Here is a 115,343-nt window from a genome sequence, read left to right on the forward strand (position 1 = left end):
ACCGACATAATTGGCCAACGCACTGACAGTATCGCGCTCTGGATCAGCCGAAATAAACCAGATCCCTAACTTTTGGCCTTCGGGTAACATCGCTTGCAACTCGCTATACGCACCGGTCAGCGTTGCCATCGTCATCGGACAAATATCCGGGCAAAAGGTATAACCAACAAAAGCCAGCGTCCACTGCCCTTGTAACTGTTGCCGGGTCGCCGGCTGACCTTTATGGCTGGTCAGCGTAAATTCGGTTAAATCACGGGCTTTGGGGTAGACCAGCGCATGCTCAGGCAACTGAACCTGCTGTACATACTGGAAACTAAATATTCCTGCGGCCAGCGCTGTTACAACGGCAACCGCAGCTATCAACTTATACTTCATCTGAGCTCTCTCATTTATGCAGCCTGTATCTACCCAAGCCGCATGGTGTACTTCATCAGATCGTTTAACATCCTGGTTAAAACGCCGTCCATTTCAGGTAATGGTCAACCAACAATAACAAGAATAACAACATCAGGTGCACAATGGAAAACCTGAATGTTTTGATGGCAGTATCTGCTTTGGCATGGAATTTCAATTGCCAGGCGTAACCCATAAACCACAGGTTCAACAGCACAGTACCCACCAGATAAATGGCGCCGGTCATTCCAACCAGATACGGCATTAAACAAACCAGGAACAAAATCAGCGTATAGAGGAAAATTGCGGTTTTGGTAAATTCGATACCGTGGGTAACCGGCAACATCGGCATATTCACTTTGGCATAATCATCGCGGCGATGGATGGCCAGCGCCCAAAAATGGGGCGGCGTCCAGGCGAAAATAATCATCACCAGCAATAATGGTTCCGCCGCTATTTGCCCCGTCATCGCGGTCCAGCCAAGCAGTGGCGGCATAGCGCCAGCTAAGCCACCAATCACGATATTCTGTGGTGTCGCCCGTTTTAGGTACATGGTGTATACCACGGCATACCCAAACATACTGGCTAAGGTCAACCAAGCCGTTAATGGATTCACCGCGGCGTAAAGCACCACAAAGCCAGTCGCCGCTAACACCAGCGAAAATACCACCGCACGTTCGGTGCTGATGCGACCACGCGCCACCGGCCGATGATGAGTGCGGGCCATTTGGGCATCAATCCGCTGATCCAGCACATGATTCAGTGCCGCCGCTGCCGATGACAACAAGCCAATGCCAATCATCGACACCACCAGTACATCCAGCGCCGGTAGACCCGGTTGCGCCAGCATCATGCCAACCCAGGCAGTCAACAACAGCAGCGCAACGACCTTTGGTTTGGTTAGTTGATAATAATCACGCCAGACCAGCGACCAACCTGAAAACACTGCAAGTTTTGTTTGGGCCATCATAACCTCCTTGGTTGTAGCTGCGCTTGTTGTGGTTGCGCTTGTTTTTGTGGTTGTTTTTGTAGTTGGGCTTGTTGTTGTAATTGCACACAAATCAGCGTTAACACCATCAGCAAATTAGCCGCCACAAAATTGTGCGCGACCGCATTGGCTAGCGGCAATTGCCACCAGACATTGGCAACACCCAGACTAAATTGCAGCAGCAATAACATGCCCGCAACCAGCGGCAATCGCGACATGCCGGTTTGCGTTTTGCGTTGCCACAGCAGCCAGGCGAACCAGCCAACCGCCAATAACGTCAACATCGCGCCAATGCGGTGCGCAATATGAATGGTCTGTCTGGCTTGCTGGCTCATCACCCCGTATTCGTAATTGTCGTGCCCCAAATGTAAATCAAAGGCCTCGCCAAATTGCAGTTGCTCCGACCAACCGGCCTGACACACCGGTAATTCGACACAAGCCATCGCCGCATAGTTGGCCGAAGTCCAGCCGCCAAGGGCTATTTGCCCGACTAAAATCGCCAGCACCAGCCACCCCAAACGCGCCAGGCCACTTTGCGCCGGTAACGCCACTGAGGGTTTATATCGGGGTGCTGTCAGTTGCCAGCGATAAATCACCAGCAAACACAACAAACTAAAACCACCGAGTAAATGCCCCATCACCACCAACGGGAACAAATTCAGGGTGACCGTCCACATGCCAAGCGCCGCCTGAAACACCACCAAACCGAGCAGTGCCGTTGGCAATAAACTGATTTTGCGTTGTTGCCGCCAACTGACGAAAAAAATCGCGGCGATCAATAAACCCAGACTACCGGCAAAATACCGGTGCACCATTTCGTTCCAGGCTTTATGTGCCTCCAACGGTCGCTCCGGAAAGCGGGCTTCAGCCACCGCCACATGGGTTTCATGCTGCGGCACTTTTAAAAAACCATAACAACCTGGCCAGTCCGGGCAACCTAAACCGGCATCGGTCAGGCGGGTGTAGGCACCTAAGATAATCACTAACATCGTCAGCACGATGGCGCCACTGGCTAATATCCGCAGTAACTTCATACCGGCCCCCGATCGTAGCTGATCAGTTTTTTCAAATCTGACATCACCGCCTTGCCCAGCAATGGTAATTGGCTGACATCCGCCGGAAATTGGTATTGCAGTAGCGCTAAGCCGTTGTGCTCGACCAGAATCAGCTGGCCTTCGGCTAAAGCTGGCGCTGCGCCCTGCTGAAACTGAAAAGGAGCGGTCAGCTCTGTTGGTGCCACATCACCCAGCACCACCAGCGTTAAGTTGTCCTGTTTGCGACCGAGTGCAGTATGAATTTGTGTCATCAGGTTCAGCGTCTGCTGGCACTGCTGCTGGCAATCCGCCGGCGCCAAATACACCAGCCGCCAATGTGGTTGGTTGGCCGCCGTTGCCGGTAATAGTTTTATTTCCTCACTCAGCCACTGGCCTTTACTGTTCGCACCGGCGGAAAACCAGCCGGCTGACAACACCAGTTGCGCCATCGCCAACGGCACCAGACAACAAGCAGCGAACAACCACAAAAACTTCTTTTTTGGCATTTACACTTCCTTCTGATAACTGGCTGCCAGCGCGACCATCACCACAGCGATGGCTAACAATAACCACTGCAGCGCGTAAGCCCGATGTTTTTCCGGTGGCATCACCACTGGCTGATAATGATAAAGAAACGGGCTTTGTTGCTGGTAAAACACGCCGTGAAACACTGTATTAAACTCATTATTTGTCAGCGGCCTGGTAAGAGTCGACGCCAGCGAAGGCACATCGATCGTTTGCACGCGCATCGGCCAGGAGCCGCTATCTTCCAAATTGTTGCCCAGTCGGAAAGCACCTAATTTAGTCCGGAGCACACCCTGTAATTTAATCTGGGCCGGAATGTCGACGGCTGGCAGTTGTTGTCGGCTGTCGGGTGCGGCAACCCAGCCTAAATTCATCAGTAAGATCTCGTCGGACGGTGTCGGGATCGCGGTTTGATCGGCAGTCACTTGTACCGGAATCACCACATCGTAGCCTGCTTTACCTTGCCAGATTTGATTGTCCACCAACCACACTACCGGCGCGAGCCAATGTGCAGTACCGGTCAGTGGCGCGCCGTCTAAATCGGCTTCGCTGAAGCGGGAAAACTCAGTAAAAGCGGGAGCGCCTTGTTGTTGCCAGTTCTGGATTTGAGTCAGGTGTTGTAGCTTTTCTTCAGCGCGTTGCCACTGCCACAGCGACAACTTGATTAACAGACAAAAAGCAGCCAAAGTGATGGCTACCAACCACCAGCGCAGCACAAAGTCCTGGTTAAACAACCGGATCTGCATCTGCGTCTCCTGCGAACTGAGGTTTTATGCTGATCAAATTACTGCTCATCGCGCTACTGCTCTTTATTGTTTTTAATCTGTTTCGCGCCTTGTGGCTGATGCTGAAAAACGATCCGGAAAAAGTCAGTATGTCGAAATTCCTCGGTCGTCGGGTGTTCGTTTCAGTCATCGTCTTATTGTTTATCGTACTGGCACTGTCGATGGGCTGGATCAGTCCGCAGCAACGCCCGTATTGAAAAAAATACTCAACAAATAAGCTCCAACCTCGTTAATCGAACCGATGTTGGAGCCAGCTTTTGTCCTTACAACACATAAACAAACACAAACAAACATAACCAGACCACATCGACAAAATGCCAGTACCAGGCTGCGGCCTGAAACGCAAAATGGTGATGCGCCGTGAAATGGTTTTTCAGCAAGATCCGCAGAAAAATCACCAGCAGGAAAATGGCACCCAACGTCACATGCATGCCATGGAAACCGGTCAACAGGAAAAAGGTATTGCCATAAATCCCAGAATCCAGTTTTAAACCCAGATCCTGATACGCATGGACATACTCGTACCCTTGTAACGTCAGAAAGGTTGCGCCTAATAACACGGTTAACAACAGCATTAACTTCAGCTGCCCTCGTTTATTTTGCTCCATCGCGGTATGCGCAAACTGCAATGTGACCGACGAAGTCAGCAGAATAATCGTGTTATACAGCGGCAACCCTTGCCATGGCATCGCCGTGGTTTCGGTGCCACCCGGTGTTTTGATCATCGGCCAATGCGCAACGAACTCAGGCCATAGGATTTCGGCAGTCATCGCATTGTTGCTGGCACCATCCAGCCACGGCATCGCGATCAGTCGGGCATAAAACAAGGCGCCAAAAAAGGCAAAAAAGAACATCACTTCCGAAAAAATAAACCAGCTCATGCCTTGCCGGAACGAGCGATCCATTTGTTTGCTATAAAGGCCGGTCATCGATTCATCAATCACATTTCGAAACCAGCCGACCAGCATAAAAATTAAAATCGCGACCCCGGCCATCAGCAGGTAACTGCCATAACCTTCTTTGTCGCGGGTCACTTCATTGACTAAATGCCCGGCACCAAAGGCGATTAAAAACAACGCCACCGCGCCCACAAAAGGCCACGGGCTTTGTTCGGGTACATAATATTTCTCGTAAGCGTTACTCATGATTGCCCCCTGTTGGGATCAGAGCTGCCACTGTTTCAGGCTGACTATGCTTGGTCATGTCGTACAAAGTGTATGACAAAGTGATAGTGCTGAACTGCTCGGGCAGAGCAGGATCCACATAAAATTGTAATGGCATCAACAGCTTCTGACCCGCAGTCAGCACTTGTTGGTTAAAACAAAAACATTCCATTTTATTCAGATACAAAGCGGCCTGGCCTGGCGCTACCGAAGGCACCGCCTGACCGGTCATGGTCGCAGCGGTGATATTTTCAGCTTCGTAGTACACCAGTTTAATTTCGCCAGGATGAACTTTGATCTTTTGCGTCTGTGGTTTAAATAACCAAGGCATGTCCGCATTGGGTCTGGCCAGAAATTCCACGGTAATTTCGCGCTTCAGGTCGACCACGGCTTTGTCGGCAGTGGCGGCCATCGAGCTGGTTTTACCGTTAATGCCGGTCAGATCACAAAACACGTCATACAGCGGCACCAGCGCATAACCAAACCCAAACATCGCGAGCGTGATCACCAACAGACGTTTTATCAGTGGTTTGTGGTCAGGTTTCTGCTGCTGTGGTACGGCCATCTGCAATCCCCTATTTCACATGCGGTGGTGTCGTAAAGCTGTGATAAGGCGGTGGCGAAGGTAATTCCCACTCCAACCCTTCCGCACCTTCCCACACCTGAGCCGTGGCTTTTTCACCACCACGGATACATTTCACCAACACCCAAACGAAAATCAGCTGCGACAGGCCAAAAGCAAAACCACCGATACTGATAAAGGCATTAAAATCAGCAAACTGCAGCGCATAATCCGGGATCCGTCTTGGCATTCCGGCCAACCCGACAAAATGCATCGGGAAAAACAGCATGTTGACGGAGATCAGCGAACACCAGAAATGCCATTGCCCCAGAGTTTCGTCATACATATGCCCGGTCCATTTTGGCAACCAGTAATAGGCCGCCGCAATAATCGAGAAAATGGCGCCGGTCACCAGCACATAGTGGAAATGCGCGACCACAAAGTAGGTATCGTGATACTGGAAATCCGCCGGTGTAATCGCGAGCATCAACCCAGACAAACCACCAATGGTGAACAACACAATAAAGGCCAGTGCGAACATCATTGGTACTTCAAAGGTCATGGCTCCGCGCCACATCGTCGCCACCCAATTAAAAACTTTCACCCCGGTCGGCACCGCAATCAACATGGTGCAATACATGAAAAACAGCTCGGCAAACACCGGCATACCGGTGGTGAACATATGGTGTGCCCAGACCAGAAACGACAGTAGCGCGATACTGGAAGTGGCGTACACCATTGAGGCGTAACCAAACAACGGTTTACGGGCAAAAGTCGGCACTATGCTCGAGACAATCCCAAAAGCCGGTAAAATCATGATGTACACTTCAGGGTGACCGAAGAACCAGAAAATATGCTGGAACAACACCGGATCGCCGCCGCCGGCTGCATCAAAGAAGCTAGTCCCAAAGTACTTATCGGTCAGCACCATGGTCACAGTACCTGCCAGCACCGGCATTACCGCAATCAGTAAAAATGCGGTAATCAACCAGGTCCAGACGAACAACGGCATTTTCATCCAGGTCATGCCAGGGGCGCGTAAGTTGAAGATGGTTACAATGACGTTGATTGCGCCCATAATCGACGAAATACCCATGATGTGCACTGAAAACACAAACAAAGCCGTGCTGTCGCCGCTGTACTTGGTGGATAGTGGTGCGTAGAAAGTCCAGCCAAAACCAGGACCACCGCCTTCCATAAATAACGAGGCCAGTAAAATGGAAAAGGCAAACGGCAGGATCCAGAAACTCCAGTTATTCATCCGCGGCAACGCCATGTCCGGCGCGCCAATCATCATCGGGATCAGCCAGTTAGCCAAACCAGTAAAGGCGGGCATCACGGCGCCAAACACCATGATCAGGCCATGCACAGTGGTCATCTGATTAAAAAAATCAGCTTGAACCAACTGCAGCCCTGGTTGAAATAACTCGGCCCGGATCACCATCGCCATCGCCCCGCCGATGAAAAACATCGTCAGCGCGAACAGCAGGTACAAAGTCCCGATATCTTTATGGTTGGTGGTATACAACCAGCGTTTTAAACCGGCTGGTGGACTGTGGTGATGCTCATCATGGTGATCGCCATGAGCATGCGGATCGGTGGTGACTGTGCTCATCTGCTACTCCTTGTTGCCGGTTTTGGCTGCATGGATTGCAGCAGCCTGCACTAAATCGCCAGTATTGTTATCCCAGGCATTTCGCTCGTAGGTAATAACGGCCGCAATTTCCTGCAACGTCAGCTGCTTACCAAAGGCCTGCATCGCGGTACCGGATTTGCCATTCAGAACAATGTCGATATGGGCAGCCAGTTCAGTGGCTGTTGTAGCCATTTTGCTGCCTTTAAGGGCTGGGAATGCACCGGGTAAACCTTGCCCACCGGGTTGATGGCACGCGGCGCAATAACCAAGGTAGGTTTTTTCGCCCAGAGCCATCGCTTCGGCCATTGTCATATTCATCGACAGCAGCTCTTGCTCAGCAGCTTTAGCTTTGGCTTGTGTTTCAGCTTCTTGCCGGATCCAACTGTCGAATTCAGCCGGCTCTTTGGCAATCACCACCACCGGCATAAAGCCATGATCTTTGCCGCAAAGTTCCGCGCATTGGCCTCGGTAAATACCAGGCTCATTCACATTGGCCCAGGATTCATTGATATAGCCGGGGTTGGCGTCTTTTTTAACCGCAAAGGCCGGCACCCACCAGGAATGGATCACATCATCTGAAGTCATTAAAAAGCGCACTTTTTTGCCGGTTGGGATCACCAGCGGCCGATCAACTTCCAGCAGGTAGTTTTCGCCTTTGGCAATTTTGTTCTGAATTTGTTTTTGTGGTGTAGCAAGTAACGAATAATATTCAACCGGATAGTCGAGATATTTGTAATGCCACTTCCATTGCGAACCAGTCACCAGAATGGTCACATCCGAATCGGACGTATCTTCCATCGCAATCAGAGTTTTGGTAGCGGGTATGGCCATGATGACCAGAATAACCACGGGAATGGCGGTCCAGAGTATTTCTACTTTGGTGCTTTCATGAAATTGTGCAGGCTGCACTCCTTTTGCCTTGCGATGATGAATAATGGCCCAGAACATAGCGCCAAAAACCACCAGGCCAATTGCACAGCAGATGTAAAATATCGTCATGTGCAGGTCGTAAACCTGAAGACTGATATCGGTAACCCCTTTGGTCATATTCAGGGGCAACTCTGCGGCAGTAGCCGTTTCGACAAATAGCAAGGATAGCAGCGTGCAGCGATAACGACTCGTTTTCGCCACGTAACGTCTCCTCTGTCATTTTGCATAATACAAATTGCCAGAACCAGACACTACCACCCAAATTGCGCATCTTGTCCTGCAACTTATTGTTTTTTATTATTTATTTATTACAGCGCCTGCGACACAACATTTATCGTTCAGTGTTTTTTATCAGGCACAGGTTAAGAATTGACCAGAAATAGCACAATGTAAACCCCATAAAGCAAAAAGCACCGGCGAAACCAAAAGGTCTGACCAGTGCTATATTCGAAAAAGTATTGAGTTTACTTAAGTTTTAGCAAAAAACCTTACCAGGTTTGATTGCGGATCACGCCGACGGCTAAACCTTCAATTGCAAAAAACTGTTGGGTTAAATCGACTTTTATCACATTAAAGTCGTTGTTTTCAGGGTGTAAGTACACAAATTGACCATCACGTCTGAAACGTTTGACTGTCACTTCATCCTCCACTCTGGCCACGACCACCTCACCCTGCCGGGCTTCCGTAGTTTTATGCACCGCCAGCAAGTCACCATCCATAATCCCAATGTCTTTCATACTCATGCCGGAGACTTTCAACAGAAAATCAGCGGCCGGATGGAACAGGTTGGCATCAAGCTGGTAATACTGATCAATATGCTCAGTGGCTAAAATCGGTTGACCTGCCGCAACACGGCCAATCAGCGGTAAACCCAGATATTCTGGTTCATTCGCCACCAGCTCTTCTTCAATCAACCGGATGCCCCGCGATGTACCCGGCATCATTTCGATAAAACCTTTTTTTGCCAGTGCTTTTAAATGCTCTTCCGCAGCATTGGCTGACTTAAAACCAAGCTGGGTGGCAATTTCGGCGCGGGTCGGTGGCATCCCGGAGTGAGCCTGATAATCTTTCAGTAATTGTAATATTTCGGCTTGTCGTGGAGTGAGTGGACGCATGATGCTGAATGCCTATACAGTGAATACTGGGAGTATATACAGTGAATATGCATGTGCCAAGTCGGATGTCACAGAAAAATCAGCAAAAAATGCCAAAATTGGCGCTGATTTTAATCCATGGTATTCTAGCCGGCTGTTTTTGAGGGCAAGTAATCTATGTTTTCGCGATTAAAGTGGTTCGCCAGCATGTTGCAATGGCTGCTGTGGCCATTCGTTAAATACAAAATAATTCCGAGCCAACCCGTCAGTAGCCTTGAGTTGCAGGCAAACAAGCCGCTGTTTTATATTACCCGGGTTGCTTCTGCCAGTGATTTAGCCACGCTGAAACGTGCTTGCCTTGAACAAGGTCTGCCGGATCCAACGGCTTATGTCACCTTGGGTGATATCACCTTACCCCGCACTTTATTTCTCGAACGTTCCGCCTCGTTTTGGGGCAAAAGCCGCCCGACGTTGGCGCTGCAGCAAGGGCAAAAGTTACTGCAAGCCCATCTGGCGCAGCCTGATCAAACCGCTCAGCTAGTACCCGTTTCGATCTGCTGGGGCCGCGCGCCTGGCAAAGAGGCCAGTGTCAAAGCCATTCTTGGTGAAAAAACTGCGCCTGGCTGGTGGCATAAATTGTTGGTGGTGCTGATTTCCGGCCGGCATACGCTGGTGCAGTTTTCGCGGGCGGTTTCGCTGCGCGAGATGGCCGATCAATATGGCGCGACCGAAGAAACCGCCCATAAATTATTGCGGGTCGCCCGTTTTCATTTTTATCGCCAACAACTCGCTGCAACCGGGCCCCGTCAGCCAGACCGCGCGGCGTTATTTAATGCGCTTCTTGGTTCGGAAGCATTAAAAAAAGCGATTGCCGATGAAGCACGTGATAGAAACATCAGTACAAGCGAAGCGAGAACTGAAGCGCTTAAGCTACTGGAAGAAATTGCTGCCGATTATCGTGAATCGACATTAAGAGTTGGCGACCGGCTGCTCAGTTGGCTTTGGAAAAAGCTGTATACCGGCATCAAAATCAACAACGCCGCTTTAATCAGGGACTTAGCGCAGCGTGGCCATGAAGTGGTGTATTTGCCCTGCCATCGTAGCCATATGGATTACCTGCTGCTGAGTTATGTCATTTATCAACAAGGTCTCGCCGCACCGCATATTGCTGCCGGTATTAACCTGAATTTTTGGCCAATTGGTAAATTTTTCCGCCGTGGTGGCGCGTTTTTTATCCGGCGCAGCTTTAGCGGCCACAAACTTTATTCAGCGGTCTTTCGCGAGTACTTGTCGCAGCTATTTCGCAAAGGCTATTCGGTGAAATACTACAGCGAAGGGGGTCGTAGCCGCACCGGACGCTTGCTGCAGCCAAAAACCGGCATGCTGGCGATGACCGTGCAAGCACTACTTCGCGGCATCGACAGACCCGTCACACTAGTACCGGTTTATCTGGGCTACGAGCACGTGATGGAAGTGAATACCTATTTACGGGAACTCAAAGGTTCGGCCAAAACCAAAGAATCGGCCTTGGGTATCCTCAAAGCAGCAAGGCAACTACGCGATTACGGTTTTGGTTATGTTAATTTCGGCGAGCCGATTTCACTGAACAGCTATCTGCAACAACATGCACCAGACTGGCGCTTATCGGTCAACCCCATTGAACCGCAAAAACCGGACTGGTTAAACCCGCTGGTCGCAAAACTGGCGACTGAAGTAATGACACGAGTCAATCACAGCGCAGCCCTCAATGCCATTAATCTGATTTCGACCTGTTTGCTGGCCACCGAACAGCATGTGTTAACACGGCCGGCGTTATGCCGCCAATTGGACCTGTATTTGCAACTACAGCAAGCGGCACCTTATCACAGCGCTGTGACCCTTCCTGACGGTGATGGTGCCGCGCTGATCCGTCATGGGCTGACGCTGAACAAAGTCCAGCTGCAACAGGATGGATTTGGTGATTTAGTCCGGCTCAGCGCTGAAAACGCGGTAATCATGAGTTACTATCGCAATAATATCAGTCACTTATTTATTGTTCCGGCATTGTTAGCCACCGCGTTGTTACAACATCGAACCCTTACCGCAGTGCAGCTCCTGAATATATGCCAGCAATTGTTGCCACTGCTGGAGCATGAGCTTTTCCTGGCTCCGGCAGATTTAAAACAATATGTGGAAAAAATTCTGCATTTCTTGCAGCAGCAGGAATTATTGCAACTGCAACAACAGCATTACCACTGTGCTGATCTGCCGCAAAATCTGACACCGCTGAAGCTACTGGCACACAATAGCAACGATATTCTGCAACGTTATGCGATAGTGCTGAATTTGCTGCAGCAACAACAACGCATCGAACGTAGCGCGCTGGAACTTGGCAGTCAACAGCTGGCGCAGCGGTTATTGACGATGCATGGTATAGATGCGCCTGAATATCATGACAAACAATTGTTTACCACGCTGGTGCATGCTTTAAAAGATGCTGGCTACCTGGCAGAAGCCGATGATGGCAAGTTGCAGCCGGCGCAGAACTTTGCACCGTTGTTGTCGACGGTCAATTCGCTGGTACTGCCTGAAGTTTTGCAAACGATTCGTCAGATCACTACCGCAAATTAATCAACAGCGACTTGGGCGGCATATCCATGTCCCAAGTCGCTGCCGTTTGGCTTGAAGGAGCCACAGGAACAACGCTATTCCGGTTTAGCTTTATCGTAACTACGGATCACGCCTTCTTGCATCGTCGACGCCACCAACACACCGGCGCGGTTAAAAAACTGCCCGCGCACTAAACCACGCGCACCAGAAGCACTAGGGCTGTCGACGGCATACAACAACCAGTCGTCAAAGCGGAAATCCTGATGGAACCACATGGCGTGGTCGATGGTCGCAACCTGCATGGTCGGCGCCATAAACGACTTGCCATGCGGCTGCAACGCCGTCGGCAGGAAGTTAAAATCAGACGCATAAGCCAACATGTATTTATGTACCCGTAAATCATCCGGCATCGCGCCATTGGCTTTAAACCAGACATACCGTTTGGCACTGCTTACCTGCGGTTTAAACGGGTTGTGAAACGCCACCGGACGCATTTCGATCGGTTTTTCGCAAATAAACTTACTGCGCAGAGATTCCGGAATAAATTCGGCATGCTCGCGGTAAAACTCCAGATCAGAAACTAAATCCTCCGGCGCCGGCACTTGCGGCATTAAATCCTGATGCTCAAAGCCAACCTCGTCCGCCTGAAAAGAAGCCGTCATGTAAAAAATCGGTTTGCCAAACTGGATGGCGCTGACCCGGCGGGTACTAAAGCTTTTACCATCGCGGATGTTTTCAACTTCATAAACAATGGGTCTTGATGCATCACCTGGTCGTAAAAAATATGAGTGAAAAGAATGGACTTTCCGATCTTCCGGAATGGTTTCCTTGGCAGCCGACAGCGCTTGCCCCATCACCTGACCGCCAAATACCGCTTTGAACCCCAAGTCCTGACTCTGACCCCGGTACAACCCATACTCGATGGTTTCCAGCTTTAATAACGACAACAAATCGGCTAATACCTGGCTCATCTTTACGTCCTGCAATGCTTGAGAGACAGTTATTGTGCTACAGCCTCCGGCAAACTGCAAAAGCACAGGCAGTGTTCTGCTGATTTTTGCCCACGGCATCCCGGCAACAGGGCTGATTTGTCTGCAATGCACGGTGGATCCCTGTGCAGTGCAGCTGTTCACACAGTTAAAATCGGTAGAATGTATGCAAAATCCGTTGAACCGATTGCGTTAGACGCGCGATCAGCGGCATAATCTTGCCGGTTGCATCAGCGGAGTGGTTACATGCCGTGGGTATTTAAAACCGAGCCTGGCGAGTGCAGCATCGACGATATCGGTGTCGCCGGAGCAGCTGGAGTCATCTGGGAAGGTGTCAGAAATTATCAGGCAAGAAATTTCCTGCGGGATCAAGTCACTGTCGGTGATTTAGTGTTGATCCACCATTCCAGTTGTGCAGAAATCGGCGTTGCCGGTGTTGCGAAAATCAGCGCTGCCGCTTTTGCGGATCCCAGCCAGTTTCAGCCGCAGAGCCAATATTTCGACCCGAAGGCCTCGGCAGAGAAGTTTGCCTGGTTTGCCGTAAAGGTGAGTTTGGTTGAAAAGTTTTCAAAAGTGCTGACACTGGCCGAGCTTCGGGCTTGTCCGGGGCTTGCAGAGCTGGCACTTGTAAAGAAAGGCAACCGGTTATCGGTCATGCCAGCAACAAATCAACAATTCGATCTTGTACTTTTTTTAACCAAGACATAGAGTGTATAAAGCCAGCGGATTTTCAACTTGGGACTGTGCTGGTTTATGGAGTAACACAAATGATGGCAGCATTATCAGAAGATCGTCGTGATCAGCCCAAAGATTTAAATTATTTTTGGAATGAACTGAACATGGCGCAAAAATTTTCAGTCGCAGAATTGCAGCGCTTTGGCTATGAGCTGGCGTTTGTCAGACGCAGTCCAAGTTTCAGTATGGCGGTGTTAAGAGCAGGTGATCGGATCGCGGCCGTTGATCAAGACGGACAAATTGATACCGAACCTAAAGTAATTATTCGCCACTAAGCGATGCTGGCACTGTCGATCAGGCCATTTCTGGCCTGGTTTTGGTCGTTTTTGTGGGTTCCTTCATGCTTTGCTCTTTCACTAATCCAACAGCCGCCTGACATAACTGCAAATAACCAGCAAAACTGTTTTTCTGCCAGCTTGGGATCAGTCGGCCATGCCGGTGAATAAATACTTCCAGCTCGGTATACCCATCATTATTGTATTTTTTGCAATAACGCTGCAAAGCTTGCGCAATCGGTTGTGGTCGTAATACCAGCTCACGACAAATCACCGGGATCGCCTGACATAATTGTTCAATATGCATCACTTCGGTCGGATTCAGCCGGGTTGAAGCACGTTCCTGCCCTAGCTGTAGCAATAACATCTGACAACATTCTTCGGCGAGCTCATAGGTTAGCTGCTGCACATGGGATGCTTCCTGATCCCGCAATTTAAATTGACTTAACAAGCGCTTATGTTCTTTGTTCAAGCTATCAATATTGACGACCAGCACCACAACAATCAGAAAAAAACCTATTACTAACAACACCGAACCCATATCGCCTCATTCGGCCGTTTATTGCGGACGGCCATTTTATTATCTAAAGAACTCTCTACACTGCTACCTGAACGTGCCGGGTTGGATTATATCATTGAAATAAAACAATTAAGTGACGCCGGATGAACGAACATCCGGCATTACCGATTATTTCGCTTGCTGGGTCCGGATATACTTCGCGATTTGTTGTTCCAGCACCGGCAACGGCAGACTGCCATTTTGCAAAACCACATCATGGAACTGGCGGACGTCAAACTTGCTGCCAAGCTTCTGCTCAGCGTCTGCGCGCAGGCGTTTAATGGTGATCTCACCCAATTTGTAAGACAAAGCTTGTGCCGGCCAGCTGATGTAACGGTCCACTTCGGTTGTCACATTATGCATCGATAATGCGGTGTTACTGGCAAGGAAATCAATCGCTTGCTGCCGCGTCCAACCCATAGTGTGCATACCGGTATCGACCACTAACCGGGCTGCCCGCCACATTTCATAAGTTAACCGACCGAAGTTACTGTATGGGTCCTGATAAAAACCCACTTCCAACCCCAAAAACTCCGAATACAATCCCCAGCCTTCACCAAAAGCCGAAGTGTAGAAACTGCGACGATAAGACGGTAAGTTGGTTTGTTCATTCGCCAAAGCAACTTGTAAATGGTGGCCCGGCACCGCTTCATGCAAAGTCAGCGCTTCCAGTTCGTACAACGGACGACGATCCAGCGCATAGGTATTCACCCAGTAGAAACCCGCTTCACCCGGTTCACGTCCACCCGAATAACGACCAGTGGTGTACTTCGGTGCAATTTCAGCCGGCACGGCTTCAACCCCGTAAGGTGTGCGCGGCAACGTGTGGAACAGTTTAGGAAGTTGTGCGTCGATTTTTTTCGCCAGGAACGATGCTTCTTTTAACAACTGATCCGGCGTGGTGACATAAAACTGCTTGTCGGTGCGCAGAAACTGAATAAATTCAGCAAAACTGCCTTTAAAGCCGGTTTGGGCGATGACGGTTGCCATTTCGGCGCGAATTCGGGCGACTTCACTCAAGCCAATTTGATGCACTTCGGCCGGGGTCAATTTCAGGGTGGTGTAGTGCTCTAAACGATTTTGATAAAAAGCGGCACCATCCGGTAGCGAGCTGGCGGCGATATTGTCTCTGGCGGCAGGCAAATACTCACCGACAAAAAAGTCATAATATTGCTGATAGGCTGGCTGAATTTGGGTGGAAATAATGCTGCGGGCTTGTTGCTGCAACTGTTGCCACTGCGCAGTAGGAATGGTTGCCACGGGTTTTAATAGCGGCCGGAAAAATACACTTTGATCAATATCTTTTTGGATAAACGACAAAATGCCCTGTTCATAGCCAGCTAACACGGCTTTTGGCTGGGTGTAACCTTTGGCAATCCCCTCGCGCATCCATGCCGTTTGCTGTGCCATATAACGCGGGACCGAACTGATTTTTTTCAGGTATTTTTCGACATCCTCAGCAGTTTTAAACTTGCTGCCGGACAGCATAAAGGTCAGATCACTGTGAAAGCCGGATTCTGCCGTTAATGGCATATAATGGCTACCATAATTGTATTCATCGACCTGATTTTGCAGACGATAGACCAAAATGGTGTGGTTAATCTGATTTTGTTCGGACAGCTTTTTCACATCAACGGCGGCCAGCTCGGCCAGTAATTGCTCAAGCTGCTGATGGATTTTCGCACCAGCTTCAGCCGACATGTCCGGTAAAACATGGCTGTCGGTCCGCCCCATGTTTTCAACTTTGTGCCAAATACCATTAGCTAGTACATCAAAGGCCTGATTGGGGTCCACTTTGCTGCTGGCGCAGGCCGTTAATGTGGCGCACAAAACCACCAGCCATAATTTTTGTTTCATATTTTTACCCATGGAATTTCATTGATTGGCCAATTGTATACATTACTCTACGCAACGGCTAAACCTCCTGCCTGACAATTTGGCGTTTTGACCGGATTTTATGCAGCAGATCGGTATAAAGTCCGGTTGAATTGCAGCAAACGACTGATAATTTTGTAAAAATTTTAAAAATATACAAAATTATCTTGGCGGAAGCAGGCTCTGTCGTTATTTTAAAGACTTGTATACGCTCAGATGTGTAGTAGACCTTGCGTTCAGCTGGCATTTCCGTAACATAAGGGCATTCATTTGCGCTAAGTCTATGTAGTATCCACTGGAGTTTTACTTGGCATGATGTATCAGGATTCAATCGATCAAGCGAGCGAAAAGGCGGCGTTGGCGCTGGCTTTTTTGCAACGGCATCGTTTGGCGGCACACCCGGTAAACTTCACTGTAGGTTATGACTATATCAGTGGTGTAAACGCCGAATTATGCCACGCCATCGAACAAAAACTCGCCGCCCACATTCCTTTTGACGACTTTGTGATGGCGGAGTTGTATAGCAACTTTATCATCAGCACCAGCAAAGAAAACGAACAGCTGGTCAATCAGGTCAATCAAATCGTCAGCAAACTCGCAGGTAGTTCTGAGCTTGCCTCTGAAGCAATTACTGAATATATCGGGGTGTTGGATCACAGTTTACTGGCCTTAAAAACCGATGACCCCCATCAGGCACGTGATACCTTGCATCGTCTGCTCGACGCCACTTATGACGTCAGAACCAGCCAGCAAAAATTACGTGATCAGTTAAAACAGTCTAACGAGCAAAGTCAGCAACTACGCAACGAACTGGAAGATTTAAAGAAAAGTCGTCAGGTCGATGCTTTAACCGGGCTTTATAACCGCTTGGCGATGCAAGAGCAGGTTGATCAGTGGCTGACCGAAGATCCAAAACGCCGGATTGCCGCTATCGCGGTTGATCTCGACCATTTCCGGCAGTTTAACCAGGATTATGGCTTTAATATCGGCGATGTCATTTTGTCGAAAGTGGCGAAAAAAATCAGTGCTTACGTACAGGAAAGTGGCTTGCCGGTACGGGCTGGCGGCGAAGAATTCCTCATTTTACTGCCGGATGTTGACCTGCGTACCGCCAGCGAAATTGCCGAACAAGTACGTCGTGGTGTCGAAAAATTACGCTTTGTCTCATCACGCAGCAAAAAAGCCTTACCAAAAGTGACAATTTCGTTGGGCGTGACTTTGTATCAGGCTCAGGAAAACTGGCATCAGTTCCTCGCCAGAACTACGTCCGTGATGAATGTCGCGAAAAAACGTGGCCGCAATCAGGTCGCCACTGAAGCCATGGTGTAAGCCACGGCAATGAGCGCTCCCCTGCTGAAAGACCTGATCGATGTGGCGTTTATGCAGCGTTTAGGCAATGCCTGCCATCAGCTGCAGCCGACATTTGATAGCACCAGGTTTGTCAGCACGGTCGTTGACGACAATTACCACGCGTTGGAACTCAAAGCGCGCATCCAGCGGGTGGCGACTATATTGTTTCAGCAACTGGCGCTGCCTTTTGTGAAAAGCTGCGAAATACTCAAACCACTCAGTAGTCAGTTTGGCGGGATCCAGGGTTTTGTTTTCCCCGAGGTCGTTGCTCAATTTGGCCTCGACCAGCCGGACATTGCATTACCCGCACTTGGCCATTTCACTCAGTTCTCTACCAGCGAATTTGCCATCCGGCCTTTTATCAGCCGGTATCCGGAACTGACGTTGCCGCAACTGGCGTTGTGGGCGCAAAGTGATAACCACCATTTACGCCGCCTTGCCAGTGAAGGCAGCAGACCCCGACTCCCGTGGGGCCAGGCTTTACCGCAATTTAAAAAAGACCCAACGCCACTACTGCCGATCCTCGAACAATTAAAACAAGACCCTTCAGATTACGTCAGGCGCAGTGTCGCCAATCATCTGAATGACATCAGTAAAGATCGGCCGGAATTGATGCTGGAGCTTTGCCAGCGCTGGTTCGGACAACATCCGGATACCGATTGGATCGTCAAACATGCGCTGCGTGGTTTACTCAGACAGCGCCATCCGGTTGCGTTGCAGCTGTTTGGTTATCAACCGCTGGCTGTGCAGGCGCAGCTGCAATTACCAGCGCGGGTGAAGATGGGCGAGCGTCTGGAATTCAGCGTATTGCTGTCACAAGCCACCACCGGCTCTGGTAAAACCCGCGTTGAATATGCGATTGATTTTGCGAGTAAAGCAGGCAAACCACGCCATAAAGTATTTCAGTGGCTGGAACGTGTGGTCAACGAACCGGAATTAACCCTGCAACGTAGTTACCTGTTCAAAGACCTGACCACCCGTAAACATTATGCTGGCGAACACCGGCTGTACATCATCGTCAATGGCCAGATTGTCACCAGCCAGAGTTTTCTATTGGAAAACGTCGGCTAGGCAGCGAGCGAGGTCGCCACGAAGTGGCAACAACCCTGCAGTTTCAAGGATGACGGGTTTTTGATTGGCGGCACCGGCCAGATCTCTTACACTAGCGCCAGTTTATCGCTGGCAAAGGCCCATTTATGACAGAGCAGCATCAGGACGCAGCAACCACTGCTTCCAACAACACCACTCACTTTGGTTTTAAAACAGTCGCCGCCGAAGAAAAAGTCTCGATGGTCGCGGGTGTCTTTCATAGCGTCGCTGCCAAATATGACGTGATGAACGACCTGATGTCGATGGGCATTCACCGGTTGTGGAAAAGATTCACTATCGATTGCAGCGGCGTGCGCCCTGGTCAAAAAGTACTGGATTTAGCCGGCGGCACTGGCGATCTCACCGCTTTGTTTTCCCGCCGCGTCGGTCCGACCGGTCAGGTGGTGCTTGCCGACATCAACGAATCGATGCTGAACGTTGGCAAAGACAAGTTGCGTGATTTAGGCCTGGTGAACAACATCAGTTATGTACAGGCAAATGCCGAAGCATTACCTTTTGCTGACAACAGCTTTGATATCATCACCATCGCTTTTGGCCTTCGCAACGTCACCGACAAAGACGCCGCCCTACGCTCAATGTTCCGGGTATTAAAACCAGGTGGCCGGTTGCTGGTGCTGGAGTTTTCCAAGCCGACGCAGGAATGGCTGAGCAAAGTCTATGACGTTTACTCTTTTAAACTGTTACCAGCGATTGGCCAGCTCGTCGCCAATGACCGCGAATCTTATCAATATTTAGCAGAATCAATCCGCATGCACCCGGATCAGGCAACGCTGCAGCAAATGATGGATACCGCAGGTTTTGCCCAAACCAGTTACCACAATCTGACCGGCGGTATTGTCGCTTTGCACCGCGGTTATAAATTCTAAGCAGGCGGATGATGCTGAGCCAGTTGTTTCCGTCGTTGCTGCCCTCTTTGCTGCCAAGTCTGTTGTGCTCGGTGGCCGAGCCCGTGCTGAATAAAGTCATCGCGCTGGATCCAGCGGCGTTGGCGCGATTGCAATCCTTGCAAGGCAGACAACTGGCGTTTGAACTAACCGATCTGAAACTGCGGGTCGTGCTCACCGCGCAGCCAAACGGCATCTGGTTGAATCAGCACCGCGAAGCCGTTGATTGTGTGGTCACCACCAATCTGGCCAGTTTGCGTCAACTGCGGGATCCCAGTCAGCTGACGCGGCTTATTCGCGAAAACGCTTTGGACATCACCGGCGATTTAGCGCAACTGCAGAAATTTAATGACTTTTTTGCAAAATTGAACCCGGACTGGGCTGAGCATTTGTCCGGTTATATTGGCGATGCGGCGGCGCATAAAGTAGCGCTGACGTTACAGCAATTACAGCAGCTGCTGCAGGCAAAGTTGCAGGTCGCCGACCAAAGCGTCAGCGCACTGTTGCAGGATGAATTGCAGCTAAGCCCGGTATCGGCAGAATTGGAACAATTCAGCCAGCAAGTTAGTCAGTTAAACGCCCGCACCGAAAAATTGGCACAGCAACTTAAGCAGTTGAAGGGGAAATAAGTGAGTCTGAGCCGTTTTTACCAAATTCAAAAAACGCTGTTGCAGTACGGCCTTGACGAACTCGTGCCGGCGCAGTGGCAGCCATGGTGGGCTAAAGCCGCCCGACATTCGATGTTCTGGCTGCAAAATCAACACCCGGATAAAACCGTTGGGGTCAGGTTGCGCCTGGCATTACAAAGCCTGGGGCCGGTGTGGGTCAAGTTTGGTCAGATGTTGTCGACGCGCCGTGATTTGTTCGCACCGGAGCTCGCCGATGAATTGGCAAAACTACAGGACAAAGTCGAACCTTTTGATGGCACACAAGCACAGCAACTGATTGAAAAAGCGTTGGGGCTTAATGATATCAGTGATTTATTCTGTGATTTTGCCGTCACGCCGCTGGCATCAGCATCCATTGCCCAGGTCCATACCGCGCGGTTGAAACAGCCGGATGGCAGCATCGCTGATGTGGTGATTAAAGTGATCCGGCCCGACATCGAACGGCAAATTCAGGCCGATTTAGAGCTGATGGCCGATTTAGCCATTATGGCAGCGAAATTTTTACCGGACGGTAAAAGGCTCAGACCCCGCGAAGTCGTGGCAGAATATCGCAAAACCATTCTGGACGAACTCGACTTGCAGCGTGAAGCCGCTAACGCCATTCAGTTGCGCCGTAATTTTGAAAATTCAGAATCTTTATATATTCCGTTTGTTTATAGCGATCACAGCCGCTCCAACGTGATGGTGATGGAACGGATTTATGGCATTCCGGTCTCCGACAATGCGGCGCTGGAAGCGCAAGGCACCGATATGGAGCTGCTGGCACAACGTGGTGTGGAAGTGTTTTTCACCCAGGTGTTTCGCGACAGTTTTTTCCACGCCGATATGCACCCAGGCAATATTTTTGTCTCACGTAACACACCACACAATCCGCAATTTATCGGCATCGACTGCGGCATCGTTGGTACTTTAAACCGGGAAGACAAACGTTATCTGGCGGAAAATTTCGTGGCATTTTTTAACCGCGATTACCGCAAAGTGGCGCAATTGCATGTCGATTCCGGCTGGGTGCCGTTTGATACCAGTATCGAAGAATTCGAAAGCGCCATCCGTACTGTCTGCGAGCCGATTTTCCAAAAGCCTCTGGCCGAAATTTCCTTTGGCCAGGTGCTGATGAACCTGTTTAACACCGCCAGGCGTTTTAATATGCAGGTGCAACCACAGCTGGTGCTGCTGCAAAAAACCCTGTTGTACATTGAAGGATTGGGCCGGCAGCTTTATCCACAACTCGATTTGTGGAAAACCGCCAAACCCTTTTTGGAAGATTGGGTCAAACAGCAGATGGGGCCTTGGGCCATGCTGCGGCAAATTAAAGAAAACTTGCCGTTTTGGGCAGAAAAATTGCCGGAAATGCCGACCTTGTTGCACAGTTATTTGCAGCAACAACCAAAACAACAACAGCAATTGCTGCAGCAACTACAAGCGCTACAACAACGACAAGTACAACAAGGCGCTGATTTAAAACTGGCAGTCCTGGCAGGCGCCGCTTTACTGAGTGCATCCGTGTTGCTGGCCACCGGCTGGCCGCTATTGGCCGCACCGTTAGCGGTTTGCGCTTTGTTTTTTGCAGCGAAGGCGGTATTGTCATAATTATTTCTTACAATAGCGGCAACCTGCACCGGCTGAGCTATTGACCCCCAACACCTTCAAGGATACTGGGTATAGTTTTTTGACAGTGCATCGGCGTATACTAATCATCTACAGTTTCAAAGGATATTTATTATGGGTTTCGGTGGTATCAGTATTTGGCAATTGTTGATCATTCTGGTGATTATTGTGTTGTTGTTTGGCACCAAACGCTTACGCAATATCGGCACTGACTTAGGCTCAGCCATCCGAGGTTTTCGCAGCTCGCTTAAAGATGGCGAAGCAGATGCCGCTGAAGATGCAACATTTGCGGCGGAAGCGCGCAAAGACCCAGCAGTCGCCAACAATCAGACTACTGCGGGACAATCTGCAGCAGTACAACCAACAGCCGAAGCCAAACCAGCTTCGACCACCACTCAGAATACTTCAGGTTCAGATAAAGTCTGATGAGCTTCTGGGAACTGGTATTGTGTGGGGTAGTAGCGCTGATTGTACTTGGTCCGGAACGGCTACCAGGTGCAATCCGCAGTACCAGTAAGTTTATCAATGGTATTCGCCAGTTTGGTCAGGAAATGAAGGCTGAACTGGGTGATGAACTACGGGTACACGAGCTACATCAAAAATTAAAAGACGCTGAGGAAAAAGGCCTGTTAAATTTGACGGCCGAAGAAATCAGCGCCTTAACTGAATTACGGCAGGCGGCTGCAGACGTAAACCAGCCTTATGGGCCGGCAGCCACGACCACGCCCCATCCAACTCCTGTGCCGAGCGCCCCAGCTGTTGAAACTACAGCGCTAACCGGATCAACAGCAAAACCAAATGAACAAAACCAAGACAAACCAGGCGTCGCCTAACAGCCTGATCGGGCATTTGATTGAAATGCGTAACCGCTTGCTGAAAAGTATTGCGGCGGTGGTGCTGGTGTTTATCTCGTTGGCGTATTTTGCCAATGATATCTATCAAATCCTGAGCATGCCGTTGATGAAAGTGATGCCGGCTGGTGCCAGCATGATCGCGACCGATGTTGCAGCGCCATTTTTTGCCCCGTTTAAACTGACGTTTATTGTCGCCTGCCTGATTACTGTACCCTACATTCTGTTTCAAATTTGGCGTTTTGTGGCGCCAGCGCTGTATACCAAAGAAAAACACCTGATAGCACCACTGATTGCGTCCAGCACCTTGTTGTTTTATGCCGGCATCGCTTTTGCGTACTTTTTTGTATTCCCGATTATTTTCGGATTTTTTACCAGTGCCGCCCCGGAAGGCGTCACCATCGCCACCGATATCAGCAGCTATCTCGATTTTGTGCTGAAACTGTTTTTTGCCTTTGGTTTAAGTTTTGAAATCCCGGTCGCCATTTTGCTACTGATTTGGACCGGCGCGATGACTCGCGAGCAACTGATTGAAAAACGTTCTTATTTTATTGTGATTGCCTTTATTGTCGCGATGTTTCTGACGCCGCCTGATGTGTTGTCGCAAACCTTACTGGCAGTGCCGATGTGCTTATTATATGAACTGGGTATTTGGCTGGGACGCTTTTATCAACCCAAACCAGACGATGATGAATACGCCGAAAACCCGGCTGAACCGGCGGCACAGATCGACGATAAAACCAACCCACCACGCCCATAACACAGGAATGAGAATGCACTTAAAAACTTGCGCTGTACTGATATTGATGATGCCTGCAGCCTTCGCCAGCAGCGTTGATTTAAAAACCCAGCTGCAAAGTTGCCAGCAAATTTCCGACGAAGAACAACGTCTGAGCTGTTTTGATCAAATTGTCAGCCAACTCGATAACCCGGTGCAGCAACAGGCTGTGGCCACGACGACTGTAAATCCTGTGGTAACCACCACTGCGACCAAAACACCGGTGATACAACCACCTCAGGCAACGCCAAAACAAGAAATCGCAGCGGAATTTGGTTTGAAAAAGCCGAGGCCGGACGCTGAAATTGAAGAAATTAGCAGCGTCGTGAAAACCGTCGCTCAGGATTTGCGCAAGAAGTTACTGATTACGCTAGAAAATGGGCAGCAGTGGCGACAACTCGATCAAGAGTACCTGAACATCCAGGCGGGTGATCGCTGTGTGGTAAAACGCGGAGCCATCGGTTCCTTTTTATTGGGAATTGAAGGGACGAAAAAGAAAATCCGGGTGCGGCGTGTCGAATAACTCATTTTGCTGGTTTGATGCCGGAGTCAATCTGTTCAGCCAGCAATTTGATCAAGACCGTGACCAGGTTGTGGCACGTGCCAAAGAGGCCGGTGTACAACAGCAACTGTTGATTAGCAGCGATCTGGCAGAAACGACCCTCAATATTCAATATTGTCAGCAGCAAACCGGCATGCTGACCACAGCTGGCGTGCATCCGCATCAGGCAGCAGCAGTCGCCGAAGGCTGGCTGCCACAGCTCCAGCTCCTGTTGCAGCAGCCGGAAGTGGTGGCGGTTGGCGAATGTGGCCTCGATTTTAACCGGATGTTTTCCGCCAAAGATCAGCAAATCAGCGTTTTTTCTGCACAACTTTCCCTTGCCAAACAACTGCAAAAAGCGGTTTACTTACACGAACGTGAGGCATTTTCCGACCAGTTGGCTTTATTGAAACAGCATCAGATTGATTTTGGCATCGCCCACTGTTTTACCGGGGATGCCACCCAGCTGAAAGCTTATCTGGATTTGGGTTTGTATATAGGGATCACGGGATGGCTGTGCGATGAGCGCCGGGCCACAATGTTGCAGGATGCGTTACAGTATTTGCCATTGGATCGCTTGATCCTGGAAACGGATGCACCTTATTTGTTACCACGTAACCTGACAGTCAAACCAAAATCGCGTCGCAACGAGCCCGCTTTTATTAGCGCAATAGCCCAGCAGATCGCGCAGCTACGCGGTTGGAGCCTTGCCGACATTGCGCATCACAGCCACCAAAATGCCCAATCATTATTCTCAAGGCCGTCATGGTGATAACAACCGACTGGCTGGAACACTGGCTTGCAACCGTCACCCTTTATCCGGTGCATTTTCTATTATGTAGCCTGTTCAGTTTTAGTTTGGGCGCGGCAATTTGCGCCTTTGTGGTGTATCGTCGACAACTGCATTGGCAGCGCGATACCGCCGAGCGGCTGGAAGACAGTATTCAGACCCGCACTTTTGAGCTGCAAGTCGCCTTAAATGAACTGGCGGATAAAAACCGTATTCTGGAAGAACAAAACACCCTTGATGCATTAAGTGGCGTGCGCAATCGTGCTTATTTTGATAAAAAAATTCTGGCTGAACTCAAACGTAGTCGCCGCGAACAAAGGCCGCTGGCGATTGTGATGCTGGACATTGATCACTTTAAGCAAATTAACGACAATCACGGCCATCTGGCGGGCGATGCAGTGATCCGCGGTGTCGCACAGCGTATTCAGGACTTACTGAAACGCAGCAGCGACTACGTTTGCCGCTACGGCGGTGAAGAATTTGCCCTTATTTTGCCCAATACCGATGCCGAAGGTGTGCTGGCATTGGCCGAACAAATTCGCCACAGCATTGCCGAGCAGCCGTTTGAGACCGAAATTGGCGCTGTAGCCGTCCACATCAGCGCCGGTTGTTTTGCCAGCATTGCCGGACCTGAGATGGTCAGTACTGATTTTATTCATGCCGCCGATCAGGCGTTGTATCTGGCAAAAACCTCTGGTCGCAATCAGGTTAAATTATCAATGGCCGCCGTGGTTGAAGCCACTGCAGTAGCGGTCGAAGGAACTCAGGATGAACTCGTCAACTAGCTATTTCCCGGCAGCCCGCTTACGGCGGATGCGTCAACATGATTTCAGCCGCCGGTTAATGGCGGAAAATCAGTTAACCGTCAATGACTTAATTTACCCAATGTTCATTATTGAAGGCGAAAACAGCCGCGAGGCCATTGCTTCAATGCCGGGTATTGAACGGCTGACTCTGGATTTATTGCTCGAAGAAGCCAAAGAATTAGTCGCACTGGGTATTCCGGCGATTGCGCTGTTTCCGGTGACGCCACTGGCGAAAAAGACGCTGTTGGCTGAAGAAGCCTATAACCCGGATGCATTGGCGCAACGGGCGGTACGGTTACTGAAACAGCAGGTGCCGGAACTGGGCATTATTACGGACGTCGCACTGGACCCTTTTACCACCCATGGTCAGGATGGCATTATTGATGAGTCCGGTTATGTGCTGAACGACATCACCACCGATATTCTGGTAAAACAAGCCTTGTCGCATGCCGAAGCTGGCGCCGATATCGTCGCGCCGTCCGATATGATGGATGGTCGCATTGGTGCTATTCGTGAAGCGCTGGAAGCCGCTGGTTTTCACAATACCCGCATTCTGGCTTATTCGGCCAAATACGCCTCCGCTTATTACGGCCCGTTCCGGGATGCGGTTGGTTCAGCCGGCAACTTAAAGGGCGGCAATAAAAAGTCCTATCAGATGGATCCGGCCAACAGCAACGAAGCAATGCGTGAAGTGGCGCTGGATTTAGAAGAAGGAGCGGATATGGTGATGGTCAAACCTGGGATGCCATACCTGGACATTGTCCGGCGGGTGAAAGACGAATTTGGCGTACCGACTTTTGCCTATCAGGTCAGCGGTGAATACGCAATGCATATGGCAGCGATCCAAAACGGCTGGCTGGCTGAAGACGCGGTGGTGATGGAGTCGTTATTGGCCTTTAAGCGCGCCGGAGCCGATGGCATTCTGACTTACTTCGCCAAAAAGGCGGCTATTTTATTAAATAATTAAGCCAAAAACAGATCAGCCAGAACGGTGCTGATATATGATGTATTTCATAACTTGAACGACATACATGGTGAACTATGAGTTTGATCGGATTGATCATTGCGCTGTGCTGTATTATTGGTGGGAACATACTGGAAGGTGGACACCCCGGCGCATTGCTAAACGGCCCAGCATTTTTGATTGTAGTCGGCAGTACCTTCGGTGCCGCTTTAACTCAATTTCCTTTTTCAGCCCCTATGGGGGCCATAAAACGCTTTAAGTGGCTGATCATTCCGTTAAAACTAGATTTGTACGAGCGCAGTATGTACATGCAGGAATTATCCAACATGGCGCGCAAAGGCGGTTTTTTAGCGCTTGAAGAAAAAATCGATGACATTGCCGACCCTTTTTTAAAGAAAGGTCTGGGCATGTTAATCGATGGTTTTGATAAAGATCGGATCAGCGAAACGCTGGAAGATGAAATTGAATTTGAACAAGAAGATTTGGAATTTACCGCCAAATTCTATGAAGCTATGGGTGGTTATTGCCCGACAATGGGGATTATCGGTGCAGTTTTAGGCTTAATTCACGCGATGGGTTTGCTGGATAGACCGGACGAACTCGGTGGTGGTATTGCAGTTGCATTTGTCGCAACCATCTACGGGGTCGCTTTTGCCAACCTGATTTTCCTACCTTTCGGTAACCGTTATAAATTCTTTGCTCACGAAATTAAGCACTATAAAATGATGACGCTGGTCGCCATTATGGGCATTGCCGACGGTATTTCACCGCAACAACTTGCGACCCGGTTAGAAGGGTACGTTGGAGGTCATGGTGGCAAAACCGAAGAAGCCTGAACCGCCAGAGAATCATGAACGCTGGTTGGTTTCCTTTGCTGACTTCGTGACGTTGCTGTTTGCACTCTTTGTAGTGTTGTATTCGTTCGCCATGGCGAAACAATCTGAGTACAACGCCATGGTGAAAGCCTTTATGGATTCGATGGGAACTGTCGGGCTGATTTCCAGACCTGCCGGGACACCAGCACTGGAAGGTGGCACCGGTATTCTGGAAAAACAAACCGACATTAAAGCGGCCGCTGGCGAGAAAGATCCAGCCGATGCCCTGCCCCCGGAACCCTTGCCCGTTGAAGCCCTTGCGATTGATTTGAACGTCGGTAACTCGCAAAAAGACGCCAAAGAAGATTTGCAGTTATCGGATGCCAGCTCGTTGGTCAGTAAGGAAAAAGATCAGGAAGAATTGGTTGGAAAACTTCGTAAACAGCTTGAAAATCAACGTGTTGAAGTGGAACAACTTGGTCAGCAGATCATCATCCGGATTAATGACAACGCCTTATTTCCGGAAGGTTCGGCCTTTTTACAACCAAGATTGATCCCACTGGTGCAACAAATCAGTACCTTGTTACAGGATATTCCAGGTGCAGTGTCGGTCACTGGCCACACGGATGATACCTTGACCGAAACTTCCGATGGTCTGTTCCGGAGTAACTGGGAGTTATCAGCGCTGCGGGCGGTGGCGATCGTCGAAGTGATGATCCAGAACAACAAACTGGCGGCAAACCGGATCACGGCGCAAGGTCGTGCCGATACCATGCCTCTGGTCGACAATAGCAGTACGGCCAACCGCGCGAAGAACCGCCGGATTGAAATCAGTATTTTACAGGGTGAAGCCGACGAAGGCGGTGTGATCAGAGTGGAAAAACCGCCTGCTGACGCTACAACTAAACCTTAAAAAAAGGCCGGAATAAAAAGGGGTTGGGGCTAATTGTAAACAATTAACTCCGACCTTTTTTATTTCAACAGCAGTAACCAACCGGCTTGTTGCTGATAAGCCACTTCCTGCTCCAGCTCCGCGCGCATCAGCGGATGTTGCTCTAACCAGCCTTTGGGTAGCGTCAGCGTCAGGCTTTCTGCCTGAGCACTGATTTGTACTTCAGGTAACACTTCGTGTCGCCGGCGCATCGATAACACCACAGAAATCCGCAATAACCGGGTTAACCGCACAGCGAGCAATACCGAGGTCATGGTTTGGCGAGCGATAATTTCGCGGTTGATATCAGCGCGGTGGTTATACACCAGCGCCATCAGCAGTTGCTGCTGAGCACGGGTAAAACCAGGCAATTCAGTGTGGCTGATAATATAAGCACCATGATGATGATGGTTTTTGTATTCGATCAATAAACCAAGCTCGTGTAATAAGGCACCAGATTTGAGCATACTCAAACCTTCAAATTTACCCAGTTGCCACTGCGCCTGTAGCTGATTGGCCAGTTGCAGCGCCATTTCTGCCACCCGATTGGCGTGCTGCTCGTCGATGTAATAACGCACCATCAAACTGGCAATAGTCCGGTTACGAACATCCATATGCTGCAGTTGCGGTAGCATGCCGTACAACACACCTTCGCGCAGTGCGCCGCCGGATAAGGTCATCCCCGGAATGTGTAATTTGCGGAACAAGGCAATCAGGATCGAAAGGCCAGACGGAAATACCTGCTTACGCTCTTGTGCCAGCCCAACCAACGTCAGTTGCTCCAGCTGACCACAGACTAAGGCTTGTTGCAAAATGCCTTCTAATCGCGCCAGCGTAATGACTTCATCCTGCCCTTGCGCCACCAGAATTTCCTGCATCGCCTGCACTGTGCCGGAAGCACCCACCGAAATCTGCCAGCCGGAGGCGATAAACTGCTGCGCGATAGTTTCAACTTCGGCTTCTGCTGCGGCAATCGCGGCATTAAAGTTATCTTCGGTCAGCAGACCATCAGCGAAATAGCGGTCCAGATAAGTCACGCAGCCCATATTCAGGCTGGCCAGCAACAAAGGTTGAAAACCAGTGCCAACGACAATTTCGGTCGAAGCGCCACCGATATCAATGACTAAGCGGTTGGAATCACAATTGGAGGTATGGGCAACGCCAAGATAAATCAGCCGGGCTTCTTCTTCGCCAGCGATGATTTCGATTTGGTGACCAAGAATTTTTTCAGCTTCAGCGAGGAAAACTTTGACGTTGCGGGCAAGGCGCAAGGTGGCGGTGCCGACAATACGAATATTCGCTGCCGGAATATCCTGTAGCCGCTCTGCGAACAGCGCCAGACATTCCCAGCCCCGATTCATGGCTTTTTTACTGAGCACCAGACTGTCATTCAGACCCGCCGCCAACCGCACTTTGCGTTTGACCCGGCCTATCACCTGCACACTGCCGCCAACCACTTTCACCATCAACATGTGAAAGCTATTGGAGCCGAGGTCAATCACAGCATAAATATCTTCATGCTGTGATTGCGCAGGCGTCGCGACACCAGGCTTAACGAGGTCTGGCGCGTTGTGGTCTTGGACCATTCGGATGGCTACGTCCTGCATTACGCGCTTGTCCCGGACGACGACGAACCCTGGCTTTTGGCTGGATTAAGTCGGTCAGAAGGGCTTTCGCATCGTATTGAGTCACTGCGATTGGATGACGGATGTAATCTTCAATGGCGGTTAGATTTAACGCATAACGCTCGCAGGCAAAACTGATCGCCTTACCGCTTTCGCCAGCACGACCAGTACGGCCAATGCGGTGCACGTAATCTTCGCAGTCATCCGGTAAGTCAAAGTTAAACACATGGCTGACCATTGGAATATGCAGACCACGGGCAGCAACATCGGTTGCCACCAGAATATCGAGTTTACCAGTGGTGAAATCATCCAGAATTTTTAAACGTTTTTTCTGGATCACATCACCGGTGAGCATGCCAACACGATGACCATCGGCTTCGAGCCAAGCGAAAATGTCTTCGCACCAGTGTTTGGTATTGGCAAACACAATAGCTTTATCCGGCCATTCTTCTTCCATTAAGCTCAAGAGCAATGGAATTTTGTGTTCGCTCGATGGGTAAAATAATTCTTCGCTGATGCGGCTGCCGGTCATTTGCTCAGGCGCAATGTGAATATGTTCCGGCTGGTTCATTTGCTCGAACGCCAGTTCCTGCACCTTGTAAGATAAAGTTGCTGAAAACAGCAAACTTAACCGTTCAGTGGCGGGTGGCATCCGGGTAAACATGTAGCGAATGTCTTTGATAAAGCCCAAATCGAACATCCGATCGGCTTCATCCAGTACCACCACCTGAATTTGTTTCAGGTCGTACAGGCCTTGTTTCATGTAGTCAATTAAGCGGCCGGTGGTGCCAATTAAAATATCTGCGCCATTTTCTAATAACTGGCGTTGAGAATCGTAACCCTCGCCCCCATAAATCAGAGCAAGCTTCAGACCAGAATGTTTTGCCAGTAACAAGGCGTCAGTATGGATCTGAACCGCCAGTTCACGCGTAGGAGCCATAATAATGGCACGTGGTTGACCTGAACCTCGAGGTTCATGGGTCAGCAGGTAATGGAAAGTGGCAGTCAGAAAGGCCAGGGTTTTCCCGGTGCCGGTCTGTGCCTGACCTGCGATATCTTTACCGGCCAGTGCCAGTGGTAAACACTGTGCCTGGATCGGCGTACAATTGGAGTAACCTTGCGCAGCGAGTGCGGCAAGAACCTGAGGTGCCAATGCAAAATCGGCGAATTTATGCTGAGTGAGGTGTGTTTTATTCATACCGGCTTAGCATAACCGTTACGCTTGCAATAAGGAACAGTCAGGATAAAATTGATGCCAGAATTTTCACTGGTGCAAACAACGCTTTGGGTTCACCCAAAATGATGCACCTTAAAACAGCTGAATATCGCAGTATCCCTGCCCAGCCCTATCGGAGAGTACAATGAGCGAACATATTTTACAGGTTTCTGATGACAGCTTTGAAGCTGACGTATTAAAAGCTGAAGCACCTGTGTTGGTAGACTTCTGGGCTGAATGGTGTGGTCCGTGCAAAATGATCGCGCCAATTCTGGCCGATGTGGCCGTGGAATATGCCGGCAAAGTCACCATTGCCAAAGTGAATATCGACCATAACCCAGCCACGCCACCAAAATTTGGTATTCGTGGTATCCCAACGTTGTTGTTATTCAAAAACGGTGCTGTTGCCGCGACGAAAGTCGGCGCTTTATCTAAAACTCAGTTAAAAGAATTCCTCGATTCAAATATCTGATTTGTGCCACAGAACCGTGTAGATTAAGAGGCGTATTTTTGTACGCCTTTTTTCTGACTGCCGCTGGACGTCCAAAACTTATCCTGCTAAGGTGTAGCTCAGCAACTTCTCAAATAACCCGCTTCCTCGTTGGCTAATTCAATTCTGAAAATCAATTGCTCAGCGAAAAGCTATCTTTCTGTTTTGATACACAAGAACCCATCAATATGCATTTAACCGAACTGAAGCTGAAGCCGATTAACGAGCTGGTTGATCTGGCCGAAACCATGGGCCTGGAAAATATGGCCCGGCTGCGTAAGCAAGATATCATTTTCGCCATTTTGAAATCTCATGCCAAAAACGGCGAAGAGATTTACGGTGACGGTGTCGTCGAAATTCTGGCCGACGGATTTGGCTTCCTGCGCTCATCTGACAGTTCTTATTTAGCTGGCCCAGACGATATTTACGTCTCGCCAAGCCAGATCCGCCGTTTTAACCTGCGTACCGGTGACAGTATTTCTGGCCTGATCCGCCCGCCAAAAGAAGGCGAACGTTATTTTGCGCTGCTCAAAGTGAACGAAGTGAACTTCGGCCGCCCTGAGCAAGCCCGCAACAAAATTTTATTTGAAAACTTAACACCACTGCATGCCAATTCACGGCTGCGGATGGAACGTGGTAACGGCAGTAAAGAAGACATTACCGCCCGCGTCCTCGACTTAGCCTCACCGATTGGCCGCGGCCAGCGTGGTCTGATTGTCGCACCACCCAAAGCCGGTAAAACCATTCTGTTACAGAACATCGCCCAGTCGATTGCTGCCAATTACCCGGAATGTGTGTTGATGGTATTGCTGATTGACGAGCGTCCGGAAGAAGTCACCGAGATGCAGCGGATGGTGAAAGGTGAAGTGGTCGCTTCAACCTTCGACGAACCAGCCAGCCGTCACGTGCAAGTCGCTGAAATGGTAATTGAAAAAGCCAAACGCTTGGTTGAACACAAAAAAGACGTGATCATCCTGCTCGATTCCATTACCCGTTTAGCCCGTGCTTACAACACCGTTATCCCAAGTTCAGGCAAAGTCCTGACCGGTGGTGTGGACGCCAACGCGCTGCACAAACCAAAACGCTTTTTTGGTGCTGCCCGTAACGTGGAAGAAGGTGGTAGCTTAACCATTATCGCGACAGCGCTGGTGGATACCGGTTCGAAAATGGACGAAGTCATTTACGAAGAATTTAAAGGTACCGGTAACATGGAACTGCACCTTTCGCGCAAAATCGCCGAACGCCGTGTGTTCCCTGCCATCGACTTTAACCGTTCAGGTACCCGTCGTGAAGAATTGCTGGCATCCGCAGAAGAGCTGCAAAAAATGTGGATCTTACGCAAAATTCTCAATCCAATGGATGAGACCGATTGTATGGAATTCCTGATTGACCGTTTACAGATGACGAAGACCAATGACGAGTTCTTCGATTCAATGAAACGGCAAAAAAATAGCTGATCCTGAGCCGGCATCATTGCCGGCTTTATTTTTGCTGCCAGGCAGCAGAAGCACCTCCTTCCAAATTGAAATGAGTAACAACAAATGGCACGCGCAAGAATCATTGTTATCGGCGGTGGCGCCGGTGGTCTGGAACTGGCAACCCGTTTAGGCAACAAACTCGGCCGCAAAGCTACAGCCGACATTACGCTGGTTGACCGAAATCCGACGCATATCTGGAAACCACTGTTGCATGAAGTAGCGACCGGCACTCTTGATGTTGATATTGATCAGGTAAACTACCGTGCCCACGCCAGAGCCCATGGCTTTGACTTCCAGATGGGCACCATGACTGGACTTGATCGTGAACAACGCACCGTCACTCTGGCGCCGATGTATGATGAGAATGGCGAAGAGATTTTATCTGAGCGCCAGTTAAGTTATGACTATCTGGTGTTGGCAATTGGCAGCGTCTCGAACCATTTCGGCACCCCAGGCGTCCCTGAAAACTGTATTTTCCTGGACAGTCCGGTCCAAGCCAACCGCTTTCATCGCCGGTTATTAGAAGCCTACTTAAAACTGAATTCCCCTGGCCATCCGAAAGATAACCTGAATATTGCCATTGTTGGTGCCGGTGCCACCGGCGTTGAATTGGCTGCCGAGTTACACCATGCCGCGGCAGAACTGAATTTGTACGGTTTTGGCGATATGAAACGTGATCGCTTAAAAATCAGTATGATTGAAGCTGGCCCGCGGATTTTACCTGCCTTACCAGAGCGTATCGCGGCAGCGGCACATAGAGAGCTGGTGAAGCTTGGTGTTGATGTCAGGGTTTCAACCAAAGTGACTGCAGCCGATGAACATGGCCTGCAACTCGGTGATGAACATTTAGCTTCTGAATTGATGGTGTGGGCGGCGGGGATCAAAGCACCTGATTTTCTTAAGGATTTGGCAGGCCTTGAAAACAATCGGATGAACCAGCTGCTGGTTTTGCCAACACTGCAGACGACCCGCGACAGTCAAATTTATGTGATTGGTGATTGCGCTGGTTGCCCACTGCCAGATAATAAATGGGTACCGCCACGGGCGCAATCAGCGCACCAGATGGCCAGTGTCGTCGCAACCAACCTGATGGCGGCGATACAGGGCAAACCGCAACAACCCTATCATTATCATGATCATGGTTCGTTGATTTCACTGAGTCGTTTTGGCACTGTCGGCAATTTGATGGGTAATCTGGTTGGTGGTGCGATGATGATTGAAGGTCGCATTGCCCGCATGGCGTATGTTTCGTTGTACCGGATGCATCAAGTCGCGTTACATGGTTGGTGGCGAACCGTGATGATTTCGGTGATTGGCAGGATTAATAAAATTATCCGGCCACGACTGAAGTTGCACTAAGCAGCAGTCTGGCGCTTGCATGCCATAGGCCGAAGCTTGAGTTTGCAAGCTCAGATTTAAACAGAAACCGCAGCCACACTGCGGTTTTTTTGTTGATGAATTCAGGAACGACGGGAAATTGCCGGCTCGTCAAAATACTGAAACTGCCCTTGCGACAAAGCCGCTTTGCGTTGTTGCTGGTAACCGGCTGACCGATCCTGCAACGGATAGCCAAACACTTCCAGATGCGCTTGTTCCATCAGCTGCTGCAACTCATTTTTATCGGTTAAACCCAACAATTCACCGGCATATAAAAAACCTTCAGTCCGATGTTTTTCAACAGTAACCGGCTGACTGGCCTTACTTTTTTGGAAAATCTGCAAAAACTGATTTTTTGCCTGCTGCATAAATACCTGTTTATCCAAAATCATCACTCCTGTTATTGCGGGTTGTTTGCATCAGTCCAGGCGTTGTCTGCCGCGCGTCAGCGCAACGGCCATTGCCATAACGGCCGGTAACAGACGCCTGCTTGCGTCGATTCACTATGGAACAGCACCAATGCTGACGCGTGTAACTGCATGCGCAGCAGTGGCAACGCAGGCAAATATTTACTATGGCGTGCCACTGTAATATGCGGTTTCAGGTCGTGCTGCGGAGGTGCAAAACCAATGGCGGCAGCCACTTCGCACAACGTCGAATACAGCTCAGCCAACGCCGGATCGACCACATCACCCGCCAGACATAACACCGCAGGGCCTGGCCACACCAGCCATTGATCCAACATGACCGCAAAAGCTGGCAACTGCAACCTGGTTAAAGCTTCTGTTAATTGGCGGGCTTGCATGGCAGTGCTTTGCCCAAGAAATAACAGCGTCAGATGTAAGTTGCGAGCTGCCACTGGCTTCGCTGGAGCGGCAATGTGCGGTAACAAAGCCGCAAGTTGCAGCGCATTGGCAGCGTCCGGCAGAATGCCCAGAAACAGTCGGCGCTCACCCGGCCAATCCAGTGGATCCAGCAAATCTGTGACAACTAACTCAGTCTTCATCCGGCAACTGGTGAAACAAAGCGCCGCTTAACTTTGATGCTTCTTCGGTTTTACTGGAGGTCAGCAACATGGTTTCCAACGCGGTCATTTCCTCAACCGTCAGCTCCCGCCACTGCCCGGCATTTAAACCCGCCAACCGCACATTCATGATCCGCACCCGCTTTAATTTGGTGACATTAAAACCGAGGTATTCGGTCATCCGGCGAATTTGCCGGTTCAGACCCTGGCGTAGTACGATATTAAAGGTATGGCGGGACTTCTGGGTGACCTGACATGGCAGCGTCACGGTCTCCAGAATTGGCACACCAGCGGCCATTTTTTTGATAAAACCATCGTGGATTGGCTTGTCGACCGTCACCACATACTCTTTATCATGGGCATTGCCGGCCCGCAGAATTTTATTGACGATATCACCGTCATTGGTCAGAAAAATCAGCCCTTCGGATTCTTTGTCCAAGCGGCCAATCGGGAAAATCCGCTCCGGATATTTCACCGCATCAACAATATTGCCTTTGATGTGCAATTCCGTAGTGCACGTGATGCCGACTGGTTTGTGGTACGCCAGATAAACCCGGCGTGGTTTGTTTTTCAGAGGTTTGCCGGCAACTTCGACGTTGTCGTCGGCTGAAACTTTGGTGCCGACCAGCGCTACCTGGCCATTCACTTTCACCTGGCCCGACTCAATCAGCTTGTCGGCTTCACGCCGCGAACAAAATCCGGTGTCGCTGATAAATTTGTTTAAACGAAATAACGAAGCAGCGTCAGTCACTGTCAGGGCACCTGTGCGGGAAAAAGTGGCCAAAGTTTAAGGCGAGCCGCCACTTTGAGCAAGTAAAGGCCGGTTTTTACACTTGTTATTCCGCCCAAATCGCCAGTTGATTGCCGCCAGGCTCCAGGAACTCAAAACGATGACCGCCCGGAAAACTGAAAATAGGTTTGACGATGGTCGCCCCTATAGCCGTCACTTCAGCCAGACTTTGTGCCAGATTGGCGCTTTTTAACACCACCAGCGTGCCGCCTTGTGCTGGTGTGGCCACGATGTTCGAGCGGTAAAAACCACCATCGATACCGGCACCAAAAAATGCGATATAGTCCGGGCCATAATCTTCAAACCGCCAGCCAAACAGCGCGGTGAAAAAGTCTTTGCTGGCTTGTGGGTTCAAGCTGGGTAGTTCGAGGTAATTAATTTGATCAGGTAAGGACATATGCACCGCGCCTGCTTTTAGATGATGGTCAATAAAGGTATCACAGTGACAAAAAATTATCCGGCTGGAAGATGTGAGTTTTCAATCGCGGTATCAAGTCTGGGACATTCAGCGGATTGTAGCAACAACTGATCCCATCCCAAGCCAATTGACCACTCCGTTCTGGCATAATGCTGCCTGATTTTGATTGCGGTCAGATCAGTTTTTGTAGACACCGGAGAACCCATGCTGAAGTACGACTACATTTTGTTTGATGCCGACGATACCTTATTTCATTTTGACGCTTTTAGTGGCTTACAACAGATGTTCAGCCGATATCAGTTGCCCTTTGATCAGGATGAATTCCAGCGTTATCAACGCGTCAACATGCCGTTGTGGCAGCAATATCAGGATGGACAAATCAGCGCCACCGATTTACAACAGCGCCGGTTTGAACCATATGCCGGAATGCTTGGCGTCAGTGCTTTACAGCTGAACCAGGAATTTTTACTCACCATGGCCAGGCTATGCACCTTGCTGCCAGGCGCCCGCGAATTACTGGATTTCCTGAAAGGCAAAGCGCGGCTTGGCATTATCACCAATGGTTTTACCGCGATGCAGCAAGCCCGGCTGGAACATTGTGGTGTGGTCGATTTATTTGACCCCTTGGTGATTTCCGAGCAAGTAGGCGTTGCCAAACCAGATCCGAAAATTTTCCAGCATGCTTTTCGCCAGCTTGGTGAACCGGATAAAAGCCGGATCCTGATGGTCGGCGATAATCCGCATTCCGATGTCCTTGGTGCCCAAAACGCCGGTATCGACAGCTGCTGGCTAAACACCACAGCACAGCCACTGCCCGTCGGCATTTCGCCTACCTATCAGATAACGTCATTGTTTGAATTGCCGGCGTTGCTCCATCACCCGATATAGCCGGCAAGATAGTGTTGCAGCGCACTGAGTTGCCTGGGCACGCATGCGATAATACGATGGACACCGTGACATTGCCGTCATCACAGAATTGTGGCATCTCCCCAACGAAGTGAATTTAATTATTGTTGAAAAACATAAACTTAAAGCTTAACTATTAATCAGTCCTTGAACATCGATAATTAACGATATATATTTCGATTAATCGCGATTTAAAGATATATTGAGTTTGGGCCCAAACTGAGTAGATAACCGATGAGTAATAATGAACTGGACGAAATGATCAAAGCGCTGTCGCATCCGATTAGGCGCGACATCCTGAACTGGCTGAAACAGCCGGATCTGTATTTTGCCGATCAGGAGCACCCGCTGTCGTTTGGCGTCTGTGCCGGCAAAATTGATCAAAAAACCGGACTGTCCCAGTCCACGGTTTCGAACCATCTGGCGATTTTGCAACGGGCTGGTTTTATCAGCAGCAAAAAAGTCGGGCAATGGAATTTTTTCTCCCGCAATGAAGCTGCGGTGCAGGCGTTTTTAGAGCAAATGCAGCAGCAACTTTAGCCGGGTTTAAACCACCTAATGTTGAGCACTGAAATGATGAATACAGTCAATTTGTTTGATCCCATTCAACTGGGCGATTTAACCGCAAAAAACCGCATTATTATGGCGCCGTTAACCCGTTGTCGCGCCAGTGCCGGCCGGGTGCCGAATGCACTGATGGCCGACTATTACCGCCAGCGCGCCACGGCCGGACTGATTTTAACCGAAGCCACTTCAGTAACGCCGATGGGCGTGGGTTATCCGGATACACCCGGCATTTGGTCGGACGAACAAGTCGCTGGCTGGAAAGACGTCACCGAAGCGGTGCATCAGCAAGGTGGGTTAATCTTCCTGCAGCTGTGGCATGTCGGCCGGGTGTCAGACCCATTTTATTTAGATGGTGCGCAGCCGGTCGCACCCAGTGCGGTGAAACCGGCAGGCCATGTCAGTTTGCTGCGGCCAATGAAAGATTTTGAAACCCCAAGGGCTTTGACCCTGGATGAAATCGCTGAGGTTGTTGCCGCGTACCGTCAAGGCGCGATTAATGCCAAAGCCGCCGGTTTTGATGGCGTGCATGTGCATGGTGCCAATGGTTATTTGCTTGACCAGTTCCTGCAAGACAGCACCAATCAGCGCACGGACAACTATGGTGGTGCACTGGAAAATCGCGCCCGCTTAATGCTGGAAGTGACCGATGCCTGTATCGACGTCTGGGGCAAAGATCGGGTAGCGGTGCATTTAGCGCCAAGAATGGATGCGCATGATATGGGCGACAGCAATCCGGCGGAAACTTTTGGTTATGTTGCCCGTGAGCTTGGTGCGCGTAAGATTGCCTTTATTTCAACCCGCGAACATGCGGCGGATAACAGCTTAACGCCGATGCTGAAACAACAATTTGGTGGCGTGGTGATTGCTAACGAGCAGTTTAGCAAAGCACAGGCCAACCAATGGCTGGCCGAAGGCAAAGCTGATGCAGTCGCTTTTGGTGTGCCATTTATCGCGAATCCGGATTTACCACGCCGGTTGGAGCTGGATGCCGCGCTAAATGCGCCACGCAAAGAGCTGTTTTATGCTTCAGGCGCTGAAGGTTATACCGACTATCCGCTACTTGCGTAAATCAGGTTGCCGGCACCGCTGACCACAGTGGTGCCGTTCTGCTTTTTGCCCAAGGCTCAATTAGAAACATGCACTCGTCAGACGACCATTAAAAAATTCCCTGCTATCCTTTTGAACAGCAACATAAAGTTATCTGTGTGCGTTTTCGGTGTTCAAGGAGCCTTTGCAGCATGGCAGCGAATTCAACCTCAGGTTTCAGCCTCAAACTGACCGGCAAATTGCTGGTCGTGATTACGGTGATCCTGGTCAGTTGTCAGTTGCTGATGTCCGGATTTTATTGGGTGACCAATGCGCAAAAACTGCAACAAGCCCATCAACAACACCTGCAGCAATTACAAATCACCCTTGGCCAGACCATCGCCATTGATGTCTGGAACTTTAACCCGGGCTCCCTGGAAGTACTGCTAAAACCTTATCTGAATGATGAGGCGATCAAAGCCATTACCGTTCGCGATATGCAACAGAATCAACTGACTTTGCCCCGCACCGCTGGCAACCCGGCACCGGCCACTGCACGCAGCAGCCAGCCCTTGTTTCTGACTATCGCTGGCAACAACGAACAAATCGGTCAGTTGCAAATCATCGACGACATTACTTACATCCATCAGGAACTGCGGCAAAACCTGCAACGTCAGTTCACAGAACTGTTGATTATGCTGGTGTTATTGGCCATCGGCCTGACATTCACCTTGCATCTTTTGGTGCTGCGGCCGTTATGCAAATTGCATCATGCGCTGATGGAGGCGATCCAGAATAAAACCGACACCGTGCAAAACCCGCTGCTCGGTTTACATGACGAGTTTGAAGAAGTAGCGGCCGGGATGGTGGCGTTGTCGGACCGCTTATCCGGCGATATGCAGCAAATTTTGCAATCTCAAACTGCGCTGATGGCTGCGAAAGAAAAAACCGAACAGGCGCTGCAGGACCTGAAACAAACCCAGGAAGCGTTGTTGCAGTCGGAAAAACAAGCCTCATTAGGCGCACTGGTGTCTGGGGTGGCGCATGAAGTGAATACCCCGCTCGGGATTATCATTACCAGCGTCACTTGTATGCACGAACAGCTTCATCGCATTCACAAGGATATGACCGCTGGCAAACTAACACGGCAGGTATTGCAGGACAATGTCAGCTCACTGCTGGAAGCGGCACAATTAATCACCCACAACGCCGACCGCGCTTCGCAGCTGGTCACCAACTTTAAACTGTTGGCGAAAGAGCAAAGCACCGAAGCCGAGCGTAGCTTTGATTTATCTGCATATTTAACCGAAGTGTTGCAAAGCCTGCAACCGCAACTGGCCAAAGCCCATATTGAACTACAAATGCAATTAGAGCCGAAAATCACCCTGGTCGGCATGCCGGGGTTGTTTCATCAAGTGCTGTCGACCATGGTGTCCAATGTCATTCAACACGCTTATCCACGTGGCGAGGGTGGTTATTGTAAAGTAGAGTTGTACCGACAAAACCAATTTTTAATGCTGGCGTTAAGTGATGGCGGACAGGGGATCGAACATGATCAACTCAAGCATGTGTTTGACCCTTTCTACACCACGCAGTTAGGCACCGGCACCAGTGGCCTCGGACTGGCGATTGTGCATCGGATCGTCCGCTCCAATTTATGCGGGCAAATTAGCGTCCAGAGTCGTGAGCAAGAGGGAACCCGCTTTGAAATTCAAATCCCGGCTTAAAGTCCTGCTTTGCTTGTTAGTCACCAGCGTCGCCTGCTTCCTGCCTGCGCAGGCACAACAACCAGTGTCGATCAATGGTTTTGGCTCGGTGCGGCTGGGAAAACTGCTGCCCTCCAAAGACAATCCGCAGCTGGTGGAGTTTTACAACGACGATGGCCTTAGTTTTGCCGACGACACCTTGTTTGGCTTACAACTACAGACCGAAAGCAGTGCCGATCTTAGCTACACCCTACAGCTGCTCGGTAAAGCACTAGAAGATTATGATCCAGACGTCAGCCTGGCTTTTGTCCGTTATCAGCTGGCCCCTGATCACCAACTCAAATTCGGCCGTCTGGCCGTGCCATTATTTGCCCAGTCCGATATTCAATATGTCGGTTATAGCCACGACTATTCGCGGTTGCCCAAAGCGCTGTATTACCGTTTTGACTTTGAAGTCGCCGACGGGGTGGCCTTTGAAGGTCAGCAGATTTTCCAGGATTTTAGCCTGAAGTATGTGCTGCAGCTGACTGAGTTTAGTGGCAATGTGTTTAAACGCCAGGGTTCTGGCGGTATTCCAATCAAGCTGCATCAAATGAACAACCTGCGCCTTGAACTGGCCTATCAGCAATTGCAGTTGTTCGCCGGTGGGGTGCGCGCCGACACCGATGCTGATCAGCTGAACGCACAGTTACTGGCGCCGTTATTGCCGCAGCTGCAGGCATCTACTGCAAGTTTAGCCGCGCAACAACAATTTATGGCGGCGCTTAATTTTAATAAAGACGCCGCATATACTTTTTGGGGATTACGCTGGCAATATCAGGCATGGAGACTGGAGGCAGAACGCTCCCGCTATGGCATCTCCGATAGCGCCGATGTGATCAATACCGCTGAGTATCTCGCCTTATCCTATCGTTTTGACCGCGTGATAGTGACACTGCATCAGGAAAAGCAAACCGAAAATCCGGAAAATGTGCAGTGGCTGACCCAAGTTACAGCACCGGAACTTCGCCAAATAGGTATCAATCTTTCAAGGAGCCTCAATAATACTTCGTACCGGATGCAAGTGTTGTCGTTACGCTATGATTTGCAGCCTGGGATCGCATTAAAAGCCGACATCTTTAATGGCAAACACCAACTTGCTAACGTTGGCCGTTTTAAAGGTTTTTCGCTGGGGGTGGATTTTGTATTCTGACCGTGTCCGCCGCCTGTTCATGCTGATTTTGTGCAGCGGCTGCTGGTCGTTGATGCTGGCCAGGCCGCTGCATGCTGCCGACTTTGTGGTGGTGGTCCACAACGACAACCGCAGTGCGATCACGCAGCAACTGCTGATGCAGTTGTATCTGAAAAAAACCGCTGCCTTTGCCGACGGTAAAGCAGCGACATTGCTACATTTACCGCGATCGTCAGCCGAGCATCAGCAATTTTGCCTGGAACTTCTAAATCTTACCGCCCACCAATATCAATCGTACTGGTCGCGGCTGGTATTTACCGGTAACGCCAGTAACCTGCAATTCGCCAACGCCAACAGCATTTTACAGCAGGTACAGCAAAATCCGGCGGCCATTGCTTATCTGCCGGCAGATACCGCTTTGTCTGGCGTCCGGCAGTTGGGTTTTTTACGCAATGGTCAGTGGCAAGAATCGCCGGTAACTCATTAGAGCAGCGTTGTTGCTGCAGATCCCGCAAAGTTCGCAATCACGACTAAGACTTCAGGCAAAAGCAGTAGCTTTTGCTAAAGTAAAGCATCGACCGACCATTGCAGTGCTTCGGCGCGTTTGGCAGCCAGTGAGGTCACTATGCAGCTCCTGATCCGTTTTGGACTGTTGTTTTTGCTAGGGATTGGCGCCGCAGGCCACACCATGGCCAACCAGATGTGGTTGTTGCTAAACAATCACAGCGATAGTCGCGATGGCCGTGGTGATGTTGATATTCAAATTCTGAGTCTGTTGCAGCAAGTCGCAGCGCCTGAACTTCAGATCGAGCCAATACGGCTTGGGGATGCCCGCAGCTGGTTACTGCTGCGCCAGCACCCAAATTATTGTGCCATGAGCAAGATCTGGACGCCGGAGCGTGCTGAATTTTTACACTTCTCAGCCAGCCCCACCTCGGTGTATCCACCGCTGCTACTGATCAGTGACCGTCACTTCGGCGGCGAAGTAATCGATTTTCAAAGGCTGCTGCACCAGCAACCAAAACTTAAAATCGGCCTGGTACAGGGGCGCAGCTATGGTGAAAATCTTGATGCATTGCTTAAACAGTTTCCGAATAATTTCTACCAAAGAGGTGGCGAATTTGCCGCCGAGACTTTATTGCAAATGCTAAGTAAGCAGCGGCTTGACGCCATTATTGAATTCGCAGCTACGGTGCGTAGCCATGAAACTCAAGTGCCACAATCCCGCCAGTTTATCCGGCACCGGCTGCAAGATCAGCCGGTGATCAAAGGTTTTCTGGTCTGTCACAAAAGCCCGACAGGTCAGCTGTTGATTGACCTTATTAATCAGAAAATGCAGTTACCACAGTACCGTAACACGGTGTTCAAACTGCACCAGGACTATTTTGATGCTGAAGACTTTGCATTGATCAGCAACGACTTACAGCAGATATTTAGCCCGCAGCTGACCGGTCTATACCCAAAATCATTGAAGATTCGGGTAGGCGGCAACTGAGCGAATCCCCGGGAGCATAGTAGTCCTATGTGACTGGGGTGAGCGAAGGCGGCCAACAACCCCGAATCTTCAAGGATGACGGGTATATAAGTGATTTTTCAGCACCGCCAGCACCCGGCGGGTCAACCACATCAGGGCGAGACCCAATACAATCGCTACCGGCACCAGTGCCATACCAAGCAGTTCCTGTTCAGGCGGGAATGGCTCCGCCAGAAAAGCGATGGTCAGACTGTTACCTTCTGACATCGCCCACACACCCACGGCGTCGGGTGTAATCAGCTTGGCGCCAGCCAGAAACAGCAAACAAAACGAAGTCATAAACCCGAATACTGCCATGCCGTAATACAAACTAGCGGTCACCCCATGTTTCACCCGCTGAATGGCCCGGAAACCCAGCGGCGGCGGCGCACCGTCGGTCATATGTGCGACATATTGCTCGGCCAATTGCCGTGGTTCGCCAAAACCCTGCAAAATTGTTGCGGCATCGGCTTGTTGCCCGGCAGCTTCGCGCTGCTCGATTAAATCAAAAATATGGCTTTCGATTTCCCGGATCACTTCTTTGGCTTCAGCCGGGCTCAGTCTTGCCAAATAACGTTGTAAGGTATTGAGATACTGATGAATCATTTGCTGTTGTTCCATCTCAGGCTCCTGTCACTTTGATTGGATCCGGCCCCGGATGAGCCAGTAAATATTCGATATCCTGTACCGACTGGCGCCACAGGCTGGTTAAATCGCCAAGCTTGGTTAAACCGGCAGCGGTCAGGCTGTAGTATTTACGTGGCCGGATGTCGCCTTCCTGCACCCACTGCGCATCCAGTAATTGCTCGCGTTTTAAGCGGTCGAGCAATGGATACAAAGTGCCTTCGGTGATCGCTGTGGACTTAAAACTCTGCAATACCTTCAGCAATTCCAGCCCATATAAAGTGCGGTGTTGCAGCGCCGCCAGGATCACCAGTTCCAGTGAGCCTTTGCGAAGTTGCACTTCCCATTTTTCCTGTGTTTTGTCATCGGTCGTCATTGGCAGCCTGTTGCTTCAAAGGAATCGATTTAGAAATTCATTATACTTTGCAATACATAGTATGGTGTTAACCATAACCATTAAACTTTGCAAGCGCAAGTCCATTCCGGCACATTAGGTACAAATTTGTCGAAAAAAACCGCAAACAATGTCAGGTGGAGCTGCGCTAGAGTGCAGCTACCGGTTGAAGCCAGCAGGTGGAATACGATGGGTGTGGAACAGGAACTGTGTAATGCCAGGAGTAAGGAACCCAATGAAAGTACAAACGTCGATGCAGTATCAGCAGCGTTTACAGCGGGTGATTGATTATATTTATCAGCATCTTAGCGAAGACTTAACCTTGGAGCAGTTGGCAGAGCAAGCCTGGATGTCGCCATGGCATTTTCATCGTATCTACCGCTTGTTGGCAGAAGAACCGGTCAACATGACAGTCCGGCGGCTACGGCTGCAATCGGCAGCAGGGCAGCTATTACGTAGTGAGTTATCGCTGCTACAGATAGCACGCCAGTTGCGCTATAGCAGCGCTGAAGCACTGAGCCGGGCTTTTCGCAAACAATATGGCGTCAGTCCGCAGCAGTACAAGCAACAGTACCGTCATCAACTGACGACTGCCGCCAGCGTTGAGGAGTTTACTAACATGATGTTACAACCCAGTGCTCAGCCTGATCTACAGGCCTATCCAATTGAAATTCAACCTTTTGCCAGTGTATCGTTGGTTGGATTACCCCATCAGGGTGACTATCTTGGCATCGGCCAAACCTTTGACAAACTAGCGATGCTGGCCGGTGAAGCCGGTTTACTCGATGAACAAAGCCGTTTTTTTGGTCTGTATTACGACGACCCGCTCACAGTACCGGCCAAAGACCTGCGGGCACTGGCCTGTGTCAGCGTACCTACGGAAACACGATTGGATCCAACGCAACCTGGTGCCGGGCAGCTGCAATATCTGGACTTGCCACAAGGTATCACCGTCAGTTTGTTATTCCAGGGCGATTACGCGCAGCTGGAGCAACCCTACAACTGGCTGTTTGGCCAGTGGCTACCGCACAGTGGCGAGGAGCTAGCGGATTTTCCACCCTTTGAAGAATATCTGAATGATGTGAAGGACACCCCGCCAGCAGAGTTGCTGACGCAAATGCGGTGTTATTTAAAGCGGTAAAACGCTTGACGGGTCATCCTGCTGGCAAGAAAAACCCCGCGAATGCTGCGGGGTTTTTCAAAAGTGGCAGGCTGCTTAAGCGGGCGAAATTGATACCGAACTTGCAGATTCTGGTGATCAACCTTCAGCTCAGTTGCGGCTGACGACGACGGGCCGTTAAACCCATGCCGAGCAAACCTAAAGCAAACACACCCAGGGTACCAGGCGCAGAAACATCCAACTGTTCGGCGTTAATTAAAAAGCCAAATTGCGCTTTGTTTGCCTGACCTTCAATGGTCTGAAAACCAAGACAACCCGCTTGCGCACCAGCAACTGCACAGGCTGCTGCACTAAGTAAGTTCAGCGACTGAGTGGTTTCGATCAAGTTGATGGTGTATTTAAAACCGTCATAGACAAACGAGGTGACTAAATTTTCCTGGTTGATAATGACAAAAATGTCATCACATGAACTGACGCTGGTAAAACCGCAATTGGTGTTCGAGCCATTGTTTGGCGTTTCTTTGAAGCGGACATCAAAGTTTAAAACTTTGGCCGGGAAGGTCGGTCCCATTTCTGGTGCAAATGGTTTTAAGGTTAACGAGGTGCGCAGCACGGCACTTTGCAGGGTCTGAAAACCAGCGGTTAACACATTATTATGGTGGGTAATACTGTTGGTTAAAGCTGCAGCTGTACCGCCGGTCGTGGCCAAAGCGGTATCGGCCATCTCGTCGAGGACTAACGCACTGCGATTTAGCGAGCCGCCACCTTCGTACTTACCACCTGTAGCACCCCAACTGATAACTTTGTCTTTAACGACGGTCGTGCCATTACCACCACTAAATACCACCGGATTTTCCCAATTCGAACTGGCGAAATATTCCCAACTGGTGACGAGCCCTGCGGTAGCGCTCAGCGGCGATAAAGCGGCAGCAAGTACCGAGGCAATGATTAGTTTACGCATTTCACACTCCATGTTTAGTTGAATTATTTAGACTAAAAACGTCAGTCCGACCTGCTAAGGCAAGTTGTATGCCAGCAGATCAACTGCTTGAATTCGTTCCTTAATTATGGAAAATGAATATTTATGCTGTATAGGAAATAGACACTAATCGGACGAAACCCGCCAATTGTTGATAGGCATTCCAGTTAGTCGACAAATATTTTGCAGAAGTGCAGCATAACGTTTACGGCATTTTCATTACAATTGACGGCAATACCAACAATCTGATTTATGCTTATGCTGAATTTTGATTTTAACGAACATCGGGTGCTCTCCATGAACAACGTGCTTGTGATCAACTGCAGCAAAGATGCTGCCGAATTTTTTTCTACCCTGCGCCAAGGGGTTACCCTAAGTCCACTCACGGCTGCACCAACTAAACATTATCGCGACGATGCCACGATCCAAACCGAAATCAGCGCTGAACCTTGGTTTTTTCAACAATTTCTGGTGCATCAAGTCAGCATTGAAGGCAAAAAACAGCTGATTGTGATGGAATTGCATACCCGCTACGTGGTCGTCATTTCCGGTGTTCGTAAAGGCGACTGCCAGGGTTTTCTGGATGCGCTGCAGCAGCAACTCCACGCGGTGTTAAAGGCGGCATTTGATCGTTACCTGCCCGAACTCAACATCCAGCTGCAGCCATGCATCAGTCATACAAAAGCCGCCGATGTACGCTGGCATCAACGCAGTGAACGCAGCGCACAAGGGCAAATTAATCAGGTCACCCAATTGCTCAAAGATGGTTTTTTTATTGATTATCTGCAGGCACACGACGGCAAGCTGTTATTTCACCAAAAACTAAATGCCGGTGCGATGCTGCCTTCCCGCGCAACGTTTGCCGATGGCCGGCCGGCAACCGCGTCTCAGGCGTTATTAGAACGTTATGGCCACCAGTTTGCAGCGCTGACGGATGCTCAGCAACAACTGTGGCAACAGCGTGAATATGAAAAAAAGGTCGAAAAAGCCAATCAAAACTATCAGCAGACGCAGCTTCAGCTGGCATTGATCGGCAGCTATCACAACTTCGACAAATTCGCGCGTGCAGGTTTTAGCTCAACAGACGTGTTGAATTTTCAGGACTTTTTTATCAATGCCGATGATAGCTGCGGTATTGTTAATCTGGCAGAACTGGACGGCTTATTGGCGGGTATTGCCTCAGGCCCGACGATGATCCATCCATCACTATGGTTGCCGGTGGTGATCCCAAATGCGGCAGTCCACACAGAAGCTGAGATCGGGATAGGTGTAAAATACTGCATCAAATTGCTCAATTGCAACGCGGACTTGTTGATGGAAAATCAGCAGGCCTACTGCGGACTTTGGTTAAGAGATAAACAGCGAAATATCGATTTTGTCGCCTTTTGTTATGGCTTTACCCTGGCGATGACCTTTGATCCTGAGCCGTGGCTCAGTTTACCGGCAGAGCTGCAAAGTCGCTTGCAACCCATCCTGATGGTGGCATTGCGGGAGCCGGATTTACTGAAAACCTTTGCCGCCTTGCCAGCGCGCACGCAGGAGCTGCTTTGCCGGTATTTTGAAGATACGGTCTGCCAGGTGCAGCTGTATTGGTTAAAACAGCGGGCAAAAGAATTTGGCAAAAACCCGACACAGCTAACCAGCAACCGAGCCCCGGTATCGATTGACCCGCGAATTTTTGCCAGTATCGCCCTGCCTTTTGAGGAGCTGCTGGATTACGCCTTCGATCTCACCAAATTTAAAATCCAACCGCCCTCGCCGCCACCGCAACAGCCGGTACGTCGCGACGAACAAAAGACCGGCCGCAACGATCCTTGCCCTTGTGGTAGTGGCCGTAAATATAAAAAATGTTGTGGCAGCAACTAGCGGGCAAGCCAGGGACTAAGCTGGTGATTGGTCTTCATATCCCGCAGTAACAACGAACCAGTACCACAGACGTTTTGCTGCTCATCCAGCAGCAACCAGGTCTGCGGAATATACCCAAAATCATTGAAGATTCGGGTAGGCGACGAGATCGTGAGGCCCCAGGAGCATAGCTGTTCTATGTGACTGGGGCGAACGAGCGAAGGCAACACCCCCGCATCTTCAAGGATGACGGGTATATCATCACTTTGCAGTGATTCGGCAAGCTCAGCAGCAAAATCCGCCAGCGTTCTCTCTGGAAACAGCGCATGCCATTCGTCGAAATGCCATTGGGCGATTTGCGGGATGGCTTGAGGGTTTTTACGAAGATTAATCAATTGCATGACAAAACAACCTGGAGATCCTGCAGGCACAAGCAGACGCTAGAGCATACGCCAGAGACTATCTTTCACTTGCCGCAACTGTACAAAATTCTGCTGCATTAATAGCCGAAAACCTTCGCTGCAGCTTGGCTCAGCGCTGAGTTGTTGCCAGTACTGCTCGGCCATCTGATACGCAGCTCGCCAGTGAACACCGGCGACGTCCAGTTTTAAGTTTGGCAGCCAGGCATCCTGCTTGATAACGCCGGAGCGAGCCGGTGCAAAGCACATCGGCAGCATATCGTAACAAGGCGCCAGCTGCAGTTCTGGTCTTTCCAGTGAATCATCCAACCAAAAAAACGATAAATTGCCGTTGTGCATATCGGAATTTCCGATCAACTGCCCAAAACACCAAATTCGATGCACCAGTTGCCTGTCAGCATCAGACAATAGCCCCAGGTCTACCAATTCGTTTGCCAGCAGGGGCCAGGATAAATTGGCTTTGCCGATGAATTCGGCATCAACCGCCATCAGCGATACCAAGCCGTACCGCGCAAATAATCCTTCGCGATCAAACCGCTCTGACAGAAGAAAAGTACGTTGTTCACTTTGCACAATCTGGCATTTTGCAGAAGGTACACCCCACGAAGCTAACAATGTGAGCGCCGCAGCTTCGGCACATAACAAATCCGCCCACCGCTGCGCCACCGGGTTAGATTCTGCGGTCAGGGCTGCCGAATACTTAACTAAATAATGGCGCTCATCGATACCAGCGGTAAATTTCGGCTGTTCACCCGCAGCCGACGAAGGGCCGATTTCCCCCTGATCAGCCAAACTAGCTTTAGTCGGCAACTCAGTCATTTGACAAGACTGTGGCTGTAGAGTTAACCAGCGATGATAACTATCATGCCCAATCAGCAAATTTCCGACGGCGTCATGTGGGATCAGCACCAAGGCTTTTAACACATCTTCCGCTTGCCACAATTCAGGCTCAGCGGATGTCAATTCAAGCGCTTGCCAGCACTGTTTGGCTAACGCACGACCAATAAACCCTCGTGGGCGCATATCTTGGATAAACCAGGGTAAATCGTCGTACAGATACTGTTGTTCGGGGGTTTGCAGCAAATAGTATTGCGGGTACAACAAAAATAGTTGCCCCAGCAGCGCTGGTTCTCCTGCCGGGCTGACTTTATACACAGGCCAATTCTGATGACCATCCAGCGCCTTTACTGCAAAATAACGTGCTTGTCTGGCGTGCCCGACCTGCAAAACCTTCGGCCCCAACTTTTGCAAACGCCTGGACAACGTCGGTTGGCTGATGGCCAGTGCGAACATCATTTCTTTAGTGGTTTTCCCACCCGCCAGCAATAAACTCAGGACATTCTCCAGTTCAGGGTCAAGGCGCATCAGAATAGATCGGTGAATAGATTTAAGAATTAATATAGATTAATAAGCCATTGAATTAGAATATTAAATTTTTCAAGTTATTAAATAAATGAATAGATACTCCCGCCGTATAAAATTTCTGGACAGGCCTGGACATACCAAAATTAATGTTCAGTAAAAACGCTAACTGAGCTCAGAGTTCAGGTGGGAAGTGTCGAACAAATCAGCCTGCAGCTGTGAAGCCGTATTATAACCAGCCACCGCCGGTTCACCGACAACCATTGCCGGCACCGGCTGACTGACCATCAGCGCTGCAATATTCAGATTGTTGATATCAGCTTCCGCCCAGCGCCCGCCTTTTGCGACAAAACAGGCATTCGCTGCCTGAATGTCATGGGTTGGTTTCACCCATAACGGTACCCAAGCTTGTTGTAGGTTCTCGCTGGCGCCGTTAAAAGTACCGCCTTTTGTCGATGAGTGGATCACCAGCGCACTATCCGCCAGGCAATAGATATACCGGTTTCTGGCCATCGCATGCGCCGCAGAAAATGCCGCTTCCGGATAAACCGACGAGATAAGCACAGTCGTGCCATTCATCAGCCCCTGCCGCCATTTGGCGCTGGTGGCGGCTTTCAGTAAGCTGTCTGCCAGCACCCCAACCACCGCGCCAGAACTGTGCATCGCGCCGAGCATCGCCGCTTCATCTACACCGCGAGCGCCACCAGAAACAATAGCCACCCCGGCAGCGGCCGCCTTGGCGCCGACTTGCTGGGTAAATAACAAATCATCGGTAACTGCATTGCGCGACCCCACCACCGCCAGACCACCGGCATTTAATAGTGCTTTATTACCGCAACCAAATAACACCGGCGGCGAGGCATTTTTTAAGCGTTGTTTTAACCGTGTCGGATATTCTGCATCTGAGCGGGTAACCAGCCAAAGACCAGCCCGCTGCCATTTCTCCAGCGCCAGCGCCAGACTGTGACCACGCTTTAGCAACTGCAAAATGCGCGAAGCCTCCAACTGCGCAATCTGGCAGCCCTGCAACAACACCGAAACATCTGCTCTCAGTAAATCAGCTGGTGTCGCACCTTGTTGGTTGAGCCACAACGCAAAACGCCCCCACTCGGCAGTGCTGAGCGGTTTCACATTATCGGAACTATTTATAATTGCAGCACTGGCCGCACTGAAATAGCAGGTCAACAGTACCGTCGCTTGCGCCATAGGGGATAAATTCATCAATCTTTTACCGAAGCTGTAGCAAGCGCAACCGGATGGACCAAGCCGCTACCTGCTTGTTGCAATAAGGCCGCAATGACAGCGAGCGTCCAACCGGAATCCACCAGATCGTCCACCAGCAACACCGGCGCTGTCGATATATTTGTTTGCACCGCAAAAACACCATCCAGATTTCGACACTGAAAAAAGCGGTTTTGCTGCAATCGTTGGGGCTGGTTATGCTTCACTTTCGTCACAGCCGCCAAATAAGGTAAACCTAATTGTATCGCCAGCCGCTGCGCAAAATCGGCAACTAGGTCAGGCTGATGCAACGATGGTACAGCACAAACCCAACCTGGTGCTGGATGGGGTTGCCAGCGTTGCTGGATCATCTCTGCAACTGCTGCAACCAGCTCATCACCAAAGCGCCCAGCCTGTTTATGCACGGCCACGGTACGACCCCAACCGGCATCGCCCCAGCGGGATAATACCCGCCCTTCCTGCGCCTGTAACTCTTTCGGTAAATTGCCACGAAAACCATAAGCGGTAAACGCATTCGCCGCGACCTGAATTTTGGGGGGCAACATCGTTTCTGATTGTCTGAGCAGTACCGCGGCCTGGTGTACCAATAAAGCATTCAGCTCAGGCGAAACCACAGGCTGGCCCAGGCAGGACGTACATTTGCCGCATGGAGTGGCATCGAGATCATCAAGAGCACGCCGCAAAAAGGTCATTTTACAGCCAGTCTCAGCCAGATACGCCTGAACTTCGGCCCATTCCTGCTCGCGCTGCCCGATTAAATGGGCGATACGGGCGTGATCCATCACATAGGGCACCGGCACCCGACGCCATTGACTATTGAGCTTGATCACGGGCGCTGGATTCTCCACGCTCAACAGTTTCAGCACCTTCTCGATTTGCCCCTGCCGCAGGTTCGTGCGTTCTTCAATTCCCCGGATTGATAAACCATCAGAGTTTGCCAACACCTGCAAAATTTCATCGACCTGTCCTTGCGCAGGGAAAGAAGCACCACGAAAAAACTGATGGATGTCTTGATCTTCCACACCCGACATCAATACCCCAATCGCATGGTCGATGCCACGCCCGGCACGACCGACTTGCTGGTAATACGCCACAATCGAGCCCGGCGCCTGATAATGCAGCACAAAGCTCAGATCAGGTTTGTCATAACCCATGCCTAAGGCCGTTGTCGCGACCAACACCTTTAACTGATTGGTTAATAACAATTCTTCAAGGTACTGCCGATAGCTATTGCTGTTGGCAAAGCCAGTGGCCTCGATACTACCATGATAGGCTTTGGCAACAATGCCATTGGCACACAACCAGTCTGCCACCAGCTCCGCATCCCTGATCGTCAGGGTATAAACAATGCCGGTACCGGGTAAAGTCGGGATCACCTGCGCCAACCATGCTAGACGCGATGCCTGATCAGGTAACAGCAGTGTTTGTAGTGCCAGACTGTCGCGGATCAACGGCCCACGCTGAATGTAAAGATCACCGAGTTGCTGTTGAATATCGGCGACTACCCGGTTATTGGCTGTTGCCGTGGTGCCAAGCACCGGCGTATTGGCCGGCAATTGCCGCAAAATACTAACAATACGCCGATAGTCCGGCCGAAAATCATGGCCCCAATCGGAAATACAATGTGCTTCATCGATCACCATCAAGGCGATGTGGTTCGCCACAGGTTGCAGCACAGTTTCGGTAAAATTGTCATTGGCTAATCGTTCCGGTGAAATCAGTAGGCAATCAATCTCGTCCGCCAATAGTCGTTGTTTCACTGACTCCCACTCATCAGTGTTCGACGAATTCATCGTTTCAGCAACAAGACCTAGGCGCTGCGCCGACTCCAACTGATTTCGCATCAGTGCCAACAGTGGCGACACAATAATGGTTGGGCCAAAACCGCGATCGCGGAAAATTTTGGTGCTGATAAAATACACCGAACTTTTACCCCAACCCGTGCGCTGCACCACCAACAACTTTTGAAGCTGATTCACCAAAGCATCAATCGCTTCCCATTGCCCATCCCGAAATTGTGCTGCCGGATTGGCTAAAGCAGTTTGTAATAAGTGTTGTGCCTGTTCGCGGTTCATTATCGTTCCCTGATCTGATTAGTCGAAGGTGCCGCAACTTGTTTCGCGAAATCAGCATGACTGAATTTAAGCATAAAAAAGCCCAGCCTACCTGATTGGGTATAGCCGGGCTTTCATATATTTCAACCAATAATTAACTTATAAATTACTCAACAGTAACAGACTTGGCCAAATTCCGCGGCTGGTCCACATCAGTACCTTTAATAATCGCCACGTAGTAACTCAATAACTGCAGCGGGATGGTATAGATAATCGGTGCGATCAGCGGGTGCACGTGTGGTACGTTGACCACGCGCTGGGTGGCGTCGGACTTGAAGTGAGCATTGGCGTCGGCGAAGACGTACAGGATGCCGCCGCGGGCGCGGACTTCTTCAACGTTCGACTGCAGCTTCTCTAACAGTTCGTTGTTTGGCGCGACCACGATGATTGGCATTTGCGCGTCAATCAGTGCCAGTGGGCCGTGTTTCAGCTCGCCGGCGGCGTAGGCTTCGGCGTGAATGTAGGAAATTTCCTTCAGTTTCAGCGCGCCTTCCATGGCGATCGGGTACTGATCGCCACGGCCTAAGAACAGTGAGTTGTGCTTGTCGGCAAATTCTTCCGCCAGCTTTTCAATGCTGCTGGCCAGTTCCAGCGTTTGCTCTAACTTGGCTGGTAATGAACGCAGCGCTTCAACCATGTCTTTTTGCTGGGCAGCGGTTAAACCATTGTATTTACCAATCGCCAGCGTCAACATCGCCAGGCCAACTAACTGCGTGGTGAAAGCTTTGGTCGAAGCCACACCGATTTCAGCGCCGGCGCGGGTCATAAAGGCTAAATCTGATTCACGCACCAGCGATGAGCCAGCCACGTTACAAATGGTTAAGCTACCGACATAACCGGCTTCTTTGGCCAGACGCAGCGCAGCCAGCGTATCCGCGGTTTCGCCTGATTGCGAAATGCTGACTAACAGGCTGTTTGGCTGGACAAAAGATTTGCGGTAACGGAATTCAGAAGCGATTTCGACGTTACAGGAAATGCCGCCTAACGATTCTAACCAGTAACGCGCGACCATGCCGGAGTGGTAAGAAGTTCCACAAGCGACGATCTGCACGTGTTTAACTTTTTTGAACAGCTCAGCCGCGCCATTACCAAAGGTTTCGTCCAGCACGGATTCGGCGTTTAAGCGGCCTTCCAGCGTGTTGTTGATGGCAAACGGCTGTTCGTAGATTTCTTTGAGCATAAAGTGGCGGTACTGGCCTTTGTCACCGGCGTCATAGCTGACGTTCGATTCATGCGCCACGCGCTCGACCGGCGCACCGTTTTTATCAAAAATACGCACTGTGGTGCGGGTAATTTCCGCCACGTCGCCTTCTTCTAAAAACATAAAACGACGGGTCACCGGCAATAACGCCAACTGATCCGAAGCAATAAAGTTTTCGCCAATGCCTAAACCAATCACCAGCGGGCTGCCAGAACGCGCCACCACTAACCGGCTTGGATCAGTTTGGTCCATCAGCACAGTGCCATACGCACCGTTGAATTGTTTCACCGCTTTTTGTACTGCAGATAATAATGACTCAGACGTTTTTAATTCTTCTTCGACTAAATGCGCGATGACTTCAGTGTCGGTATCGGAATTAAACACATAACCTTTGCCTTTCAACATCTCGCGCAGCGGGCCGTGGTTTTCGATGATACCGTTGTGCACTACAGAGATTTTTTCAGAAACATGCGGGTGCGCGTTACGCTCAGATGGCTCGCCGTGGGTAGCCCAACGGGTGTGCGCAATACCGGTGCCGCCTGGAGTTGGTGTTAATTTCACCGCATCAGACAGTTCTTTGACTTTGCCTAAACGGCGCAGACGTTGTAATTCGCCGCTGTTGCTGATCACCGCCACACCGGCCGAATCATAACCACGGTATTCCAGGCGACGTAAACCTTCAACCAGGATTTCTACCACATCACGTTGCGCTACAGCGCCGACTATTCCACACATATTTACTCCGGTTTATCGGTATTGGGTTGGACAGGGGCACAAATCACTTTGACCCCCTGCTGTTCTATTTGCCGTTTTGCCGTGTCGGGTAACTTATCGTCTGTTACCAGGATTTTAATCGACGTCCACGGCAGTTCTAAATTATGGATTTTGCGGCCGATTTTATCGGATTCAACCATCACCACCACTTCGCGTGCCACTTCAGCCATCACCCGGCTTAAGCTGGTCAGTTCGTTAAAAGTGGTGGTGCCGCGTTGTAAATCGATGCCATCGGCGCCGATAAACAGTTGGTCAAAATCATAGGCGCGTAATACTTGTTCCGCCAGCTGGCCCTGAAAGGACTCAGACTGGGCGTCCCAGCTACCGCCGGTCATGAGTAATTTGGGTTCGTGCTCGAGTTCACGCAGGCTGTTGGCGATAAACAGTGAGTTGGTCATCACCACCAAACCTTGTTTGTTTGAGAGCTCTGGCAATAACGCCGCTGTGGTGCTGCCGCTGTCGATAATAATGCGGTAGTGATCACGGATTAAGCTGGCCGCCACTTTGGCAAGTGCCTGTTTTCTCGCTGAAATTCGTTCAACCACGGCTTCGGTCATCAGCTCTTGCGGCAATGACACCGCACCGCCGTATTTGCGCAACAACAAACCGGTGTGCTCCAGCGCGGTCAAATCTTTGCGAATGGTCACTTCAGAGGTCGCAAACTGCATCGCAAGCTCGTCGACACTCACTTCCCCTTGTTGGGTCAGTAATTCGACAATAGCGCGACGACGTTGTTGGGTGTTGCGTTTGTTCATGCTATCCGCTTAGTGATTTGAATCTGATGTTTCGATTCGAAAGATATTCAATCATTTCGAAAGTCATTTTAGACACTCGAAAGATAATTGCAATCAAAATATCTGGTTTAACACACCAGATTTGGGATAAAAAATCACCAGTGCTTACAACGCCGTTAATCGGGCCGGCGCAACTGTGGCAATAAAATCCGGTAATACAAACCCTGGCCTAGTTCGCTGCTGGCATAAATGCTGCCATTGAGCTGCGCTGTCACCAGATTGTAGACAATATGCGCGCCTAAACCGCTGTTGCCTTCACTGCGTTTGGTGGTGAAAAACGGGTCGAATAACCGTTTGAGCGTATCGGCGCTCATGCCACAGCCGTTGTCGCGGTATTCCAGCTGAATATGCGCCGGCGTTTTTTGTACTTTGAGCTCAATCAGCGGTGGCACGCGCATCTCCGCGGTAAAACCGTGTTGCAGCGAATTCATCACCAAATGGGTCAGTAACTGCGCCAGCGAGCCGGCATCGGCATATAACGTAATGCCAGGATCTGATGACAGTTGCAGCTGACATTGCCGCCGGTTCAGCTCCGGCTGTAGCGATCGGATCACTTCTTTTAAGTACTCCGCCACATCAAATTCACGCAGACTAATCGCCGACTTATCCACCGCCACCTGCTTAAAGCTATTGATCAACGCCGCCGCCCGTTCGGTGTTTTGCGTTAGCATCAAGGCTGCGGTATTGGCGGTTTCCAGGAAGCGCTCGAACTCCGGCACCAGTAATTTGCGCTGCTGATGCGCCAAAGTGATAGCCGCCAGCTCAAGCTGCAAATGGCTGGCCGCCGTGACACAAATACCCAGCGGCGTATTTACTTCATGCGCCACACCGGCCACTAAACCACCCAACGACGCCATTTTTTCCTGCATCACCAACTGTTGCTGCGTTTGTTGTAGCCGCGCGACGATTTGTGCATTGGCCACAGCAATGGCGATATTGCTGGCCAGCGTTCGTACCAGATTGGTCTGCTGTGGTGCAAAAGCTTCTATTCTTGGGCTTTGCAGACTTAAACAACCGATCTGTTCACCATCCACCCCCAACGGGAAATACAACACCGATTGCATCGGCGCGCCGTTAATTGGCGGTGGAATTTCTGGTAAATACTGCAAAAACTGGTCACGTTGCTGAATGTTAATTTCGCGCTGCTGATTAAAGCTAACCGAGGCCAGATTCACCTCCGGCTGCAGTTTCAGCTCAAAAGGTTCCATCAAGCGGCCATTTTCCAGCCAATGACTGAATTCCAGGCTCTGAGTGTCCGGGCGGAAAATACCAATAGCGAGCACGTGCACGTCCATGATTTCATTCAGGCTTTTATGGCACAAAAACAGAATTTCCTGCAGATCTAACGACGCAGTGATTTGTTTGGCCAACATCTGCAGCAAGGTCATATCGCGGTAGGATTCCGCCAGCGCCTGATTCTGGGTTTGCAGCTCAGCAGTGCGGCGGCTGACCACTTGCTCCAGCCAGTTACGGGTTTGCCGTTCATTGCGCAGCCGAAAGCGCAGGAACGCCCAAATCGCGCCAAAGGTCAGCAACGCAGCGGCGATTTTTGCCCACCAGGTTAACCACCAGGGCGGCAGAATTTTAACCAGCACCCGGGTCGCACCATCGGCTGGCCAGCTTTGCCCTGGCCTGCGCGCCATCACTTCAAACTGATAATCGCCCGGCGCTAAGCGGGTGTAAGTGGCCTGACGGCTGCTGGCATCGGTTTCAATCCAGTCGCGGTCAAAACCCGACAGCCGGTAACGATAGCGGGTCTGTCCTGGCTGCACAAAATCCAATGCCGAAAACTGCAGCGTAAACATGTCCTGTTCGTAGTTCAGTCGCACTTCGCTGGCATAACCAATCGCCCGTTGTAAGACACTTTTTTTATCCTGCGCCGGCCGGACTCTTTTGTTAAACACATTAAAACCAGTCAGCCGCACGACTAAGGGCTCCGGCTGCTGCAAAAATTTAGCCGGGTAGTAATAATCCAGTCCCTGATTGCCGCCGCGCAGATGCTGGCCATCCTGATTGACCAGCCATGAACCAATCCAGGTGGTCACCTGAAAACCATGGGCTTCGTTAAACTGGACTAAATCCTGATTCTGCAGCTGAGTGCGGTACAACCATAAAAAATTCGGTGCTTTACGCAGATAAATATCCGCATCGTCGCTGCCGACATAGGCTTTAAAACCTTCGATTTTCTTTGCATCGTCTTTGCTACGCAGCAGCCGATGATTGACGTTGCCAGCCCGGATCCACAGCTCACCACCTTCGGGATAAATCAGCTGAATGCCATTAAAACGCAGGCCTGCCGCGCTTTGCGTGCCTTCGCGCCAGCTTTGCACTTTCCCGCTTGGCAACGCCAGCCTGGAAAGGCCTTGATCGGCATACCCAATCCATAAATCGTGATGCTCGTCAGCCCGCATGGTGCTAATGGTGTCACTGGCAAGGCCGGTATCGGAGGCGAGATCCTGGCGGAATTGTTGTTTGGTGCTGCCATCTAGCAAAAACAAACCTTCGCCACGGGTACCAACCCAAAACCGGTTGAGCGTATCCTGATACAATACGCCGATATGCGGCTGCACTTCGGCGTCAGTCAGCGGATAAAGTTGCCACAGACCGGTGCGCTGATTGAGCTGAAATAAACCGGAATCGGTACCAATCCACACCACCCCAAGATGATCCTGCAACACCTGGCGCACCAGCGTTGGCATTTTTTCTTGTGGTTTTTCCAGCCGGATTGGCCAGCGTTTGACGGTCGCCGTAGTTAAATCAGCTTCGGCGACACCGGCATCGCGGTTGGCGAGCCAATAGGTTTGACCGGATTTAAGCGACATACCAAAGACATCGTTGTGCGCCAACAACGCCGGGTTGTTTGGATCTACCGGCAAATTCCGCACTTTTTGCGCGATGGCCGACAAGCCGTAAATACCGGCCGGGCTTTTCATCCACAAGGTTTGCTGGTTATCCAGCCATAATCCGGTCAGGTTGTTGCTCTGAATTTGATGCGCGACAATCGGATTGGCACGAAACTGTTGCCAGGGTTGATCCGGTGCAGGCAAATACCACAAGCCCTGGTCATAACTGCTCACCCACAAACCGCCATCCTGGCCAAACCATAAATCCGTCAGCAGACCACTTTTCAAAAGTTCCGGTTGTTGTGCGACCAGTTGCAATTTCTGACTACTTTGCAAATACCGCAATAAACCACCACCATAGCTGGTCAGCCAGACCTGGCCGGTTGCATCCATCTTGATGGTGGTCACTGCCGCTACTTTTAAGGCTGAATTGTCGACACTGAATAACTGTTTATCCAGCCGCTGTGGATGCCAGCGCAAAGCGCCGCCTTTATTCTGGCCCCGATTACGCAGTGGCGCGCTGCCGGTGCCGATCCACAAATAACCTTCATCATCAAGTAATAAACTATTGATAAACAACCCATCAATTTCGCGGGACGCCGCTGGCAGTTGCACCAGTTCCAGCTGCTGATTTTCGGCATGCCAGCGATATAGACCGGCACCAAAGGTGCCAACCCAGATCTGTAGATTTTTATCCTGATACAAAGCGCTAATTTCGACCTGCTGTACGATGCCTTGTGATCGCGGAATGGCGACCCGGCTGAAACGCTCGGTGGCCGGATCAAACAAATTCAGTCCGCCGTAGCGGGTGCCCACCCACAGCTGACCACGGCGATCCAACATTAAGGTCGAAATCCAGTCTGAGGATAAACTGCTGGCATCGGTCGGATCGGCGCGAAAACTCTCCACCACCTGACCGTCATACCGATACAGACCATGCTGAGTACCAATCCACAAAAATCCTTGTGCATCCTGCACCAAAGCAGTGGCCTGGGATAAAAACGGGTGTTGCCGTCCAAGTTGCATAAAACGGCTGTAAACTTCCACCGAAGTGGCGGTGGTGGGAGTGACACTCTGGAGGGAGGAAGTGGCAGAACTGTCCGGCAACGGCAAATGATGGGGGGATGCGGCAAAGACCAGCATGGGCGCCAACAACGACATCATCAACCAGCAGCGCAACAACCACCCAGGTTCCCACAGCATCAGCATTTTTTCCGGTCAGGCGAGTTTAAGGCCTAGTATTGATGCTTTTTGACAACGCTGCAATAGCTGTTCAGTAACTGGCACGCCACTGGTAAAAGCCACAACACAATAGTAACAAAACCAGCAAGATGGCCAACAAGCAGACCCGCCTGTCCAGTGACTGATATATCCAGTAATCAATCACTACCAACAGCCCGGCGGGTAACAACATCCAGCCTAATTGCAACCACATTAACAGCAGCGGATTGGTTGAATTGAACATGACACAACTCCCTGTTTTACCGACAACCCACACCTGCGCAGCCTGGTTGCTGCCTGATGGCGACCCTGTTGTCGTTAAAAACAGCATATTTTAAATGAGAATCATTTGCAATACGGATTTAGTGCTTGTATAGTGTTTTGGTCATGGAGACAAACTGTACTTGCACGGTTTGCGGAAGGATCCGAAATCCACGGTGTTTGCACCCTAAATCATTGAAGTTGCAGCTCAGCCACGGTTGAACCGCAATGAAGCTCAGCTTCAGGGATGACGGGTTATGCGTTTCTGCAGTTTGGGAGTAGCCTGATACTACTCCCTTTTTTTTGCCCCTCAGCCTTGAAGTGGCTCAAGCTGCTTAAAGACTCACACCGCCGCTTCGTTGTGTTGCAGCATCAATTGCAGGGTATTGGCGACCAGCTGAAATTCGGCGAATTGGCGTGGGGTCACTGCTTTTCCGGCGGCGTCGGCGTAAAATAGAGCAAAAATACGTTTTTCCACTTTGAGGCTGGCGACCAGACAATCGCCATCCTGTGGTAACAACACTTCCAGCCCCGCCAGCGGCTGCGACGCGGTATTTTTCGGTCGCCAGATGGGTTGTTGTTTCAATAATAAATCATGCAGCAACTCACCTTTGTGCAGCTTATCCAGCTCAATTTTTAACTGCTGGCGCCAGACCAGGGTGTCGCGGCCGGCCACATAACGCGGTTCAAATGACTTACTTTTATAATCCATCAACATCAGGCTGACACGCGCAAGTCCAGCGCCTTCATGCAGACAAAGCACCGCCGAATGCAGAATTTTTGTCAGATTGTCGCCCAGCTGAAACAACTTAAACAATAAGTTCAGATGCCGCACCAGTTCGTGGTCAGTAACGGCGTATTGCGCTGTGGCTTCCAGAATTTGCTGACGGTCTGGCAATTGCGGCAGAATTTTATCCGCGCCGTAGCTACTGGCGATAGCCGCCGCTTCATCCGCCATCAGTAAAATTTGTTGATGGCTTTCTTCGACGCTGAGCTGGCAGATTTTCGCCAGTTGCAAGCAATGCTCAGTCATTTGTGGTGATGTCAGGCCTTGCTCAATATGCTGACTGATTTGATCCGCCAGATTGACAATACCCGCCAAAGCGCCGGATTTTTGCACCGGACTGACCGCATCCAGTAATAAATCACCAAGTTTCCACTCTTTAATCAGTTCTTTATTCAGCGTATCGATGCCGACACCGAGATATTTCATCGCAATGGAGTGTTCGTCATCAGGGTACAAATCACGCTCGACGATAAATTGCTCGGCAGCGGTTTCCTGGCTGGCCAATAATGCTAAATCGGCCACTTGTCGCAGTAACGCGGCAATAAAGACCTGTTCACGCCGGTCGCTGTCCAGCTTCGGCACCATCGCCCTTGCTTGCACCGCCGCGTGAAAAGAGCGGGCAAGTCGTTGTAACAACATCGCTTTGGGTTTACCACTGAGGAGGCTGTCAATCAGCACACTGGCCAGCGTAATGTTTTTGACTTCAATAAAACCAATCTGCACTATGGCCCGCGATACCGTTTGCACCGGTTTACTGGAACGGTTGTAGTGCACGGTATTCGCCACCCGCAGCACTTTAGAAGTCAGGTTGGCGTCACGTAAAATGATTTGCGCCAGATCGTCGGCACTACTTTCGCTGCTGTCATTGAGCTGACAGACTTCCAGCACGACGCTGTTAATGGATGGTAGTTTCTGATTGAGCAGCAACTTCATCCAGGCGGATAAACCACGGATGTCCGACATGCATTACCTTTTTATAAATGTGACAACGACATTGAAGATTGTAGCTGTAACGAGCGTAAGCAACTAATACAACGAAGCTGTTTGCGGCAAAGTTGGCTGCGACTAGGCAGCTTTATCCTGCACCAACACCCAGGGCGAAATCACCACCGCCCACAACATCGTTTGTTGTTGATACCAGGCCTGCGCCTGATCGGCTTCAACCCGTCCTAACTGGCCTTGCGCCAGCCAGGCCGCCACTTGCGGCTTGGCATCGGTGGCAAAAGCAAATGCCACATCAATCAAATCAAGCGCTGCCGACACCTGTAATACATCACCGGCAGCGTAAAATTTTTGCAGCTCCAACCAGCTGATCACCGCGGTTTCGGCGGTAATTTTTGCTTTTAATACGTCGGGTTCGACATCAAAATTTTCGTTCATCTCACTTCACTTTGCTATTTATATAGAACTCATCCACAACCATTTTTTAAGGCTGCTTACTCAGGCTCATCACCTTGCTCTGAGACCTGCGCCGCGCTTAATTCATGTTTTTTCAAAAGCTTGTGAAAATCAGTTCGATTCCGTCCAGCAAGTTCTGCCGCGCGGGTGACATTACCTTCGGCCATTTTTAACACCCGCACCAGATACTGCCGTTCGAACTGATCCCGCGCTTCGCTCAGCGTCGGCCAGAAACTGCGGTTTTGCGCCAACGCCTGTTCAACCAGCGCCAGACTAATCACCGGGCTGCTGGTCAGCGCCACACACTGCTCCACCACGTTCACCAGTTGCCGCACATTGCCCGGCCACTGCGCTGTGACGAGCGCCTGCATCGCATCTTCGGAAAAACGATTGACCTGCACATGGTGACGCTCACCACTTTGTGCCAGCACGTGCCGCGCCAGTAGCGGAATATCTTCGGCTCTTTCGCGTAAAGTCGGCAGCTGCAGATTCACCACATTTAGCCGGTAATACAAATCTTCGCGAAAACTTTGCTCTTGCATCGCTTGCTTTAAATCACGGTGGGTGGCAGAAATCAGTCGCACATCAATCGGAATTGATTTGGCACTACCTACAGGGCGGATCTGCCGCTCTTGCAGAGCCCGCAGCAATTTCACCTGCAACGGTAGTGGCATATCACCAATTTCGTCGAGGAATAACGTGCCGCCATCGGCTTCACGGAATAAACCTGCATGCTCGGTGACCGCACCGGTAAAGGCACCTTTGGCGTGACCAAACAGCTCAGATTCAAGCAAATGTTCCGGCAAAGCGCCGCAGTTAATCGCCACAAAATTACGGCGGGCGCGTGGGCTGGCCTGATGAATGGCTTTGGCCAATAACTCTTTACCGGTACCGCTGGCGCCGGTGATCAACACACTGACATCACGCTGCGCCACCCGGTACGCCTGCTCCAGCAGTTGATCCATACCTTTGCTGCGGGTGACAATGGCCTGGCGCCATTCGTCTTTACTTGGCACATGCGATTGATGCACCGCTTTTTGCAGAATATCGCGCAGTTCAACATTGTTCAGCGGCTTGGTTAAAAAACCAAATACCCCGCGCTGCGTTGCAGCAACAGCTTCCGGAATAGAACCATGCGCCGTCATCAGCACTACCGGTAAACCGGGGTTACGTTTGGCAATTTCATCAAACAGCGCCATGCCGTCGAGTCCCGGCATCCGCAAATCGCTGAGTACCACATCCACCGGTTGCTTGGCCAACATGGTCAAAGCTGTTTCGGCACAATCGGCGCTAATCACCTGATAACCTTCACCTTCCAGGCGTAAAGTCATCAGTCGCAATAAACTCGGATCATCATCAACCAACAATAATCGGGCGTTATTTCCGCTCATCCTTAGCCTCCGCCACTTTGATTCAACTTGGCTTCGATTTGGGTCAGTGCATCAATTTTCTTTTGTAGATCAGCGTTTTGCTTCTGTAAACGTTCCAGATTATCTTGTTGCTGGCCATTTAACCGGCCCAGCGCTTTGACGGCAGATTCCGATTCCAATAACTTTTGATTGTAAGCATGATCCCAACGCAACATGTCAGCTAAACCGGACGGCAGGGTCGTTAATTGTTCACCAAGCTGGGTTTGTGCTTTAAAACGTACCGGATAAGGGTTGTCCGGATGAATGCGGATCAGCAGCTGCTGCAATGACACCACCGGGCCGTATTGCAGATTTTTACTCAGATTGTCGCGTTGTTTGGTGGTCATTTTCAAAAGCTCAGCGCGAAACTCAGTCCAGGCGGTCAGGCTTGAAACATCATCGCTGATCGCCATCGCAGGTTTCACCGGCTCTGGTGCCTGTCGTGGTAACTCCACCACTTTTTCCGGCTCGGGGGTCGGTTTAATGATCACCGGCAATGGTACCGGTCCCCCCTGACATCCAGCTAACAACAGGCTGCCAGCCAGCACAGACCATAACTTCATATCGAATCCTCAACCATAGGTAATCGGATGCGAATACAGACATCTGCATAATTCACATCCACAATTTCGGCCAGCCCGCCCAACAGACGGGCGCAATCTGCCACGATCGAAAGTCCTAAACCCGACCCCTGAATGGCATCAAAACGCGGTGCTGTACCACGCTGAAAGGGTTCAAACAGTTTAGCCCGCATTTCCGCCGGGATCGGCGTTCCGTTATTCGCAACATCTAACAACATAAATTTATCGTGTGGCCGCAGCACCACCCACACCGGGCTCGATTGTCCGCCATAAGCCTGCGCATTATTAATCAGATTATCCAGAATACGCCGGAACAACATCGCATCGGTATAAAGCCGCGGCAGCTGACAATCCAGTTCGATGTATTGCTGGCGTTGCTGCAACGATAAGGCATGGTCGTTAAAACAACTTTGCAGTAACTGCTGGCTGTCATGCCAGGCGAACTCTGGTTTTGCCTGCTGTAACAAGCGGTTGTAATCGAGCAATTGTTCTGTAAGTTGGCTTAACCGATCGGCGCTGCCACTCAGCAAGGTGACGACTTCTTTTTGCTGTGGGTTCAGCATACCGACCACTTGTTCCGATAATAGTGCACAACCTTCTTTAATACTGGAAAGTGGGGTTTTAAGTTCATGCGAGGCATGACGCAATAGAATCAGCCGCAGCGCTTCTAACTGCTGCAACCGCGACGCCAGCCAGCGCAGTTGCTCGCCGAGTTCGGTGAGTTCGCGCGGGCCTTCCACTTGTTCATTCGGGAAATGATGGCTGGCCTGGCCAATCGAACGGATCATGGTATCCAATTGTTTAATCGGCGAAGCAATCCGCGCCGATGCCCACAACACCAGCAATAACGTCAGGATCACCAGTGCGACACTCTGCCAAGCCAATTGGTTTTGCGCCGCCACCACATAACTTTGCTGGGCTTGCAGCCGTTCTTCCAGCAAATTCCAGGTTTGTTCGGTCAGCTGCCCTTGTTGCTGACGGATTTGTAGTAACAACGGCGATAAATCTTCAATGCTGCTTTGCAGGTAAATTTGCAGTAATACTGCGACGTGCCGCTGTTGTTGTTCACATAAACTTTTGGCGTTCAGACTCTGGCACAAAGTGTCCAGCATTTGCTGATAATTTTCGATATGAGTTTTGGCTAAACGACTCAGTGCATCAGTGCGCAAAATGCTGAATTGGCGCACCGCCCGCTCAATATCTATCACCACATTTTGCATATTTTCAGTGACTTTGACGCTGCCCACCGAAGTTTCAGCTTCGGCAACTGCGTAACGACTGACATCCGACAAAGCGCTATTGCTTTGCCACAACAATACTGCAAGCGGGATTAACGCCAGGAAAAAGCTCAGCAGGATAAATTGCCGCAACGAAGCAGGCTGAAAAGGCATACGCATAACGATGGGATCTCCTGACTTCATACAGCAGTAACGAGGACTATCGGTTTCTATCATAACGGATTAATGCAACAGCCCCAATCAGATTCAATCTTAGGTAAATGCAGGTGTTAGAAAATCCTAAAAAAGGTAAACCGGTAACAGTAACGAAATGATTAAATTTCAGGCAAAAAAAAGGCCGGTAATAAAACCGACCTTGAAGGGATTTGAAAGGGTTATGCGCGGGCTGCAACACCAGCGGCGCGGGCCTTACGTACTTTAGCTGACTGACGGTTGTAAGCATCCGCAAATTGCGCTTTTTCCAGCTGACGTACGGCAGTACCGTTTACATCAATTTTGCGTAAGTAAGTAACAAACACAAAAGCATTGACCGCGAAAAATACTGCTGCTGCGATTAAAAATGTGTCCATGGTGTACCTCTTCTCATGTTGCCAGCCTCGACTGGTCTTTAAATTCTTAACTTCACTGATTCGCTTCATCAGGTAAAAAACGGAAGTGGAACCTGCTGTATCACTTGCGTTATTTACCTGGACAATCTGTTTAATGCACGGGTTGTGCCAACATTTTAAATTAAATAATAGTCGTTTAATTTCAACTGCTTAAAACAATAACCACCAGAATGCACTGGGTTGCAGCTGAGTTGAGACTGAGGATCTGTTGCTAATTAGAGACAGCGATCTGGATGTATTTTTAATATCTATATAATTCAATAACTTAAACTGTATCTTTTTTGCGACAGTTTTGGCCGGCTGGATGACTTATGAAAAATGTAATTTTAAATCAATAACTTACTCATGGTGATTTCAGGCAAAAATTCACCCTATTGCAACTTCGTGCGGAGCCGTCTGAGGATATTTGAGTGACCGATAGCAAACAGCCCCAAAAAGCGGGGCTGTTTATTAAGAGATTTGCTTTGGAAGTGGCATCGTTCAAACCACTCAACATACAACAAAAGCGGTTTAATAGATAAAACCGTATTTACGCGCGACTTTGTCAAAATACTCCAGACACTGTTTGGCGTATTCGCGTTTTTCGACATAACTGCCTGGGAAAAAACTTTTCTTAAAGCCGTAAGCGACGATGTCTTTTAAGCGTTTCAGCGGGATATCAAAGTTATCAACCGCTAGCTGATATTCGCGGCTAACTGTGGTGTTCGACACCAGACGGTTGTCGGTACAAATGACTGTGGCGATACGGTTTTCCAGCATATCGCGCAGTTTATGTTGTTTGATGTCAGTGATGGCCGGATTGGTTTGCAGATTTGAGGTTAAACACACTTCAATGGCGATACGCTTGTCTGCGATATAGGACGCTAACTCTTTGATATATTTTTGTTTGTCGAGGATATTCGGGTCACGGATCATCTCCGGCATAAACATCGAATAACCATGGCCAATCCGGTCAGCATAACATTCGGTAATGGCTTCAAACACCGACTCGGCGCCGTAGGCTTCGCCGGCATGCAATGTTTTGAGTAAAAAGTGCTGATGGGCGTATTCGTACACTTCTTTAAAATTATGCGCCGGATATCCCGATTCCTGCCCGGCCAAATCCAAAGCAACAATCGGCACCCCTTCTTCATCGCGCAACCGCACGCTGGCGCGCACCAATTCCATCGCGGCCAGTTTAATCACCTGCATTGGCTCAAAATCACGCATCAGCTGAAATAAATTGGTGTAATAAGGAGAAAACCCTTTGTCGCCAAACATCCGCATCGCGCAGTTGATAATACCGTAGGCAAAAGGGGGTTTGTCGCCTGAAATTACCACAGCTTGCTGATTGTATTCAGTTTGCGCGCGCTTCAAGCCGTTATTGACCGCGTGCATCACTTTGTCAAACGTAATGCCGGCCGGTAAATCAATCAGCAGCTGTGGGGCAAACCGCACTTCGATGTAATTGACGCCTTCTTGCTGATTATCAATCGCCAGCTCGTAGGACGCTTGTTCCAGGTTTTCCATATTTCTCAGCACACCACAGGTGTATTGGAAACAATGCAGATATTCACCAAGATTATTGTAAGACTCTTTAAATACCAACTCTTTCAGCCCGGCCACGGTATTGGAAGGCAACGTCAGTTGACTGCGTTTGGCCATCTCAATCAGCGACTCCAACCGTAAACTGCCATCGAGGTGCAGATGCAGGTCAGACTTTGGCATTTCTTTAATAAAATCAGCGGAATAATGGGGCATTGGCACACTCACGGCTTGGTAAAACTGGTTTTAGTTATAGCAGTTTGCCGCGTCATGCGCGATATTGAATATCAGGAAAATCGAATACAATATTGGGAAGAACGAAGGAGAAGTACCGGAATTAAAGCAGAAAATGGTGCCCGGGGCCGGACTTGAACCGGCACGCCCTTTCGAGCGAGGGATTTTAAATCCCTTGTGTCTACCGATTTCACCACCCGGGCAGAGTTGCGTGTGCAGGAGCACTTGGCAGAACGGCGAGCATTTTAAGCCGCAGCAGGCGCAATTGTCATGTTATTTTTGTCATTATTCTGCAAAACCAGCGAGTTTGTTGTTTTTTTATGCAGCACAGCGTCAAATCTGTTCTGACCAAAGCCGCTGATCTGGCTACACAAATGGCCTATATCAGTAAAACCGCTCAGAAGATAACCAGCTGGTTTGGCCATCTATACTGTTGCATTTCCAAAATTGCCATGTTATTACTAATGACATTGGCGCAACAGGCGCAGTTTTGACCAGAATTCTTAAGAAAACTCTTATGACAAATAACACCCGTTTAAACGCAATTATTCTCAACCTCCTCGTGCTCCTACTCAGGCCACGGGGTTTTGTGCATTGGTAACACGCGTTTACCGGAACCAGCAAAAACCCCGAGCCACAGGCCGGGGTTTTTTGTTACCTCCAGGTCTGATAACGGGATAAAAAATCAGCGACAGAGGAACAAACTATGAACGGCCAAGACAAAATCTGGATTTTCGATACCACGTTACGGGATGGCGAACAGGCGTTACGTGCCAGCTTAAGCCATAAGCAGAAAATTCAGCTGGCGCATGCCATTGCCAGATTAAACGTCGATGTGATGGAAGTCGGTTTTCCGGTGTCCTCCCCTGGCGACTTTGAATCGGTGCAGGCGATTGCCCAAAGCGTGAAAGGCCCGATTATTTGTGGCCTGGCCCGCGCCGTCAGCGCCGATATCGAAGCCTGTGGCGCTGCATTAAAAGACGCCGAACGCCGCCGTATTCATACCTTTATCGCGACTTCCCCGCTGCATTTACAATACAAATTACGCCGCACTTTAGAGCAAGCCACCGAGCAAGCGGTTGCTGCTATTCAGTTAGCGCGCCGGTTTACCGATGACGTGGAGTTTTCCTGCGAAGATGCCGGCCGCACGCCGATTGATGATTTATGCCGCATTGTTGAAGCCGCCATTAAAGCCGGTGCCCGCACTATTAATATTCCGGATACCGTCGGTTACACCATTCCAAATGAATTTGCCCAGATCATCACTGGCCTGCGGAATAAAGTGCCGAACATCGATCAGGCCATTATTAGCGTGCATTGCCACAACGATTTAGGTTTAGCCGTTGCCAACAGCATCAGCGCCATTCAGGCAGGTGCGCGGCAGATTGAATGTACCGTCAATGGCATTGGCGAGCGCGCCGGCAACTGCTCGCTGGAAGAAGTGGCGATGATTATCAAAACCCGCGCCGATGTATTGCCGTTTTATACCGAGATTAAAACCACTGAAATTTACCGCTCCAGCCATTTGGTCAGCCAAATTTGCCATATGCCAATCCAGCCGAACAAAGCCATTGTCGGTGAAAACGCCTTTGCCCACAGCTCCGGCATTCACCAGGATGGCATGTTAAAAGCGCAAAACACTTATGAAATTATGTCACCAGAGCAGGTCGGTATTCGCCAGAACGAATTAAACCTGACGTCACGCTCGGGCCGCGCAGTGATTTCGCACCGCTTGGCCGAATTGGGTTACGGTAAAGAAGATTATGATTTAGAACAGATTTATGCCGCTTTTATCGCCCTTGCCGACCAAAAAGGCCGGGTGTTTGACTATGACTTAGAAGCGCTGGTGTTTTTCCAGAATCTGCAGGATGACGACGAGCATTATCAACTGGAGTTTTTAAGTTCCAGCACCCACACCGGCCACGTGGCAAGCGCTACTGTTGGCATTAAAGCCGGTGGCGAAGTCTTTACCGAAGCGGCCACCGGCAATGGTCCGGTTGAAGCGGCATTTTCGGCTATTCACCGGGTTGCCAAATTAGATGTGAAGATGGTCGATTACAACTTACAAGCCAAAGGCGAAGGTGAAAACGCCTTGGGTCAGGTCGATATCATCGCTGAATATGAAGGGCGCCGGTACCACGGTGCCGGTTTGGCCACTGATATCGTCCGTTCGTCGGTGCTGGCTTATGTGCACGTACTCAACCTGATTGAACGCAGTAAACGCATTGATGCCGTGAAGCAAGCACGACGTCAGGCTTGATCACTTAATAAAAACTAAATCTATTAGATGCAGAGACACAGATGAAGACTTATAAAATTGCAGTATTGGCCGGTGACGGCATCGGCCCTGAAGTGATGCAACAAGCGTTAAAAGTGTTGGAAGTGGTGTCCAACAAATTTGGTTTTGCCATTCAAAGCGAAGCGGCTTTAGTGGGTGGCGCGGCGATCGATGAACACGGCGAAGCCCTGCCCGCCAGTACTTTAGATTTATGTAAACGTAGCGATGCCATTTTATTCGGCTCAGTCGGCGGCCCCAAATGGACCAATCTGCCGCCAGCGCAGCAGCCAGAGCGCGCCTCTTTATTACCACTGCGCAAAACCTTCGATTTATTCTGCAATTTACGCCCCGGCAAAATTTACCCGGCTTTTGCTGAATTATCGCCATTACACCCACGCACCAGCAGTCAGGGTATGGATATTTTGTGTGTCCGCGAACTGACCGGCGGCATTTATTTTGGTGAAAAAGGCCGCTCGCAAGACAGCGCTTTTGATACCCAAACCTACAGCGTAAAAGAAATTGAGCGCATCACCCGCGTGGCCTTTGAAGCGGCGACTAAACGCAACAACAAAGTGACCTCGATTGATAAAGCCAACGTACTGGCAACCTCAGTATTGTGGCGCGAAGTGGTGTCACGCATCGCCAAAGATTATCCGGGCGTTGAATTAGAGCATATGTATATCGACAACGCCGCGATGCAGCTGATCCGCGCACCTAAACACTTTGACGTGCTTTTGTGCGACAACCTGTTTGGCGACATTTTATCCGATGAAATCGCTGCTATTGCTGGTTCTCTGGGCTTGTTACCGTCCGCCAGCTTAAACGGCTCCAATTTTGGTTTATATGAGCCGGCCGGTGGCAGCGCGCCGGATATTGCAGGCCAGGGCATTGCCAATCCGGTGGCACAGATTTTATCCGCCGCCTTATTACTGCGCTTTAGCTGTGGCGAAGAAGCCGCCGCCCGCGCCATTGAAGCTGCGGTCGAGCAAACTTTAGAGCGCGGTATCGTGACCCGCGATATCAATCCGCAATCGACTTACAGCACTGACGATATTGGCAATGCCATCGTTAATGCCATTAGTTATAAAGAAAACGCTGGAGCATAAAAATGAACCGTACTCTTTATCAGAAAATTTACCAAAGCCATGTGGTCGGTTCATTAAACGGCAGCACCGATTTATTGTTTGTCGACCGGCACTTAATTCATGAAGTCACCAGCCCACAGGCGTTTTCCGGTCTGCGCTTAGCAGGTCGTAAAGTCCGGCGGCCAGATTTAACCTTCGCCACCATGGATCACAACACCTCAACCCAGGTGCGCAGCTACGATGCCGCTGGTGAAACTTCGCGTAAACAGCTGGAAGCCCTGGCCGCCAACTGCGCCGAAAGTGGCATTGAACTGCTGGATTTATATCATCCGGACCAAGGCATTGTGCACGTGATTGGCCCTGAGCTTGGCTTAACCCAGCCCGGTATGGTGATTGTTTGTGGTGATTCACACACTTCCACTCATGGCGCTTTTGGTGCTATTGCTTTTGGGATCGGTACTTCGGAAGTTGAACATGTGCTGGCCACCCAAACACTGCCGCAACAAGTGGCCAGAACTTTAAAAGTGGAAGTCACCGGCCAGTTATCACCTTTTGTGACACCCAAAGATGTGATCCTGGCGATTATCGGTAAATTAGGTACCGCCGGTGGCAACGGTTATGTCGCCGAGTTCTGTGGTGAAGCCATTCGTGGTATGACGATGGAAGGCCGGATGACGCTGTGTAATATGAGCATCGAAATGGGCGCTAAAGCCGGTTTAATTGCACCCGATGACACCACTTTTGCCTATTTGAAAGGTAAACCACATGCACCGAAGGCTGAACATTGGGATGCCGCCATTGCTTATTGGCAGTCGTTGTATTCGGATGCCGACGCGGTGTTTGATACTGTCGTTAATATCGACGGCAGCCAGATCCGGCCACAAATCAGCTGGGGTACTAACCCTGAGCAAGTGATTGCGGTGGATCAGCCGGTGCCAGCGCCGGAATCGTTTAAAGATTTAATCAAAGCCGATGCCGCCAAACGTGCTTTAACTTATATGGGTTTAGAAGCGGGTCAGAAGCTGACGGACATCAAGGTTGACGTAGTGTTTATCGGCTCTTGCACCAATAGCCGGATTGAAGATTTACGCGCCGCCGCCGCTGTGGTTGGTACGCAAAAAGTCGCCGCTGGGGTGCGCGCGTTGGTGGTGCCGGGTTCAGGTCAGGTGAAACGTCAGGCGGAAGCCGAAGGTTTAGCCGATGTGTTTAAAGCCGCTGGTTTTGAATGGCGTGAACCGGGCTGCTCGATGTGTTTAGGCATGAATGACGACAGAGTTGATGCCGGACAGCGCTGCGCTTCGACGTCGAACCGCAACTTTGAAGGCCGTCAGGGCCGTGGCAGCCGCACTCATTTAGTCAGCCCGGCGATGGCCGCTGCTGCCGCTATTGCCGGTAAGTTTGTCGATATTTCTCAAATGTCAGTAGCACAAGGAGCCCAAGCATGAGCCAGATTTTCGCCAAGGGTTTAGTCTGCCCGCTGGATAAAAATAACGTCGATACTGACCAGATTATCCCAAAACAGTTTCTGACCTCAGTTAGCCGTGACGGTTTTGCCGAAGCACTGTTTTTTGACTGGCGTTATCAGGCCGATGGCAGCGCCAATCCGGAATTTATTCTGAATGAACCGCAGTATCAGGGCGCGTCGATTTTGCTGACCCGCACCAACTTTGGCTGTGGTTCGTCACGGGAACACGCGCCGTGGGCCATTCAGCAATATGGCTTTAACGTGATTATCGCCGAAAGTTTTGCCGATATTTTCTTTAATAACAGTGTCAACAACGGCATGTTGCTGATTAGCTTAAGTGCCTCGAACATTGAGTTTTTGTTTAATCGCTGCAAACAAGGGTCACAACAATGGCAAATTGATTTGGCCAATCAGGAAATTCTGCTCGGTAATAATGCCGCTGTAGGTTTTGCGATGGATCAGGATGTGAAACAACGGTTGTTGTCTGGCCTGGATTTTATCGGCGCCAGCGAAACCCTAAGCCCGCAGATTGGTCAGTATGAAGCAGCGCGTAAACAAGCGACGCCTTGGTTGGGTTAAATCAGCTTTATGTCCACCTGTAAAAACTGACCCGCATAAGCGGGTCAGTGTTCTGCTTACAACTGTCCTGAATTATCGCGGAACTGCGCTTTGGAGCCCCAAGGCCAAACACCACTTAAATCGATGGTGCTATTGCCACTGAGCCAGGTCGTTAACGGCGCATCCACCATAAAGTGGAAGGTATCGCCGGCCGTAAACTGCACTGTGATAGCGACATCCAACGCATTCAGCGGAATATTATCCAGCGTTTTCACCTGACCGCCTGGCACTGAGGTTTCCAACCGTCTGATGTTTGGGTCGTCTGTGGTGCGAAACTCCACGGTGCAATGTCCGATATAAGTACCGCCGTGCGAGTTATCAAACACCAGTCGGAAATTATCCAGTTGCTGGATCCAGGTTGGCATAATCTGTTTGCCGTGATAGCTGGCAAACTGATAACACAAACCCACTTCCGCAGCCGCGGCCTGATTGGCTTCAGCCGGCCATAACCAGCTTTCAAAGGCGCTGGTTTTATTAATTTCTTTGTACGAGCCGTTCACTGAAGCATTGGCCTTGCCAGTACCGGTCATCGCATTGACACCATCCACCGAACCGACCACCGAAAAACTGCTGTTGGCATTTTTGGACCCGAGATTCATCACCCCACGACAATTGCGAACCTGGGTAATAACGCCAAAACCCTGCCGAATACCACCGTCTTGCGTGGCATAACCCACAGATCGGGCTTTTTCTAACAACCAGGCGAAGTTGTTTTGCATCGCCACACCAAAATCGTTGACCGAGGCCTGGCTGCTGATAGTGGCATTAGAGGCAATCGAACCTTCTTTGGCAAAAGTCCAGGCCACGTCCAGCCCGACCGTCACTTCAGTGCCGGAAGACGGATCAAAATAGCCACCTTTAAAATCGATACTGGATTCGGTTTGCTTCACCGACGAGGTTTCAATCGACCAGGCGGCGGGCCCCGTCAACTGCTGAATACTGGCGTTGGGTAAATCGGCAACTTTGGTGAAGGTGCGGCCTTGTGGGTCAATAAAACCAACAGCACCGGCGACCACTTGCTGATTTAAGCCCCAGTTGCCCCAATAAGTGCGGGCACTTTGCCGGACCAAATCAGTAAAGGCGCGGCTCCAATAAAAATTATCCAGCTCTACAGCTTTGGCATCGTCGACAAACACGCCAACCACAATCGGTACTGTCGAATTCAGCTTGCCTTTCAGGTTGGCTAAATCCCGCAGGCTGACGCCCCAATTCAGGGTGGCACTGAAATACTGCTCGTCCGCTTCCATCTGCACCGGACCTGGCCCAATGGCCTCCAGCGCGCGTTCCAGTTTGGTGATTTGGTCGAAGTTAGCATTGTCGCTATAGCTGATAATAAAATCATTTGGCATGAAGTTCTCTCCTTAGATCATGAAGGCGCGTTCCTTAAACCAGGCACTACCCTTGGGCTCTGGCGCCTGCAGCAACCAACCGCCATCATTGGCAGCCGATCCATTCGAGCACTGCAGCAGGAATGCCATCACACCATAGTCTTTGTTTTGGGGATTTTTAGCAGGTAGGCAATTTATCAGCGATTTATCAACAGATCGTCAGAGAGCCCTCCAGTTATGGTCTGGAGGGTGACAGCGGCACGCCACAATGATGCCGATTTGGACTTTCAGTTATTGCACAGCGACAGCGAGCGGGCTATGCACGCACCTGACCATCGCCAATCACAATGTATTTTTCGGTGGTCAAAGATTCCAGCCCCATCGGGCCATAAGCGTGCAGTTTGCTGGTCGAAATACCGATTTCTGCACCTAAACCCAACTCGCCGCCATCGGAAAACCGTGACGATGCGTTCACCATCACCACTGCCGAATTGATTTGCTTGATAAACCGCTGCGCGCGGCTGATATCCTGAGTGCAAATCACTTCGGTATGGCCGGAACTGTGTTGCTCGATATGCGCCACTGCTGCGGCGAAACTATCGACGACTTTTACCGACATCGCCAACCGCAGATACTCAGTATCAAACTGATCGGCAGCTGCCGCCTGTGCGGTTGGCAGATGTTGCAAGCTACGCTCACAGCTATAAATTTCAACGTTTTTAGCCTGTAATGCTGCGCCTGCCAAAGGTAAAAATGTATCGGCAATGTCGGCATGCACCAACAAAGTTTCCAGTGCGTTACACACGCCCGGCCGCTGAGTTTTGCCGTTCAGCAGCAAAGCCAAAGCTTTATCGAAATCGGCAGCTTTATCCACAAACAAATGGCAAATGCCTTTGTAATGCTGGATCACCGGGATCCGGCTGTTATCGCTGACAAAACGGATCAGACCTTCGCCGCCGCGTGGGATCACTAAATCGACGTATTGTTCTTGCTGTAATAACTGCAATAAAACATCACGGTCCGGCACTGGTAATACGCTTATGGCGGCAGGATTCACCTGATGTGCCACTAATACTTGCTGCAGTACTTTGGCAATTGCCAGACTGGAATTCAGCGCTTCACGGCCGCCGCGTAAAATCACCGCGTTGCCGGATTTTAAACATAAGGCGCCAGCGTCGGCAGTGACATTCGGCCGCGCTTCGTAAATCATCGCAATCACGCCCAGCGGAATGCGCATTTTACCAACCTGAATACCGTTTGGCCTTGGCGCTAACTGGCGAATTTGCCCGACCGGATCCGGCAAACTGGCAATTTGGCGCACGGCAGCGGCTAAAGATTGGATGCGTTCGCTGGTCAGCAACAATCTGTCCTGCATCGCTTCGGCGAGTTGATTCGCCACGGCATTTTGCATATCCAGCTGGTTTTGCTGCAGTATTTGCGGTGTTGCCGCGACAAGCGCATCGGCCATTGCCAGCAATAACTGGTTTTTTTCAGCCTCGCCCATTTGCGCGAGCTGACGGCTGGCAATTCTGGCTTGCTGGCATAAAGCGACCACATCAAAAGTGGTTGCCGCTGCAGTATCTAAACTTGTGTTGCTACTCATCATCCCTGCTCCATCAGCACTAAATCATCACGGTGCACTGCCACTTCACTAGGGCAATAGCCCAGCACCACTTCAATACCGCTGCTATGGATGCCTTTGATTTTGTTCAGCTCCGGTGCGCTATATTGGCTGACGCCCTTGGCTAGTTTGATGCCTGCGGTATCAACCAGCCAGATGGCATCGCCTTTATCAAAATCACCTGTCACTTGCGTCACGCCTTTGGCGAGCAAGGAAGCGCCTTTATGTAACAACGCCTGCACCGCACCTTCATCCAGTGTCACTTGGGCGGTGGCTTTGCTGCTGTGTAGTAACCAGTGCTTTTTCGCGCTTTGTTTACCGGGCTGGGCACAAAATAAAGTACCGGCGTTTTCGCCATTCAGCAGTGCATCAAAACTACTGGCGCGCTGACCATTAATAATCAAGGTTTCAATGCCTTGCGCCGAAGCCTTGGCCGCCGCCTGTAATTTTGTCACCATGCCGCCGGTGCCCACCGCATGATGGCTACCACCGGCCATGGCATAAATGTCTGCGTTAATCTGTTCAACTTTTGGAATAAAAATCGCGTTGGCGTCCGTCCGTGGATTTGCAGTGTACAAACCGTCGATATCGGAGCAAATAATCAAGGCATCGGCATCAACCACAATCGCCACCATCGCGGCTAAATTGTCGTTATCCCCGACTTTGAGTTCAGCGGTGGCGACAGTGTCGTTTTCATTGACGATCGGCAGTGCCTGATGGCTTAGTAAAGTACGTAAGGTGTTGTCGATATTCAGGTATCTTTTGCGGTCACGTAAATCGTCGTGGGTCAGCAAAATTTGGGCGCAGGGGCAATCCAGTAGTTGACTCCACATCATCATCATCTGACTTTGGCCAATGGCCGCCATCGCTTGTTTGACATTAATTGGCAGCGGCTGATGGCTAAACGGGATTGCAGCGCGACCAGCAGCCACACTGCCGCTGGAGACCAGCACCACTTCAGTGCCTTGCAACTTGCATTCACTGATAAAACGGGCAATCGCCAGCAGATAGCGGGTCGAACAACCTTTCCCGGCCGGCGCAATTAAAGCACTGCCCACTTTGATCACAATACGTTTCCAGCGAAGCGCGGCCATGCGTGCAAAACCCTCTGTCGATAATGCCTGAATACTCTGATTGATGGCCAAGGAGCTTACTTTTTGGCCGTATAAATGTCCAGTTGAATATAAGTAGCTTCGCATATCAGAAGCCAATTGCCGCTGCCTGCCGCGCATTAACCGCAATCTCTGGCTATGTCGGCAGTAGCTGACTACACTTGCCGCCCTGAACCTGATTCACTTTTGCCATAACACTTGAAGCCAAGATTGTGCAAGAGTGACTCCAAGGCAGTTCAGCCAAAATTCAGCTGCGGCTGCCTAGTCTGTCCCTAAAGCTTTTATAAAGGATTACTGATGAACGCAAATCATTTGTTGGTTGCGGCCTTAACCACCAGCCTGACGCTGGGTGGTTGTGCCAGCATTGAAAACAACAATACTAACCGGGGTGCCGCTATTGGCGCGGTCGTTGGCGCAGTGGCTGGTAAAGCGACCGGTAATCACAAAAATAAACGTCTGGCGATTGGTGCGGCGATCGGTGCTTTAACCGGCGCGGCTGTAGGTCGGTACATGGATAATCAAGAACAGGCACTGCGCGATCAGTTATCCGGTACCGGGGTCAAAGTTTACCGTGATGGTGACATTCTGCGATTGGATATTCCGGCACAAGTCACTTTTGCCGTTGGTCGCAGTGACATTCGCGCCGACTTATATCCAGTGTTAAACGACATCGCAAAAGTACTGGCCGAATATGAAAAAACCATGTTGGTGATCACTGGACACACCGACGACACCGGCCCAATGGCGCTGAATATGCAGTTATCACAAGGCCGTGCCGACAGCGTCAAACAGTATTTAATTGCACAACAGGTCAATCCAATCCGCTTAGAAACCCGCGGCGTAGGCCCGAATTATCCGGCGGTGCCAAATACCAACGAAGCCAACCGTGCGGCTAATCGCCGGGTGGAAATTCACATCGAACCGGTTACGCAATAGCAGGTCAGCAGCAGCTAAATTTTCGATTTAGTCCCAGGGCGGTTTGTAGCAGTTTTCAAACTGCCCTTTTTTATCCGCGTTGTTATCGGTTTTTCAATGGTTCCGCTGTTGCAGCAAACCTGTTCTCTCTGATCGCCCCTGTCTAAGAGACAGCAAAAACGATAGCATAACGCCTTGAAATTTTTCAGCAGAGCCTGCGAATGCAATTATTAATCTGGGTCACCTTAATTTGGTCGTTCAGCTTTTCATTGATTGGCGAGTTTTTAGCCGGCAAGGTCGACCCTTATGTGGCAGTTGGCAGCCGCATGGCGCTGGCGTTATTACTGTTTGCACCCTTTTTGCTGTTCAAACCCACACCGGTGAAACAGGCATTGGCGCTGGCTGGAATTGGCGCTATTCAACTTGGCTTGATGTACCTGCTGTTTTATCACAGCTTTTTATATCTAACCGTGGCTGAAGTGCTGCTGTTTACCATTTTAACGCCGGTTTATGTCACCATTTTTGACCAACTCTGGCGCCATCGTCGCATCAGTTTATTGTGGGTTGGACCTGCTTTACTTGCGGTATTAGGGGCGCTGGTGATCCGGTTTGAAGCGCCAACCACCGATTTTTGGCTGGGACTGGCGTTGGTGCAAGGCGCGAATGTATGTTTTGCCTTTGGCCAGGTCGCGTACCGTCAACTGAAACTTGGCAGCAGCCTGCAACAAAGCCAGAGTTTTGGCTGGTTTTTTGTCGGTGCCAGCATCGTCGCAGCTATTGGTTGCTCGTTATTCGCCAATTGGCAAAACACTCCGACCACCACCACCGAATGGCTGATTTTACTGTGGCTTGGGTTGGTCGCGTCCGGTTTAGGTTATTGGCTGTGGAATGCCGGGGCCAGACAGGTCAATGCCAATCAATTGGCCGTGATGAACAATCTGCTGATACCCGCCGGGTTATTGGTTAACTTTGTGTTGTGGCAGCACGCAGTCGATTGGGGGCAGTTTGCTGCCGGAACTGTGTTGATGGTGCTGAGTTTAATCTGGGCGAAACGGCTGAGTTGAATGGCCAAGCTCAACCTTCATTACTGATCACTGCACCGCATACTGACGTTGCATGCTCGTCATTTGTTGCTGTAATCCGGCGATTTCTTGCTGCCGCTGTAGTTTCGCCTGCTTAAAATCCTGCTGCATTTTGTGCAGTTTTTGATTCATCATCGCCACATAATTCGATTTTTCACCACGGCGTTTTGCCAGGTAAATTTCATCTTCGTAGCGTTGAAGTTGTTGTTTTTGCTGTTGTTCCAGCTGCGCCAGTTGGTATTCCAGATACCGTGCTTTTTTGCGCAACGTTTCCATTTGTTGATCAGGTTTTTTGCTGGTGGTGAGCACGACATTACCACTGCTGACTTCTTGCGTCAGCGTGGCGTTGTCTTCACAAGGGAATTGACTGAAGGTGACTTTACCGTTGAGTTCACATTGATAGACATTCGCGTGCAACTGCAAACTTGCCAAAGCGATGCTGATAACGATCAAATGCTTCATTAGGTATTCCTCAACTTGGCTGTTAAATGTACAGAAAAGATGAGAATTACGCAAGTTCTAAGCCAAAACTCTAATACAGCTGCAACATCTGTTAGCAATCAACAATTTACTGCAGCTTTGCTGTCAACCAACCAACTGGCGCAGCATAAAATTCGGCAACGCCAGCGCCGCCTGATGAATAGCCGCGTTGTAATATTCAGTGTCAAAAGCGCAGTTTTGCGCCGCATCGCTGCGGAACTCGTCAAAATTTTGCTCTTTACGCGCCATAGTGCAGGTCCACCAACCACTTGGGTACACCATTTGCGGGAAATTCAACGTTTGCAGCGCGGCAAAACCGGCATCTTTCATCGCCTGACGCATGTCATTTAACAGTTGCAGGTGAATAAGCGGCGATTCGCTTTGTTGTACTAAAATGCCACCGGGTTTAAGCGCCGCAAAACAGCTTTGATAAAAAGCCCGGTTAAATAAACCTTCACCTGGGCCTATCGGATCGGTGGAATCGACAATTACCACATCCAGGCTGGCAGGCGCTGCTTCACGCATATATTTAATACCGTCATCAAACAGTAAAGTGGCGCGTGGATCCTGATTGCTGGTGCAGAGTTCCGGGAAAAATTGTTCCGCCATGCGGGTCACTTGCTCATCAATATCAATCTGGGTGACAGATTCTAATGATCGGTGTTTCAACACTTCCCGTAAGGTACCGCAGTCACCGCCACCGATAATCACCACCTGTTTTGGATCCGGATGAGTAAACAGTACTGGATGACTTAACATTTCGTGGTAGAGGAAATTGTCACGACTACTCAGCATAATGACGCCATCAATCACCATCAGCTTGCCAAACTGGGTGGTTTGATAGATTTCAATGTGCTGAAACGGCGATTGAACTTCGGCCAGTTTTTCAGTGATTTCCAGTGAAAAAGCACTGCCACTTGGTGCGAAAATCTCAGTAAACCATTGTTGTGGATTGAGTTGTGGATTGAGTTGTGGATTGGTCTGTGAATGAGATTGTGAGTTTTGTTCAGACATGTTCAGGTCCTGCTGCGCACCGAGGGGGCAATTATTTTGCCAGCTACTAAGCTTTGGGACAAACTTTTCATGTTTTTTTGCTGCTATTGCACTTAAAATGGCAGCCTTATTTTTTAAAGGGCACGACAATGGCAGATTGGGGTATCGACAAAGCAAGATCCATCTATAACGTAGCAGTCTGGAGCGAAGGCTATTTTGACGTCAACGCACAGGGCGACCTCGTTGCTTATCCGGATCAGGATCACAGCAAACCAGGCATCAGCTTTCCGGAGCTGACGGCACGTTTTAAAGAAGAAGGATTAACGCTGCCGGTATTGGTGCGTTTCACCGATATTCTGGAACACCGTGTTGATACGCTGATCACGTCTTTTGCCAAAGCCAAGCAAGAGCGCGAGTATCAGGGCGAATACACGGCGGTTTATCCAATTAAAGTAAACCAGCAATTCTCCGTTGTCAGTAAACTGATCAGCCATCACAGCGGCAAAGTCGGTTTAGAAGCCGGTTCCAAACCTGAGCTGATGGCCATTTTAGGCGTCACCGAAAAACCATTACGTATCGTCTGTAACGGTTATAAAGACAGCGAATTCTTACGTTTAGCCACCATCGGCCAGATGATGGGCCACAGTGTGTATGTGGTAGTGGAAAAACTGTCCGAACTGAAAACCCTCTTACGCGAAATCGACAGCTTAGAAGCGGCGCCTTATATCGGCATCCGCATCAAGCTGAACTCAGTCGGTAAAGGCAAATGGCAAAATACCGGCGGCGAAAAAGGCAAGTTTGGTTTAACTGCCACTCAGGTTCTGCAAGCCATTGATATTTTAAAAGAAGCCGGCAAATTAGATTTACTGCAACTGGTGCATTTCCATATCGGTTCGCAAATTGCCAATATCCGCGATATTCACAACGCGATCCGCGAATGTGCCCGGCATTATGCTGAACTGCGCACTTTAGGCGTACCAATCACCACGGTTGATGTGGGTGGTGGTTTAGGTGTCGATTACGAAGGTTCGAACTCACGTTCAGCTTGCTCGATGAACTACACCATGTACGAATATGCTCGCAACGTGGTGTATGGTTTAAAAGAAGTCTGTGACGAATACGATTTACCACATCCGAACATCATCACTGAATCTGGCCGCGCTATGACTGCGCACCACGCCGTCTTGGTGACCGATGCGATTGACGTTGAACGCGCGCCAGGCCTGCGTTATTTACCAGAACCAAGCGAAGATTCGCCGCAAGTGGTGTGGGCGCTGTGGGATTCTTACCAGAATGTCACCTCACGCTCAGCGGTTGAGGCTTACCACGATGCGGTGCATTATTTCACCGATGCGCACGCGCAATATGTGCATGGTTTGCTGACGCTCAAAGACTGGTCGTTGCTGGAGCAGATTTACTTTGCCACCATCAACAAAGTGAAAGATAAACTCGACTTATCGTCCCGTTCTCACCGTGAAATTCACGATGAACTCAACGAAAAACTGGCGGATAAGTTGTTCGTTAACTTCTCGTTATTCCAGTCGATGCCAGATGCCTGGGGTATTGATCAACTGTTCCCGGTGATGCCACTGGAGCGGATGAACGAATCACTGGAACATCGCGCCATTATTCAGGACATCACTTGTGATTCAGATGGCGCGTTGAAAAGCTACGCTGACGGTAACGGTATTGAATCCAGTTTGCCGCTGCCAATCTACAAAGAAGACGAGCAGTATTTACTGGGCATGTTTATGGTCGGCGCTTATCAGGAAATCCTGGGCGACCTGCATAACCTGTTTGGTGACACCGATTCTGTTCACGTTGAACTGAATAGCGATGGCAGCTACAAACTGACCAACGCTATCAAAGGTGATACCGTGGCCGATGTGCTGCGTTATGTGCAGTTTGATGCTGAGAAGCTGTTGCAGTCGTATCAGAACCAACTGGCAACCTCGAAGTTCAGTCCGGCACAACAAGCGTCGATGCTGGATGAGCTGAAAGCCGGTGTTTATGGTTATACCTATTTCGAAGATTAAGGTAGACTGCACAGGTCAGAGCAGTTCGCAGCAACTGTGATTACAGAAAAAAGAGCAGGTCAGCCTGCTCTTTTTGTATCTGAAAAGTACTCAGACACATTTTATTTACGTAAAAAGGAGGCTGCAGTCCGATGTTGAATTTTTTACCTAAACCTTTGATTGGCGTCATTTCTTTTTTGCTGTATCTGTTCAATACCCTGTTTTGGGCAATGCCGATTTTAGGCTTGGCCATCCTGAAGTTGCTGCCAATCCGGCAATGGCGGGTTGGTATTACCTACTTGCTCGACCACTGCGCGACCGCCTGGATCGCACTGAATAACCGAACCAGCCGACTTTTCAGCAACATTCATTGGGATGTCAAAGGCCTGGAGCAGTTATCAGTGAAAGACTGGTATCTGGTGGTCGCGAACCATCAGTCTTGGGTCGATATTCTGGCGCTACAAAAAGTGATGCATCGGCAGGTGCCGTTTCTGAAATTTTTCCTGAAAAAAGAACTGCTGTATGTGCCGGTGATTGGCTTGTGCTGGTGGGCACTCGATTTCCCATTTATGAAACGCTACAGCGCGGCGTTTCTGAAAAAACACCCGCATTTAAAAGGCCAGGACATTATGACCACCCGTAAAGCCTGCGAAAAATTTCAGTTTAAACCGGTATCGGTGATGAATTTTCTCGAAGGCACGCGGTTTACGCCGGAAAAACATCAGCAGCAACAATCGCCGTTTCAATATCTGTTAAAACCCAAAGCCGGCGGCATTTCGTTTGTGCTCAATGCGATGGGGCAACGGTTAGACAAATTGCTGGATGTGACGATTTATTACCCACAAGGTGCGCCCAGTTTCTGGGATTATATTTCGGGCAAAGTCCGCGAGATTAAAGTGCGGGTGCGGGTGTTACCAATTGAACCAGAGCTAATTGGTGACTACGAAGATCCGCACTACCGCGCCCGGTTTCAGCAATGGGTGAATCAGTTATGGTTAGATAAAAACCAGCAATTACTGGAACTGCAACAAGGAGAGTCGCGCTAATGGCTGTTGTATCTGCTTTTTCAATCCGCGCCTTGCTGGCGCCTGTCGCGTTTGCTTTATTCAGTCTAAATCTGAGCCTGTGGGGTATTGTGGTAACGCTGTGCGGCGCCCTGAAAATTCTGCCGCTGCCAGCGTTACAACGCGCTTGTTCGCAGCTGGCGCATTGGGCGTACCGGCGTTGGTCCTGGCACAATCGCCAGTTAATTGAATTGTTTAACCCGGTAGAATGGCAACTAAGTGGCCTCAGCGAGTTAAAACAAGACCGTTGGTACTTATTGATTTCAAATCATAAAAGCTGGTTGGATATTCCGGTGTTAAGTCAGTTTGCATTGGCGCGTATTCCCGAGCCAAAGTTTTTCCTCAAAGAAGAATTAAAATGGGTGCCCTTTATTGGCTCGGCGTCCTGGGCGCTGGATATGCCTTTTATGAAACGCTATAGCCAGGCACAAGTGGCGAAAAACCCGGCGCTACAAGGCAAAGATATCGAAACGACCAAAAAGTCGTGCGAGAAATTCCGCCATCAACCCACCACCATTATCAACTTTGTGGAAGGCACCCGTTTCACACCGCAGAAAAAACGCCATAAAAACAGTCCGTTCCAACATTTATTGCCGGCCAAAGCCGGTGGCATTGCCTTCACCCTGGCGAGCATGGGCAGTCAGTTTGATGCGGTGCTGGATGTGACCTTGATTTATCCGGATAACCCGGGCCATGTGGCGCTGGATATGCTACTCGGCCGCTTAAAACGGGTGGTCATTCAGGTTGAATTACTGCCGGTTGATGACAGCATTATCGGTGATTATTTTAATGATGAAGCCTACCGCCAGCGCTTTCAGCAATGGCTGAATCAACGTTGGGTACATAAAGATCAACAAATTAGCGCTTATCTTGGCGCTGCAGAAAACCCGCTGAGCACCGAATTGGATTGTTCGTCGTCGTAATAAGTGACCGGCGGAAAGTAAATCTATCAGCGGACGTAGTTCTCTTGCAGTTTGAGCAGATGGACAGAACCGGCGTAGATCAAACAAGCAAGCAAAAATGCGAAAGTACTGTATATAATGACAGTTATGCGTGGAATTTCTTTATTTATGGTGCTAAAATTTTTCCGCGTTGTTAAGCTGTAAGAGTTTATAGGAGGACTTCATGGCGAATTTACGAGACGTAGCTCAGTGCTTCCTTTACTTGGATGGCGCAAATGAAGGGGATGGAATCTCAAATTTGAAACTGCAAAAGTTGGTCTATTATGCTCAAGGCTTTTACAGTGCAATATTTGATAAGCCTTTGTTTAATGAAGATATTTATGCTTGGACTCATGGCCCCGTGGTTCCAGATTTGTACCACAACTATAAGCAGTATGGCAGCAACCACATTCCTCCACTCGATGACTTTGACACTCGCGCTCTGGCTGAGGAAGAGTTTGAACTCATTGAAGAAGTATTTGAGGTTTTCGGGCAATACTCGGCATGGAAGTTACGAAATATGACTCACGAAGAGTCTCCGTGGCTTGACCATGAAGCTGACGCAGGTGTTATACCTAAAGAAGCCATTACCGAGTACTTCAAAACACGAATCAACTGATGGGCAGAATTAAAAAGGAAAAGCCTCAGCAGGGAAGCTTGGTTAAATCTGTTGAACCCCCAAACTACGACCAAAAACCACCTATTTTCTCTCTAGAAAAACTCCAATCAGGAAAATATTGCCTGTCTGAACTAGATCAAGAAAATAAGGCAATGTTTGCAGATGCGATTTTTCGCAGAAAAAATCTAACTTGGAATGATATTAAGAAAGCGGATAGGCACGGATTGGGGACAGAAAAAATTGCCAAAAATGCAATTAACGCCCCCATACCTAAGTTCATAACAGAAGATATGGATACCTATCTTGTATTTCGATACCACGGCTTGAGGCCTATGGTCGGATACCGGCAACGAGACGTTTTCTATGTGTTGTGGTTTGATTCTGATTTCACGTTATACGCTCACTAAAACAAGCATCAACAATTGGAAGACGTTGATTTAATAGTCACATCAAACTTTCTAGCCATGTCGTAACATTTTGGTGCTGACGCTTTACCGGTCATAGTATGCCCAAAATCAGTGAAGCTTCGGGTCGGCGGCACTGAACAAATCTGGAGAGCCAGTCCGACCCAGAGCTTAGCTGTTCTAAGTGACCCGGGGTGAGCGCAGGCGGCCAACAACCAAGTATCATCAATGATCACGGGTATATTCGGGCACTCAGCCATAAATTACGTGGGGTCAGTGCAGTGTCGCACAGCTGTTGTAGCTGCACCTGATAGCCTTGCTCCACCAGATACAAAGCCCGATCCAGCACCAGCCATAATTCCAGCGGCCGGCGAAACAGATGTTGCACCAGTTCGATCCTCCTTTGGGTTAATAACAAGGGGCCAGCCTGCTGTAGATAGCGGCTACCATCATCGTCAGGCAGTAACACCAGCTGATGCTGCTGCGCCGCCCACTCAGCAAATGGCCGAAATTCCCCGCTAAACCAATGTTTTGGCACCGAAGCTAATGGCTGATAACGGCTATCGCCGGTGAGTTCAGTTCGCCACAACTGATACGCCCGCCGCCACAACATTTCCGTCTGACGTAACCGCCGAACCCGCTCACCGCCGGTCACCTGCCCTTGTACAGCCAGTTTCAACTCAGTTTTGGTCAGCTTCAATGAACTCTGTTTTGCTGGCGCAGACATCGGCTGATAATCCGCCGCCTGCTGCAAATGATAACAACAAGGCACGATGTCCAGCTGCTGGCTTTGTGCTGCGGCAGCCTGCACTAGCAAGCTACGGTGTAAATCGCCACAGGCATGCAACGCCAGCACTTGTTGTTGCTGCTCAAACAAATCACTGACTGGGTGTTGCAATACATCACGGCAGACAAAGCGCTGTTTTAAATCTAGTTTTCCGGCAATAGCCGCGCCTTGTTCGCATAAAGGCTGCTGCCATTCGACCGAGCAAACGTCCAATTGAAACTGTTGTGCCAGCACCCGCCCTAAATGGCCTTTGCCGGCGCACCATTCCAGCACCGGTAACTCTGATTGCGCCGTCGCTTCGGCAAACAGCAGAATTTGCTGCCATTTGCGACCGCCAATATCAGTGGCCAGCCAGAATGGCGGATTGAGTCCTTGCGGCTGAAACATCGCTGGTGAAGCGATATCAAGTGCAAACAGTTCCGGCCAAAGGGCGCCGAATAGCTGTTGCTGCCGCTCTGGGGACTGGTCAATGCAGTCACAATCATCCAGCGATAAACCATCCAACAGCGCCAACAAGCTGGGATCAGTCCACGGAATTTGCTGCAGTTTCAACGGTTGTAGTCGCCATAGCGCTTGATCTGCAGTTAATAGCTGATCTAATCTGGCAAAAAATGCGAACAACTCAGGCATGGGGTTTGGTTTTTATAGAAAATTGCTATGACGGCATTGTATACCGGTAATCCCTAGCGCTGCAGCTTTACCAGAACCAATAAGCGCGGATTTCGCGACAGCAAGCAAACTGGCTTGTCCAGACACCTTATGCCAAACTCACATTTCAGGCAGACCAAAGGACTCAGGTATGAATAGTTTAGTACGCATCATGCACGTCGAAGATGACACCTCAATTCAGGATGTAGTGCGGGTAGCGCTGGAAATCGTCGGTGGTTTTCAGGTCAATACCTGCAGTTGTGGCCAGGACGCGCTGGATCAGTTCAGTCAGTTTCAACCACAACTGGTGCTGCTTGATGTGATGATGCCGGGCATGGACGGGCCCACCACCCTGAAACAGTTACAACAACGTTATGATTTACGCCAGGTACCGGTGGTGTTTATGACGGCAAAAGTCCAGGCCAATGAAATCGAATCCTACAAAGCGCTCGGAGCGCAGGATGTGGTGGTCAAACCCTTTGACCCGATGACGTTGTCGAACCAGATCCGGCAGATCTGGCTCGACAATTTAGAGCAAAGTAGCCGCTAGCGCAGCTATCAATCTTCGTCGGTCCGCTTAGCGCTGGTGGAGTTAAACAACTCGTCACTGGCTTTAGCGAATTCGTCGGCACTGACCGGATTATTCAGGTAAAAGCTCATCGGCAATAAGCTGTGGTCAAAGCGTGGTGCCATCCGGCGCATGTCGTCAAACAACAGACTTAAGCCCATACTCTGCAGACTCAGGATCAAGCCTAAACCGGTCGCCAGCATCACTTTTTTCGGCACCGTCAGTTGTAGCGCCAGATAGAAGTTTGCCGTCAGCAATAATACAATCAACATTAACCTGCCGGATTCACGCAGCCAGGCCACGGTTTCAGCGCCATCGAGGCTGAAGTTGAGGATGGTCATCAACAATTGCCACAACGCCATCACCGCAATGCCGCAAAAGGTGATCCCCAACTGCGGTAAAAACCGCGCTTCATGTTGATTCAGCTTCGACCACATGGCGAGCGCCGCCGGCCACAAGGTCAACACCAGCAGCATTAACGGCAGATCAATCAGACTACGCGACCACTGCGCCTGTTGTTTATCCGGTAACACCAGCCACAGACTGAACACTTCTTCCAGCAACACCAACAGCAATAAAGTTGCTATCAGCCCAAGATGTCCCAGTTTCAGCAGCTTCTGCTCAATCCGGTTAAATGGCTGTGCTGGCGCCACCTGATGCTGATCATCATAAATGCGCAGCGCCTGCTCACCCAACCAGCAAATTTGCCCGGAGCGAAGCAGCTGAGACTGTTGTACTTGTTCACGCGGCTCAATAAAACTACCGTTCATCGACGACAAATCATGCAACAACCACTGGCCGTTTTCGTCCTGCTGTAAGCTGGCATGATGTGGGCAAACATGTTTATCGTACAAAATAACGTCGTTATCGTAAGCGCGGCCAAAGGCGACCTGCTGCTGCGCAAACTTATGCCGTTCAATGACTTTGTGTTGTTTATTCAGCACTTCGATAATTACTGCCATAACACGGCCTCGCTGAATTTACGGCTGAATGCCTGTGCTGTTTGCTGCGTGATGCCGGACAAGGTGAAATGGCTGATCAAACCTTGTTTGTCGTGATCAAGCGAAGCCGACAGGTACAAGGCATCAAATAAACCAGCGAAATTGCGGTAAGCGCGAACACAAAACACCGTTTTGGCGTGCTGGCCATTGGGCTGTTGTACCACTTTATGCTGGCACTCAAAGGCGGTGACATCTTCTTTGCCTGCCTGATTATCAGGGTTGGCGCTGCTGATATTCTGCTGATAACGGCTAAAAAACTGCAGTGGGTGTAAATCCGGTGCATGCAGCCATTCAAACTGCATTTCAATCCGCCCGGTGGTGAACTGCTGTGACAGGAAAATCTCTTCCGACTGACTACAGAAGGCCGCGACTTTTTTTAGCTGATCTTTATCTTTTTCAACATTCGACTCGCCCCAACAGCGAATAAAGGGCACCACTTCGTCCGGCACTTTGCCCGGGCCGAAGTCTTTCAGTTGCCAGTTGGCGCTGAGGATTTGTTCAAACATTTTTTGCTGACTGCTGACCAGTTGCTGATCTATTTGTTGTTTAAAGTCAGCCACTTCGCCATCTTTGATAAAGCGTTGCAATAAAGCTTGCAGCGCGTCCGCTGGCACCAGAAAACCCAGCTGATTGCCGGCCGAAGCGACATTCACGCCCACCACTTTGCCAGCCGCATCAACCGTTGGACCGCCGCTCATCCCGGCATTCACTGCGCCGGTAAAATGGATCCTTGGGTAAAAGCTGTATTTTTGCAGGCCGTTGTAGGTACCAGGCACCAAGATCATCCCCAAATCATGCGGGTTACCCAATGAGTAAATGGTGGCACCCTGTACCGGCCGTTCGTCCTGAATGCTAAAACGCTGTTCCGGCTGGTAGTCGGTGCTGACCAACGCCAAATCGTTGATCACATCGACAGCGACCACTTTGAGCTGGCCTTTTTTCTGGCCAACGGCCAGATATTCCAGCTGATATTTGTCCGGAAATAACACCGCTTCGGAGACCACATGGTAATTGGTAACCAGCAGATTAGGCTGCTCCAGCACAAAACCGGTGCCGATGGAGGCTTTGGCGCCGGATGCTTTTTCCAGCACCCTGACCTGTAACAACGCAGGCTCGTATCGGGCGAACAATTGTTCCGCCGAATCAGCCGCTACCGGATTTGCGCTGCCCAGTAACAACAAAGCAAACCACAAACCACTACACCACCACAAAGCGCGCATCAATTTTCCTTGTTTTGTACTAACAATCAATACAATAGACTATAGAGTTTCCGCCGATAAGTGCCAGCGAGCGCATCCCCTTTGGGTAATACCGCAAGAATGTCCAGAAACAGCTTTTTACTGTCACCGAAGTTTAAATCCTGCTGCAAAATACTGAATAATAAAGCTAACGCATCCTCAGAACGCTGCACCTGTTGATATTGCACCGCCAGCTGTTGTTTCAGCAGCAAATCATCCGGCGTCGCAGCCAGTTTGGCTTCCAGCGCGCGGATTTCCGGGCTATCAGCGGCTTGTTCTGCCAGCTCAATCACCGATTGCACCTGTTGGTACAAACTATCCTGATCCGCCAGTAACACCGTGCTTAACAGCGTTTTCGCCTGCTCTAACTGACCTAAAGACGCCGCACACAGCGCCAGTAACTTACAGATATCAGCGCGCGCTGGTGCCAGCTGTTGCGCTTGTTTCAGCAGCGGGAAAGCTTCGGTCCACTGCTGATTTTCCAGCAATGGCTGAATTTGTTGAATTAAAAGTTCTTCCGGCGCTGGTAAATACGGCTGTAAACGTTGCCGGATCTGCGCGTCAGTTTCCGCACCAGCAAACCCATCGACCGGCTGGCCATTTTGGATAAACATCGTCGTCGGCAGGCTTCTGACGCCAAACTGCATCGCAAGTTCCTGATCCAGGTCACAATTAACTTTCGCCAGCACTAAATGCTGCGGATGGTCCTGGCTAATAGCACTTAAGGTCAGCAGCAGTTGCTTGCTTGGCTCAGAACGTTCTGACCAAAACGCAAACACCACCAGCTTATGCTGCGACATATCGAGCAATTCACGCACATTTTCGAAACTGACTTCTACCTGATTAAGCAACTTAACACCTGTGAGTTGGCGAACAGAATGATTCTTACTATGTGGTCGGTTGGTCGATTTTGCAAGCGCAGGCCGCACCAGTGCTGGTTTTCTCTGCAACTTTGCTGCTTGTGCGGTTTCCGCTAAAAAAGGGTCGACAATAACCCGGATTTTCCCGTAAAGTAACGCCTGACGAGCCTCCAGAATGAACTTCTCCCGATAGAAGTCGCCACTATAATCCGGGCCGTAGTTGAAGAATTTGTTGCCAGTACCCTTAACTGCCAACCTATCCACGTAGCAAAAAAAGAATTTCTTGTTTCGACAAGACCCAACCGGCGCTGCCCGTTTTTTAAACAACAAGTTTTTAAAACAAAAAGCGGCGCCGTAATTTTTGCATACGCAAACTATGAGACCGAAGTCATGAGCCAACAAAACCAACCAGAACTGCTGTCTGGCGGTGCCATGCTAGTTCGCGCCCTGCACGATGAGGGCGTGGAATATGTATATGGTTACCCCGGCGGCGCAGTGTTACATATCTATGATGCGCTGTTTCAGCAAAATGATGTGAAGCATGTGCTGGTCCGCCACGAACAAGCAGCAACCCATATGGCGGACGCATATGCCCGTGCCAGCGGCAAAGCTGGCGTCGTGCTCGTCACTTCAGGCCCTGGCGCCACCAATGCTGTCACCGGTATTGCCACTGCTTATATGGATTCGATCCCAATGGTGGTGATTTGCGGTCAGGTGATGAGTCATCTGATTGGCGATGATGCCTTCCAGGAAACCGATATGATGGGCATTTCCCGCCCGATCGTGAAACACAATATGTCGGTGCGTAACCCGGCTGATATTCCGATGATGGTGAAAAAAGCCTTTTATATCGCACAAAGCGGTCGCCCAGGCCCGGTGGTGCTGGATATTCCAAAAGACATGACCATCCCGAGCCAGAAATTCCCGTACGATTATCCAAAAGATATCAAACTGCGCTCGTATAACCCGAACGCCAAAGGCCATCCGGGACAAATCAAAAAAGCGCTGCAAACTTTATTGGCGGCGAAAAAACCAGTGCTTTATTCTGGCGGCGGCGTCATTCTCGGTCGCGCTTCTGACGAGCTGACCGAACTTGCCAGACGCCTGAACTTACCGGTCACCAATACTCTGATGGGCTTAGGTGCTTATCCGGCGTCTGATCCGCAGTTTATCGGCATGCTGGGTATGCACGGCAGTTTTGAGGCCAACCAGGTGATGCATAACGCCGATGTGATTTTTGCCGTTGGCGCCCGTTTTGATGATCGGGTGACCAACGCCACGAAGAAATTCTGCCCCAACGCCACCATTATTCATATCGATATTGACCCGGCCAGCATCTCCAAAACCATCAACGCACATATCCCGATTGTTGGTTTGGTAAAACCGGTGCTGCAGGAAATGCTCAGCCAGCTCGATAAGCTGGATGCGAAGGATGATGGCAAGCTGGATCAAGTCGCGCTCGCCAACTGGTGGAACCAGATTAATCAATGGCGTGAAGTGCATGGCGGTCGTTATCAGCAGCGCGCTGAATTGCTGATGCCCCAAGCAGTGATTGAGGCAGTGCACCGTCACACCAAAGGCGACGCTTATGTCACTTCAGACGTGGGCCAGCACCAGATGTTTGCGGCGCAATATTACAAATTTGATAAACCAAACCGTTGGATCAACTCCGGCGGCCTTGGCACCATGGGCTTTGGTTTACCAGCTGCAATGGGCGTCAAGCTGCATTATCCGGACGCTGAAGTTGTTTGCGTGACCGGTGAAGGTTCGATTCAAATGAATATTCAGGAGCTGTCGACCTGCAAACAATATGGCCTGGGGGTGAAAATCATCAACCTTAATAACGGTTATTTGGGCATGGTGAAGCAGTGGCAGGATATGAATTATGACTCGCGTTATTCCAGCTCCTACATGGATTCGCTGCCGGACTTTGTCAAACTAGCCGAAGCTTATGGCCATGTTGGCATCCGCGTCACCACCCCTGAAGAATTAGAGCCGGCGCTGGAACGCGCTTTTGCGTTAAAAGACCGCCTGGTATTCCTCGATATTCATATTGACCCGAAAGAACACGTGTACCCGATGCAGGTGCCTGGCGGCGCGATGAATGAGATGTTTTTAAGCAAAACGGAGCGAACTTAATATGCGGCATATTATCGCAGTATTGCTGGAAAACGAGTCCGGCGCCCTGGCCCGCGTGGTGGGTTTATTCGCCCAGCGTGGTTATAACATTGATTCTTTAACCGTTGCGGCCACTGAAGATCCAACTTTGTCCCGGTTAACTTTGGTGACCCGTGGCGATGATCAGGTGATTGAGCAAATCACTAAACAACTGCACAAGCTGATTGAAGTGGTGAAGCTGGTCGATTTAAGCGACAACGCGCACATTGAACGCGAGCTGATGATGGTAAAAGTCAAAGCCAGCGGCGATCAGCGCGAAGAAGTCAAACGCTGCGCCGATATCTTCCGCGCGCAGATTATCGACGTTTCCCCGACTACTTACACCATTCAGGTGGTCGGCACTTCCGACAAGCTGGAAGCTTTTATTCAGGCGCTCTGTAACACGCAAATTCTGGAAGTGGTCCGCACCGGCGTCTCGGGTATTGCGCGGGGCGAGCGCTCGCTGGCACTGTAAGTAGTTAGATCATCCCTTCTAAAACGGCAGTCTTCACTGCCGTTGTTCATTTTAATGATCAACGTAGGCAAAGTACCACGGCCGCTGTGACACCGGCGATTTAGTATCTCAAAAAGTACCCGTTACAGGTAAGCACTCAACAAACGGCCACTCATGAAACATAAATATTGTAATTTATGTTTGCTTATCGTAAATATATTGATGGCGATTTTTGTTTATTGATCAGAATCACCGGGCCAGCCAATCGAGTCAGGATCTGCTACTGACAGAAAATAGCACCACACCAACCATTTGGACATGGAGTTCCACATGCAGCCATTTATCCGGCAACTGCTTAAAGATTTTAGTCCCGCATTTGCTGGTGTAGCACTGCTAAGTGCGGTGGCTGCGGCGATGACTCTCGCTTCGATCACCGTGGTCGAACGTTGGCTGCACAATGACGGTGTGCAACATCAGTCCTGGTCATTGTTAATCGCGTTGTTGCTGGTGCTGTTTGCCAGTAGTTTCTTTTCACAGCTGCAACTAGAAGTCACTGGGGAGCGCATACTGCGGCGGATCCGACATCAACTGCTGAGTTTGTTAGCCGGTCAATATTACTATCATTTACAACAACTTGGACCTCACCGACTGATGACCAGCCTGACGGAGGATATATATAATATCGCAACGGCTTTTTCGATTTTACCGATGTTTTTGATTAATTTTGGTATTTTGCTGCTCAGTCTGATTTACCTATTTACGCTGTCCCCTGGCATGCTTTTGGTGCTCCTGTTGATCTTGTTAATTGGCGCCGCAATTTCCATCAGTTTGATGCAGTTGGCGGTTGATTCAACCGTAGACAAACGTGAGCAACAGGACAAACTTTATCAGGTTTTCCGAGCGGCAACAGAAGGGTTGCGAGAGCTGAATCTGCTGCGTACTCGTCGCGCGTTTTTTCTGGAACAGGTGGTAACGCCTTGTCTGAAGAAGGCTGAAATGGCCGGATGCCGTAATCATCGGCATTGGGCCTTTTACGATAGCTGGACAGCGGTGTTTTTTATGGGTGGCATCTTTATACTGGTTTACTGCGGTATGAGTTTTCTCGATGCTGATCAACAGACATTACAATCCTTTATTTTATTTTCCATCTATCTTTGCGGCCCAGTGCAGGTGCTGGCTCAGACATTTAATCATCTAATCACCGGTAAAATTGCATTAAGCCGCTTACAGAATTTGGGATTACAAACAACGGCGGAAGTCGCAACTGAAGATCAGGAGCTGCCGCTATTGAAAGATTGGCAGCAGTTAGCTATCAGAAACTTAAGTTTTAGTTATCAGCAGGATAGCGAGCACAACTTTGCACTGGCACCGGTGAATTTTGATTTACGAAAAGGAGAAATTGTTTTCCTGCAAGGTGGGAATGGCAGTGGAAAAACCACGTTGATCCACTTGCTGCTGGGGCTCTATCGCGCTTCAGACGGCAGTATTGCTCTGGACAATCATATAGTGCTTGACCCTACTGCTCCGGCTTACCAACAGCTGTTTTCATGTATTTTTGCTGACGGCTTTCTGTTTGAACATCTGCTGGATCAACATGGTGTAAGCGCTGATATTAAACACATCAGCCCATTACTACAGCAATTTGGTCTGTCTGATATCCCTCAACACGCCGATGGCAGTTTTGACACTAACGCTTTGTCGCGTGGCCAACGTAAACGGTATGCGCTGATCCAACTGCTGCTGGAAGATGCGCCGATCTGTGTATTTGATGAATGGGCGGCCGAACAGGATCCAAAGTCCCGCGCTTACTTTTATCTTGAGTTGTTACCACAATTAAAAGCACAAGGAAAAGCTGTGATCGTGATCAGTCACGATGAGCGCTACTTTGATGTGGCAGATCGGATGTACCACATGAATGCCGGGCATCTGCAACCGACGGCTATCGGATTTTACCCGCTAGATAGCAGTGCAACAGCCGGGCTAGCGCCAAGCAGCAACGTTCTGGCGTAATGAAACAACAGGTGTTTACTGTCCTCCTCTCCGCACTTGCAATCTCGGTTGTTATAGCGGTTCAATGAAAACCCGTTCAGCAAAAAAGCGCAGCTGTCAGACCCTGGCCGTGTGAGCTAAGCTTAAAAATTGCGTTTCAGGAGTTCAGGTATGCATCGTTTTTGTTGCTGGCTGGTAATGTATGCCGGTCTCATCTTGAATAGCGCAGTAGCGACCGAGCCCATCGCAGTGGTCGATATTCCGATCGAAATGAGTGTGCTTGATGACTACCGCCGCTTTGTCGGCACCAGCTCCGTCTACGATATTCAGAGTTTCGACCACGCCGGCACCCGCCGTGACGTGGTGGATATGGTCTTGGTGCAACAAGCGTTACACCTGGGCGGTTATCCGCTGCAATTTAACTTTATTCCCTCCGACAGCAGTGCCCGTAGTACACAGTTATTTGTACGTGGCGACGTGCTTATCAGCCTTGACTCGGTGTGGGGACAAACCGCCAACAACCTGAAATCACATGTGTATATCAGCTCCGCCGTGATTGATCGGGGTGATTATGTGGCCGCTATTTTTACCTCCCCGAATAATCAAAAAACCAAATCAATCCGCCAGCTCAGCGATTTTAGTGGCTTAACCGCCGTCAGTTCTCGTGCTTATGCCCAAGACTGGCAGCTGCTGGAGCAATTGCCGCTACGCGAACTGCGGGATGAATACAATTGGTCTTCAATGGCGATGTTGGTGAGCCGGGGTTGGGTCGATTTTATGCTGGCGCCCTTTCCACAGCACCGGCCTTTTGGTTATCGCGCACCGGGGATTGAGCTGGTGGCGGTCGAAGGCGTTAAAGTGTTGCTCGACGATAGCCGGCATTTTATTGTGGCGAAAAAACACCCGCTGGCTGCACCGGCATTTGCCGCGTTGCAACGTGGGCTGGCGATATTACGCCAACAAGGCAAACTGACCAGAGCCTATCAGGAATGTGGTTTTTTTAATCCGGAGATTAGCCACTGGACAGTGCTGCGACCTGCTGCAACAAACGCCTCAGTGGCTAAGCAACAACAGGCTTTAACCGGCCTTTAATGCTGTGGCGTCAATCGGCGGTGGTGTTGCATCCGGCTTGCCAGGTTTTGGCATATGCCGACCGTATACCAGCTGAAATAACGGTGTCGCCATCAGTGTGGTGACAATCGCCATCAACACCATAATCGAAAACAGTCCTTGCTGGATCACGCCGTAACTCAGTGCAATATTGATAATAATCAGCTCCATCAGGCCACGCGAGTTCATCAAAGCACCCACGGCCATCGCGGTACGATTATCGGCACCGCCAATCCGCGCCGCCGCCCAACAAGCCACGCCTTTGGCGAAAATAGATGCCGCCAGGATAATCAGCGCAATCGATAACACATCCCACGAGCCCAGAATATCCAGCTGAGTTCTTAAGCCAGAATAAGTAAAGAACATCGGCAGTAATAAAAACACGGTAATTTTGCTTAAACGCGCGCTAATAATTTCAGTAATTTTGCCGCGTGGCATCGCAATCCCAAACAAGAAACCGCCAAATACCGCGTGCAGACCCACCCATTCCATCGAATAAGCAGAAGCCGCCCATAACACCATCACCAGCAGAAACTCCGGTGCAGTCAGCACGCCACGCTGCTCTACTTTGTCTGCCAGCGGTTGTAACCAGCCACGGGCTTTAATCAGCATAAACGAGGCATAAATAGCCCCACCAATCACCGCTTTAATCGCCAAAATCGTCCCGCCGCCAAAGCTCGCCAGCACCACCGCCAGCACAATCCAGGCGGCCGCGTCGTCAATCGCACCCGCTGCCAGCGCCAAAGTACCTAAAGCAGTACCCGCCAATTTACGTTCATAAATGATCCGCGCCAGCATTGGGAAGGCGGTAATAGCAATGGCTGCGCCCATAAAGAGCGCGGCATTGGCATAGGAAATATTGGCCGCAAACAAACCAGGTTGATCGAGTAACCACAGACATAACAAGGCGCCGACGATAAAAGGCACAATCATGCCAGCCAGCGATACGCCAACGGCACTACGCGCTTGTTGTTTGAAGAGTTGGGTATTAAATTCCAGCCCCACCAAAAACATATAGAGGCCCACACCAATCTGGGCGCCGATATACAAAATCGGCATGGTGTCGGCGATAAAGATGCTTTTTTGCAGTTCGGGCATAAACAAGCCGAACAAAGAAGGGCCAAGCACCACACCGGCAATCATTTCGCCGACCACTCTCGGCTGTCCAATAAATTTCGCCAGATAACCGAAGAGTTGTGCCGCCACCAGAATCAGTACTAACTGTTGAGCAAAAGCCCATGCCAGCTCCATATTTGTCATAGTTCTGTCTCGCTGTTGATTAATTTTTAAAAGTGACAAAGTAAGGCAGTGGCAACTTTGTTTTATTCGCCTGACGAGGCTCAGGCGCGACCAGTTTATACCGGTTCGGAGTATTATTAATTCACCTTAACTGCTGTTACTTCTGCTGGCAAGGACATTTGAAGTAAGCGATTACATTGCAGTTGCCCGAACATTATTCAGCAACAGCCGGTTACTTTTTGCGATACGTTTTTGTAGCAATCGGCGGCAAACCTGGTCCAGCAACTCATCGCTGCTCTAGGCAAGCAAAGCCAATTCTGGCATGCTGCAACTTTTCCGCCGGAGCCTTGAAATGTCTACACCTGAACAGGATTTGATCGACCAGAGTTTGTTATTTGAAGTGATTGAAAATCAACTGGCCGATGGTGAACCCGCATTCGTCAAAGCAACCTTGTTACGACTTTGTATGACCGGTCATAGCCGCGAAGATGCGCTGGAACTGATGGCATGTGCCCTCGCCCCGGAAATGCTGGCGGTGATTGAACAAGCGCAAAAGTTTAATCTGGCGCGTTATCAGCAACATCTGGAATTACTGCCACAAACACCATGGCTCGGCGAAGAATAAGCCCGTGTAGCTAACCACCACGGCACAAATCGTGGCCACTTTTATCGTTGTTGCAGGACACATTTTGTGATATTTCGCGCACTTTGCAGTTGTTTTTTTCTGTTGATGGTAGCTGCCTGTCAAAACCGGCCTGCCACCTCAACTGCCGATAATTTGTACCTGCAACAGCTGGCAGCTTTGCCCGACGCTGCCAAGTTACCGCCTTATGCCACGCTGTATCAGAGTTATTTGCAAAGCCCGAAAGTCCTCGAAACATCGGCCGCCTGGCTGAGTTTTCAACAGTTATTAACCGCAGATCCGGACAATTGCCAACAACTGCCGTGGCAGGAGCAACTGCCGACACAATTCTGGAACCTGACTTTTTATCAACAATTTCAGCAGTGTTTTGCTGCGAACCCGGCAGCGGCAGATCTCAAACGCTTTCGCGAGTATCAGCAATATGTCGCCAATGGCATCCTGCAAAGCGGTAATGGCAAAGCGAACTACAGCGCTTATCAGCTGAACAGTTATTTTGATGCGCATGAAATAGTACGGTTACTGGAAGTGCAAACCGTCGATTTTTATACTGAACTGTCATCCGACAACAATGCATTGCACTACGTATTTCAGGTCTACGATCCGACCCTACAAAAATTCCGCACCCTGTACTTTGAAAATCAGCGTTATTTGCACGCGATTGATCAAATCCCCTTCCCGTTTATGGGCTTAGTCGATGGCTGGAGAGAATTGCTGCTGACCAAAAATACCCGGTCTAATCACATTCTGCTGCTACCACGCGCCGCCGAAGCCTTGGCCGGCAATAGGATGGAAGAGGCGGTGTCTTTGTATCAACAGGCGATTGACGGTGGGTCGTTACAGGCCAAAGTGAAACTCGCCGAGATGTGTTATCGCACTCATAGTCAGCAAGTGCTGGTCAAAACAGACTGTGAACACGCCTTGCTGCAAGCGGCAGACAGCGATTATGTGCCGGCACTACACTTATTGCATTTTCTGCATCACAGCGGGCAATTCGGGAAACCTGATCCGGCAAAAGTCGCTGAAATCAGAGGATACATCGCCGCGATGACCGAACCAGGTCAGGCTGAACTGCAACTGTCCCGCTACTACTACAACCAGAGTTTTCAAAACGCCGATGCCATTCAGGGTGATTATTGGCTGCAACAGTCTGCTGCAGCCGGTTATGCCGATGCCAGCGCCTTTTGGGCGTTGTCGGCTCATGAAAAAGAAAAATTCTCCGCAAAGGAACTCAATCAGCACTTGCAACAGCTGGCCGATCAAGGCGGTTCTGCTGCGGCCTACCTCTATGCCTCACAATTGATGCAACAGGAAATGACGCCGCTGCAGGCAAAGGAAGTCGAACAATATTTATTAGAGTCGGTGCAGAATTATCACCCGGAAGCCTATTATTTGCTGGCTTACGGTTATGAAGATGGACTGTTCGGCGCTGACAAAACCGGCTTGGCGCTGGCAAATTTTCAGCGCGCTGCCGAACGGTTTTATCCAAGGGCGATGTTACGAATGGGGGCGATTTATCAACAAGGCACGCTGCTTCCAAAAGACTTACAACGGGCGCATCGATGGTATTTACTCTGCAGCAAACAAGGAAACAGCGGCTGTGCTTTTAATGCCGGCGTGATGCTGGATGATGGTGAAGGTGTACCGAAAAATCATGAAAATGCCTTTCGGTTTTTCAGTTATGCCGCCGAACGCGGTTATGCACCCGCGATCAACCGGCTGGCCTTGTTATATTTGTTTGGCAAAGGCGTCGCCGCGGATCCGGCCAAAGCCGTAACTCTGTTTACTGAAGCCGCCGCCAAAGGCAGTACCAGCGCCAACTATTACCTGGGTTTATTGTATTTTGAGGGTAAACAGGTGCCGCAGGATTACCCAAAAGCGAAAGGCTATTTTGAAAAGGCCAGCAAGCATCCAAACGCCCGACGTTATCTGGAGCAATGGCCAGAATTGACAGCCCCCGCCAGCACCACCCGGCAACGACAAAACACTGAACATCAGTAATAGCGTGAGTTTTTACAACCATCTGTATGAATTTGGTGATTATTTGTAATGTCGCTGGCGCCTGTCTATCCGGCTGGTTTAAGCTGCCGGATATCAAATTTTTCAGGATCCGGTAACCCATATGAAGTCGATTTTCCGCAGTTTAGCAGTCACCAGTTTGTTGTCATTCACCGCCTTGTCAGCCAATGCCACCGTGGTGTTGGTTAAAACCAGTCTGGGTAATTTTGAAGTCAATCTTTATGACCAGACCACGCCAGCGAACGTGGCTAACTTTTTAAGTTACGTCAACAACGGCAGTTATCAGAACACCATTTTCCACCGCACCGAAAAAGGTTTTGTCGCTCAGGCCGGTGGTTTTCGTTTCAGCGGTAATAATGCAGCGCCTTTTACTGCAGTAGCCACTCAGGCCGCCGTTAAAAACGAACCGAAATGGTCGAATGTGCGTGGCACCATTGCGATGGCAAAAGTCTCTGGCAATGCGAATAGCGCGACCAATCAATGGTTTATCAACCTTGCTGATAACAGTAGCAATCTCGATTTACAAAACAGCGGTTTCACTGTATTCGGTCAGGTTACCGGAACCGGCATGGAAGTCGTTGATGCCATCGTCGCACTGCCGAACCAATTCTCAACCATCGCCAATTTTACCAGTCTGCCGCTGCGCAATTACTCGGCAGCCGATGCGCAAGCCAAGGTGCCGGTGACCGCAGCTCATCTGGTGGTGATTGAAAGTATTACCGTCATCAACAACGATGTGAACAGCGCTGCCAGCTTACAACCGAAACCAAACACCCTGATCACGGCACCAGTCGCCAATAACGATTCATCCTCAGGCGGTAGCTTGGGTGTGCTGAGTTTACTGGCTGGTTTGTTGTTATGGACTGGCCGTCGCGCTCAACGTAACCACAGTTTTTAGTTTTACAGTTTTTAGGTTTGCGGCGGTGACGACAACAGCGGTATGCATGCCGTTGTTGTCACCGTTTTTTTAAATTTTTATTTCCCGCACCAACGCATCCAGACAAGCAGCGCAATAACAGCTGTCGCTTTTTGGTAATAACAACCGTTGTTCCGGCGTGATTGGCACCTGAAAACACCAGCAACTCACATCTCCGGCACAGGCAGCGGTCTTGGTATTCAGATTTGTGCCGACGCTTGCCGCAGACGTCACCAGACATTGATTATCAGCACCACAACGCGGGCAACTCATGCCTGACTCCGCCGCCAGCTAAACCAACCGGTGGTGACTAACCCTGCCACTAAGCCCCAAAACGCCGAAGCAATACCAAAAAAGCTCACACCAGAAGCGGTGATCAGCAAGGTCAGGATCGCCGCATCCCGATGTTGGGTATCGACAGTGGCCGTCGCTAAATTCGCGGCAATGGTACCAAGCAGCGCCAAACCGGCAACAGTGGCGATCAGTTCTTTTGGAAAGGCCGCAAACAGTGCAACCACAGTGGCACCTGCCAAGCCGGTCAGTAAATAAAACACCCCGGCCGCAATACCGGCAGTATAACGTTTGTCTGGATCCGGATGTGCCTCCGGCCCGCTGCAGATGGCGGCGGTAATAGCCGCCAGATTAATTGAAAAATTGCCAAAAGGCGCACTGACTAGCGTGATCAAGCCGGTCCAGCTTAACAACGGCGATACCGGTGTCTGATAGCCGCTTGAGCGTAAAACTGCCAATCCAGGAATATTCTGCGACGTCATCGTCACTACAAAAAGTGGCACCCCGACCCCCAAAATAGCAGACCAGGACCAGGCCGGAGACACCCAGACCAACTGCACCAGACTCAGCTCAACGCCGCTAAAATCAAGCTGTTGCTGGCTAAAGCAAAACAACACGCCGGTCAGCAGAACCAGCGGCACCGCATAACGCGGCCAAAAACGCTTTGCTAGTAAAAACACACCAATCATCAGCAATACCAGCATCGGCGATGCCTGCAAACTGATGAAAATATCCAACCCAAACTTCAGCATAATACCGGCCAGCATCGCTGCTGCGATCGGCAACGGAATTTTGCGGGTCAATTTGTCGAACCAGCCACTCAGCCCCAACGCAGTGGTCAGGACGGCGCTGAATATAAAGACGCCTACCGCTTCGGCCAGACTCACACCTTGCAAACTGGTCGCCAGCAGAGCGGCACCGGGCGTGGACCAAGCGGTCAGAATAGGCGCTTTGTAATACCAGGAAAAACCAATGCAGCTGATCCCCATCGCGAAGCCGAGCACACCGACCCAAGAGGCGGTGATCTCCGCACTGGCACCTGCGGCCGCCGCGGCCTGAAATACAATCGCCACTGAGCTCGCGAAACCGACCAGCACCGCGACAAAACCTGCGACTATCGCGGATAGACTCCAATCGTTTTTTTGCATGCGGGATTATCCTAAGTCTTTGTGGTGGTTGGCTGAGCCAGCCTGATTTGCGGCAGCTTTTTCGGCATTGTCCCGCATCACCTTCGCCACATACCAACAACTGGCCGTTACCTGCAGATGTTGCTGCCCCGCCCAGCAAAGACCAAATTGCACCAGCTGCGCCGCCAGCCCTTGGCCGCGAAACTCTGGGGGCACAAAGGTGTGATTAAAATCCACCCGCGCCTGCGACGTCGCACTTTGGGCTTGATACTGATATTCAAGCCGTGCTTGTTGGCCTTGCCATTCCAGGACAAAACATTGTTCATCCGGATGATGCATGATGGCTGCTGTGGTCACATTAAAATCTCCGTTGGCGAGTCTGAACACATACCCGCTGTTGTCAGCGCCATTCACCTGCAGGAAACATCACTTTACGCCTGACAACGCTATCATTTAAAGTGTGCGCCTGTTGAGAAAGGAGCCGCTGATGAAAACTTACCTTTTGCCGCTAGTCTGCTGGTTAAGCCTGCAAAGTCAGCCGCTACTTGCCAATACTGCTGCCAATTCCGCCGCCAGTGCATACGAAAAAGCGCTGCAGCATATGCAACAACATGCATTGCGGGAAGCAGAACTGGAACTGCGTAATAGCCTGCAACAACAACCCGATTATTTGCCTGCCAGATTACTGCTCGGTCAGGTGTTATTGCAATCGGCGCAGTGGCCAGCTGCCGAAAAAGAGCTCCAGCTCGCACTGCACGGCGGTGCTGCAGCGGATCCACTGGTGTTCGATTTAATGCGCGCGCTACTGGCGCAGCAAAAAACTGCCGAAACCACCGACTTATTAAAACAATATCAGCAGTTTGCCAATCAGCCAGCTTATCTCATCATGCAAGGCAAAACCGAAAAAGCCAATGGTCGCTTCAACCAAGCAAACCAGTTTCTGCAACAGGCGCTGCAACATCCACAGCTTGCCACTCTCGCCGACGAGGCCTGGTTTGAACTGGGAGAACTGCAGTTTAAACAACAGTCTGCAGCAGCCAGCGACAGTCTGCGTAAAGTGCCGGCCGCTTCAGGCTATTTCCGCCAGGCGCAATATTTATTGGCGCAATTACAACAGAAACAACAACCCGCCGCAGCCTTGCAGATTTATGATCAGCTGCTGAAAAAAGACCCGAAAGATGTGGCAGCCTTGTTAGCCAAAGCCCAGCTGTTGCTAGAGACCGGCAAAATCGACGCCGCCTTACAGCTGGTTTTGACTTTCCGCGAGCAATATCCGAATAATCCTTATGGCCAGCTGATCCACGCCGCTTTAGTCGGACAACAAGGCAACAGCACTGAGCGCGATCGCATGATCAAACAGGTGCAACAGCAACTGTCCGGCCTGTCCAACGAGCAAAAAGAACAGCAGGAATTGTTAATGCTAACGGCCATTCTCGACTTCAGCGAAGGTCAGTTTGCCCAGGTGATCCGCAAACTTAAACAATATCTGACGCTGTATCCGGCCAATGCCCGCGTGCATCAGTTGCTGGCGCAAAGTTACTACTTTTTGCAATCGCTGAATGAAGCCGAAACCCAGATTAAACTGGCGTTAGCAATGACGCCGGATGATGAAAATCTGGTGTTGATTGGCGCGACCATTTTGCAAGCAGCAAATAAGCACGAAGCAGCGTTGCAGTTGCTGGCAAAGGCCTATCAACAAGCGCCCGGCGATGATTTGCTCCGTCAGTCTTACGCCCAGGCATTGGTACGTGCCGGCCAATCCCCCCTGGCGCAACAAGTGTTGGCAAACGGCGCTGCAAGCAAGGAGCCGCTGGCTGAATTATTGCAATTAGGTTATTTGCAGCTCGAAGCTGGTCGGATCAATGAAGCATCCGCGAATGCCAACAAATTGCTGGAGCTGGATCAGTCAAAAGTGGAAATCTTCCAGTTTGCCGGTGATGTCTCTTTACGCAGCGGTGATGCCGCCAAAGCCAGCAACTTTTTTCAGCAAGCGCTGGTACTGGATAAAACCTTTAAACCGGCTTTATTGTCTCTGGCCGGCATCGCGCTTAATCAGCAGCTTTGGCCACAAGCTATTGGTTATTACCAACAAATTCTTGTAGCGGCACCGAACGATAGTCTGACACTACAGCTGTTGGCCGATGCCGCTTTAAAATCCGGCGATGTCAGCGGCGCGGTCACAGCGCTGGAGCAACTCTCAGCGGACGACATCAACCTATTTCCGGCACGGTTGGCATTGCTCGAACTATATTTCGCTGACCATCAAACTGAAAAAGCCAGCTTGTTATTACAACAACTGGAGCAACAATCTGATTTACAACCAGAGATTTATCAGGCGAAAGTGAAGCTGGCGATGCTGCAGAAAAACACCGCATTAGCCCGCCACAACACCGAAATTCTGTTTGGACTGTGGTACGACAATCCACAAAAATTGTTCACGCTGGCAGATTTGCAGTTACGCAACAACGAACATGAAACGGCTGAAAAATCGATTCAACGACTGACAGAACTGGGTGCTGGTACAGGTGTTCCTGCCGCGGCTTTGCTGAGCCTGAAAACCAGGCTGTCGCTGCAGCAAGGTAAATTCGACCAGGCAAAACAACAACTTGCCCAACTGAAAAAACACAGCGGCGACAACGCCCAATACCAGGAGCTGACCGCGCATTTGTTGTTGGCAACCGCCAAATACCCGGAAGCAATCCAACTCCTCAAGGTGTTGCATCAACAAACTCCGGACCCCCGTTATTTTGCCATGTTAATCACCGCCTATCGCGCAGCCGGCGATCACCAGGCCTTACAACAGCTATTGGCCGAATATCTGCAACAAAACCCGGCTGATCTGGCGGCAAGGCTGGAGCTGGCCGATTTAATGACCCAACAAGGTGACCTGGCGCAAGCGCAGCAGTTGTATCAACAAGCACCGGATTTAGAAAAACAGCCAATCCTGTTGAATAATTTAGCTTTTTTGCTTCTACCACAACAACCGGAAGCGGCATTAGAATATGCCAGCCAGGCTTATCAGTTGCTACCACAACATCCACAGATTATTGATACTTATGGCTGGGCGTTAACCAGTTCGGGAAAACCGGAACAAGCGCTAGGGGTGCTCAGAGATGCTGAGATCCGTTCACCAGCTAACCTAATGATTCAATTGCATTTAGCCGAAACGTTGCGGCTACTCAATCGTCCTGCTGAAGCAAAAGCCTTATTGCAAAAAGTTCAGGGCAAAACGCTGTCACCAGCGGAGCAGCAGCTGGCAGATCAGATAAATACTCACTTGAATTGACTGGAAGCGCTAACATCGCGAAAGAATCATGATTAAGTGCTTAATTTTATTTAATTAATGCACTTATCTAATTTAGATTAAAACACAACTTGTTGATTTAACTTATAACTATCAAAAAATTTAGCTTCAACAGCACATTCGCAAATATTTAATAAAGACAACGTTGTCATTTAGTTATTTGATCAGTTATTATTGCGCAATATTTCAGCACTCCCGGACGCCCTGCTATGAAAAAATTGCCGCTGTTCAGCGCCATATTCAGCCTGTTATTAAGCCCTTTAGGTTTCGCTGCCCAGATTAATCTGGGTCAGGCTGCCGAATATAATGCTTTTGTACAGAACAACTTCCAGGTGTCGTCTTCTGACACTCAGGGTCGAATTGCGGTTGGTGGCAATTTTATCGTGAAACCTCATCAATACAGCCACGACAAAACCAATGCTGGTTACAGTGTTGGCGATATGGTGCACGCTCCGGGCACCCCGTCGTTAGTGGTCGGTGGCAATATCGAACTGCATGCACAGGGCGGCGGATTGCAAATTCATAACACCGGCATCGACCATGGCACCGCCGTTTATAGCGGCACCTTGGTCAACGGCCACAAGATTGGCAGCGGCACCGCCAGCAAAGTGAACAAGTCTGAGTTACCGGTCGATTTTGACGCCGCTTTTAAACATCTAAACACCCTCTCTGATCAGCTCGCCGCAATGACGGCATCAGCCACCACCACACCGGGTGCCAATGCTACTTTAACGTTCCGTCCGGCAGTACCAACTGCTGACAAAGTTTACGTCTTTGAATTAACTCAGGAAATGTTAGACAGCTCCTACGGCATTAATATCGAAGGTGTCGAATCAGATGCATTGGTGGTCTTTAACGTCACCAATACCACCGGGTATGCTATGAAAAATTACAGCAACGGTGGTTTTTGTAAAACAGGTGATACCAGCTGTGCAGTGCTGAAATTAGAAACCGTTAAATTTAACGGCGTCAATACGGCGGGCGATACCAGTAAAGATCGCAACGCTTCGCCACTTGCCAAACAAGTACTGTTTAATTTCAATGATTTAAGCAATGTGAAATTAGCTTCAAACGTGTTCGGTACTGTGTTGGCGCCTAAAGCTGCTATCCACTCAACAACCGCACCGATTTGGGGGCAGGTGATTGCAAACTCCTGGGTTGGTAATGCGCAGATTAACGTCGGCCCACTGACACCGCGCGACGATGGCACGCCGGATGTCGCAGCACCGCCTGTGGTCGCGTTGTTCCTCGCAGCCTTGGCCAGCTTGTTATGGTTCCGCCGTCGCCAATTGTTTCCTTCGACAGCCATTGTGCAGCCACAATTTGCATAACCTTGTTGAGTGCTGCAGTCATTAAGACTTTATGTCGCGATGGCTGCAGTGACTGCTGATCCCGATCTGCACCAACACTGCATTCCCACCTTGTTCCTATCCCTGCAAATCCCACCCGTATCAAACGCCATACTCTCGCAAAAAACTGCATGCAAGATGCTGTTTTCTTGGTAATCTATCTTTTCAGGCGTGGGAACACATCACCCACAGATCAATTGCGTTTGGAGTTGTTATGACCCGTATTGGCACCCCTGCCAGCCAGACGAGCACCAAAGTGCTGTTGTTAGGCGCTGGCGAGCTGGGTAAAGAAGTCTGTATTGAATTAAAACGTTATGGCTGTGAAGTTGTCGCAGTGGATCGTTATGTCAATGCGCCGGCGATGCAAGTCGCCGATCGGCACTATGTCATTTCAATGCTCAACGGCGCCGCCCTGCGTCAGCTGGTGATCAAAGAAAAACCAGATCTGATTGTGCCCGAACTGGAAGCCATCGCAACTGCAACCTTGCTGGAACTGGAGCTGGAAGGCTTCAACGTGATCCCAAGCGCACGTGCCGCCAACCTGACGATGAACCGTGAAGGTATTCGCCGTCTTGCCGCCGAAGAGCTACAACTACCGACGTCGCCATTTCAGTTTGCCGATGACCATGCCAGTTACCTGGCGGCCGTTGCTGCCATCGGTTATCCCTGTGTGGTGAAACCTATTATGTCGTCATCCGGCAAAGGCCAGTCGGTGCTGAAAAGTGACGCTGACTTAGCAGCCGCCTGGCTTTATGCTCAAGAAGGCGGCCGGGCAGGCAAAGGCCGGGTCATCGTCGAAGGTTTTATTGATTTTGACTACGAAATCACCTTGCTGACGGTCTGCTCGATCAGCGGTACCCAATTTTGCGCGCCGATTGGCCATCGCCAGGAAAAAGGTGATTACCGCGAGTCGTGGCAACCACAAGCGATGTCGGCGGCAGCTTTGGCCAAAGCAGAAATTTACGCCCGCAGCATTACTGCTTCTTTGGGTGGTTTTGGGGTGTTTGGGGTTGAGCTGTTTGTGAAGGGCGATGACGTCTGGTTCAGTGAAGTGTCGCCCCGCCCGCACGATACCGGCATGGTGACGCTGATGTCGCAGAATCTGTCTGAATTTGCGTTGCATGCCCGCGCAATTTTAGGTCTGCCGATCCCGGTGATTCGCCAGCTGGGTCCAACGGCATCAGCGGTATTGCTGGTCGGCGGTCAATCACAACAGATGGTGTACCACAATATTGAACAAGCACTCGCCGAGCCAGACACTGAAATCCGGATTTTTGGCAAACCAGAAATTCAGGGCGAACGCCGGCTTGGTGTGGCGCTGGCTCAGGCTGATACTGTGCAAGCCGCTGTCGACAAAGCTTTGCGGGTCATTGCTGCCATCGAAGTTGAGCTATAAAAGTGGAGCTTTAACCGGACACTATAACGCAGAAAGCGCAAACCAAACTTTGCCAGTCTGTCCAGTTGTCTCCTACACTATAAAACTGATCATAAGCAACAATGCATATTGAGTTTTGTGATCAGCTTAACCTGCAGTTCTGCAACAGCAGTGCTGAATTGTCGTGGTCGCAACAATGAGGAAATGTACATGATTTTGTTAGTCGGTGGGGAAAAAGGCGGCAGTGGCAAAAGTTGCCTGGCGCAAAATATCGCCGTGTATTTTTCAACCCAGAAGAACGCCAATGTGATTCTGGTCGATTGTGATCCACAGCGAACAACGTCGGATTGGGTACAAGAACGCCATTTGTCGCCCAATGTCCAATGGATCAACTGCGTGCAGATGTACGGAAAAATCCGTTACGAGCTGAAAAGTCTGGAACATCATTATGACTATGTCATTGTCGATTGTGGCGGACAGGACAGTGTCGCATTGCGCTCCGCGATGTCAGTGGCATCACATGTGCTGTTACCGCTGCGACCGAAACGTCGTGATTTAAAAACGCTGGAACATCTGGAAGATTTGGTCAGCAACTGTAATGTGGTAAACCCGGATATGATCGTCGCGTGCGTGATGACCCAATGTCCGTCATTGCCGAATCAGGCGAGCCGGATCCTGGATGCCAAAGAAGTGGTGCGTTCCTTTACTTTAAGAGTACTGAACGGCGTCACCTACAGCCGCAACATCTACGATGACAGCGAAGAAAAAGGTATGTCTGTGATGGACACTGAGCCGGATGGCAAAGCCGCTACAGAAATCAAAGACATAATTATTGAACTGATGGCAATGAAGGCAATTCAAGAAGATGGCATTGACCGATCTGAAAAAAAATTCAACACGATCGAATAAACGTACTTTCACCGTGGAAGAATTTATTGCCGATGCCGAAAACTATGCGATGGGTATCCCCCAAATCGTTAGTGTCCGGCAGGCACCAGCCGAGGACTCAACTCATCTGTTGAGCCGCGGCCCGATGCGGCATGCCACTTTCACGTTAAGTGCTGAAGCTATCGAAGTGTTGAATAAATTAAGTAAAGAAAGCGGCGTGTCTAAATCTAAGTTAATCCGCCAGCTTATTTTGAGCGTTAACGAGCAAAACCAAAGTCCGGCGGCTACCACGGTTAAATCTGTGGTAGTGAAGAAAGTCGAATGAAGCAGAACGGGCTGACATTACAGCCCGTTGCTTAAATCCTGAATAATGGTACAAACTTTACCGATCGGCTCGCCGTAAAACAGCGGGTGAAACTGCTTGTCGATACAGTAAGCTTGCTGGAACTCCAGCACAGCGGCTTTACTACTACTGGCTTTTTGCAGTTCAGTTTGTTGGCCTTTACCCAAGGTAGCCCCAAACTCCTGTAAACGACTCGCCAACGTTTGTAAGGCTTGTTCAGCTTTTACTTTGCTGGCGTTGTGGGTGGTATCGGTAAATTTCGCATAGAGCTTTTGCTTGTAGGGCAGCAGCACCGGATGATCCGAAAATGTCGCCAGCAGCAGTATCGCGACAATAATCCACAATAATTTTTTCATGACTACACCTTACATCTTTTCAGTCAATCATTCAGCACGGCTTTATTGTACAGCGAATCAACTAAATTCCAAATCTTCTGACAAGACCTGCTTGATTCTGATTGTGGGCTGTCACCATCGTTGACAGTGAGCTATCAACGAAAGTGGCAATCATGGCAGAGAAAGTTGATTATTTCTATCCATTTCAATAGATTACATGCAGCCTCCATTCTGGTTCAGCTTTTGCATAGTCCATGGTTATTCGACGAAAGATAACATTGACTGATCCAGCACAAGGTTGCCAAGACCATGATCTGTCAACATTTACTGCTATAATCGCCGACAGTTGTCGTTTCCTGCAGAAGCGAAAACCGTTGCAGCAACCGAGGTAACAAGTGACTGAACAACCCAAACATCAACCCATTCCGATTAAAGTGGACATGTACAATCCGAAAGATGCCGCGGCCTACCCGGCTCGTGATCGGATTTATGTCAGAGCGGTCAAAGGCTTACATCAACAACTCCGCCGTTATATGGGGTTTGTGTTTTTGGGGATGTTTATGCTGTTGCCCTGGCTACAGTTTGATGGGCATCAGGCAATTTTGCTGGATATCGGCGAGCAAAAATTTCATATTTTCGGTATGACGTTATGGCCACAGGATTTCACCATCATGGCGTGGATCCTGGTCATTTCCGCTTATGCGTTGTTTTTTGTCACCACCTTTTATGGCCGGGTCTGGTGTGGGTATTTATGTCCGCAAACCGTCTGGACCTTTATTTTTATCTGGGTTGAAGAAAAGGTGCAGGGTAGCCGCAATCATCGGATGAAACTGGACAAAGACCCCTGGTCAGTTAGTAAAGTCGCTAAAAAAACCGTCACTCATGTCAGCTGGTTGCTGATTTCGCTGCTGACCTCACTGATTTTCGTTGGTTATTTCACCCCAATCGAACATTTATTCATTGATTTTTTCAGCGGCAACGCCAGCTTCTGGGCCATGGTCTGCGTGATTTTCTTTATGGTTTGCACCTATGGCAATGCCGGTTGGATGCGTGAAATTATGTGCACCCATATTTGCCCTTACGCCCGTTTTCAATCGGCGATGTTTGATAAAGACACCTTCACTGTCACTTATGACAGCGCCAGGGGTGAAAGTCGTGGTCCACGCGCCCGCAAAGATTTAGCTTACAAGGAAAAAGGGCTTGGTGATTGCATCGACTGCAACCTCTGTGTGCATGTGTGCCCAACCGGCATCGACATTCGCAACGGCTTGCAATACGAATGCATCAACTGCGGCGCCTGTATTGATGCCTGCGACGATACCATGGACAAAATGGGTTACCCCAAAGGCCTTATTAGCTACACCACCGAACATAGTCTGCAAGGCAAGCCGGTGAAAGTGTTGCGTCCAAAACTGATCGGCTACTTTTTAGTCTTGGTAGTGGTGACAGCAGCCTTTGGCGTCACTTTGTGGACGAGGGTACCGGCGGAACTGGATATTGTCCGGGATCGTGGCAGCTTGTTCCGGGAAACCGATGAAGGGTTGATTGAAAACACCTATACCATCCGGATTATCAATAAATCACAGCAAGATCAAACCTTTGTGTTGAGTTTCAGTGGGCTTGATACCGCGAAGTGGATTGGCGAGCAGGAAGTCACCATTCAAGGTGGCGACACGGCTGGTATTCCGATCAGCCTGTCACTCGATCCGGCCGACGCAACCAAACCGGTGCTGGACATCGAGTTTCAGGTTCGCAACAAAGCTGATGCCGATATTGAGCTGACCCAAGGCAGCAAGTTTTTCGCCGGACGTTAGGATCTGAGCGGGTCTGTCAGCAACGGACAGGCCCGCTATTCCGCACTATAAATGGATAGCTGCAACCCTGGGAAGCCGTTACACTGGCGCCTTGTGAATATGAGGTCAACCATGGCTGCAGCCTTTGATTTTTCTGAGTTATCCCCTGATTTAATTCTGGATGCCTGCCAGCATTATGGCTTTTATGCTGAGTCTGGTTTGTTGGCTTTAAACAGTTACGAAAACCGGGTCTACCAGTTTAAAGCCGATGATGGCGAGCGTTATGTCGTCAAATTTTACCGGCCACAGCGTTGGTCAGCGGCGCAAATCCAGGAAGAACATCAGTTTGCGTTTGAACTACAGGCGGCCGAAATTCCAGTCGTGGCACCATTGAAAGTGGCGGGTGAGTCGCTCTTACCTTATCTGGGTTATCAGTTCGCAATTTTCCCAAGCCGTGGTGGACGCGCGCTGGAAGCCGATGACGACGAGCAACTTTGTCAGCTCGGGCGATTTTTAGGTCAGTTACACCAACTTGGCAGCGCCCGACCATTTACCGCGCGTCCGACATTGTCAGTGCAGGAATTCATCATCGACAGCCAGCAGTTTTTAGTGTCGAGCGGGCTGCTAAGCCAGCATATCGAACAACAACTCAACACTGTACTTGAACAGCTGACCCAGCTCTGCCTGCAGCAATTCCGGCCAAAACAACTTATTCGCACCCATGGCGATTGCCATCTGGGTAATTTGTTTTTTAACCAACAACCATTTTTTGTTGATTTAGACGACTGCCGCCAGGCCCCGGCAATGCAGGATGTATGGATGTTATTGGGCGGGGATGCCACTGAACAACGCTACAAACTAGAGCTGTTGCTGGAAGAGTATCAGCAATTTTGTGACTTTGATTTTAGCCAGCTCCAACTGATTGAATCACTGCGCAGTATGCGGATGGTGCACTATATGGCGTGGCTGGCACGGCGTTGGTCGGATCCGGCTTTTCCGCTGCATTTCCCATGGTTTAATACCGATGCTTATTGGCAACAACAGTTGGTCGTGTTGCAGGACCAGTGCCTGCGAATGCAACAGCCACCACTGCGTTTACATCCATATGATTATTAACTTATCTTGCTGCTGTACAGCGTAAATTCGGCTGGTGTAAGCTGTGCGCAAGTTTTGAATTGTGGGTTCGCCGCAGGTGGCCCTGAGCTGATTTGACGATAAAGGTGGAATAACACGATGAAGAAATTGATGTTTATGGTCGCGGCATTGTTCATGGCACCAACTTTGGTTGCGCAAACGACCTACGAAGAAGGTGAGCACTACGAGGTAATTTCTGAGCAGCGCAGCGCCAAACCAGAAGTAAAAGAGTTTTTTTCTTATTATTGCCCAGCCTGTAATGCCATCGATCCGGTGGTGCAAACCGTGATGAAATCCCTGCCAGAAGGCACCACCTTTAAAAAATACCATGTCGATTTTATGGGCGCGGCTTCTCCGGAAATTCAAAAAACCTTAACCACTGCGATGGTGCTGGCTAAAACCCAGGGTAAAGGCGATGAAGTCAATAAAGCGTTTTTTAACCACATTCATAAAGACCGTAAAGCCTTTGCCAATGACGCGGAAATCCGCGACGTGGTGGTCGCTGCCGGTGTTGACGCTGCAGCTTATGATAAACATCTGAATAATTTCATGGTGAAAACTCAGGTGAATCTGATCCAGAAAGAGCAGGCAACCTTCACCAAATCCCGCGTGTTAAACAGCGTACCGACTTTTATCGTCAATGGTCGTTTCAAAATTAACGTCGCTAAACTTGACCGGAACAATCAGGAACAAGACTTCAAGAACCTGGTTAATTTCTTACTGCAACAACCTTAATTCGCCGGAGAGACCATGTTCCATCGTACTTTTATCGTGTTGTTTGCTGCATTGTCACTGTTTGCTTGCGACACCAATGCCGATGCCAGTAAATTTGTTGCAGGTGAGCATTTTGAAGTCGTGGCAGAAAAGGCCACCAGCAAACCTGAAGTAAAAGAATTTTTTTCGTTTTACTGTAGCCACTGTTTTGCATTTGAGCCCTTTGCCAACAACTTGAGCAAAAACCTACCACAAGGGGTTGCGCTGGAAAAAGTGCATGTCGATTTTCTACCGGCCGCTAGTCCGGAAATGCAAAATGCTTTATCCCGCGCTTATGTTGTCGGCAAAAATGCAGGCCAGGGCGAACAGGTTGCTTCGATGATTTTTAACTATCTTCATCGCCAACAAGCCACTTTCAGCACCGACGCCGATATCCGCAGCCTGTTGTTAGTGAACGATTTTGACGCCGCTACTTTTGATAAGAGCTTCAACAGCATGCCGGTGTTGTCTGCTGCAGCAAAAATGAAAGAGCATCAA

The 115,343-nt window shown here is 50.0% G+C and carries 110 protein-coding genes and 1 tRNA gene (2 of these 111 cut by a window edge); 58 read left to right on the forward strand and 53 right to left on the reverse strand.

Going from position 1 to position 115,343, the window contains the following annotated elements; translation table 11 throughout:
- From EOE67_RS08315 to EOE67_RS08335, 5 genes are all read right to left on the reverse strand, one after another.
- Window positions 1-375, reverse strand: partial view of an SCO family protein gene (locus tag EOE67_RS08315; protein ID WP_127698638.1) — the 5' portion only. The gene continues 267 nt to the left of window position 1, outside the view; the window shows 375 of its 642 coding nt (coding positions 1-375); its start codon is at window positions 373-375; its stop codon lies off the left edge, out of view.
- Window positions 376-451: 76 nt separating this feature from the next.
- Entirely contained in the window at window positions 452-1,360 is a 909-nt protein-coding gene (gene cyoE, locus EOE67_RS08320) for a heme o synthase (RefSeq protein WP_127698640.1), read from the reverse strand.
- The gene (locus tag EOE67_RS08325; protein ID WP_127698641.1) at window positions 1,360-2,415 is read right to left on the reverse strand and encodes a COX15/CtaA family protein; all 1,056 of its coding nucleotides are present in this window, start codon (window positions 2,413-2,415) and stop codon (window positions 1,360-1,362) included. The genes cyoE and EOE67_RS08325 overlap by 1 nt, the downstream gene beginning before the upstream one ends.
- Window positions 2,412-2,921 carry a hypothetical protein gene (locus EOE67_RS08330; RefSeq protein WP_127698642.1) on the reverse strand — a complete coding sequence of 170 codons (510 nt, stop codon included), beginning with the start codon at window positions 2,919-2,921 and terminating at the stop codon, window positions 2,412-2,414. Before EOE67_RS08330 ends, EOE67_RS08325 begins: the two co-directional genes overlap by 4 nt.
- Window positions 2,922-3,686, reverse strand: a complete 765-nt coding sequence (locus tag EOE67_RS08335) for an SURF1 family protein (protein WP_127698643.1) — start codon at window positions 3,684-3,686, stop codon at window positions 2,922-2,924. It abuts the gene before it with no gap.
- A gap of 26 nt (window positions 3,687-3,712) precedes the next feature.
- Here EOE67_RS08335 and EOE67_RS08340 point away from each other — a divergent pair, with 26 nt between their 5' ends.
- A complete protein-coding gene (locus tag EOE67_RS08340) occupies window positions 3,713-3,922 on the forward strand; it encodes a DUF2909 domain-containing protein (protein ID WP_127698644.1) in 210 nt (69 codons plus the stop codon).
- Window positions 3,923-3,988: 66 nt separating this feature from the next.
- Here the strand turns inward: EOE67_RS08340 and EOE67_RS08345 are convergent, their stop codons facing one another.
- The 5 genes from EOE67_RS08345 to lexA form a co-directional block, all read right to left on the reverse strand.
- A complete protein-coding gene (locus EOE67_RS08345; protein ID WP_127698645.1) occupies window positions 3,989-4,870 on the reverse strand; it encodes a cytochrome c oxidase subunit 3 in 882 nt (293 codons plus the stop codon).
- On the reverse strand, window positions 4,863-5,453 hold the full coding sequence (locus tag EOE67_RS08350) for a cytochrome c oxidase assembly protein (RefSeq protein ID WP_127698646.1): 591 nt from the start codon (window positions 5,451-5,453) through the stop codon (window positions 4,863-4,865). Before EOE67_RS08350 ends, EOE67_RS08345 begins: the two co-directional genes overlap by 8 nt.
- 10 nt (window positions 5,454-5,463) lie before the next feature.
- Window positions 5,464-7,065: a cytochrome c oxidase subunit I gene (ctaD, locus tag EOE67_RS08355; protein ID WP_127698647.1), complete on the reverse strand. Its 1,602-nt coding sequence runs from the start codon at window positions 7,063-7,065 to the stop codon at window positions 5,464-5,466.
- 3 nt (window positions 7,066-7,068) lie between these two features.
- A complete protein-coding gene (gene coxB, locus EOE67_RS08360) occupies window positions 7,069-8,217 on the reverse strand; it encodes a cytochrome c oxidase subunit II (RefSeq protein ID WP_240652751.1) in 1,149 nt (382 codons plus the stop codon).
- A gap of 287 nt (window positions 8,218-8,504) precedes the next feature.
- Window positions 8,505-9,131: a transcriptional repressor LexA gene (gene lexA, locus EOE67_RS08365; protein WP_068069795.1), complete on the reverse strand. Its 627-nt coding sequence runs from the start codon at window positions 9,129-9,131 to the stop codon at window positions 8,505-8,507.
- Window positions 9,132-9,287: 156 nt separating this feature from the next.
- Here lexA and plsB point away from each other — a divergent pair, with 156 nt between their 5' ends.
- The gene (gene plsB / locus EOE67_RS08370; protein ID WP_127698648.1) at window positions 9,288-11,720 is read left to right on the forward strand and encodes a glycerol-3-phosphate 1-O-acyltransferase PlsB; all 2,433 of its coding nucleotides are present in this window, start codon (window positions 9,288-9,290) and stop codon (window positions 11,718-11,720) included.
- Between the two features lie 74 nt (window positions 11,721-11,794).
- Here the strand turns inward: plsB and tesB are convergent, their stop codons facing one another.
- Window positions 11,795-12,670, reverse strand: coding sequence for an acyl-CoA thioesterase II (gene tesB / locus EOE67_RS08375; protein ID WP_127698649.1), 876 nt, complete (start codon window positions 12,668-12,670; stop codon window positions 11,795-11,797).
- Between the two features lie 264 nt (window positions 12,671-12,934).
- On the opposite strand from tesB, the gene EOE67_RS08380 reads away from it, so the two are divergent.
- Together EOE67_RS08380 and EOE67_RS08385 are read left to right on the forward strand one after the other, a co-directional pair.
- On the forward strand, window positions 12,935-13,396 hold the full coding sequence (locus EOE67_RS08380; RefSeq protein WP_127698650.1) for an EVE domain-containing protein: 462 nt from the start codon (window positions 12,935-12,937) through the stop codon (window positions 13,394-13,396).
- Window positions 13,397-13,458: 62 nt separating this feature from the next.
- On the forward strand, window positions 13,459-13,698 hold the full coding sequence (locus EOE67_RS08385; RefSeq protein ID WP_240652753.1) for a hypothetical protein: 240 nt from the start codon (window positions 13,459-13,461) through the stop codon (window positions 13,696-13,698).
- A 19-nt stretch (window positions 13,699-13,717) separates the two neighbouring features.
- Here the strand turns inward: EOE67_RS08385 and EOE67_RS08390 are convergent, their stop codons facing one another.
- Together EOE67_RS08390 and EOE67_RS08395 are read right to left on the reverse strand one after the other, a co-directional pair.
- Entirely contained in the window at window positions 13,718-14,239 is a 522-nt protein-coding gene (locus EOE67_RS08390; RefSeq protein WP_127698651.1) for a hypothetical protein, read from the reverse strand.
- Window positions 14,240-14,386: 147 nt separating this feature from the next.
- Window positions 14,387-16,114: a DUF885 domain-containing protein gene (locus tag EOE67_RS08395; RefSeq protein WP_206099532.1), complete on the reverse strand. Its 1,728-nt coding sequence runs from the start codon at window positions 16,112-16,114 to the stop codon at window positions 14,387-14,389.
- 330 nt (window positions 16,115-16,444) lie between these two features.
- Here EOE67_RS08395 and EOE67_RS08400 point away from each other — a divergent pair, with 330 nt between their 5' ends.
- The 14 genes from EOE67_RS08400 to EOE67_RS08465 all read left to right on the forward strand — a co-directional run bounded on the left by EOE67_RS08400 (window position 16,445) and on the right by EOE67_RS08465 (window position 28,210).
- A complete protein-coding gene (locus tag EOE67_RS08400) occupies window positions 16,445-17,461 on the forward strand; it encodes a GGDEF domain-containing protein (protein WP_127698653.1) in 1,017 nt (338 codons plus the stop codon).
- 9 nt (window positions 17,462-17,470) lie between these two features.
- Window positions 17,471-18,553 carry a DNA alkylation repair protein gene (locus EOE67_RS08405; protein WP_127698654.1) on the forward strand — a complete coding sequence of 361 codons (1,083 nt, stop codon included), beginning with the start codon at window positions 17,471-17,473 and terminating at the stop codon, window positions 18,551-18,553.
- A gap of 125 nt (window positions 18,554-18,678) precedes the next feature.
- Window positions 18,679-19,458, forward strand: a complete 780-nt coding sequence (ubiE, locus tag EOE67_RS08410) for a bifunctional demethylmenaquinone methyltransferase/2-methoxy-6-polyprenyl-1,4-benzoquinol methylase UbiE (protein WP_127698655.1) — start codon at window positions 18,679-18,681, stop codon at window positions 19,456-19,458.
- 11 nt (window positions 19,459-19,469) lie between these two features.
- Window positions 19,470-20,105, forward strand: coding sequence for a ubiquinone biosynthesis accessory factor UbiJ (locus EOE67_RS08415; protein ID WP_240652754.1), 636 nt, complete (start codon window positions 19,470-19,472; stop codon window positions 20,103-20,105).
- Window positions 20,106-21,734, forward strand: a complete 1,629-nt coding sequence (gene ubiB, locus EOE67_RS08420; protein ID WP_127698656.1) for a ubiquinone biosynthesis regulatory protein kinase UbiB — start codon at window positions 20,106-20,108, stop codon at window positions 21,732-21,734.
- A gap of 132 nt (window positions 21,735-21,866) precedes the next feature.
- Window positions 21,867-22,178, forward strand: coding sequence for a twin-arginine translocase TatA/TatE family subunit (tatA, locus tag EOE67_RS08425; protein WP_127698657.1), 312 nt, complete (start codon window positions 21,867-21,869; stop codon window positions 22,176-22,178).
- Entirely contained in the window at window positions 22,178-22,585 is a 408-nt protein-coding gene (gene tatB, locus EOE67_RS08430; protein ID WP_127698658.1) for a Sec-independent protein translocase protein TatB, read from the forward strand. The genes tatA and tatB overlap by 1 nt, the downstream gene beginning before the upstream one ends.
- Window positions 22,551-23,363 (forward strand): twin-arginine translocase subunit TatC, encoded by an 813-nt coding sequence (gene tatC / locus EOE67_RS08435; RefSeq protein ID WP_127698659.1) that lies wholly within the window; start codon window positions 22,551-22,553, stop codon window positions 23,361-23,363. The genes tatB and tatC overlap by 35 nt, the downstream gene beginning before the upstream one ends.
- 13 nt (window positions 23,364-23,376) lie before the next feature.
- On the forward strand, window positions 23,377-23,904 hold the full coding sequence (locus tag EOE67_RS08440; RefSeq protein WP_127698660.1) for a hypothetical protein: 528 nt from the start codon (window positions 23,377-23,379) through the stop codon (window positions 23,902-23,904).
- On the forward strand, window positions 23,894-24,694 hold the full coding sequence (locus EOE67_RS08445; RefSeq protein ID WP_127698661.1) for a TatD family hydrolase: 801 nt from the start codon (window positions 23,894-23,896) through the stop codon (window positions 24,692-24,694). The genes EOE67_RS08440 and EOE67_RS08445 overlap by 11 nt, the downstream gene beginning before the upstream one ends.
- The gene (locus tag EOE67_RS08450; RefSeq protein ID WP_127698662.1) at window positions 24,688-25,497 is read left to right on the forward strand and encodes a GGDEF domain-containing protein; all 810 of its coding nucleotides are present in this window, start codon (window positions 24,688-24,690) and stop codon (window positions 25,495-25,497) included. The genes EOE67_RS08445 and EOE67_RS08450 overlap by 7 nt, the downstream gene beginning before the upstream one ends.
- Window positions 25,481-26,485, forward strand: a complete 1,005-nt coding sequence (hemB, locus tag EOE67_RS08455; protein WP_127698663.1) for a porphobilinogen synthase — start codon at window positions 25,481-25,483, stop codon at window positions 26,483-26,485. Before EOE67_RS08450 ends, hemB begins: the two co-directional genes overlap by 17 nt.
- Before the next feature lie 74 nt (window positions 26,486-26,559).
- A complete protein-coding gene (locus EOE67_RS08460; protein WP_127698664.1) occupies window positions 26,560-27,318 on the forward strand; it encodes a flagellar motor protein in 759 nt (252 codons plus the stop codon).
- Window positions 27,296-28,210: a MotB family protein gene (locus EOE67_RS08465; RefSeq protein WP_127698665.1), complete on the forward strand. Its 915-nt coding sequence runs from the start codon at window positions 27,296-27,298 to the stop codon at window positions 28,208-28,210. Before EOE67_RS08460 ends, EOE67_RS08465 begins: the two co-directional genes overlap by 23 nt.
- Window positions 28,211-28,269: 59 nt before the next feature.
- Here EOE67_RS08465 and gppA read toward each other — a convergent pair whose 3' ends face one another.
- Window positions 28,270-29,814 (reverse strand): guanosine-5'-triphosphate,3'-diphosphate diphosphatase, encoded by a 1,545-nt coding sequence (gppA, locus tag EOE67_RS08470; RefSeq protein WP_240652755.1) that lies wholly within the window; start codon window positions 29,812-29,814, stop codon window positions 28,270-28,272.
- Window positions 29,780-31,051: an ATP-dependent RNA helicase RhlB gene (rhlB, locus tag EOE67_RS08475; RefSeq protein ID WP_127698667.1), complete on the reverse strand. Its 1,272-nt coding sequence runs from the start codon at window positions 31,049-31,051 to the stop codon at window positions 29,780-29,782. Before rhlB ends, gppA begins: the two co-directional genes overlap by 35 nt.
- A 163-nt stretch (window positions 31,052-31,214) precedes the next feature.
- Between rhlB and trxA the strand changes: the two genes are divergently transcribed.
- The 3 genes from trxA to EOE67_RS08490 all read left to right on the forward strand — a co-directional run bounded on the left by trxA (window position 31,215) and on the right by EOE67_RS08490 (window position 34,396).
- Window positions 31,215-31,541, forward strand: a complete 327-nt coding sequence (gene trxA / locus EOE67_RS08480) for a thioredoxin TrxA (protein ID WP_127698668.1) — start codon at window positions 31,215-31,217, stop codon at window positions 31,539-31,541.
- Window positions 31,542-31,747: 206 nt separating this feature from the next.
- Window positions 31,748-33,016: a transcription termination factor Rho gene (gene rho / locus EOE67_RS08485; RefSeq protein ID WP_127698669.1), complete on the forward strand. Its 1,269-nt coding sequence runs from the start codon at window positions 31,748-31,750 to the stop codon at window positions 33,014-33,016.
- A gap of 84 nt (window positions 33,017-33,100) precedes the next feature.
- Complete coding sequence (locus tag EOE67_RS08490) at window positions 33,101-34,396, forward strand: NAD(P)/FAD-dependent oxidoreductase (RefSeq protein WP_127698670.1); 1,296 nt, start codon at window positions 33,101-33,103, stop codon at window positions 34,394-34,396.
- Window positions 34,397-34,497: 101 nt separating this feature from the next.
- Here the strand turns inward: EOE67_RS08490 and EOE67_RS08495 are convergent, their stop codons facing one another.
- The 4 genes from EOE67_RS08495 to EOE67_RS08510 form a co-directional block, all read right to left on the reverse strand.
- Window positions 34,498-34,800: a hypothetical protein gene (locus EOE67_RS08495; protein ID WP_127698671.1), complete on the reverse strand. Its 303-nt coding sequence runs from the start codon at window positions 34,798-34,800 to the stop codon at window positions 34,498-34,500.
- Between the two features lie 59 nt (window positions 34,801-34,859).
- On the reverse strand, window positions 34,860-35,420 hold the full coding sequence (gene thpR / locus EOE67_RS08500) for an RNA 2',3'-cyclic phosphodiesterase (RefSeq protein ID WP_127698672.1): 561 nt from the start codon (window positions 35,418-35,420) through the stop codon (window positions 34,860-34,862).
- Window positions 35,410-36,189 carry a 23S rRNA pseudouridine(2604) synthase RluF gene (rluF, locus tag EOE67_RS08505; protein WP_127698673.1) on the reverse strand — a complete coding sequence of 260 codons (780 nt, stop codon included), beginning with the start codon at window positions 36,187-36,189 and terminating at the stop codon, window positions 35,410-35,412. Before rluF ends, thpR begins: the two co-directional genes overlap by 11 nt.
- Before the next feature lie 85 nt (window positions 36,190-36,274).
- Window positions 36,275-36,625: a VOC family protein gene (locus EOE67_RS08510; protein ID WP_127698674.1), complete on the reverse strand. Its 351-nt coding sequence runs from the start codon at window positions 36,623-36,625 to the stop codon at window positions 36,275-36,277.
- A gap of 225 nt (window positions 36,626-36,850) precedes the next feature.
- Between EOE67_RS08510 and yjjG the strand changes: the two genes are divergently transcribed.
- From yjjG to EOE67_RS08545, 7 genes are all read left to right on the forward strand, one after another.
- Window positions 36,851-37,534, forward strand: coding sequence for a pyrimidine 5'-nucleotidase (gene yjjG / locus EOE67_RS08515; RefSeq protein WP_206099533.1), 684 nt, complete (start codon window positions 36,851-36,853; stop codon window positions 37,532-37,534).
- 252 nt (window positions 37,535-37,786) lie between these two features.
- Complete coding sequence (locus tag EOE67_RS08520) at window positions 37,787-38,092, forward strand: ArsR/SmtB family transcription factor (protein ID WP_068069735.1); 306 nt, start codon at window positions 37,787-37,789, stop codon at window positions 38,090-38,092.
- A 33-nt stretch (window positions 38,093-38,125) separates the two neighbouring features.
- Window positions 38,126-39,187 (forward strand): alkene reductase, encoded by a 1,062-nt coding sequence (locus tag EOE67_RS08525; protein WP_476748466.1) that lies wholly within the window; start codon window positions 38,126-38,128, stop codon window positions 39,185-39,187.
- A 170-nt stretch (window positions 39,188-39,357) separates the two neighbouring features.
- Complete coding sequence (locus EOE67_RS08530) at window positions 39,358-40,872, forward strand: sensor histidine kinase (protein WP_127698675.1); 1,515 nt, start codon at window positions 39,358-39,360, stop codon at window positions 40,870-40,872.
- A complete protein-coding gene (locus EOE67_RS08535) occupies window positions 40,850-42,043 on the forward strand; it encodes a hypothetical protein (protein ID WP_127698676.1) in 1,194 nt (397 codons plus the stop codon). The genes EOE67_RS08530 and EOE67_RS08535 overlap by 23 nt, the downstream gene beginning before the upstream one ends.
- Window positions 42,044-42,062: 19 nt before the next feature.
- Window positions 42,063-42,509, forward strand: coding sequence for a hypothetical protein (locus EOE67_RS08540; protein ID WP_127698677.1), 447 nt, complete (start codon window positions 42,063-42,065; stop codon window positions 42,507-42,509).
- A gap of 138 nt (window positions 42,510-42,647) precedes the next feature.
- Complete coding sequence (locus tag EOE67_RS08545) at window positions 42,648-43,517, forward strand: hypothetical protein (RefSeq protein ID WP_127698678.1); 870 nt, start codon at window positions 42,648-42,650, stop codon at window positions 43,515-43,517.
- Window positions 43,518-43,586: 69 nt separating this feature from the next.
- Here the strand turns inward: EOE67_RS08545 and EOE67_RS08550 are convergent, their stop codons facing one another.
- Both EOE67_RS08550 and EOE67_RS08555 read right to left on the reverse strand, forming a co-directional pair.
- On the reverse strand, window positions 43,587-44,156 hold the full coding sequence (locus EOE67_RS08550; RefSeq protein ID WP_127698679.1) for an HAAS signaling domain-containing protein: 570 nt from the start codon (window positions 44,154-44,156) through the stop codon (window positions 43,587-43,589).
- Between the two features lies 1 nt (window position 44,157).
- Window positions 44,158-44,535, reverse strand: coding sequence for a PadR family transcriptional regulator (locus EOE67_RS08555; protein WP_127698680.1), 378 nt, complete (start codon window positions 44,533-44,535; stop codon window positions 44,158-44,160).
- A 253-nt stretch (window positions 44,536-44,788) separates the two neighbouring features.
- On the opposite strand from EOE67_RS08555, the gene EOE67_RS08560 reads away from it, so the two are divergent.
- A complete protein-coding gene (locus EOE67_RS08560) occupies window positions 44,789-45,694 on the forward strand; it encodes an AraC family transcriptional regulator (RefSeq protein WP_127698681.1) in 906 nt (301 codons plus the stop codon).
- A 124-nt stretch (window positions 45,695-45,818) separates the two neighbouring features.
- Here EOE67_RS08560 and EOE67_RS08565 read toward each other — a convergent pair whose 3' ends face one another.
- Window positions 45,819-46,634 carry a THxN family PEP-CTERM protein gene (locus EOE67_RS08565; protein WP_127698682.1) on the reverse strand — a complete coding sequence of 272 codons (816 nt, stop codon included), beginning with the start codon at window positions 46,632-46,634 and terminating at the stop codon, window positions 45,819-45,821.
- Between the two features lie 315 nt (window positions 46,635-46,949).
- Between EOE67_RS08565 and EOE67_RS08570 the strand changes: the two genes are divergently transcribed.
- A complete protein-coding gene (locus tag EOE67_RS08570) occupies window positions 46,950-48,518 on the forward strand; it encodes a UPF0149 family protein (RefSeq protein WP_164852259.1) in 1,569 nt (522 codons plus the stop codon).
- Here the strand turns inward: EOE67_RS08570 and EOE67_RS20685 are convergent.
- From EOE67_RS20685 to EOE67_RS08655, 17 genes are all read right to left on the reverse strand, one after another.
- On the reverse strand, window positions 48,515-48,898 hold the full coding sequence (locus EOE67_RS20685) for a hypothetical protein (protein WP_206099534.1): 384 nt from the start codon (window positions 48,896-48,898) through the stop codon (window positions 48,515-48,517). The two genes, EOE67_RS08570 and EOE67_RS20685, sit on opposite strands and share 4 nt — an antisense overlap.
- Before the next feature lie 39 nt (window positions 48,899-48,937).
- Entirely contained in the window at window positions 48,938-50,281 is a 1,344-nt protein-coding gene (gene yjjJ, locus EOE67_RS08580; protein WP_127698684.1) for a type II toxin-antitoxin system HipA family toxin YjjJ, read from the reverse strand.
- 162 nt (window positions 50,282-50,443) lie between these two features.
- Window positions 50,444-51,499, reverse strand: a complete 1,056-nt coding sequence (locus EOE67_RS08585) for a DNA-processing protein DprA (RefSeq protein WP_127698685.1) — start codon at window positions 51,497-51,499, stop codon at window positions 50,444-50,446.
- The gene (locus EOE67_RS08590) at window positions 51,499-53,595 is read right to left on the reverse strand and encodes a RecQ family ATP-dependent DNA helicase (RefSeq protein WP_127698686.1); all 2,097 of its coding nucleotides are present in this window, start codon (window positions 53,593-53,595) and stop codon (window positions 51,499-51,501) included. Before EOE67_RS08590 ends, EOE67_RS08585 begins: the two co-directional genes overlap by 1 nt.
- Window positions 53,596-53,740: 145 nt before the next feature.
- Window positions 53,741-55,570, reverse strand: coding sequence for a glutamine--fructose-6-phosphate transaminase (isomerizing) (gene glmS, locus EOE67_RS08595; protein WP_127698687.1), 1,830 nt, complete (start codon window positions 55,568-55,570; stop codon window positions 53,741-53,743).
- A 2-nt stretch (window positions 55,571-55,572) separates the two neighbouring features.
- Window positions 55,573-56,364 carry a DeoR/GlpR family DNA-binding transcription regulator gene (locus tag EOE67_RS08600; RefSeq protein WP_127698688.1) on the reverse strand — a complete coding sequence of 264 codons (792 nt, stop codon included), beginning with the start codon at window positions 56,362-56,364 and terminating at the stop codon, window positions 55,573-55,575.
- 155 nt (window positions 56,365-56,519) lie between these two features.
- Entirely contained in the window at window positions 56,520-60,449 is a 3,930-nt protein-coding gene (locus tag EOE67_RS08605) for a two-component regulator propeller domain-containing protein (protein WP_127698689.1), read from the reverse strand.
- A 70-nt stretch (window positions 60,450-60,519) separates the two neighbouring features.
- Window positions 60,520-60,711, reverse strand: a complete 192-nt coding sequence (locus EOE67_RS08610) for a hypothetical protein (RefSeq protein ID WP_127698690.1) — start codon at window positions 60,709-60,711, stop codon at window positions 60,520-60,522.
- 360 nt (window positions 60,712-61,071) lie between these two features.
- Window positions 61,072-62,478: an HDOD domain-containing protein gene (locus EOE67_RS08615; RefSeq protein ID WP_127698691.1), complete on the reverse strand. Its 1,407-nt coding sequence runs from the start codon at window positions 62,476-62,478 to the stop codon at window positions 61,072-61,074.
- A gap of 102 nt (window positions 62,479-62,580) precedes the next feature.
- Complete coding sequence (locus EOE67_RS08620) at window positions 62,581-62,895, reverse strand: DUF2288 domain-containing protein (RefSeq protein ID WP_127698692.1); 315 nt, start codon at window positions 62,893-62,895, stop codon at window positions 62,581-62,583.
- 56 nt (window positions 62,896-62,951) lie between these two features.
- Window positions 62,952-64,304: a sigma 54-interacting transcriptional regulator gene (locus EOE67_RS08625; protein WP_127698693.1), complete on the reverse strand. Its 1,353-nt coding sequence runs from the start codon at window positions 64,302-64,304 to the stop codon at window positions 62,952-62,954.
- Window positions 64,305-64,306: 2 nt separating this feature from the next.
- Entirely contained in the window at window positions 64,307-64,885 is a 579-nt protein-coding gene (locus EOE67_RS08630) for a hypothetical protein (protein WP_127698694.1), read from the reverse strand.
- Window positions 64,882-66,300, reverse strand: coding sequence for a sensor histidine kinase (locus tag EOE67_RS08635; RefSeq protein WP_127698695.1), 1,419 nt, complete (start codon window positions 66,298-66,300; stop codon window positions 64,882-64,884). Before EOE67_RS08635 ends, EOE67_RS08630 begins: the two co-directional genes overlap by 4 nt.
- 215 nt (window positions 66,301-66,515) lie before the next feature.
- On the reverse strand, window positions 66,516-66,710 hold the full coding sequence (locus tag EOE67_RS08640) for a hypothetical protein (protein WP_068059482.1): 195 nt from the start codon (window positions 66,708-66,710) through the stop codon (window positions 66,516-66,518).
- Between the two features lie 549 nt (window positions 66,711-67,259).
- The gene (locus EOE67_RS08645) at window positions 67,260-68,489 is read right to left on the reverse strand and encodes an adenosine deaminase family protein (protein ID WP_127698696.1); all 1,230 of its coding nucleotides are present in this window, start codon (window positions 68,487-68,489) and stop codon (window positions 67,260-67,262) included.
- A gap of 134 nt (window positions 68,490-68,623) precedes the next feature.
- Window positions 68,624-68,710: transfer RNA gene (locus tag EOE67_RS08650), tRNA-Leu, on the reverse strand.
- Between the two features lie 42 nt (window positions 68,711-68,752).
- Window positions 68,753-68,932 (reverse strand): hypothetical protein, encoded by a 180-nt coding sequence (locus EOE67_RS08655; RefSeq protein WP_127698697.1) that lies wholly within the window; start codon window positions 68,930-68,932, stop codon window positions 68,753-68,755.
- Between the two features lie 281 nt (window positions 68,933-69,213).
- Between EOE67_RS08655 and leuA the strand changes: the two genes are divergently transcribed.
- The 4 genes from leuA to leuD are packed head-to-tail and all read left to right on the forward strand — an operon-like array spanning window position 69,214 to window position 73,914.
- Window positions 69,214-70,767 (forward strand): 2-isopropylmalate synthase, encoded by a 1,554-nt coding sequence (gene leuA, locus EOE67_RS08660; protein WP_127698698.1) that lies wholly within the window; start codon window positions 69,214-69,216, stop codon window positions 70,765-70,767.
- A gap of 41 nt (window positions 70,768-70,808) precedes the next feature.
- Window positions 70,809-71,891, forward strand: coding sequence for a 3-isopropylmalate dehydrogenase (leuB, locus tag EOE67_RS08665; protein WP_127698699.1), 1,083 nt, complete (start codon window positions 70,809-70,811; stop codon window positions 71,889-71,891).
- A gap of 2 nt (window positions 71,892-71,893) precedes the next feature.
- Entirely contained in the window at window positions 71,894-73,315 is a 1,422-nt protein-coding gene (leuC, locus tag EOE67_RS08670) for a 3-isopropylmalate dehydratase large subunit (RefSeq protein ID WP_127698700.1), read from the forward strand.
- Complete coding sequence (leuD, locus tag EOE67_RS08675) at window positions 73,312-73,914, forward strand: 3-isopropylmalate dehydratase small subunit (RefSeq protein WP_127698701.1); 603 nt, start codon at window positions 73,312-73,314, stop codon at window positions 73,912-73,914. Before leuC ends, leuD begins: the two co-directional genes overlap by 4 nt.
- Before the next feature lie 56 nt (window positions 73,915-73,970).
- On the opposite strand, the gene EOE67_RS08680 is transcribed toward leuD, so the two are convergent.
- The 3 genes from EOE67_RS08680 to proB all read right to left on the reverse strand — a co-directional run bounded on the left by EOE67_RS08680 (window position 73,971) and on the right by proB (window position 78,047).
- Window positions 73,971-75,302, reverse strand: coding sequence for a hypothetical protein (locus tag EOE67_RS08680; RefSeq protein WP_127698702.1), 1,332 nt, complete (start codon window positions 75,300-75,302; stop codon window positions 73,971-73,973).
- A gap of 295 nt (window positions 75,303-75,597) precedes the next feature.
- Window positions 75,598-76,884 (reverse strand): glutamate-5-semialdehyde dehydrogenase, encoded by a 1,287-nt coding sequence (locus tag EOE67_RS08685; RefSeq protein WP_127698703.1) that lies wholly within the window; start codon window positions 76,882-76,884, stop codon window positions 75,598-75,600.
- On the reverse strand, window positions 76,884-78,047 hold the full coding sequence (proB, locus tag EOE67_RS08690; RefSeq protein ID WP_240652756.1) for a glutamate 5-kinase: 1,164 nt from the start codon (window positions 78,045-78,047) through the stop codon (window positions 76,884-76,886). The genes EOE67_RS08685 and proB overlap by 1 nt, the downstream gene beginning before the upstream one ends.
- A 264-nt stretch (window positions 78,048-78,311) precedes the next feature.
- On the opposite strand from proB, the gene EOE67_RS08695 reads away from it, so the two are divergent.
- Window positions 78,312-78,950, forward strand: coding sequence for a YiaD family glycine zipper/OmpA-like lipoprotein (locus tag EOE67_RS08695; RefSeq protein WP_127698704.1), 639 nt, complete (start codon window positions 78,312-78,314; stop codon window positions 78,948-78,950).
- Between the two features lie 200 nt (window positions 78,951-79,150).
- Complete coding sequence (locus EOE67_RS08700) at window positions 79,151-79,993, forward strand: EamA family transporter (RefSeq protein WP_127698705.1); 843 nt, start codon at window positions 79,151-79,153, stop codon at window positions 79,991-79,993.
- Window positions 79,994-80,020: 27 nt separating this feature from the next.
- Here EOE67_RS08700 and EOE67_RS08705 read toward each other — a convergent pair whose 3' ends face one another.
- Together EOE67_RS08705 and speE are read right to left on the reverse strand one after the other, a co-directional pair.
- Window positions 80,021-80,473 carry a hypothetical protein gene (locus tag EOE67_RS08705; protein ID WP_127698706.1) on the reverse strand — a complete coding sequence of 151 codons (453 nt, stop codon included), beginning with the start codon at window positions 80,471-80,473 and terminating at the stop codon, window positions 80,021-80,023.
- Between the two features lie 123 nt (window positions 80,474-80,596).
- Complete coding sequence (gene speE / locus EOE67_RS08710) at window positions 80,597-81,505, reverse strand: polyamine aminopropyltransferase (protein WP_127698707.1); 909 nt, start codon at window positions 81,503-81,505, stop codon at window positions 80,597-80,599.
- 128 nt (window positions 81,506-81,633) lie between these two features.
- Here speE and speA point away from each other — a divergent pair, with 128 nt between their 5' ends.
- The 5 genes from speA to EOE67_RS08735 all read left to right on the forward strand — a co-directional run bounded on the left by speA (window position 81,634) and on the right by EOE67_RS08735 (window position 86,530).
- Entirely contained in the window at window positions 81,634-83,520 is a 1,887-nt protein-coding gene (speA, locus tag EOE67_RS08715; protein WP_127698708.1) for a biosynthetic arginine decarboxylase, read from the forward strand.
- Window positions 83,521-83,651: 131 nt separating this feature from the next.
- Entirely contained in the window at window positions 83,652-84,545 is an 894-nt protein-coding gene (locus EOE67_RS08720) for an acyltransferase (protein WP_127698709.1), read from the forward strand.
- Complete coding sequence (locus tag EOE67_RS08725; protein WP_127698710.1) at window positions 84,545-85,486, forward strand: acyltransferase; 942 nt, start codon at window positions 84,545-84,547, stop codon at window positions 85,484-85,486. Before EOE67_RS08720 ends, EOE67_RS08725 begins: the two co-directional genes overlap by 1 nt.
- A gap of 202 nt (window positions 85,487-85,688) precedes the next feature.
- Window positions 85,689-86,123 carry a Panacea domain-containing protein gene (locus tag EOE67_RS08730; RefSeq protein ID WP_127698711.1) on the forward strand — a complete coding sequence of 145 codons (435 nt, stop codon included), beginning with the start codon at window positions 85,689-85,691 and terminating at the stop codon, window positions 86,121-86,123.
- Window positions 86,123-86,530: a hypothetical protein gene (locus EOE67_RS08735; protein WP_127698712.1), complete on the forward strand. Its 408-nt coding sequence runs from the start codon at window positions 86,123-86,125 to the stop codon at window positions 86,528-86,530. The genes EOE67_RS08730 and EOE67_RS08735 overlap by 1 nt, the downstream gene beginning before the upstream one ends.
- Before the next feature lie 229 nt (window positions 86,531-86,759).
- On the opposite strand, the gene EOE67_RS08740 is transcribed toward EOE67_RS08735, so the two are convergent.
- Window positions 86,760-87,944: a methyltransferase gene (locus EOE67_RS08740; RefSeq protein ID WP_127698713.1), complete on the reverse strand. Its 1,185-nt coding sequence runs from the start codon at window positions 87,942-87,944 to the stop codon at window positions 86,760-86,762.
- 169 nt (window positions 87,945-88,113) lie between these two features.
- Here EOE67_RS08740 and EOE67_RS08745 point away from each other — a divergent pair, with 169 nt between their 5' ends.
- A complete protein-coding gene (locus tag EOE67_RS08745) occupies window positions 88,114-88,512 on the forward strand; it encodes a response regulator (protein WP_127698714.1) in 399 nt (132 codons plus the stop codon).
- Between the two features lie 8 nt (window positions 88,513-88,520).
- Here the strand turns inward: EOE67_RS08745 and EOE67_RS08750 are convergent, their stop codons facing one another.
- From EOE67_RS08750 to EOE67_RS08760, 3 genes are read right to left on the reverse strand one after another with little or no spacing between them, the layout of a single operon-like run.
- Window positions 88,521-89,492 (reverse strand): FHA domain-containing protein, encoded by a 972-nt coding sequence (locus EOE67_RS08750; protein WP_127698715.1) that lies wholly within the window; start codon window positions 89,490-89,492, stop codon window positions 88,521-88,523.
- Entirely contained in the window at window positions 89,483-90,751 is a 1,269-nt protein-coding gene (locus tag EOE67_RS08755; protein WP_127698716.1) for a S1C family serine protease, read from the reverse strand. Before EOE67_RS08755 ends, EOE67_RS08750 begins: the two co-directional genes overlap by 10 nt.
- A 26-nt stretch (window positions 90,752-90,777) precedes the next feature.
- The gene (locus tag EOE67_RS08760) at window positions 90,778-91,620 is read right to left on the reverse strand and encodes a tetratricopeptide repeat protein (RefSeq protein WP_240652757.1); all 843 of its coding nucleotides are present in this window, start codon (window positions 91,618-91,620) and stop codon (window positions 90,778-90,780) included.
- A gap of 399 nt (window positions 91,621-92,019) precedes the next feature.
- On the opposite strand from EOE67_RS08760, the gene EOE67_RS08765 reads away from it, so the two are divergent.
- The 4 genes from EOE67_RS08765 (at window position 92,020) to EOE67_RS08780 (ending at window position 97,321) form a co-directional block, all read left to right on the forward strand.
- On the forward strand, window positions 92,020-93,768 hold the full coding sequence (locus tag EOE67_RS08765; RefSeq protein ID WP_127698717.1) for an acetolactate synthase 3 large subunit: 1,749 nt from the start codon (window positions 92,020-92,022) through the stop codon (window positions 93,766-93,768).
- Between the two features lies 1 nt (window position 93,769).
- The gene (gene ilvN / locus EOE67_RS08770; RefSeq protein WP_127698718.1) at window positions 93,770-94,261 is read left to right on the forward strand and encodes an acetolactate synthase small subunit; all 492 of its coding nucleotides are present in this window, start codon (window positions 93,770-93,772) and stop codon (window positions 94,259-94,261) included.
- 309 nt (window positions 94,262-94,570) lie between these two features.
- Window positions 94,571-96,250, forward strand: coding sequence for a cyclic peptide export ABC transporter (locus tag EOE67_RS08775; protein ID WP_164852260.1), 1,680 nt, complete (start codon window positions 94,571-94,573; stop codon window positions 96,248-96,250).
- Window positions 96,251-96,400: 150 nt separating this feature from the next.
- On the forward strand, window positions 96,401-97,321 hold the full coding sequence (locus tag EOE67_RS08780; RefSeq protein ID WP_127698720.1) for a hypothetical protein: 921 nt from the start codon (window positions 96,401-96,403) through the stop codon (window positions 97,319-97,321).
- Here the strand turns inward: EOE67_RS08780 and EOE67_RS08785 are convergent.
- Window positions 97,307-98,599: a cation:proton antiporter gene (locus EOE67_RS08785; RefSeq protein ID WP_127698721.1), complete on the reverse strand. Its 1,293-nt coding sequence runs from the start codon at window positions 98,597-98,599 to the stop codon at window positions 97,307-97,309. The two genes, EOE67_RS08780 and EOE67_RS08785, sit on opposite strands and share 15 nt — an antisense overlap.
- A 331-nt stretch (window positions 98,600-98,930) precedes the next feature.
- On the opposite strand from EOE67_RS08785, the gene EOE67_RS08790 reads away from it, so the two are divergent.
- From EOE67_RS08790 to EOE67_RS08800, 3 genes are all read left to right on the forward strand, one after another.
- The gene (locus EOE67_RS08790; protein WP_127698722.1) at window positions 98,931-99,203 is read left to right on the forward strand and encodes a hypothetical protein; all 273 of its coding nucleotides are present in this window, start codon (window positions 98,931-98,933) and stop codon (window positions 99,201-99,203) included.
- 66 nt (window positions 99,204-99,269) lie between these two features.
- Window positions 99,270-101,219 carry a tetratricopeptide repeat protein gene (locus EOE67_RS08795; RefSeq protein WP_127698723.1) on the forward strand — a complete coding sequence of 650 codons (1,950 nt, stop codon included), beginning with the start codon at window positions 99,270-99,272 and terminating at the stop codon, window positions 101,217-101,219.
- A gap of 121 nt (window positions 101,220-101,340) precedes the next feature.
- The gene (locus EOE67_RS08800; protein ID WP_127698724.1) at window positions 101,341-102,135 is read left to right on the forward strand and encodes a peptidylprolyl isomerase; all 795 of its coding nucleotides are present in this window, start codon (window positions 101,341-101,343) and stop codon (window positions 102,133-102,135) included.
- Window positions 102,136-102,204: 69 nt separating this feature from the next.
- Here the strand turns inward: EOE67_RS08800 and EOE67_RS08805 are convergent, their stop codons facing one another.
- Genes EOE67_RS08805 through EOE67_RS08815 form a run of 3 tightly spaced genes read right to left on the reverse strand, consistent with a single transcriptional unit; the run spans window position 102,205 to window position 103,928 of the window.
- Entirely contained in the window at window positions 102,205-102,426 is a 222-nt protein-coding gene (locus tag EOE67_RS08805; RefSeq protein ID WP_127698725.1) for a cysteine-rich CWC family protein, read from the reverse strand.
- Window positions 102,423-103,592 (reverse strand): benzoate/H(+) symporter BenE family transporter, encoded by a 1,170-nt coding sequence (locus EOE67_RS08810; protein WP_127698726.1) that lies wholly within the window; start codon window positions 103,590-103,592, stop codon window positions 102,423-102,425. The genes EOE67_RS08805 and EOE67_RS08810 overlap by 4 nt, the downstream gene beginning before the upstream one ends.
- Window positions 103,593-103,598: 6 nt before the next feature.
- Window positions 103,599-103,928, reverse strand: coding sequence for a GNAT family N-acetyltransferase (locus EOE67_RS08815; RefSeq protein WP_240652758.1), 330 nt, complete (start codon window positions 103,926-103,928; stop codon window positions 103,599-103,601).
- Between the two features lie 130 nt (window positions 103,929-104,058).
- Here EOE67_RS08815 and prsT point away from each other — a divergent pair, with 130 nt between their 5' ends.
- From prsT to EOE67_RS08840, 5 genes are all read left to right on the forward strand, one after another.
- Window positions 104,059-106,857, forward strand: a complete 2,799-nt coding sequence (prsT, locus tag EOE67_RS08820) for an XrtA/PEP-CTERM system TPR-repeat protein PrsT (RefSeq protein WP_127698727.1) — start codon at window positions 104,059-104,061, stop codon at window positions 106,855-106,857.
- A 227-nt stretch (window positions 106,858-107,084) separates the two neighbouring features.
- Window positions 107,085-108,206: a choice-of-anchor A family protein gene (locus tag EOE67_RS08825; RefSeq protein WP_127698728.1), complete on the forward strand. Its 1,122-nt coding sequence runs from the start codon at window positions 107,085-107,087 to the stop codon at window positions 108,204-108,206.
- A 232-nt stretch (window positions 108,207-108,438) separates the two neighbouring features.
- Window positions 108,439-109,620 (forward strand): formate-dependent phosphoribosylglycinamide formyltransferase, encoded by a 1,182-nt coding sequence (gene purT, locus EOE67_RS08830; RefSeq protein ID WP_127698729.1) that lies wholly within the window; start codon window positions 108,439-108,441, stop codon window positions 109,618-109,620.
- Between the two features lie 189 nt (window positions 109,621-109,809).
- Window positions 109,810-110,508, forward strand: coding sequence for an AAA family ATPase (locus EOE67_RS08835; protein WP_068059558.1), 699 nt, complete (start codon window positions 109,810-109,812; stop codon window positions 110,506-110,508).
- The gene (locus EOE67_RS08840; protein WP_127698730.1) at window positions 110,465-110,812 is read left to right on the forward strand and encodes a ribbon-helix-helix domain-containing protein; all 348 of its coding nucleotides are present in this window, start codon (window positions 110,465-110,467) and stop codon (window positions 110,810-110,812) included. Before EOE67_RS08835 ends, EOE67_RS08840 begins: the two co-directional genes overlap by 44 nt.
- A gap of 17 nt (window positions 110,813-110,829) precedes the next feature.
- On the opposite strand, the gene EOE67_RS08845 is transcribed toward EOE67_RS08840, so the two are convergent.
- A complete protein-coding gene (locus tag EOE67_RS08845; RefSeq protein WP_127698731.1) occupies window positions 110,830-111,186 on the reverse strand; it encodes a hypothetical protein in 357 nt (118 codons plus the stop codon).
- A 374-nt stretch (window positions 111,187-111,560) separates the two neighbouring features.
- Between EOE67_RS08845 and ccoG the strand changes: the two genes are divergently transcribed.
- From ccoG to EOE67_RS08865, 4 genes are all read left to right on the forward strand, one after another.
- A complete protein-coding gene (ccoG, locus tag EOE67_RS08850; protein WP_240652759.1) occupies window positions 111,561-112,979 on the forward strand; it encodes a cytochrome c oxidase accessory protein CcoG in 1,419 nt (472 codons plus the stop codon).
- Between the two features lie 111 nt (window positions 112,980-113,090).
- Window positions 113,091-114,074 (forward strand): serine/threonine protein kinase, encoded by a 984-nt coding sequence (locus EOE67_RS08855; protein WP_206099535.1) that lies wholly within the window; start codon window positions 113,091-113,093, stop codon window positions 114,072-114,074.
- 117 nt (window positions 114,075-114,191) lie between these two features.
- Window positions 114,192-114,827, forward strand: a complete 636-nt coding sequence (locus EOE67_RS08860) for a thiol:disulfide interchange protein DsbA/DsbL (RefSeq protein ID WP_127698733.1) — start codon at window positions 114,192-114,194, stop codon at window positions 114,825-114,827.
- 15 nt (window positions 114,828-114,842) lie between these two features.
- A protein-coding gene (locus tag EOE67_RS08865) for a thiol:disulfide interchange protein DsbA/DsbL (RefSeq protein ID WP_127698734.1) crosses the window boundary here: on the forward strand, window positions 114,843-115,343 show its 5' portion. 150 nt of this gene lie beyond the right edge of the window; only the first 501 of its 651 coding nucleotides appear in the window; it begins with the start codon at window positions 114,843-114,845; its stop codon lies off the right edge, out of view.

Source organism: Rheinheimera riviphila (assembly GCF_004005945.1).
Lineage (GTDB): Bacteria > Pseudomonadota > Gammaproteobacteria > Enterobacterales > Alteromonadaceae > Pararheinheimera > Pararheinheimera riviphila.

Coding starts and splice junctions, on each gene's coding strand:
- EOE67_RS08560 (WP_127698681.1), top strand. CDS start 44,789: ATGAAAGTACAAACGTCGATGCAGTATCAGCAGCGTTTACAGCGGGTG.
- lexA (WP_068069795.1), bottom strand. CDS start 9,131: ATGCGTCCACTCACTCCACGACAAGCCGAAATATTACAATTACTGAAA.
- EOE67_RS08415 (WP_240652754.1), top strand. CDS start 19,470: ATGCTGAGCCAGTTGTTTCCGTCGTTGCTGCCCTCTTTGCTGCCAAGT.
- speA (WP_127698708.1), top strand. CDS start 81,634: ATGGCAGATTGGGGTATCGACAAAGCAAGATCCATCTATAACGTAGCA.
- EOE67_RS08645 (WP_127698696.1), bottom strand. CDS start 68,489: ATGCCCCATTATTCCGCTGATTTTATTAAAGAAATGCCAAAGTCTGAC.
- EOE67_RS08740 (WP_127698713.1), bottom strand. CDS start 87,944: ATGCCTGAGTTGTTCGCATTTTTTGCCAGATTAGATCAGCTATTAACT.
- EOE67_RS08525 (WP_476748466.1), top strand. CDS start 38,126: ATGATGAATACAGTCAATTTGTTTGATCCCATTCAACTGGGCGATTTA.
- yjjJ (WP_127698684.1), bottom strand. CDS start 50,281: ATGCGCCTTGACCCTGAACTGGAGAATGTCCTGAGTTTATTGCTGGCG.
- EOE67_RS08345 (WP_127698645.1), bottom strand. CDS start 4,870: ATGAGTAACGCTTACGAGAAATATTATGTACCCGAACAAAGCCCGTGG.
- EOE67_RS08630 (WP_127698694.1), bottom strand. CDS start 64,885: ATGAAGTTATGGTCTGTGCTGGCTGGCAGCCTGTTGTTAGCTGGATGT.
- leuA (WP_127698698.1), top strand. CDS start 69,214: ATGAACGGCCAAGACAAAATCTGGATTTTCGATACCACGTTACGGGAT.
- EOE67_RS08855 (WP_206099535.1), top strand. CDS start 113,091: ATGGCTGCAGCCTTTGATTTTTCTGAGTTATCCCCTGATTTAATTCTG.
- glmS (WP_127698687.1), bottom strand. CDS start 55,570: ATGTGTGGAATAGTCGGCGCTGTAGCGCAACGTGATGTGGTAGAAATC.
- cyoE (WP_127698640.1), bottom strand. CDS start 1,360: ATGGCCCAAACAAAACTTGCAGTGTTTTCAGGTTGGTCGCTGGTCTGG.
- EOE67_RS08550 (WP_127698679.1), bottom strand. CDS start 44,156: ATGGAACAACAGCAAATGATTCATCAGTATCTCAATACCTTACAACGT.
- EOE67_RS08325 (WP_127698641.1), bottom strand. CDS start 2,415: ATGAAGTTACTGCGGATATTAGCCAGTGGCGCCATCGTGCTGACGATG.
- plsB (WP_127698648.1), top strand. CDS start 9,288: ATGTTTTCGCGATTAAAGTGGTTCGCCAGCATGTTGCAATGGCTGCTG.
- EOE67_RS08380 (WP_127698650.1), top strand. CDS start 12,935: ATGCCGTGGGTATTTAAAACCGAGCCTGGCGAGTGCAGCATCGACGAT.
- EOE67_RS08400 (WP_127698653.1), top strand. CDS start 16,445: ATGATGTATCAGGATTCAATCGATCAAGCGAGCGAAAAGGCGGCGTTG.
- EOE67_RS08635 (WP_127698695.1), bottom strand. CDS start 66,300: ATGCGTATGCCTTTTCAGCCTGCTTCGTTGCGGCAATTTATCCTGCTG.
- EOE67_RS08695 (WP_127698704.1), top strand. CDS start 78,312: ATGAACGCAAATCATTTGTTGGTTGCGGCCTTAACCACCAGCCTGACG.
- EOE67_RS08775 (WP_164852260.1), top strand. CDS start 94,571: ATGCAGCCATTTATCCGGCAACTGCTTAAAGATTTTAGTCCCGCATTT.
- EOE67_RS08390 (WP_127698651.1), bottom strand. CDS start 14,239: ATGGGTTCGGTGTTGTTAGTAATAGGTTTTTTTCTGATTGTTGTGGTG.
- EOE67_RS08720 (WP_127698709.1), top strand. CDS start 83,652: ATGTTGAATTTTTTACCTAAACCTTTGATTGGCGTCATTTCTTTTTTG.
- EOE67_RS08685 (WP_127698703.1), bottom strand. CDS start 76,884: ATGAGTAGCAACACAAGTTTAGATACTGCAGCGGCAACCACTTTTGAT.
- EOE67_RS08340 (WP_127698644.1), top strand. CDS start 3,713: ATGCTGATCAAATTACTGCTCATCGCGCTACTGCTCTTTATTGTTTTT.
- thpR (WP_127698672.1), bottom strand. CDS start 35,420: ATGAAGACTGAGTTAGTTGTCACAGATTTGCTGGATCCACTGGATTGG.
- EOE67_RS08730 (WP_127698711.1), top strand. CDS start 85,689: ATGGCGAATTTACGAGACGTAGCTCAGTGCTTCCTTTACTTGGATGGC.
- EOE67_RS08725 (WP_127698710.1), top strand. CDS start 84,545: ATGGCTGTTGTATCTGCTTTTTCAATCCGCGCCTTGCTGGCGCCTGTC.
- purT (WP_127698729.1), top strand. CDS start 108,439: ATGACCCGTATTGGCACCCCTGCCAGCCAGACGAGCACCAAAGTGCTG.
- EOE67_RS08460 (WP_127698664.1), top strand. CDS start 26,560: ATGAGTTTGATCGGATTGATCATTGCGCTGTGCTGTATTATTGGTGGG.
- EOE67_RS08520 (WP_068069735.1), top strand. CDS start 37,787: ATGAGTAATAATGAACTGGACGAAATGATCAAAGCGCTGTCGCATCCG.
- EOE67_RS08385 (WP_240652753.1), top strand. CDS start 13,459: ATGGCAGCATTATCAGAAGATCGTCGTGATCAGCCCAAAGATTTAAAT.
- EOE67_RS08610 (WP_127698690.1), bottom strand. CDS start 60,711: ATGTTCAATTCAACCAATCCGCTGCTGTTAATGTGGTTGCAATTAGGC.
- tatB (WP_127698658.1), top strand. CDS start 22,178: ATGAGCTTCTGGGAACTGGTATTGTGTGGGGTAGTAGCGCTGATTGTA.
- EOE67_RS08860 (WP_127698733.1), top strand. CDS start 114,192: ATGAAGAAATTGATGTTTATGGTCGCGGCATTGTTCATGGCACCAACT.
- rho (WP_127698669.1), top strand. CDS start 31,748: ATGCATTTAACCGAACTGAAGCTGAAGCCGATTAACGAGCTGGTTGAT.
- EOE67_RS08750 (WP_127698715.1), bottom strand. CDS start 89,492: ATGGCAGTAATTATCGAAGTGCTGAATAAACAACACAAAGTCATTGAA.
- EOE67_RS08565 (WP_127698682.1), bottom strand. CDS start 46,634: ATGCGTAAACTAATCATTGCCTCGGTACTTGCTGCCGCTTTATCGCCG.
- EOE67_RS08810 (WP_127698726.1), bottom strand. CDS start 103,592: ATGCAAAAAAACGATTGGAGTCTATCCGCGATAGTCGCAGGTTTTGTC.
- EOE67_RS08540 (WP_127698677.1), top strand. CDS start 42,063: ATGCTGATTTTGTGCAGCGGCTGCTGGTCGTTGATGCTGGCCAGGCCG.
- tesB (WP_127698649.1), bottom strand. CDS start 12,670: ATGAGCCAGGTATTAGCCGATTTGTTGTCGTTATTAAAGCTGGAAACC.
- EOE67_RS08620 (WP_127698692.1), bottom strand. CDS start 62,895: ATGAACGAAAATTTTGATGTCGAACCCGACGTATTAAAAGCAAAAATT.
- speE (WP_127698707.1), bottom strand. CDS start 81,505: ATGTCTGAACAAAACTCACAATCTCATTCACAGACCAATCCACAACTC.
- EOE67_RS08490 (WP_127698670.1), top strand. CDS start 33,101: ATGGCACGCGCAAGAATCATTGTTATCGGCGGTGGCGCCGGTGGTCTG.
- rhlB (WP_127698667.1), bottom strand. CDS start 31,051: ATGAATAAAACACACCTCACTCAGCATAAATTCGCCGATTTTGCATTG.
- yjjG (WP_206099533.1), top strand. CDS start 36,851: ATGCTGAAGTACGACTACATTTTGTTTGATGCCGACGATACCTTATTT.
- trxA (WP_127698668.1), top strand. CDS start 31,215: ATGAGCGAACATATTTTACAGGTTTCTGATGACAGCTTTGAAGCTGAC.
- EOE67_RS08680 (WP_127698702.1), bottom strand. CDS start 75,302: ATGCCAAATGATTTTATTATCAGCTATAGCGACAATGCTAACTTCGAC.
- gppA (WP_240652755.1), bottom strand. CDS start 29,814: ATGGTCCAAGACCACAACGCGCCAGACCTCGTTAAGCCTGGTGTCGCG.
- EOE67_RS08330 (WP_127698642.1), bottom strand. CDS start 2,921: ATGCCAAAAAAGAAGTTTTTGTGGTTGTTCGCTGCTTGTTGTCTGGTG.
- EOE67_RS08765 (WP_127698717.1), top strand. CDS start 92,020: ATGAGCCAACAAAACCAACCAGAACTGCTGTCTGGCGGTGCCATGCTA.
- EOE67_RS08640 (WP_068059482.1), bottom strand. CDS start 66,710: ATGGACACATTTTTAATCGCAGCAGCAGTATTTTTCGCGGTCAATGCT.
- EOE67_RS08755 (WP_127698716.1), bottom strand. CDS start 90,751: ATGCGCGCTTTGTGGTGGTGTAGTGGTTTGTGGTTTGCTTTGTTGTTA.
- EOE67_RS08805 (WP_127698725.1), bottom strand. CDS start 102,426: ATGAGTTGCCCGCGTTGTGGTGCTGATAATCAATGTCTGGTGACGTCT.
- EOE67_RS08600 (WP_127698688.1), bottom strand. CDS start 56,364: ATGAACAAACGCAACACCCAACAACGTCGTCGCGCTATTGTCGAATTA.
- EOE67_RS08800 (WP_127698724.1), top strand. CDS start 101,341: ATGAAGTCGATTTTCCGCAGTTTAGCAGTCACCAGTTTGTTGTCATTC.
- EOE67_RS08745 (WP_127698714.1), top strand. CDS start 88,114: ATGAATAGTTTAGTACGCATCATGCACGTCGAAGATGACACCTCAATT.
- EOE67_RS08655 (WP_127698697.1), bottom strand. CDS start 68,932: ATGGCCAAACCAGCTGGTTATCTTCTGAGCGGTTTTACTGATATAGGC.
- ubiE (WP_127698655.1), top strand. CDS start 18,679: ATGACAGAGCAGCATCAGGACGCAGCAACCACTGCTTCCAACAACACC.
- EOE67_RS08785 (WP_127698721.1), bottom strand. CDS start 98,599: ATGACAAATATGGAGCTGGCATGGGCTTTTGCTCAACAGTTAGTACTG.
- EOE67_RS08570 (WP_164852259.1), top strand. CDS start 46,950: ATGAACAACGTGCTTGTGATCAACTGCAGCAAAGATGCTGCCGAATTT.
- EOE67_RS08440 (WP_127698660.1), top strand. CDS start 23,377: ATGCACTTAAAAACTTGCGCTGTACTGATATTGATGATGCCTGCAGCC.
- EOE67_RS08350 (WP_127698646.1), bottom strand. CDS start 5,453: ATGGCCGTACCACAGCAGCAGAAACCTGACCACAAACCACTGATAAAA.
- EOE67_RS08605 (WP_127698689.1), bottom strand. CDS start 60,449: ATGCTGTGGGAACCTGGGTGGTTGTTGCGCTGCTGGTTGATGATGTCG.
- EOE67_RS08835 (WP_068059558.1), top strand. CDS start 109,810: ATGATTTTGTTAGTCGGTGGGGAAAAAGGCGGCAGTGGCAAAAGTTGC.
- EOE67_RS08845 (WP_127698731.1), bottom strand. CDS start 111,186: ATGAAAAAATTATTGTGGATTATTGTCGCGATACTGCTGCTGGCGACA.
- EOE67_RS08615 (WP_127698691.1), bottom strand. CDS start 62,478: ATGTCGGACATCCGTGGTTTATCCGCCTGGATGAAGTTGCTGCTCAAT.
- prsT (WP_127698727.1), top strand. CDS start 104,059: ATGAAAACTTACCTTTTGCCGCTAGTCTGCTGGTTAAGCCTGCAAAGT.
- leuB (WP_127698699.1), top strand. CDS start 70,809: ATGAAGACTTATAAAATTGCAGTATTGGCCGGTGACGGCATCGGCCCT.
- EOE67_RS08545 (WP_127698678.1), top strand. CDS start 42,648: ATGCAGCTCCTGATCCGTTTTGGACTGTTGTTTTTGCTAGGGATTGGC.
- EOE67_RS08625 (WP_127698693.1), bottom strand. CDS start 64,304: ATGAGCGGAAATAACGCCCGATTATTGTTGGTTGATGATGATCCGAGT.
- EOE67_RS08405 (WP_127698654.1), top strand. CDS start 17,471: ATGAGCGCTCCCCTGCTGAAAGACCTGATCGATGTGGCGTTTATGCAG.
- EOE67_RS08790 (WP_127698722.1), top strand. CDS start 98,931: ATGTCTACACCTGAACAGGATTTGATCGACCAGAGTTTGTTATTTGAA.
- EOE67_RS08395 (WP_206099532.1), bottom strand. CDS start 16,114: ATGAAACAAAAATTATGGCTGGTGGTTTTGTGCGCCACATTAACGGCC.
- EOE67_RS08510 (WP_127698674.1), bottom strand. CDS start 36,625: ATGTCCTTACCTGATCAAATTAATTACCTCGAACTACCCAGCTTGAAC.
- leuD (WP_127698701.1), top strand. CDS start 73,312: ATGAGCCAGATTTTCGCCAAGGGTTTAGTCTGCCCGCTGGATAAAAAT.
- EOE67_RS08585 (WP_127698685.1), bottom strand. CDS start 51,499: ATGAATTTATCCCCTATGGCGCAAGCGACGGTACTGTTGACCTGCTAT.
- EOE67_RS08825 (WP_127698728.1), top strand. CDS start 107,085: ATGAAAAAATTGCCGCTGTTCAGCGCCATATTCAGCCTGTTATTAAGC.
- tatA (WP_127698657.1), top strand. CDS start 21,867: ATGGGTTTCGGTGGTATCAGTATTTGGCAATTGTTGATCATTCTGGTG.
- EOE67_RS20685 (WP_206099534.1), bottom strand. CDS start 48,898: ATGCAATTGATTAATCTTCGTAAAAACCCTCAAGCCATCCCGCAAATC.
- EOE67_RS08840 (WP_127698730.1), top strand. CDS start 110,465: ATGGCATTGACCGATCTGAAAAAAAATTCAACACGATCGAATAAACGT.
- EOE67_RS08530 (WP_127698675.1), top strand. CDS start 39,358: ATGGCAGCGAATTCAACCTCAGGTTTCAGCCTCAAACTGACCGGCAAA.
- EOE67_RS08735 (WP_127698712.1), top strand. CDS start 86,123: ATGGGCAGAATTAAAAAGGAAAAGCCTCAGCAGGGAAGCTTGGTTAAA.
- EOE67_RS08705 (WP_127698706.1), bottom strand. CDS start 80,473: ATGAAGCATTTGATCGTTATCAGCATCGCTTTGGCAAGTTTGCAGTTG.
- ilvN (WP_127698718.1), top strand. CDS start 93,770: ATGCGGCATATTATCGCAGTATTGCTGGAAAACGAGTCCGGCGCCCTG.
- EOE67_RS08335 (WP_127698643.1), bottom strand. CDS start 3,686: ATGCAGATCCGGTTGTTTAACCAGGACTTTGTGCTGCGCTGGTGGTTG.
- tatC (WP_127698659.1), top strand. CDS start 22,551: ATGAACAAAACCAAGACAAACCAGGCGTCGCCTAACAGCCTGATCGGG.
- leuC (WP_127698700.1), top strand. CDS start 71,894: ATGAACCGTACTCTTTATCAGAAAATTTACCAAAGCCATGTGGTCGGT.
- hemB (WP_127698663.1), top strand. CDS start 25,481: ATGAACTCGTCAACTAGCTATTTCCCGGCAGCCCGCTTACGGCGGATG.
- ctaD (WP_127698647.1), bottom strand. CDS start 7,065: ATGAGCACAGTCACCACCGATCCGCATGCTCATGGCGATCACCATGAT.
- EOE67_RS08555 (WP_127698680.1), bottom strand. CDS start 44,535: ATGACGACCGATGACAAAACACAGGAAAAATGGGAAGTGCAACTTCGC.
- EOE67_RS08590 (WP_127698686.1), bottom strand. CDS start 53,595: ATGAACCGCGAACAGGCACAACACTTATTACAAACTGCTTTAGCCAAT.
- EOE67_RS08700 (WP_127698705.1), top strand. CDS start 79,151: ATGCAATTATTAATCTGGGTCACCTTAATTTGGTCGTTCAGCTTTTCA.
- EOE67_RS08780 (WP_127698720.1), top strand. CDS start 96,401: ATGCATCGTTTTTGTTGCTGGCTGGTAATGTATGCCGGTCTCATCTTG.
- EOE67_RS08450 (WP_127698662.1), top strand. CDS start 24,688: ATGGTGATAACAACCGACTGGCTGGAACACTGGCTTGCAACCGTCACC.